This window comes from Yimella radicis (assembly GCF_054778255.1).
The window spans coordinates 1-114,194 of the sequence record NZ_BAAGZR010000001.1 but is presented as its reverse complement, the minus strand read 5'-3'; the positions used below and the strand labels follow the sequence as shown (position 1 = coordinate 114,194).

Annotated in this window: 104 protein-coding genes, 1 tRNA gene, 2 pseudogenes and 1 riboswitch (1 of these 108 running past the window's edge); of the genes and pseudogenes, 77 read left to right on the top strand and 30 right to left on the bottom strand. The window is 66.2% G+C overall.

Annotated elements, in window-relative coordinates:
- The 3 genes from rpsB to ACYU8W_RS00525 all read left to right on the top strand — a co-directional run.
- Positions 1-365: the end of a 30S ribosomal protein S2 gene (gene rpsB / locus ACYU8W_RS00535; protein WP_499465762.1), read on the top strand. 598 nt of this gene lie to the left of the window's left edge; 365 of the gene's 963 nt are visible here — the last part of the coding sequence; its start codon lies off the left edge, out of view; it ends in the stop codon at positions 363-365.
- Positions 366-409: 44 nt separating this feature from the next.
- Positions 410-1,237, top strand: coding sequence for a translation elongation factor Ts (gene tsf / locus ACYU8W_RS00530; RefSeq protein WP_499465760.1), 828 nt, complete (start codon positions 410-412; stop codon positions 1,235-1,237).
- Between the two features lie 82 nt (positions 1,238-1,319).
- Complete coding sequence (locus tag ACYU8W_RS00525; RefSeq protein ID WP_499465758.1) at positions 1,320-2,480, top strand: aminotransferase class V-fold PLP-dependent enzyme; 1,161 nt, start codon at positions 1,320-1,322, stop codon at positions 2,478-2,480.
- Between the two features lie 53 nt (positions 2,481-2,533).
- On the opposite strand, the gene ACYU8W_RS00520 is transcribed toward ACYU8W_RS00525, so the two are convergent.
- Entirely contained in the window at positions 2,534-3,562 is a 1,029-nt protein-coding gene (locus ACYU8W_RS00520; protein WP_499465756.1) for an LGFP repeat-containing protein, read from the bottom strand.
- A 257-nt stretch (positions 3,563-3,819) separates the two neighbouring features.
- On the opposite strand from ACYU8W_RS00520, the gene pyrH reads away from it, so the two are divergent.
- Genes pyrH through ACYU8W_RS00495 form a run of 5 tightly spaced genes read left to right on the top strand, consistent with a single transcriptional unit; the run spans position 3,820 to position 7,841 of the window.
- A complete protein-coding gene (gene pyrH, locus ACYU8W_RS00515) occupies positions 3,820-4,551 on the top strand; it encodes a UMP kinase (RefSeq protein ID WP_129625541.1) in 732 nt (243 codons plus the stop codon).
- 57 nt (positions 4,552-4,608) lie between these two features.
- Entirely contained in the window at positions 4,609-5,175 is a 567-nt protein-coding gene (frr, locus tag ACYU8W_RS00510; RefSeq protein ID WP_129625542.1) for a ribosome recycling factor, read from the top strand.
- A gap of 19 nt (positions 5,176-5,194) precedes the next feature.
- Positions 5,195-6,118: a phosphatidate cytidylyltransferase gene (locus tag ACYU8W_RS00505; RefSeq protein WP_499465754.1), complete on the top strand. Its 924-nt coding sequence runs from the start codon at positions 5,195-5,197 to the stop codon at positions 6,116-6,118.
- Positions 6,119-6,121: 3 nt separating this feature from the next.
- Positions 6,122-7,288 carry a dual-specificity RNA methyltransferase RlmN gene (gene rlmN, locus ACYU8W_RS00500; RefSeq protein WP_499465753.1) on the top strand — a complete coding sequence of 389 codons (1,167 nt, stop codon included), beginning with the start codon at positions 6,122-6,124 and terminating at the stop codon, positions 7,286-7,288.
- A gap of 49 nt (positions 7,289-7,337) precedes the next feature.
- Entirely contained in the window at positions 7,338-7,841 is a 504-nt protein-coding gene (locus ACYU8W_RS00495) for a mycothiol transferase (RefSeq protein WP_499465751.1), read from the top strand.
- Here the strand turns inward: ACYU8W_RS00495 and ACYU8W_RS00490 are convergent.
- The gene (locus ACYU8W_RS00490) at positions 7,817-8,935 is read right to left on the bottom strand and encodes an LOG family protein (RefSeq protein ID WP_499465915.1); all 1,119 of its coding nucleotides are present in this window, start codon (positions 8,933-8,935) and stop codon (positions 7,817-7,819) included. The genes ACYU8W_RS00495 and ACYU8W_RS00490 overlap by 25 nt on opposite strands.
- Before the next feature lie 113 nt (positions 8,936-9,048).
- Here ACYU8W_RS00490 and ACYU8W_RS00485 point away from each other — a divergent pair, with 113 nt between their 5' ends.
- Positions 9,049-10,224 carry an AAA family ATPase gene (locus ACYU8W_RS00485; protein ID WP_499465749.1) on the top strand — a complete coding sequence of 392 codons (1,176 nt, stop codon included), beginning with the start codon at positions 9,049-9,051 and terminating at the stop codon, positions 10,222-10,224.
- Here the strand turns inward: ACYU8W_RS00485 and ACYU8W_RS00480 are convergent.
- The 4 genes from ACYU8W_RS00480 to thiC all read right to left on the bottom strand — a co-directional run bounded on the left by ACYU8W_RS00480 (position 10,190) and on the right by thiC (position 14,649).
- On the bottom strand, positions 10,190-10,864 hold the full coding sequence (locus ACYU8W_RS00480; RefSeq protein ID WP_499465747.1) for a thiamine phosphate synthase: 675 nt from the start codon (positions 10,862-10,864) through the stop codon (positions 10,190-10,192). The genes ACYU8W_RS00485 and ACYU8W_RS00480 overlap by 35 nt on opposite strands.
- Complete coding sequence (thiM, locus tag ACYU8W_RS00475; RefSeq protein ID WP_499465745.1) at positions 10,849-11,607, bottom strand: hydroxyethylthiazole kinase; 759 nt, start codon at positions 11,605-11,607, stop codon at positions 10,849-10,851. Before thiM ends, ACYU8W_RS00480 begins: the two co-directional genes overlap by 16 nt.
- A 22-nt stretch (positions 11,608-11,629) precedes the next feature.
- Entirely contained in the window at positions 11,630-12,952 is a 1,323-nt protein-coding gene (locus tag ACYU8W_RS00470; RefSeq protein WP_499465743.1) for an MFS transporter, read from the bottom strand.
- Positions 12,949-14,649 (bottom strand): phosphomethylpyrimidine synthase ThiC, encoded by a 1,701-nt coding sequence (gene thiC, locus ACYU8W_RS00465; protein WP_499465741.1) that lies wholly within the window; start codon positions 14,647-14,649, stop codon positions 12,949-12,951. Before thiC ends, ACYU8W_RS00470 begins: the two co-directional genes overlap by 4 nt.
- Positions 14,647-14,756: riboswitch (TPP riboswitch) on the bottom strand. (Overlaps the previous gene by 3 nt.)
- Before the next feature lie 33 nt (positions 14,757-14,789).
- Here thiC and thiD point away from each other — a divergent pair.
- Both thiD and ACYU8W_RS00455 read left to right on the top strand, forming a co-directional pair.
- Entirely contained in the window at positions 14,790-15,593 is an 804-nt protein-coding gene (gene thiD / locus ACYU8W_RS00460; RefSeq protein ID WP_499465739.1) for a bifunctional hydroxymethylpyrimidine kinase/phosphomethylpyrimidine kinase, read from the top strand.
- Positions 15,594-15,670: 77 nt separating this feature from the next.
- Entirely contained in the window at positions 15,671-17,587 is a 1,917-nt protein-coding gene (locus ACYU8W_RS00455) for an acetate--CoA ligase (protein WP_499465737.1), read from the top strand.
- A 180-nt stretch (positions 17,588-17,767) separates the two neighbouring features.
- On the opposite strand, the gene ACYU8W_RS00450 is transcribed toward ACYU8W_RS00455, so the two are convergent.
- Both ACYU8W_RS00450 and ACYU8W_RS00445 read right to left on the bottom strand, forming a co-directional pair.
- Positions 17,768-19,177, bottom strand: a complete 1,410-nt coding sequence (locus ACYU8W_RS00450; protein ID WP_499465736.1) for a hypothetical protein — start codon at positions 19,175-19,177, stop codon at positions 17,768-17,770.
- Positions 19,174-20,418 (bottom strand): saccharopine dehydrogenase family protein, encoded by a 1,245-nt coding sequence (locus ACYU8W_RS00445; RefSeq protein WP_499465734.1) that lies wholly within the window; start codon positions 20,416-20,418, stop codon positions 19,174-19,176. The genes ACYU8W_RS00450 and ACYU8W_RS00445 overlap by 4 nt, the downstream gene beginning before the upstream one ends.
- 121 nt (positions 20,419-20,539) lie before the next feature.
- Here ACYU8W_RS00445 and ACYU8W_RS00440 point away from each other — a divergent pair, with 121 nt between their 5' ends.
- The 4 genes from ACYU8W_RS00440 to ACYU8W_RS00425 all read left to right on the top strand — a co-directional run bounded on the left by ACYU8W_RS00440 (position 20,540) and on the right by ACYU8W_RS00425 (position 23,483).
- Entirely contained in the window at positions 20,540-21,913 is a 1,374-nt protein-coding gene (locus ACYU8W_RS00440; RefSeq protein WP_499465732.1) for an L-serine ammonia-lyase, read from the top strand.
- 271 nt (positions 21,914-22,184) lie between these two features.
- A complete protein-coding gene (locus ACYU8W_RS00435) occupies positions 22,185-22,373 on the top strand; it encodes a hypothetical protein (protein WP_499465730.1) in 189 nt (62 codons plus the stop codon).
- Entirely contained in the window at positions 22,370-22,720 is a 351-nt protein-coding gene (locus ACYU8W_RS00430; protein ID WP_499465729.1) for a hypothetical protein, read from the top strand. The genes ACYU8W_RS00435 and ACYU8W_RS00430 overlap by 4 nt, the downstream gene beginning before the upstream one ends.
- 70 nt (positions 22,721-22,790) lie before the next feature.
- Positions 22,791-23,483, top strand: coding sequence for a DUF6308 family protein (locus ACYU8W_RS00425; RefSeq protein WP_499465728.1), 693 nt, complete (start codon positions 22,791-22,793; stop codon positions 23,481-23,483).
- Here the strand turns inward: ACYU8W_RS00425 and ACYU8W_RS00420 are convergent.
- The gene (locus ACYU8W_RS00420; protein ID WP_499465726.1) at positions 23,480-25,594 is read right to left on the bottom strand and encodes a GmrSD restriction endonuclease domain-containing protein; all 2,115 of its coding nucleotides are present in this window, start codon (positions 25,592-25,594) and stop codon (positions 23,480-23,482) included. The genes ACYU8W_RS00425 and ACYU8W_RS00420 overlap by 4 nt on opposite strands.
- Positions 25,595-25,750: 156 nt before the next feature.
- Here ACYU8W_RS00420 and ACYU8W_RS00415 point away from each other — a divergent pair, with 156 nt between their 5' ends.
- On the top strand, positions 25,751-26,560 hold the full coding sequence (locus ACYU8W_RS00415) for a GIY-YIG nuclease family protein (protein ID WP_499465724.1): 810 nt from the start codon (positions 25,751-25,753) through the stop codon (positions 26,558-26,560).
- A gap of 69 nt (positions 26,561-26,629) precedes the next feature.
- Here ACYU8W_RS00415 and ACYU8W_RS00410 read toward each other — a convergent pair whose 3' ends face one another.
- Positions 26,630-26,944, bottom strand: coding sequence for a hypothetical protein (locus tag ACYU8W_RS00410; RefSeq protein WP_499465723.1), 315 nt, complete (start codon positions 26,942-26,944; stop codon positions 26,630-26,632).
- A 418-nt stretch (positions 26,945-27,362) separates the two neighbouring features.
- On the opposite strand from ACYU8W_RS00410, the gene ACYU8W_RS00405 reads away from it, so the two are divergent.
- From ACYU8W_RS00405 to ACYU8W_RS00390, 4 genes are read left to right on the top strand one after another with little or no spacing between them, the layout of a single operon-like run.
- Positions 27,363-28,586: a DNA cytosine methyltransferase gene (locus tag ACYU8W_RS00405; RefSeq protein ID WP_499465721.1), complete on the top strand. Its 1,224-nt coding sequence runs from the start codon at positions 27,363-27,365 to the stop codon at positions 28,584-28,586.
- Entirely contained in the window at positions 28,579-29,202 is a 624-nt protein-coding gene (locus ACYU8W_RS00400; protein WP_499465719.1) for a hypothetical protein, read from the top strand. Before ACYU8W_RS00405 ends, ACYU8W_RS00400 begins: the two co-directional genes overlap by 8 nt.
- A complete protein-coding gene (locus tag ACYU8W_RS00395) occupies positions 29,199-30,341 on the top strand; it encodes an McrB family protein (protein ID WP_499465717.1) in 1,143 nt (380 codons plus the stop codon). Before ACYU8W_RS00400 ends, ACYU8W_RS00395 begins: the two co-directional genes overlap by 4 nt.
- A gap of 18 nt (positions 30,342-30,359) precedes the next feature.
- Positions 30,360-31,691 (top strand): McrC family protein, encoded by a 1,332-nt coding sequence (locus ACYU8W_RS00390; RefSeq protein WP_499465715.1) that lies wholly within the window; start codon positions 30,360-30,362, stop codon positions 31,689-31,691.
- Between the two features lie 448 nt (positions 31,692-32,139).
- Here the strand turns inward: ACYU8W_RS00390 and ACYU8W_RS00385 are convergent.
- Positions 32,140-32,352, bottom strand: a pseudogene (locus ACYU8W_RS00385) (IS1634 family transposase); the annotation flags it as partial.
- Positions 32,353-32,885: 533 nt separating this feature from the next.
- On the opposite strand from ACYU8W_RS00385, the pseudogene ACYU8W_RS00380 reads away from it, so the two are divergent.
- Positions 32,886-34,461: pseudogene (locus tag ACYU8W_RS00380) on the top strand (IS1634 family transposase).
- A 621-nt stretch (positions 34,462-35,082) separates the two neighbouring features.
- Here the strand turns inward: ACYU8W_RS00380 and ACYU8W_RS00375 are convergent.
- Positions 35,083-35,799 carry a TetR/AcrR family transcriptional regulator gene (locus tag ACYU8W_RS00375; protein ID WP_499465713.1) on the bottom strand — a complete coding sequence of 239 codons (717 nt, stop codon included), beginning with the start codon at positions 35,797-35,799 and terminating at the stop codon, positions 35,083-35,085.
- A 450-nt stretch (positions 35,800-36,249) separates the two neighbouring features.
- Here ACYU8W_RS00375 and ACYU8W_RS00370 point away from each other — a divergent pair, with 450 nt between their 5' ends.
- Together ACYU8W_RS00370 and ACYU8W_RS00365 are read left to right on the top strand one after the other, a co-directional pair.
- Positions 36,250-36,420 carry a hypothetical protein gene (locus ACYU8W_RS00370; protein WP_499465711.1) on the top strand — a complete coding sequence of 57 codons (171 nt, stop codon included), beginning with the start codon at positions 36,250-36,252 and terminating at the stop codon, positions 36,418-36,420.
- Positions 36,421-36,518: 98 nt separating this feature from the next.
- Positions 36,519-37,703, top strand: coding sequence for a TRAFAC clade GTPase domain-containing protein (locus tag ACYU8W_RS00365; RefSeq protein WP_499465709.1), 1,185 nt, complete (start codon positions 36,519-36,521; stop codon positions 37,701-37,703).
- A gap of 537 nt (positions 37,704-38,240) precedes the next feature.
- Here ACYU8W_RS00365 and ACYU8W_RS00360 read toward each other — a convergent pair.
- Positions 38,241-38,867 (bottom strand): 8-oxoguanine DNA glycosylase OGG fold protein, encoded by a 627-nt coding sequence (locus ACYU8W_RS00360; RefSeq protein ID WP_499465707.1) that lies wholly within the window; start codon positions 38,865-38,867, stop codon positions 38,241-38,243.
- Here ACYU8W_RS00360 and ACYU8W_RS00355 point away from each other — a divergent pair.
- The gene (locus ACYU8W_RS00355; protein ID WP_499465705.1) at positions 38,772-39,326 is read left to right on the top strand and encodes a restriction endonuclease; all 555 of its coding nucleotides are present in this window, start codon (positions 38,772-38,774) and stop codon (positions 39,324-39,326) included. The two genes, ACYU8W_RS00360 and ACYU8W_RS00355, sit on opposite strands and share 96 nt — an antisense overlap.
- Positions 39,327-39,588: 262 nt before the next feature.
- Positions 39,589-41,724, top strand: coding sequence for an AAA family ATPase (locus ACYU8W_RS00350; protein ID WP_499465704.1), 2,136 nt, complete (start codon positions 39,589-39,591; stop codon positions 41,722-41,724).
- 104 nt (positions 41,725-41,828) lie between these two features.
- On the opposite strand, the gene ACYU8W_RS00345 is transcribed toward ACYU8W_RS00350, so the two are convergent.
- Positions 41,829-43,121 carry an ISL3 family transposase gene (locus ACYU8W_RS00345; protein ID WP_499465702.1) on the bottom strand — a complete coding sequence of 431 codons (1,293 nt, stop codon included), beginning with the start codon at positions 43,119-43,121 and terminating at the stop codon, positions 41,829-41,831.
- 139 nt (positions 43,122-43,260) lie between these two features.
- Entirely contained in the window at positions 43,261-46,413 is a 3,153-nt protein-coding gene (locus tag ACYU8W_RS00340; RefSeq protein ID WP_499465700.1) for a DEAD/DEAH box helicase, read from the bottom strand.
- Between the two features lie 289 nt (positions 46,414-46,702).
- Between ACYU8W_RS00340 and ACYU8W_RS00335 the strand changes: the two genes are divergently transcribed.
- The 3 genes from ACYU8W_RS00335 (at position 46,703) to ACYU8W_RS00325 (ending at position 50,486) form a co-directional block, all read left to right on the top strand.
- Complete coding sequence (locus tag ACYU8W_RS00335; protein ID WP_499465698.1) at positions 46,703-47,185, top strand: hypothetical protein; 483 nt, start codon at positions 46,703-46,705, stop codon at positions 47,183-47,185.
- Positions 47,186-47,217: 32 nt separating this feature from the next.
- Entirely contained in the window at positions 47,218-49,236 is a 2,019-nt protein-coding gene (locus ACYU8W_RS00330) for a hypothetical protein (protein ID WP_499465697.1), read from the top strand.
- A 143-nt stretch (positions 49,237-49,379) separates the two neighbouring features.
- On the top strand, positions 49,380-50,486 hold the full coding sequence (locus ACYU8W_RS00325; protein WP_499465695.1) for an SMI1/KNR4 family protein: 1,107 nt from the start codon (positions 49,380-49,382) through the stop codon (positions 50,484-50,486).
- 687 nt (positions 50,487-51,173) lie between these two features.
- Here the strand turns inward: ACYU8W_RS00325 and ACYU8W_RS00320 are convergent.
- Both ACYU8W_RS00320 and ACYU8W_RS00315 read right to left on the bottom strand, forming a co-directional pair.
- A complete protein-coding gene (locus tag ACYU8W_RS00320) occupies positions 51,174-51,710 on the bottom strand; it encodes a nuclease-related domain-containing protein (RefSeq protein WP_499465693.1) in 537 nt (178 codons plus the stop codon).
- 175 nt (positions 51,711-51,885) lie between these two features.
- On the bottom strand, positions 51,886-52,155 hold the full coding sequence (locus ACYU8W_RS00315) for a hypothetical protein (protein ID WP_136622856.1): 270 nt from the start codon (positions 52,153-52,155) through the stop codon (positions 51,886-51,888).
- On the opposite strand from ACYU8W_RS00315, the gene ACYU8W_RS00310 reads away from it, so the two are divergent.
- Positions 52,136-52,561 (top strand): hypothetical protein, encoded by a 426-nt coding sequence (locus ACYU8W_RS00310; protein ID WP_499465691.1) that lies wholly within the window; start codon positions 52,136-52,138, stop codon positions 52,559-52,561. The two genes, ACYU8W_RS00315 and ACYU8W_RS00310, sit on opposite strands and share 20 nt — an antisense overlap.
- A 179-nt stretch (positions 52,562-52,740) precedes the next feature.
- Here the strand turns inward: ACYU8W_RS00310 and ACYU8W_RS00305 are convergent, their stop codons facing one another.
- Positions 52,741-53,328, bottom strand: a complete 588-nt coding sequence (locus tag ACYU8W_RS00305) for a TetR/AcrR family transcriptional regulator C-terminal domain-containing protein (protein ID WP_239701512.1) — start codon at positions 53,326-53,328, stop codon at positions 52,741-52,743.
- On the opposite strand from ACYU8W_RS00305, the gene ACYU8W_RS00300 reads away from it, so the two are divergent.
- From ACYU8W_RS00300 to ispG, 12 genes are all read left to right on the top strand, one after another.
- The gene (locus tag ACYU8W_RS00300; RefSeq protein WP_499465689.1) at positions 53,221-53,628 is read left to right on the top strand and encodes a DUF4386 family protein; all 408 of its coding nucleotides are present in this window, start codon (positions 53,221-53,223) and stop codon (positions 53,626-53,628) included. The genes ACYU8W_RS00305 and ACYU8W_RS00300 overlap by 108 nt on opposite strands.
- 15 nt (positions 53,629-53,643) lie before the next feature.
- Positions 53,644-54,039 carry a hypothetical protein gene (locus ACYU8W_RS00295; RefSeq protein ID WP_499465687.1) on the top strand — a complete coding sequence of 132 codons (396 nt, stop codon included), beginning with the start codon at positions 53,644-53,646 and terminating at the stop codon, positions 54,037-54,039.
- Between the two features lie 110 nt (positions 54,040-54,149).
- Positions 54,150-55,592, top strand: a complete 1,443-nt coding sequence (locus tag ACYU8W_RS00290) for a gamma-aminobutyraldehyde dehydrogenase (RefSeq protein WP_499465685.1) — start codon at positions 54,150-54,152, stop codon at positions 55,590-55,592.
- Between the two features lie 185 nt (positions 55,593-55,777).
- Positions 55,778-57,229 carry an NAD-dependent succinate-semialdehyde dehydrogenase gene (locus tag ACYU8W_RS00285; RefSeq protein WP_499465683.1) on the top strand — a complete coding sequence of 484 codons (1,452 nt, stop codon included), beginning with the start codon at positions 55,778-55,780 and terminating at the stop codon, positions 57,227-57,229.
- A 104-nt stretch (positions 57,230-57,333) separates the two neighbouring features.
- Positions 57,334-57,948, top strand: a complete 615-nt coding sequence (locus ACYU8W_RS00280) for a lysoplasmalogenase (protein WP_499465681.1) — start codon at positions 57,334-57,336, stop codon at positions 57,946-57,948.
- Positions 57,949-57,991: 43 nt separating this feature from the next.
- Positions 57,992-58,288, top strand: a complete 297-nt coding sequence (locus ACYU8W_RS00275; protein ID WP_499465679.1) for a hypothetical protein — start codon at positions 57,992-57,994, stop codon at positions 58,286-58,288.
- Positions 58,288-59,484, top strand: coding sequence for a WXG100 family type VII secretion target (locus ACYU8W_RS00270; RefSeq protein WP_499465677.1), 1,197 nt, complete (start codon positions 58,288-58,290; stop codon positions 59,482-59,484). Before ACYU8W_RS00275 ends, ACYU8W_RS00270 begins: the two co-directional genes overlap by 1 nt.
- Positions 59,481-60,194, top strand: a complete 714-nt coding sequence (locus ACYU8W_RS00265; RefSeq protein ID WP_499465675.1) for a hypothetical protein — start codon at positions 59,481-59,483, stop codon at positions 60,192-60,194. Before ACYU8W_RS00270 ends, ACYU8W_RS00265 begins: the two co-directional genes overlap by 4 nt.
- Entirely contained in the window at positions 60,191-61,381 is a 1,191-nt protein-coding gene (gene dxr / locus ACYU8W_RS00260; protein WP_499465673.1) for a 1-deoxy-D-xylulose-5-phosphate reductoisomerase, read from the top strand. The genes ACYU8W_RS00265 and dxr overlap by 4 nt, the downstream gene beginning before the upstream one ends.
- A gap of 158 nt (positions 61,382-61,539) precedes the next feature.
- The gene (locus tag ACYU8W_RS00255) at positions 61,540-62,877 is read left to right on the top strand and encodes a M50 family metallopeptidase (protein ID WP_239702849.1); all 1,338 of its coding nucleotides are present in this window, start codon (positions 61,540-61,542) and stop codon (positions 62,875-62,877) included.
- Between the two features lie 533 nt (positions 62,878-63,410).
- Complete coding sequence (locus ACYU8W_RS00250) at positions 63,411-63,743, top strand: hypothetical protein (RefSeq protein ID WP_129625583.1); 333 nt, start codon at positions 63,411-63,413, stop codon at positions 63,741-63,743.
- Positions 63,744-63,839: 96 nt separating this feature from the next.
- Complete coding sequence (gene ispG / locus ACYU8W_RS00245) at positions 63,840-64,982, top strand: flavodoxin-dependent (E)-4-hydroxy-3-methylbut-2-enyl-diphosphate synthase (RefSeq protein WP_499465913.1); 1,143 nt, start codon at positions 63,840-63,842, stop codon at positions 64,980-64,982.
- Positions 64,983-65,411: 429 nt separating this feature from the next.
- Here ispG and ACYU8W_RS00240 read toward each other — a convergent pair whose 3' ends face one another.
- Positions 65,412-65,978, bottom strand: a complete 567-nt coding sequence (locus ACYU8W_RS00240) for a DUF402 domain-containing protein (protein WP_129625586.1) — start codon at positions 65,976-65,978, stop codon at positions 65,412-65,414.
- Positions 65,979-66,051: 73 nt separating this feature from the next.
- On the opposite strand from ACYU8W_RS00240, the gene ACYU8W_RS00235 reads away from it, so the two are divergent.
- Genes ACYU8W_RS00235 through ACYU8W_RS00225 form a run of 3 tightly spaced genes read left to right on the top strand, consistent with a single transcriptional unit; the run spans position 66,052 to position 68,422 of the window.
- Positions 66,052-66,894, top strand: a complete 843-nt coding sequence (locus tag ACYU8W_RS00235) for a GNAT family N-acetyltransferase (protein ID WP_499465671.1) — start codon at positions 66,052-66,054, stop codon at positions 66,892-66,894.
- Positions 66,895-66,912: 18 nt separating this feature from the next.
- Positions 66,913-68,004, top strand: coding sequence for a winged helix DNA-binding domain-containing protein (locus ACYU8W_RS00230; RefSeq protein WP_499465669.1), 1,092 nt, complete (start codon positions 66,913-66,915; stop codon positions 68,002-68,004).
- Between the two features lie 34 nt (positions 68,005-68,038).
- Complete coding sequence (locus ACYU8W_RS00225) at positions 68,039-68,422, top strand: DoxX family protein (protein ID WP_499465667.1); 384 nt, start codon at positions 68,039-68,041, stop codon at positions 68,420-68,422.
- Here the strand turns inward: ACYU8W_RS00225 and folP are convergent.
- From folP to ACYU8W_RS00205, 4 genes are all read right to left on the bottom strand, one after another.
- Complete coding sequence (folP, locus tag ACYU8W_RS00220; protein ID WP_499465666.1) at positions 68,419-69,360, bottom strand: dihydropteroate synthase; 942 nt, start codon at positions 69,358-69,360, stop codon at positions 68,419-68,421. The genes ACYU8W_RS00225 and folP overlap by 4 nt on opposite strands.
- Before the next feature lie 70 nt (positions 69,361-69,430).
- A complete protein-coding gene (locus ACYU8W_RS00215) occupies positions 69,431-69,757 on the bottom strand; it encodes an ankyrin repeat domain-containing protein (protein ID WP_342771369.1) in 327 nt (108 codons plus the stop codon).
- 56 nt (positions 69,758-69,813) lie between these two features.
- On the bottom strand, positions 69,814-71,355 hold the full coding sequence (locus ACYU8W_RS00210) for a catalase (RefSeq protein ID WP_129625592.1): 1,542 nt from the start codon (positions 71,353-71,355) through the stop codon (positions 69,814-69,816).
- Positions 71,356-71,409: 54 nt separating this feature from the next.
- A complete protein-coding gene (locus ACYU8W_RS00205) occupies positions 71,410-71,829 on the bottom strand; it encodes a Fur family transcriptional regulator (protein WP_499465664.1) in 420 nt (139 codons plus the stop codon).
- Positions 71,830-71,915: 86 nt separating this feature from the next.
- Between ACYU8W_RS00205 and ACYU8W_RS00200 the strand changes: the two genes are divergently transcribed.
- The 4 genes from ACYU8W_RS00200 (at position 71,916) to ACYU8W_RS00185 (ending at position 76,932) form a co-directional block, all read left to right on the top strand.
- Complete coding sequence (locus ACYU8W_RS00200; protein WP_499465662.1) at positions 71,916-73,571, top strand: acyl-CoA dehydrogenase family protein; 1,656 nt, start codon at positions 71,916-71,918, stop codon at positions 73,569-73,571.
- A 111-nt stretch (positions 73,572-73,682) separates the two neighbouring features.
- Positions 73,683-75,443: a proline--tRNA ligase gene (locus ACYU8W_RS00195; RefSeq protein ID WP_499465660.1), complete on the top strand. Its 1,761-nt coding sequence runs from the start codon at positions 73,683-73,685 to the stop codon at positions 75,441-75,443.
- Positions 75,440-76,144, top strand: a complete 705-nt coding sequence (locus ACYU8W_RS00190; RefSeq protein ID WP_141928873.1) for an HAD family hydrolase — start codon at positions 75,440-75,442, stop codon at positions 76,142-76,144. The genes ACYU8W_RS00195 and ACYU8W_RS00190 overlap by 4 nt, the downstream gene beginning before the upstream one ends.
- The gene (locus tag ACYU8W_RS00185; RefSeq protein ID WP_499465658.1) at positions 76,144-76,932 is read left to right on the top strand and encodes a sulfite exporter TauE/SafE family protein; all 789 of its coding nucleotides are present in this window, start codon (positions 76,144-76,146) and stop codon (positions 76,930-76,932) included. The genes ACYU8W_RS00190 and ACYU8W_RS00185 overlap by 1 nt, the downstream gene beginning before the upstream one ends.
- On the opposite strand, the gene ACYU8W_RS00180 is transcribed toward ACYU8W_RS00185, so the two are convergent.
- The 4 genes from ACYU8W_RS00180 to ACYU8W_RS00165 all read right to left on the bottom strand — a co-directional run bounded on the left by ACYU8W_RS00180 (position 76,914) and on the right by ACYU8W_RS00165 (position 80,292).
- The gene (locus tag ACYU8W_RS00180) at positions 76,914-77,405 is read right to left on the bottom strand and encodes a vitamin K epoxide reductase family protein (protein WP_499465656.1); all 492 of its coding nucleotides are present in this window, start codon (positions 77,403-77,405) and stop codon (positions 76,914-76,916) included. The genes ACYU8W_RS00185 and ACYU8W_RS00180 overlap by 19 nt on opposite strands.
- Positions 77,402-78,277 (bottom strand): DUF929 family protein, encoded by an 876-nt coding sequence (locus ACYU8W_RS00175; RefSeq protein WP_499465654.1) that lies wholly within the window; start codon positions 78,275-78,277, stop codon positions 77,402-77,404. Before ACYU8W_RS00175 ends, ACYU8W_RS00180 begins: the two co-directional genes overlap by 4 nt.
- 117 nt (positions 78,278-78,394) lie before the next feature.
- Positions 78,395-79,282, bottom strand: a complete 888-nt coding sequence (locus ACYU8W_RS00170) for an aminoglycoside phosphotransferase family protein (protein ID WP_499465652.1) — start codon at positions 79,280-79,282, stop codon at positions 78,395-78,397.
- Positions 79,279-80,292, bottom strand: coding sequence for a hypothetical protein (locus ACYU8W_RS00165; RefSeq protein ID WP_499465650.1), 1,014 nt, complete (start codon positions 80,290-80,292; stop codon positions 79,279-79,281). Before ACYU8W_RS00165 ends, ACYU8W_RS00170 begins: the two co-directional genes overlap by 4 nt.
- A 134-nt stretch (positions 80,293-80,426) precedes the next feature.
- Here ACYU8W_RS00165 and ACYU8W_RS00160 point away from each other — a divergent pair, with 134 nt between their 5' ends.
- The 7 genes from ACYU8W_RS00160 (at position 80,427) to ACYU8W_RS00130 (ending at position 89,151) form a co-directional block, all read left to right on the top strand.
- On the top strand, positions 80,427-82,070 hold the full coding sequence (locus tag ACYU8W_RS00160) for a nitrite/sulfite reductase (RefSeq protein WP_499465648.1): 1,644 nt from the start codon (positions 80,427-80,429) through the stop codon (positions 82,068-82,070).
- Entirely contained in the window at positions 82,067-82,774 is a 708-nt protein-coding gene (locus ACYU8W_RS00155) for a phosphoadenylyl-sulfate reductase (protein WP_499465646.1), read from the top strand. The genes ACYU8W_RS00160 and ACYU8W_RS00155 overlap by 4 nt, the downstream gene beginning before the upstream one ends.
- Before the next feature lie 130 nt (positions 82,775-82,904).
- Positions 82,905-83,441 (top strand): ribosome maturation factor RimP, encoded by a 537-nt coding sequence (rimP, locus tag ACYU8W_RS00150; protein WP_499465644.1) that lies wholly within the window; start codon positions 82,905-82,907, stop codon positions 83,439-83,441.
- On the top strand, positions 83,441-84,490 hold the full coding sequence (nusA, locus tag ACYU8W_RS00145; RefSeq protein ID WP_129625604.1) for a transcription termination factor NusA: 1,050 nt from the start codon (positions 83,441-83,443) through the stop codon (positions 84,488-84,490). Before rimP ends, nusA begins: the two co-directional genes overlap by 1 nt.
- Entirely contained in the window at positions 84,487-84,870 is a 384-nt protein-coding gene (locus tag ACYU8W_RS00140; RefSeq protein WP_499465642.1) for a YlxR family protein, read from the top strand. Before nusA ends, ACYU8W_RS00140 begins: the two co-directional genes overlap by 4 nt.
- Positions 84,871-84,977: 107 nt before the next feature.
- Positions 84,978-87,950 (top strand): translation initiation factor IF-2, encoded by a 2,973-nt coding sequence (infB, locus tag ACYU8W_RS00135; protein ID WP_499465640.1) that lies wholly within the window; start codon positions 84,978-84,980, stop codon positions 87,948-87,950.
- A gap of 181 nt (positions 87,951-88,131) precedes the next feature.
- On the top strand, positions 88,132-89,151 hold the full coding sequence (locus ACYU8W_RS00130; protein WP_499465638.1) for a TRM11 family SAM-dependent methyltransferase: 1,020 nt from the start codon (positions 88,132-88,134) through the stop codon (positions 89,149-89,151).
- Positions 89,152-89,306: 155 nt separating this feature from the next.
- On the opposite strand, the gene ACYU8W_RS00125 is transcribed toward ACYU8W_RS00130, so the two are convergent.
- Positions 89,307-89,867, bottom strand: a complete 561-nt coding sequence (locus ACYU8W_RS00125; protein ID WP_499465637.1) for a hypothetical protein — start codon at positions 89,865-89,867, stop codon at positions 89,307-89,309.
- Positions 89,868-90,035: 168 nt separating this feature from the next.
- Here ACYU8W_RS00125 and rbfA point away from each other — a divergent pair, with 168 nt between their 5' ends.
- Positions 90,036-90,473 (top strand): 30S ribosome-binding factor RbfA, encoded by a 438-nt coding sequence (gene rbfA, locus ACYU8W_RS00120; protein WP_499465635.1) that lies wholly within the window; start codon positions 90,036-90,038, stop codon positions 90,471-90,473.
- A gap of 7 nt (positions 90,474-90,480) precedes the next feature.
- Complete coding sequence (gene truB / locus ACYU8W_RS00115; RefSeq protein WP_499465633.1) at positions 90,481-91,386, top strand: tRNA pseudouridine(55) synthase TruB; 906 nt, start codon at positions 90,481-90,483, stop codon at positions 91,384-91,386.
- 10 nt (positions 91,387-91,396) lie between these two features.
- Here the strand turns inward: truB and ACYU8W_RS00110 are convergent, their stop codons facing one another.
- Positions 91,397-92,428, bottom strand: coding sequence for a putative sugar O-methyltransferase (locus tag ACYU8W_RS00110; protein WP_499465631.1), 1,032 nt, complete (start codon positions 92,426-92,428; stop codon positions 91,397-91,399).
- A 100-nt stretch (positions 92,429-92,528) separates the two neighbouring features.
- Here ACYU8W_RS00110 and ACYU8W_RS00105 point away from each other — a divergent pair, with 100 nt between their 5' ends.
- The 12 genes from ACYU8W_RS00105 to ACYU8W_RS00050 all read left to right on the top strand — a co-directional run bounded on the left by ACYU8W_RS00105 (position 92,529) and on the right by ACYU8W_RS00050 (position 107,386).
- Positions 92,529-93,485, top strand: coding sequence for a bifunctional riboflavin kinase/FAD synthetase (locus ACYU8W_RS00105; RefSeq protein WP_499465629.1), 957 nt, complete (start codon positions 92,529-92,531; stop codon positions 93,483-93,485).
- A 14-nt stretch (positions 93,486-93,499) separates the two neighbouring features.
- Positions 93,500-94,654, top strand: a complete 1,155-nt coding sequence (gene rodA, locus ACYU8W_RS00100) for a rod shape-determining protein RodA (protein ID WP_499465627.1) — start codon at positions 93,500-93,502, stop codon at positions 94,652-94,654.
- Positions 94,655-94,772: 118 nt separating this feature from the next.
- The gene (locus tag ACYU8W_RS00095; RefSeq protein WP_499465625.1) at positions 94,773-96,614 is read left to right on the top strand and encodes an AMP-dependent synthetase/ligase; all 1,842 of its coding nucleotides are present in this window, start codon (positions 94,773-94,775) and stop codon (positions 96,612-96,614) included.
- A gap of 104 nt (positions 96,615-96,718) precedes the next feature.
- Positions 96,719-98,698: a TIGR03960 family B12-binding radical SAM protein gene (locus tag ACYU8W_RS00090; RefSeq protein ID WP_499465623.1), complete on the top strand. Its 1,980-nt coding sequence runs from the start codon at positions 96,719-96,721 to the stop codon at positions 98,696-98,698.
- 335 nt (positions 98,699-99,033) lie between these two features.
- Positions 99,034-99,738, top strand: coding sequence for a TIGR03936 family radical SAM-associated protein (locus ACYU8W_RS00085; protein ID WP_499465621.1), 705 nt, complete (start codon positions 99,034-99,036; stop codon positions 99,736-99,738).
- 325 nt (positions 99,739-100,063) lie between these two features.
- The gene (locus tag ACYU8W_RS00080) at positions 100,064-102,802 is read left to right on the top strand and encodes an Rne/Rng family ribonuclease (protein WP_499465619.1); all 2,739 of its coding nucleotides are present in this window, start codon (positions 100,064-100,066) and stop codon (positions 102,800-102,802) included.
- A 99-nt stretch (positions 102,803-102,901) separates the two neighbouring features.
- Complete coding sequence (gene rplU, locus ACYU8W_RS00075; protein ID WP_129625616.1) at positions 102,902-103,210, top strand: 50S ribosomal protein L21; 309 nt, start codon at positions 102,902-102,904, stop codon at positions 103,208-103,210.
- A 39-nt stretch (positions 103,211-103,249) separates the two neighbouring features.
- Positions 103,250-103,507, top strand: a complete 258-nt coding sequence (gene rpmA, locus ACYU8W_RS00070) for a 50S ribosomal protein L27 (protein ID WP_129625617.1) — start codon at positions 103,250-103,252, stop codon at positions 103,505-103,507.
- A gap of 102 nt (positions 103,508-103,609) precedes the next feature.
- Positions 103,610-105,124 (top strand): GTPase ObgE, encoded by a 1,515-nt coding sequence (gene obgE / locus ACYU8W_RS00065; protein ID WP_499465616.1) that lies wholly within the window; start codon positions 103,610-103,612, stop codon positions 105,122-105,124.
- Entirely contained in the window at positions 105,121-105,480 is a 360-nt protein-coding gene (locus tag ACYU8W_RS00060) for a DUF2568 domain-containing protein (protein ID WP_170221921.1), read from the top strand. The genes obgE and ACYU8W_RS00060 overlap by 4 nt, the downstream gene beginning before the upstream one ends.
- Positions 105,477-106,610, top strand: a complete 1,134-nt coding sequence (gene proB, locus ACYU8W_RS00055) for a glutamate 5-kinase (protein WP_499465614.1) — start codon at positions 105,477-105,479, stop codon at positions 106,608-106,610. Before ACYU8W_RS00060 ends, proB begins: the two co-directional genes overlap by 4 nt.
- Positions 106,607-107,386, top strand: coding sequence for a DedA family protein (locus tag ACYU8W_RS00050; protein ID WP_129625621.1), 780 nt, complete (start codon positions 106,607-106,609; stop codon positions 107,384-107,386). The genes proB and ACYU8W_RS00050 overlap by 4 nt, the downstream gene beginning before the upstream one ends.
- A gap of 175 nt (positions 107,387-107,561) precedes the next feature.
- Here ACYU8W_RS00050 and ACYU8W_RS00045 read toward each other — a convergent pair whose 3' ends face one another.
- The gene (locus tag ACYU8W_RS00045) at positions 107,562-109,226 is read right to left on the bottom strand and encodes an HNH endonuclease signature motif containing protein (RefSeq protein WP_499465612.1); all 1,665 of its coding nucleotides are present in this window, start codon (positions 109,224-109,226) and stop codon (positions 107,562-107,564) included.
- 93 nt (positions 109,227-109,319) lie between these two features.
- Here ACYU8W_RS00045 and ACYU8W_RS00040 point away from each other — a divergent pair, with 93 nt between their 5' ends.
- The 8 genes from ACYU8W_RS00040 to ACYU8W_RS00005 all read left to right on the top strand — a co-directional run bounded on the left by ACYU8W_RS00040 (position 109,320) and on the right by ACYU8W_RS00005 (position 114,022).
- Complete coding sequence (locus tag ACYU8W_RS00040) at positions 109,320-109,793, top strand: hypothetical protein (RefSeq protein ID WP_499465610.1); 474 nt, start codon at positions 109,320-109,322, stop codon at positions 109,791-109,793.
- Positions 109,753-111,039, top strand: a complete 1,287-nt coding sequence (locus ACYU8W_RS00035; protein WP_499465608.1) for a glutamate-5-semialdehyde dehydrogenase — start codon at positions 109,753-109,755, stop codon at positions 111,037-111,039. Before ACYU8W_RS00040 ends, ACYU8W_RS00035 begins: the two co-directional genes overlap by 41 nt.
- Positions 111,040-111,099: 60 nt before the next feature.
- On the top strand, positions 111,100-111,324 hold the full coding sequence (locus ACYU8W_RS00030) for a hypothetical protein (protein ID WP_141928851.1): 225 nt from the start codon (positions 111,100-111,102) through the stop codon (positions 111,322-111,324).
- Positions 111,325-111,341: 17 nt separating this feature from the next.
- A complete protein-coding gene (gene nadD, locus ACYU8W_RS00025; protein ID WP_499465606.1) occupies positions 111,342-111,932 on the top strand; it encodes a nicotinate-nucleotide adenylyltransferase in 591 nt (196 codons plus the stop codon).
- Positions 111,929-112,330 (top strand): ribosome silencing factor, encoded by a 402-nt coding sequence (rsfS, locus tag ACYU8W_RS00020; RefSeq protein WP_141928849.1) that lies wholly within the window; start codon positions 111,929-111,931, stop codon positions 112,328-112,330. The genes nadD and rsfS overlap by 4 nt, the downstream gene beginning before the upstream one ends.
- Positions 112,327-112,983 (top strand): histidine phosphatase family protein, encoded by a 657-nt coding sequence (locus ACYU8W_RS00015; protein WP_499465604.1) that lies wholly within the window; start codon positions 112,327-112,329, stop codon positions 112,981-112,983. Before rsfS ends, ACYU8W_RS00015 begins: the two co-directional genes overlap by 4 nt.
- Positions 112,980-113,516: a DUF4442 domain-containing protein gene (locus ACYU8W_RS00010; RefSeq protein WP_499465602.1), complete on the top strand. Its 537-nt coding sequence runs from the start codon at positions 112,980-112,982 to the stop codon at positions 113,514-113,516. The genes ACYU8W_RS00015 and ACYU8W_RS00010 overlap by 4 nt, the downstream gene beginning before the upstream one ends.
- A gap of 433 nt (positions 113,517-113,949) precedes the next feature.
- Positions 113,950-114,022: transfer RNA gene (locus tag ACYU8W_RS00005), tRNA-Ala, on the top strand.
- Positions 114,023-114,194: the final 172 nt, after the last annotated feature.

Sequence of the window (114,194 nt, the reverse complement as noted above, 5' to 3'; positions counted from 1 at the left end):
AGATCCCGGGTAACGACGACGCCATCCGCGCGGTCACCCTGCTGACCCGCGTGGTCGCCGACGCCGTCGCCGAGGGACTCATTTCACGTTCGGGCCAGAGCGGCGCGACCGAGGGTGCTGCGTCCGAGCCGATGGCCGAGTGGGAGCGCGAGCTGCTCGCCTCCGACGACGCCGCCGCGAAGACGGACGTCGAGACCGGCCCGACCTCGGTGAACGACGCTGCGGACGCTACCGCTGCCGCCGACACCACGGACAAGGACGAGGCCAAGGCGCTCGCGGAGGCCACCGAGGCAGCTGCCGCTCCGGCCGACGCTGCCGGTGCGGTCGAGGTCGAGGCACCCGCGTCCACCGACGCCCAGGCCTGACACAACCTCGTTCAACTTCAATTCGCGAAGGAGCGAACAAACACATGGCGAACTACACCGCGGCTGACATCAAGGCGCTGCGTGAGTCGACCGGCGCCGGCATGCTCGACGTCAAGAAGGCACTCGACGAGGCCGACGGCGACCAGGCCAAGGCCACCGAAATCCTTCGGGTCAAGGGCCTGAAGGGTGTCACCAAGCGTGAGGGCCGCACGACGGAGAACGGCCTCGTCGCCGCCTCCGCCGAAGGATCGGTCGGCAACCTCGTCGAGGTGCTGTGCGAGACCGACTTCGTCGCCAAGGGCGAGAAGTTCGGTGCCCTCGCCGACCGCGTGCTGAAGCAGGCTGTCGCCGTCAACGCCAAGAACGCCGAGGAGCTGCTCAGCAGCGAACTCGACGGTCAGACCGTGCAGTCGATCCTCGACGAGGCGAACGCCACCATCGGCGAGAAGATCGAGATCAAGCGCGCCGCGAGCGTGGAGGGCGACACCGTCGTCTCCTACCTGCACAAGACGAGCCCCGACCTGCCCGCGCAGATCGGTGTCGTCCTGGCGGTCAAGGGTGACGACGCACAGACCGCTCGCGACATCGCGATGCACATCGCAGCGTTCAGCCCGACCGTCCTGTCCCGTGAGGACGTCGACGCCGACACCGTCGCCAACGAGCGTCGTGTCGCCGAGGCGACCGCCCGCGAAGAGGGCAAGCCGGAAGCCGCGCTGCCGAAGATCATCGAGGGTCGCGTCAACGGCTTCTTCAAAGAGAACGTCCTGCTGGAGCAGGCGTTCGCCAAGGACGCCAAGAAGACCGTCGCAAAGGTCGCGGAGGAGGCCGGTCTGCAGATCACCGGTTTCGCTCGCTTCAAGGTCGGCGTCTGATCGCACAGCTTCACCCCGAAGGGGCCGGGCACCGCATGTGGTGTCCGGCCCCTTCGTCATGCAATGCACCAGAATGATCCGCATGCGCGATGACGTGATGGACATGTTCGACGCCGATCCGACTGTGCTGCAAATGAATTCGGGGGCGTTCGGGATGGTTCCCCGCTCGGTGCGGGAAGCGCAGCGACGATGGAGCGACCGGGTCGAGGCGAACCCGGTGCGGTTCTTCCGGCAGGAGTGCCACGACGAACTCGCGCGGGTGCGCGCAGAGGTGGAACGTTTTCTCGGTGTCGGTGACGGCTCGACCGCGCTGGTGCGCAACGTGTCCGAGGGCGTCGGGGTGATCCTCGATGCGATCGGCCTGGGGGAAGGGGACGAGGTCGTCGTCTCCGACCACGGGTACCCGACGGTGGCGACCGCTGCTGCGGTGCGCGGCGCCCACGAGCGGATCGCCGGCTTCGCCATCGATGCGACGGACGACGAGATCGTCGAGGCCTTCCGGGCTCAGGTCACCGAACGCACCAAGCTGGTGGTCATCGACCAGATCACCTCACCCACGGCCCTGATGCTCCCGGTGAAGGCCGTGGTGGACGCCGTCGCGCCCGTTCCGATGTACGTCGATGCCGCCCACGCGGCGGGCACGCTCGACGTCGACGTGGCCGGCCTGGGAGCAGCGTTCTGGGCGACGAACCTGCATAAGTGGTGCTACACGCCGCGGGGTACCGGTGCGCTGTGGGTGGCCCCCGAGTATCGCGACGCCATCCGTCCCGCGGTCACCTCATGGACCAGCGCACGCGGATTTCCCGCGTCGCACGACTTCCCGGGCACGGTCGACTTCACGCCGATGCTCGCGATCCTCGACGGGTTGGCGTTCTGGCGGGAACACGGCGGGTTCGAGATCGCCGCACGGTCCACCGATCTGCTCCGAACAGGTTCGGAGATCGTTCATCGGCAACTTGCGATGGCATTCCCGGGTGACATGCCCGCCTACGACCACGGGTGGCCGGCACGGACCGCACCCACGATGCGGCTGGTGCCGTTGCCGGACGGCTTGATCGGCGACGCCGAGGACGCCGCCGCGGTGTACCGAGCGATGAGCGATTCGGGTGTGGAGTGCCCGCCGGTGTACTTCGCCGGCCGCGGCTACATCCGCCTCGGCGGCGGGTTGCACGTGGACGAGCTCGATTACGACCGGTGCGCGGCAGCTCTGATCGCGGCGTTACGGACGGTCAGCGGCTACTGACGCCGTCCGCGGTCGGACCCGCCACCGCTGTTCGTGCGGAACCGTGGCGAAGGTCAGCGGGCGACCTTGGTGGTGACGCGGGTCGGGCTGATCTTCAGGATGGCCTTCTCGAAGGTCTGGGTGGTGCCCGTGGAGTTCGTCACTGTCGCACCGACGGGGAACCCGACGGCGGCCTCGGCCCCGTACTTCACGAACGTCGACTGCATCGCCGGCATCACGGCGTGGGACCTGGTCTTGGACGACCAGTAGATCCATCCCCGCTGGAAGCCCTGAGTCAAGCCACTGGTTCCCGTGGGGGACACCGCGGCCCGCTTCGGCAACATTGTGGGCAGGCCGTAGGTTGCCAAGCCGCCCCCGGCAGCCCAGTAGCGGTAGTTGTCACCCCAGACGGCGAACGTGCCGCGGCTGTACTTCACGGCGATCCCGTTGGAGAACGGCACGTACCGAACACCGGATGCGTAATCGGTCTCTGCGGCCAGGGGACCGCCGAGGGACCCATTGACCCCACCGAGCTTGGTCCACAACGTCAGGATGGTGCCGTACGGGCGTGCTGCCTCGTTGATGTACTTCTGCGCGGTGGCCTGCGCCTGGTCGTACCGGTAGGGATACCCGGAACGTTCGACGGCTTGCGCCAGTTGACCCGCGGTGGAGTACCGACTCTCGAGGGGGAGCGCGACATTGATGAACTTGTTCACCTGGTACGTGACGTCGCGCAGTTGCTCGTAGGTGCCCCACCCCATGCTCGGACGCATCTGGAAGATGCCGATGGAATCGCGGTCACCGCAGTTGAGGTTGTTGAGCCAGGACTCGACCCAGCCCGCCTCGAACATCGCGAGCATCACCTTCGCGGAGATCTTCCGGTTCTGCCCGATCTCGTACATCTTGCGAGTCACGTTGATGTCACGACCCGACGGGTAGGTGCTGCAGGCAGCCTTGGAGATTCCGGGGCTCCGCAGGCCGGTCGTCGGCGAGTAGGCGCCGACCTTGTCGTCCGTGGCAGCTGCGGATGCGGCGAAGGGGAGCAGGAGGGCGGCGGCCAGGAATGTTGACAAGCTGGCGCGGCGAGGGAAGAGGACAGTCATCGGCGGGGGCTCCGGTGGCTTCGGGGGACGGGATCCTGGATGTGAATCGTGCGACACGCCGTGACAGTCGTTGACCAAAGTGGCTCTTGTGACTAAGGGACGGCTGGTACAGAGTGCCAGCCGTCCGCCCGTAAGGCAACCGTGGACGGAGCAGCGCTGCGAATGTGGAAGTATTTGTCGACCGCATCGTCAGGGACGGTCGCAGGATCTCCTCCGGGGGAACTCACCGACGCCCAGTCACGAACTCGGAGGCACGCATGACCGAACCCGCCATCAGCCGGACCTACAACCGAGTGCTGTTGAAGCTCTCCGGTGAAGTATTCGGAGGCGGGAGCATCGGCCTCGACCCGGACGTCGTCAAGGGCATTGCCGCTCAGATGGCGCAGGCCAACCGCGCCGGCGTCCAGATCGCCGTCGTCATCGGAGGAGGCAACTTCTTCCGTGGCGCCGAACTGCAGCAGCGCGGCATGGACCGGGTACGTGCCGACTACATGGGCATGCTCGGCATCGTGATGAATTGCCTTGCCCTGCAGGACTTCCTGGAGAAGGAAGGCATCGAGACCCGCGTCCAGACCGCCATCACCATGGGTCAGGTCGCCGAGTCGTACATCCCGCGTCGCGCGATCCGCCACATGGAGAAGGGCCGCCTGGTCATCTTCGGCGCCGGAATGGGCATGCCGTTCTTCTCGACCGACACGGTCGCGGTCCAGCGCGCCCTGGAGAGCCGCTGCGACGCCGTCCTGATCGCCAAGAACGGGGTCGAGGGCGTCATGACCGCCGACCCGAAGAAGGACCCGAGCGCCACCCTCATCGACGAGGTCACCTACCAGGAGGCGATGGAGCGCGAGTTGCGGGTCATCGACCAGACCGCGTTCGCGCTCGGTGCCGAGAACAAGTTGCCGATGGTCGTCTTCGGGATGGAGGGCGAGGGCAACATCACCCGAGCCCTGCAAGGTGAGAGGATCGGGACGTTGGTGGTTCCGGCCTGACCGGACCACATCTGAGCATTGTCAGAACGACTTTCCGTACGAAGGAGCACGCGCGCGATGGACGGCAGTATCGAAGAGAGCCTGTTCGAGGCCGAGGAGAAGATGGACAAGGCCGTCGAGGTGGCCAAGGAGGACTTTTCCGCCATCCGCACCGGCCGGGCGAACGCCGCGATGTTCAACAAGCTCACCGTCGACTACTACGGCGCGCCGACCCCGCTGCAGCAGCTGGCGTCGTTCCAGACACCCGAGGCCCGCACCATCCTCGTCCAGCCGTTCGACAAGGGCTCGATGGCCGCGATCGAGAAGGCGCTGCGCGAGTCCGACCTTGGCGTCAACCCCAGCAATGACGGAAACGTCATCCGCATCGTCCTGCCGCAGCTGACCGAGGAACGCCGCCGCGATTACATCAAGATCGCGCGCGACAAGGCCGAGCACGCCCGCGTCTCGGTGCGCAGCGTCCGCCGCAAAGCCAAGGAAGAGATGGATCGTCTGGTCAAGGACGGCGACATCGGTGAGGACGAGGGCAGCCGCGGCGAGAAGGACCTCGAAGCACTGACCAAGAAGCACGTCGACGTCATCGACGATCTGCTGAAGCGCAAGGAAGCCGAACTGCTGGAGGTCTGATCGACCTCCGCGTCCGCTCATGAACGACACCGCACCGCAGCGTCTGCCGCAGCCCGACCAGGCTGCGGCGACGTCGGTCACCCGTCGCTCGGCGCGTGCCGGCCGGGGCGCCACGGTGGCTCACAACCCGACCCCGAAGGCCGGACGCAATCTCTACGCCGCGATCGGTGTGGGGCTCGGCCTGGCGGCGCTCGTCCTGGTGTCGTTGTTCGTTCGCAAGGAAGCCTTCGTCGTTCTGGCGACCGCCGCAGCGGTCGTCGGCACCTGGGAACTGCTGCGCGCAATGGCGCACGGCAACATCCACCCGCCGGCGGTCCCGACGCTTGCCGGCGCGGCGATCATCCCGCCGGTCGCGTACGCGTTCGGTCCGCAGGCTCTCGCAGCCGCAGTGGCGCTGACCTTCGTCGGGATTCTGGTCTGGCGCTCGATCGGGCGGGTACGTGACAGCGCCGCCGATGTCGCGGGCGGCATCTTCACCACCTTGTACGTACCGACCCTCGTCTCGTTCGCGATCCTGCTCGTCCACCCGGCCGACGGACCGCAACGCATCGTCGTGTTCATCCTGACCACCGTCTGTTCCGACATCGGTGGGTACGCGGTCGGGGTGGTGTTCGGCAAGCACCCGATGGCACCGACGGTGTCTCCCAAGAAGTCCTGGGAAGGGTTCGCAGGATCGTTCGCGTCCTGCGTCCTGGCCGGTTCGCTCGCCGTCCACTTCCTGCTCGATGGACGTTGGTGGATCGGCGCGCTGATGGGTTGTTGCCTGGTGGTCGCCGCCACCATAGGCGACCTGTGCGAGTCGATGATCAAGCGAGACCTCGGCATCAAGGACATGAGCAATCTCATCCCCGGTCACGGCGGTCTGATGGACCGTCTCGACTCCCTGGTGATCGCAGCACCCGTCACCTGGGCCATCCTCACTCCCTTCGTAGCGGTGAACTGAAATATGTCAACTGATCTGCCCACCCCCTCGACCCGCAAGCCGGTACCGGGGCAACTCACCTTCACCGCCCCCCGGCGCGGCAAGCCGCCGGTGCACCTGGCCGATCTCGACGAGGCCGGCCGCAAACAAGCGGTCGAAGCATTGGGGCACAAGGGTTTTCGTGCCAAGCAGCTGTCGACGCACTACTTCGAGCACCTGGTCACCGACTCGGAGCAGATGACCGACCTGCCCAAGGGCGGGCGCGATGAGCTCGTGTCGGCGATGCTCCCGCAGCTGCTCACGCCTGTGCGTTCGCTCGAAGCGGACAACGGCCGCACGATCAAGCAGGTCTTCCGGCTCTTCGACGGAGCACTCGTCGAGTCGGTCATCATGCGCTACCCGGGTCGCGTCACGATGTGCATCTCCAGCCAGGCCGGCTGTGGCATGAACTGCCCGTTCTGCGCCACCGGCCAGGAGGGGCTCACCCGCAACCTCACCACCGCCGAGATCGTGGAGCAGGTCGTCGCCGGTGCGCGCTACCTGCGCAGCGGACAGCTTGCCGGCGGCAACAGCGAGGACCGCGAAGCGCCGTTGCGCGTTTCCAACGTCGTCTTCATGGGTATGGGGGAGGCGCTGGCCAACTACCGGCAGGCGGTGAACGCGATCCGCCGCCTCACCGAGGCGCCGCCGTCCGGACTCGGCATGAGTGCGCGCGGCCTGACGATGTCGACGGTCGGCCTGGTGCCCGCCATCGACAAACTGGCGGCCGAAGGCATCCCGGTCACCCTGGCGCTGAGTCTGCATGCCCCGGACGACGAACTGCGCAACGAACTCGTCCCGATCAACACGCGCTGGTCGGTGGACGAGGCGCTCGACGCCGCGTACCGCTACTACCAGACCACCGGTCGGCGGGTCTCGATCGAGTACGCGCTGATCAAGGACATCAATGATCACGCCTGGCGGGCCGACCTGCTGGGAGAAAAGCTGAACGCCCGCGGCAAGGGTTGGGTGCACGTCAACCCCATCCCGCTCAACCCCACGCCCGGTTCGAAGTGGACGGCATCCCGCAAGGGGGTCGAGCAGCAGTTCGTCGAGCGACTGCGTGCGCACGGTATCCCGACCACGGTGCGCGACACCCGCGGCTCCGACATCGACGGAGCCTGCGGACAGCTGGCGGCCTCGACCGCCTGAGCCGTACGGACGGGCACGGACGGGCACGGACGCCGGTAGCGTGGGCGTCATGTTGCCCCAGGATCTGCTCATCGACGGCATCGGACGCAGCCAGGAGGTCGCACACGGTCTCGTGGACGAACTCGACGTCGCGTCGCTCAACCGTCGTCCCACGGACGAAGCGAACTCGATCACCTGGCTGATCTGGCACCTGGCCCGTCAGCAGGATGTTCAGATCGCCGACCTCGCCGGCGCCGAACAGGTCTGGACCCGCGACGGTTGGGCGCAGCGGTTCGGTCTCGATCTGCCGGACGAGTCGATGGGGTACGGGCACACTGCGGCCGACGCCGCGAAGGTGCGGGTCGACGACCCGGCACTGCTGACCGGCTACCTGGATGCGGCCGTCGAGACGACGTGCGCTTACCTGCGTGACCTGGACGGGTCGAGCTGGGACGACGTCGTCGACGAAGCCTGGGACCCGCCGGTGACCCGTGCGTCCCGCCTGGTCAGCATCGTCGACGATGCTGCTCAGCACGCGGGCCAGGCCGCCTACGTCCGGGGACTCCTGGCCTGATCCAGCAGGATCGCCTGCGCTTCGTCGATGGTGTCGACGAGGTGGAGTGAGTCGCCCAGGGGCGACTTCGCGCCCAGTGCCTGCAGGGCGGGCCAGACCGGGATGGTGCGGGTCCACTGCTCGCGGCCGACCAGGACGAGGGGCGGGCCGGGCTCGGTGCCGTAGTAGAGCCGCGTCGTCACCTGGAAGATCTCCTGAACGGTGCCCGCTGCTCCCGCGAGCACGACGATGCCGGCGTTGCAGATCGCGAGGAGGATGTCCTCGCGCAACGCGTTGCTGAAGTACTTCGCGATCGCCGAGCCGAACAGGTTCGGCGGCTCGTGCCCGTAGAACCACGTCGGGACGCCGAGCGAGCGGTGGGTGTCGGTCGGCACGTGACGCTCGCGCACCTTCCACGCTGTCGACGCCCACCCGTCGATACTTTGTGCGAAGTCCGGTTCGTCGGCGAGGTCGATCAGTGCTTGTTGCAGTTCTTTCGAATCACCAAGCAGCGCACCGAGATTCGCGGCCTCCATGGCTCCGGGTCCGCCGCCGGTCACCACCGTGACCCCGGCGTCCGCGAGTCGAGCCCCGAGTCGCGCGGCATCCTCGAACTCAGGAGTCCCACGGCGCAGCGCGTGCCCACCCATCACGCCGACCACGTGACGTCCGTGCACCCACTCCTGCAACGCGTCGGTGATGCCGTCGTCGTGCATGGCGCGTTGCAGCGTGGCGTACGCGTCGTGAGCGGAGCGGGCGTCGCGGCTCCAGTGGTAGGCGCGAGCATCCGGTGTGTTCTCGTAACCGCGGGCAAGCAGGCCCTCGTACAACTCGGTGTAGTCGTACAGCGCAGGCCGGAAGGACGAGACCGGCAGCGACGGATCGTCGTGAAAGATGACAGCGCCGTGCCTGCGCAGATGCTCTTCCAGTTTTGGACCGATCACCCCACCGAGTACGACGACGCCCTCGAAGTCGTTGCGGCGCAGCAGATCTGACTCGCGCGTGGTCAGGTCGAGACCTTGCAAGCGGGCGTGGTGGAAGTGTCCGGCAGGTTGCTCGAGCAGCCTGTCGAGCGCGGGGAGCGTTTCGACTTCGTGCGGGTTCACGTCGTCCATCCTGCGTGATCGAGCCCCGCTCGGAGGTTGTTCCACGCACGGCACGCTGGGATTCTGGGGCGGCTGCCCCAGGGCTGAGCCAGAATGTCGGTATCGGCCAATAGCCTGCCGACATGATCTCCACCGTCGCGGTCGCCGGCTATCGCTCGCTGCGTGACATCGCCCTACCGCTGTCGCGGCTGACCGTCGTCACCGGCGGTAACGGCTCCGGTAAGAGTTCGCTGTATCGCGCCCTGCGTCTGCTGGCCGACTGCGGTACGGGTGATGTGGTGGGCTCACTTGCCCGGGAAGGGGGTCTGCAGTCGGCGCTGTGGGCCGGCCCGGCCACCCTCACCGCCGCGCGCCGGGGTGCACCGGTCGAGGGTCTGATGCGCAACGGCAAGCGAGTCAGTCTGCAACTCGGTTGCGCCACAGACAATTACGGTTACCTCGTCGATCTCGGCATTCCGCAACAGTCAGGATCATTCTTCGATCGCGACCCGGAGATCAAGCGCGAGGCCGTGTTCTCCGGGCCGGTCATGCGTCCGGCGACGACGGTCGTCCGGCGCCGCTGGCACACGGTCGAGCAGCGCGACGGACGGGTGTGGGCCGAGGTCGGTGAACTGCCGACCTACCGCTCGATGCTGACCGAGTTCGCCGATCCACGTCAGCATTTCGAGCTCGCCGCGCTGCGCGCCCAACTGCGCACCTGGCGCTTCTACGACGGCTTCCGCTCGGACGCCGACGCCCCGGCCCGAGCACCGCAGGTCGGCACGCGCACCCGGGTGCTGGCGGGCGACGGCCACGACCTCGCGGCAACCGTGGCAACGACGCTCGAGGCGGGATTCGAGGACCTGCCTCGAGCCATCGCTGACGCCTTCGACGACAGCACCATCGACGTCGAGGTCAACGACGGACTCTTCCAGTTGGCGCTGCAGCAACCCGGGATGCTGCGTCCGATGCGGGCCGGCGAACTGTCCGACGGCACCGTGCGATTTCTGCTCTGGGCGGCCGCGCTCACGAGCGTCGATCGGCCTTCGCTCATGGTGCTCAACGAGCCCGAAACCTCTCTGCATCCCTCGCTGATCCCAGCCCTGGGACGGTTGATCCGAGCCACGAGCCGGCACACTCAGGTCATCGTCGTCACCCACAGCGACCTGCTCCTCAAGGAACTCGATCCGACGCCGTTCGAGCCGGACGAACCGGTCGAGGAACGCCTGCTCATCGAGCTCTACAAGGACTTCGGTGAAACGTTGGTGCGCGGGTTCGGCCTGCTCAGTACACCCGCCTGGGAGTGGGGCAGCCGCTGAGCACGTCGCGCACCACGGCAGCCGGGTCGTCCGCGTCCATGATCGAGCGCACCAGCGCCACGCCGGCAACTCCAGCGCCCATGAGGGCCGGCACATCGGCCGGTGTGATGTCGCCGATCGCAACGACCGGCAGCGAGGTCGCCGCCACGATCGGCGGATAGCCCTCGACGCCCAGCGGGTCACGACCGGAGTCCTTGGTCGGGGTCCGCCGGAAGGGTCCGGCACCGATGTAGTCGATCCACTCCTGCTGCTGTTGCGCCCACCGGGCGAGTTCGACGGTGCCGGTCGTCAGTCCGATGACGGCCTCGTTGCCGAGCATGGCCCGGGCCGCGTCGGCGGGCAGATCGTCCGTACCGAGGTGCACCCCGTGCACCGGCGCGCCGTGCAGGCGGGCGGCGTGCGCCACATCCGTGCGGTCGTCCACCAGAACCCTCGTCGCCGGCGCAACTGCGTGCACGGCGTCGGCCACCGCGATGCTGAGGTCGAGCAGTTGCCTGGTCGTGGCCTGTTTTGCCCGCACCTGCACGACGCCTACTCCTGCTGCTGCGGCGTCCGCAGCGATCTCGACCGTGCGACGCGAGGTGCCCGACGTCACCAGGTAGCACCGCAGATCCAGGGACGTGCTCAGCCGCTGCACCATCGGGTGCTCACCTCCAGATGAGCTGGTCCGATCCGGTCGAGAGCGTCCAGCAGCTCCACCTTGAAGCTGCCGGGGCCGGCGCTCTTGCGGGCGGCGTCCTCGGCGGCGGAGCTCATCAGGGCGACAGCGGTGAGGGCCGCATCGAGGGGGGTCGCCACCGTGATGAACGCCGTGACCAGCGCGCTCAGCAGGCAACCGGTTCCGGTCACCTGGGTGAGGCGTGCGTCGCCGCCGGTCGATCCGATGACCCGTTGCCCGTCGGTGATGACGTCCAACTCGCCGGACACGACCACGACACACCTTGCGTCGTGTGCCAATCGGGCCGCATCGTCGATGACGGCCCGGGAGGAGCACGTGGTGTCGGCGCCACGAGCGCCACCGTCCGCCCCGGCCAACGCACGGATTTCGGACGCGTTGCCCCGGATCGCTCCCGGATGGTGGCGAACAAGGTTGCGCGCCAGGGGAGTTCGCACCGGAGTCGGTCCGACGACCGCAGGGTCGAGTACCCATGGACGGCCGCCGTCACGGGCAGCTGCGACCGTCGGCAGGATCGCTGCCGCGGTCTCCTCGCCCAGAGCAGCGAGGTTCACCAACAGCGCGTCCGCGCCCCGGACGAGGGTGGGTGCCTCGCCGATCGTGGCGGTCATCAGTGGACGGGCACCGGCGGCGAGCAAACCATCGGCGACGAACGGCGCGGATACGGCTCCGGTGAGGCAGTGGACCAACGGGGCCTTCACTCTCATTGCGTCCAGGAGCGATGCAACATCAGGAGTGTGCATGGGCGGTCCCCTTCGCAGCAGGGTGAAGGTCGAGTTGTCGGACGTCGTCGCGCGGCCCCAGGTGCCCGCAGGAAGCCACGAGCAGACCGGCGAGCACCAGCAGAGCCACGACAGCCGTCCGATGACCGATCGCGTGCTGCAGTTGCGGCAACCAGAAGGGATGCAGCGCGGGGACGATGATCGACAGGCTGTAGGCCGTGCCGTAACCGGTCGACCTGATGGCTGCCGGAAAACCTTCGGCGAGATAGGCGCCGACGGGTCCGTAGCCGCAGACCGTGATGACCTGCAACAGACAGGCGAGGGCCATCGCGCGCCCGATCTGGGAGGTGCCGACCAGCTCGAGCCAGACCAGCGGTCCACTCACCGCCGCCAGCAGACCCCACAGGACGAAGAACCGTCTCCGGCCCACCAGGGTCGACAGGTGACCGGTGCACGCCATGACCATCGCCTGCGCGACGGCGGCCGCGCCCATTGTCCAGGCCGCGGTCGTGGTGTCCAGGCCGACGCTGCGACGCAGCTCGTCCGGCAACGCGATCACGACCAGGTTGGTCATGATCCACAGGCCGGTCATCAGCCCGAACAGTTGCCAGAACGAGCGGCGGTGCTGTCCGAGGAACAAGTCCCGCAACCCGATTCGTGAGCTAGCGGCCGCTGTTGCGCGGTCGGCGACCTGGCGTCGGTAGAAGTGCAGCAGAGTCAGCGAGGCAACGCCGCCGGCGACGAAGGGTACCCGCCAACCCCAGGTTTCGTAGGCGCCGGGATCAAGCAGCGACAGCAGCGCCCAGGTGGTGAAGGCGATCGTCGCCTGCGCCCACGGTGCCATCGACATGATCAGCCCTGAGTAGAGACCGCGCAGGCGCGGACGCGACCATTCCATCGCCAGCGGGATGGCGGCCGAGTACTCACCGGCGATGAACACGCCACCCAGGAAGCGCATCGCCAGGATCCACCAGATCGCCGCCGCGCCGATGACCTCATGGGTGGGGGTCACCGCGATACCGAGGGTGCACGTGGCGGTTCCACCGATCGCCACGGTCGCGGTTCGGGTACGTCCGAACCGGTCGCTGAGCCGGCCGAAGACGACGCCACCCACGGGTCGTCCCAGCAGCATCGCCATCACGACGATCGTCGCGCCGGCAGCGCCACCGTGCGGGCCGGTGATGGCCGGAAGGGCAGGGGCCAGCGCGACGAGGGGCAGGAAGATGTGGACCTGATCCACGAAATTGCCGGCCACTCCGCCCCGCAGGGCGGCGCGGCCCTGCGGGGAGAGGGTGTCGGTGTGTTCGCGGTCGGTGGCCGCTGCGCTCACTGGGCCGCGTCGACGTAGACGCTGGCGCCGAGCTCGATGAACTCGCGCGACTTGTCCCGCATCCCAGCCATTGCCGACTTGTGTTGATCCCGGATGTCCTGGCTGATCCGCATCGAGCAGAACTTCGGTCCGCACATCGAACAGAAGTGCGCCGTCTTGGCGCCTTCGGCCGGCAGCGTCTCGTCATGGAAGGCGATCGCTGTGTCGGGGTCGAGCGAGAGCGCGAACTGGTCGTGCCAGCGGAACTCGAAGCGTGCCTTCGACAAGGCGTCGTCGCGCACGCGCGCTCCGGGGTGTCCCTTGGCGACATCGGCCGCGTGCGCCGCGATCTTGTAGGTGATGACCCCGGTCTTCACGTCATCTCGGTTGGGCAAGCCCAGGTGCTCCTTGGGGGTGACATAGCACAGCATCGCCGTGCCGTGCTGGGCGATGACTGCGGCACCGATCGCGGAGGTGATGTGGTCGTATCCCGGCGCGATGTCGGTGACCAGCGGACCGAGCGTGTAGAACGGCGCTCCGCGGCACCAGTCCTGTTGCAGTTCGACGTTTTCCGGCACGAGGTGCAGGGGCACGTGTCCCGGGCCCTCGACCATCACCTGCACGTCGTACTCCCAGGCGCGCTCGGTGAGTTCGGCCAGGGTCCGCAGTTCGGAGAACTGGGCCTCGTCGTTCGCGTCGGCCACCGATCCAGGACGCAGTCCGTCGCCGAGGCTGAATGCGATGTCGTACTGGGCGAAGATCTCGCACAGCTCGTCGAAGTGGGTGTAGAGGAACGACTCCTCGTGGTGTGCCAGGCACCAGCCGGCCATGATCGATCCACCTCGACTCACGATGCCGGTGACGCGTTCGGCGGTGAGCGGGACGTACCGCAGGAGCACCCCGGCGTGGATCGTCATGTAGTCGACCCCCTGTTCGGCTTGCTCGATCACGGTGTCGCGGAAGATTTCCCAAGTGAGGGCGTCGGCGCGTCCGTCGACCTTCTCCAGGGCCTGGTAGATCGGCACCGTGCCGATCGGCACGGGGGAGTTGCGGACGATCCACTCGCGGGTGGTGTGGATGTCGTCGCCGGTCGACAGGTCCATGACCGTGTCGGCGCCCCAGCGCGTCGCCCAGCTGAGCTTGGAGACCTCTTCCTCGATGGAGGAGGTGACCGCGGAGTTGCCGATGTTCGCGTTCACCTTGGTGAGGAACCGGCGGCCGATGATCATCGGCTCCGACTCCGAATGATTGATGTTGGACGGGATGATCGCGCGACCCGCCGCCAACTCCTCGCGAACGACTGAGACGTCGACGTTCTCGCGCAGCGCGACGTAGCGCATCTCGGCCGTCACTTTGCCCTGACGCGCGTAGTGCATCTGGGTGACGGTGCGACCAGGCTTGGCGCGCAACGGATTTCGTCGCTCACCGCGCCATTCGTCGGAAGCTTGGCCGCGACGGACGGCGGAGCGTCCGTCGTCCTGCAGGGTGCGTTCGCGACCCTCGTAGGTCTCGACATCGTCGCGGCTTGTGATCCAGCCGGAACGAGTGGCGGGTAGGCCGACGGCAGGATCGCTGCCGGGGCCCGCGGTGCGGTAGACATACACATCGGGATTCGTTGTGCCGTCGGGGGATTCGTCGAGGCTGATCGCGGTGACGGGCACGCAGATGTCGCCGTCGACGAGGTGGTGGAGGCGGTGCTTGGGATGAATCTCGGACATCGAGATCTCCTCACTTCCTTCGCCGGAATGACCCGGGCAGGTTCGGACGGTCCGAGCGGCGTCAGCTCGATCTCAGCCCTCTGCCGAGGGCTCCCGTGTGGGTGTCGCCACCGTAACCCATGTCACTTACGGTGTCGCACATGGTCCGTCCACCAGCCGTCGTCTCGATCGCCGGCAGTGACCCGAGTGGAGGTGCGGGAATCCAGGCAGATCTGAAGACCTTCGGCGCACTCGGTGCGTACGGCATGAGCGTTCTCACAGCACTGACTGCGCAGAACACGATCGGTGTGCAGAAGGTGTTACCAATCAATTCGGAATTCGTTGCGGCACAGCTCGATTCGGTGACAAGTGACGTGCGTGTTGACGGTGTGAAGATCGGTGTTCTGGGCTCAGCGGGGGTCGCTGAGGTGATCCGCCCGACGCTCCTGCACATGCGTGATCGCGGGGTGCCGATCGTGCTCGATCCGGTGCTGGTCGCAACCTCCGGAGACCGCCTCGGCGACGCGTCGGTGACGTCTGTGCTGCGTGACCTGCTGCCCGTTGTCAGCGTTGTGACACCGAACCTGTCGGAGGCCGCCGCATTGACCGCCACCCCTGTTGCGACCGACGAGCGGGGGATGCGCGATCAAGCCATGGGCCTGCTCGACCTCGGTGTGCCCGCGGTGCTCATCACGGGTGGCCACCTCGACGGCGACGCGGTCGACCTATGGGTCGACGCACTCGGCTTCGAACGGTTCGCAGCCCCGCGCATCCCCACGACCAACACGCACGGCACGGGCTGCAGCTTGTCGTCCGCGCTGGTCGCCCTGCGTCCGCAGCGGCCCGACTGGCACACCACCGTGACCGACGCAAAGGGCTGGCTGACCGACGCGCTGCGCGCGGCCGACTCGCTCGAGATCGGCGCCGGTCACGGGCCGGTGCACCACTTCCACCGATGGTGGTGACCGCCGCTGAGCGACCGATTCGGGCCGTCCGGCGCGAGTCGCAGCGGCCAGAGTGTGGCCGATGACACACTCGCGCCATGGGTGCTTACAGCGACGAGTATCAGCGCAGCATGGCCGACCCCGAGGGCTTCTGGCTGGACGCGGCATCGGCAGTGCACTGGTTCAAGAAGCCGACCCAGGCGCTCGACGACACGAACCCTCCGTTCTACCGGTGGTACCCCGGCGCCCAGACCAACATCTGTTACAACGCGCTCGATCGCCACGTGATCGAGGGCCGGGCCGACCAGACGGCGTTGATCTACGACAGCCCGGTCACCGAGGGCCGGTGCAGCTACAGCTACGCCGAGCTGCTCGATCTGGTCGGGCGGGCGGCCGGGGTGCTGAAGGCGCTCGGTGTGGGCAAGGGCGATCGTGTCGTCGTGTACCTGCCGATGATTCCCGAAGCGGTGATCACGATGCTGGCGTGCGCCCGGATCGGTGCGGTGCACTCGGTCGTGTTCGGCGGTTTTGCGCCGGCCGAGCTCGCCGCCCGCATCGACGACGCGCGGCCCAAGGTCGTCGTCACCGCGTCGTGCGGTGTGGAGCGGACCCGCGTCATCCCGTACAAGCCGATGGTCGATGAGGCGATCGAGCGCGCCGAGCACAAGCCCGATCGCGTACTGCTGGTGCAGCGTCCGCAACTCCAGGCCGAGACGGGGGAGCGCGACATCGATTGGGCGACGGCGATGAAACCGGGCGCCGTCGAGCCGGCGGGCTGTGAGACGGTCGCGGCAACCGACCCCCTCTACGTGCTGTACACCTCCGGCACGACCGGCAAGCCGAAGGGCATCGTGCGCGATCACGGTGGATACCAGGTTGCGCTGCAGTGGTCGATGACGAACGTCTACGGCATGGAACCGGGTGACGTATGGTTCACCGCGTCCGACGTGGGGTGGGTCGTCGGCCACTCCTACATCGTCTACGGACCCCTCATCGCCGGCTGCACGACGATCGTGTTCGAGGGCAAACCCGTTGGTACACCCGACGCCTCGACCTTCTGGCGGGTCATCGCCGAATACAGCGTGAAGGCGTTGTTCACCGCGCCGACCGCCTTCCGGGCGATCAAGAAGGAAGACCCGGATGCGGCGTTGATAGCCGGCCACGACCTGTCGTCGTTCCGCACCCTCTTCATGGCCGGCGAGCGTCTCGACCCCGACACCTGGCAGTGGGCCACCGACAAGCTCAGGGTGCCTGTGGTCGACAACTGGTGGCAGACCGAGACCGGCTGGCCGATCGCGTCCAACCAGATCGGGCTCGAGCAGTTGCCGATCAAGCCGGGATCAGCGGCGGTGCCGACCCCCGGCTACGACGTGCAGATCCTCGACTCGATGGGTGAACAGGTGCCGCCGGGCACCGAGGGCGCGGTCTGCATCAAGCTGCCGCTCCCGCCCGGCACACTCCCGACACTCTGGCAGGACGACGCCCGGTACGAGTCGTCGTACCTGTCGGCCTACCCGGGCTACTACCTCACCGGCGACGGCGGCTACATCGACGACGACGGCTACCTGTTCGTGCTCGGCCGCACCGACGACGTGCTCAACGTCGCCGGGCACCGGCTCTCCACCGGCGGCATCGAAGCGGCGCTGGCCGGCCACCCTGCGGTCGCGGAGTGTGCGGTGATCGGTGTTGCCGATCCGTTGAAGGGTCAGGTGCCGCGTGCGCTGGTCGTGTTGAAGGCCGGCGACAAGTGGGCCAACCTCGACGATGCCGGGCTCACACAGTTGCGCACCGAGCTCGGACAGCGGGTGCGCGAGGAGGTCGGCGCCATCGCCACCCTGCAGCAGGTCGACGTCGTCGCCGCACTGCCCAAGACCCGGTCGGGCAAGATCCTTCGCAAGACGATGCGCCAGATGGCCGACGGCCAGGACGCGCAGGTGCCCTCGACCATCGAGGACCCTTCCGTGCTCGACGCCCTCGCGGAAACCCTCGGGCGACAAGGCACTTCGCAGGGTTAAGGCACTTCGCAGGGTTATGGTCGCGGAGCGAGCCGTACCTCGGGTGAAGACGCGGGTCACCGCCCGGACGGTCGGGTCGCAGCGATCCTCTCGTTGCCCTCGGGGTCGGCGAAGATCACCCGTGCACTGCGGGCCCGTGCATTCCGCGGTGCGGGCGCCGAACGGCAACGCAATTGTGAGTTAGCGAACCTCGCGCGGTTGCTCCATCGGGCCGAATCCGGTGTGCCACAACCGATCTGCGAGGTCGAGTGCGGCTGCGGCCCACGGTGTCATCCGCTCGCCGTGCGCGAAGTCGATGGGAGTGAACCGCACCAACGCGCCCATCGCTGCGGGTCCGAGTTCGACGGTGCCGACAGCGGTGGCGTCGTCGTCGCAGGGGCGTAGATCATCGGGGGTGCCGCACACGAACATCGCGGTCGTCGCCTGTGGCGTCACCGCGTCCGTCGCCAGATAGGCGGAGCCGGCGCGGTTCGCGTCGGCTGCGTCGAGCAGCTCGGTCTCGACGGCCTCAAGGTCAACGTCGAGGTTCGCGCCGGAGCGGACGGTCTGGTCGAGGAGGTTGAGTGGCACGTCGGCCGTGCCCTTGTTGATGGTGTTGATGCCGCCGGAGAAGCGGGGGTTGAGCTCATGCGGGCGGAAACCGTCGGCTGTGAGGATGCCGTCGATTCCGAACGCGCCGCGGTAGCGGTGTTCTCCAGCAAGCGCCTCACCGACGCGTCGTGCAGCGGTGCGCATCTCGTCGCGCTGCGTCGAGATCGGATCCCACCACGTGGAAACGCCGGCTTGCACGAATCGGTGCCCGCCCGCTGGGCGCAACATGCACAGCTCGACCGGCCGCAGCACGAGCACGCCCCGGTCGGTGACGATGCCGTGAATGCTGCACGGCTGACCCTCCAGGAAAGGCATCACCCGCGCACGCTCGCCAGCTGCGGCCACCTCGCGGAAGACGGTTGACGGGTCGGTCCCAGGACGCACCCACCACACCTTGGCGGCGCCGCCGTTCATGCCCTGCGACGCGTCCGCCGAAATCACCACGCCGGCGCCGCGGTCCAGGCGAAGAACGCTGTCGCGCAGCGATTTCGAGTCCGCGGGGACCACCTGCTCGGGAGGTGTCCGAAGACCGGCGGCCTCGAAGATCGCGCCGCACAACGTCTTGTCCTCGAGCGACTCGTCGGCCAGTGATCTGCCGCCGATGACGTCGCGTCCGAAGACCTTCGCGTCACTCGCCGTCGGAGTCGCGTTGAGCACGAGCGCGGTGCCCTCCGGGTCGAAGCTGTCGACCGCAGCGAGCACGTGAGCGGGCGGGTTGTTGAGCACGTGTCGCCACCCTGCCAACTCATCCATCACCGACTGAACAGGCGCTTCGTAGGTCGCGCGGACGACGGTGAGGTCGTCGCCGCTGGGGAGGGGGCCGGTGCCGTCACCGAAGGTGACGATCAGCTGTTCGGTCACCCCGAGGGTGCGGTAGTGCTCGACCCGCGGGGTCGCGGATGCCAGCACCGGCGCGAACACCACGAGCTTGCGTCCGCGCAGTCGCTCGGCCTCTTGCGTTCGCAGCAGGTTGACCAGTCGGGTGAGTGCCTCGTTCACACCATGGGCTCGGCCTCGATGGTGAACCCCTGCGCGCGCAGCCGCTCGATGTAGGGCATGCCCAATGCCGTTGCGGGAGTGAGCAATCCACCCTGGCGTCCATCCGGGAGTGGGAGTTCGTCGCGCTGCAGTGCCAAGGCGAGGCCGGCCTCGCCGAGCATCACGCACGTCGCCGCGTACCCGGGGTCACCCTGCGCGGCGACGATCGAGTGCCACTTCTTACCGGTGGTCGTCGTGGTGCGGATATCCATCTTGAAGAAGCCCTCGTTGCGGGCCTTCTCGCTCGGTCCGGTGCCGGGCGCCGGCACAACCTTCTTGACCACCGGCCGAAGCACGCCGACGTTCATCGCCGCGACTGCACCGCCGAGGCCGGCTGCGACGCCATACCCTGTGAGCCGTCCACCGACGCCCTTGCCGGTCTTCATGACCTCGCGGTAGCGGAATGTGCGTCCGTACGCATATCCGGACAGGGCGTTGCTGCGGCGCACGATGCGGGTGTTGTAGGTGGCCATGACGAAGGGGGCGGTCCACGCGCCGATCTCGGCGTCCTCGCGCACTGCCGCGGAGTCCTTCCACTCGCCGGACGGCTCGGCCGAGCGGTCGGGGGAGAGGCCGAACTTGTCGGTGACCACCTTGCGGCGTTCCTTGTCACCCTTGATCGCGTCGACCTGACCCATCATCGAGGCAACGGTGCCACCGCTGACGCCACCCTTCATCGACGCGTACGTGGTGGTGTCACCGAGTTCGCCGTCGCCGGCTTCACGCACGGCGTTCGCCAGTACGAATACACCGATGTCGGAGGGCACCGAGTCATATCCGCAGGAGGGGACGATGCGCGCTCCGGAGGCATTGGCGCGCTCGTCGAAGGCGTCGATCGCGTCGCGGTGGAAGAGCACCTCGCCGGTCAGGTCCACGTAGTCGGTGCCGGCATCGGCGCAGGCCTCGACCAGCGGCAGGCCGTAGGAGGCGTACGGTCCCACGGTCGTGATGACGACCTTCGTCCGCTCCACCATCGCCTTCAGCGACGCCGGGTCGGAGGAGTCGGCGGTGAGCAACGGCCACTCGCGAGCTGCTGCGGGCAGGTCGCCGCGACTGTCGGCGAGCTTGGTTTCGCTGCGGCCGGCGAGGCCGATGCGGGTGCCTTCCGGGGCGTGCTTGGCCAGGTGGGCGGCGGTGAGCTCACCGACGAAACCGGTGGCGCCGAACAGGACGATGTCAAACTCGCGGGTACGGGAATCCATGGCCCAACCGTAAGGCGTGCGCCCGGCCCGGTTGTCGAACCGGCGCCTAGGATGGCGTGACGCAGGCCTCATCAACCATCAGGTCTGCGGACAATCCCGTTACCTCGAGGAGCCGACACCCATGGCGCTCAGCGCTTTCGACCTGTATTCCATCGGCATCGGTCCGTCGTCCTCTCATACGGTCGGTCCCATGCGCGCGGCGAAGATGTTCGTCGACGCACTGGAGCAGGACGGCCGGCCGGACGATGTCGTCCGGGTGCACGCCCAGTTGTTCGGTTCGCTCGGTGCCACCGGCCACGGCCACGGTTCCGGCAAGGCCGTGCTGCTCGGTCTGGAGGGGGAGGACCCCGAGACGGTCGACGTCGACAGCGCCGATGCACGCGTCCAGAACATGAAGGTGCGCCGGCTGGTCCGCCTCGGCGGCACCCACGTGGTCGCGTTCGACGCGGACAAGGACCTCGTCCTGCACCGTCGTAAGTCGCTGCCGACGCACCCGAACGGCATGCAGTTCGACGCGTTCGACTCCGACGGTGAGGTCATCGCCAGCCGCGTCTACTACTCGGTCGGCGGCGGCTTCATCGTCGACGAACACGCCACCGGCGCCGACCGCGTCGTGCAGGACGACACCCCGCTTCCGCTGTACTTCACCACCGGCGAGCAACTGCTCGAGATTTGCGAGCGCGAGAGCCTGTCGATCAGCGAGGTGATGATGCGCAACGAGCAGGTCTGGCGCAGCGAGCAAGAGATCCGGGACGGACTGCTTCGAATCTGGGCGGTGATGCAGCAGTGCGTCATGAACGGGTACGGCCGCGAGGGCGTGCTGCCCGGAGGTCTGAAGGTGCCGCGTCGTGCACCCGGCCTGTACCGCGACCTCACCGCCGACGGTGCGCGGATGGACCCGCTGCACGTCATGGACTGGGTCAACCTCTATGCGCTGTCGGTCAACGAGGAGAACGCATCCGGCGGACGCGTCGTGACCGCCCCGACCAACGGCGCCGCCGGCATCATTCCCGCGGTGTTGCACTACTACCGCGACTTCGTCGGCGGCGCGGACGACGACGGCGTCGTGCGCTTCCTGCTGACCGCCGCGGCGATCGGCATCCTGTTCAAGGAGAACGCATCAATCTCGGGTGCGGAGGTCGGCTGCCAGGGCGAGGTGGGCTCCGCCTGTGCGATGGCGTCCGGTGCGTTGTGTGAGGTGCTGGGCGGCACGCCTGAGCAGGCCGAGAACGCCGCTGAGATCGGTATCGAACACAATCTGGGTCTGACCTGTGACCCCGTCGGCGGGCTCGTGCAGATCCCGTGCATCGAGCGCAACGCGATCGCGTCGGTCAAGGCGATCAACGCAGCTCGCTTGTCGCTCAACGGAACCGGCACCCACCACGTGAGCCTCGACAAGGCGATCAAGACCATGCGCGACACCGGGCGCGACATGTCGATCAAGTACAAGGAGACCGCCCGCGGCGGTCTTGCGGTCAACGTCATCGAGTGCTGACTTCGTCGCGAATGAGGGGCAGATCGGCCTCGTGAACCAGCTGCGCTTCGGCGTCGAATTCAACCTTCGGTGGACGGTTGCCTTCTCCACAGCGTTGGTCGCAGGCGGGTACCACCCGAGCAGCATTGCAGTATGAAGTTGCGTGCGAGTCCGTGTGACGCGGCTGTCGCCGCGCTCGACAAGTTCGCCCGTGCTGCGGGCCTCGAATCGCGCTTTGCGGCGACTCGTTGCCGGAGGCTTCCTGACCAAGGTTGTTAAGAAGGTGCCCAGAGTGGGCAAGCTCTCAACAGCCGCATCACCGGCTCTCGTCGCTGCAGCACGGCTCGCCGGCGACGCGCTCAAGGACGCGAACGAGCAGGCCCGGGCCAACCGTGACGTACTCGCTGCGACACTCACGCAGTTCAAGCTCGACTTGGAGCGTGGGGTTGAGGAGCGACTGCTGTTGAAGAGCCGGAAGTGACGGCCGTTTCTCCCGGCGCGGACGGGCTGATCTGGTTGACCAGGGGCAAGTCGTGGGGTTTCCGCTTCGTCTTGGACGGCGGCCTGCCCGACTCGTTGCCCGTATACGAGCGAGCATTCGAGCGAGTTGATCAGGACGAGTCCACCGCGTGTGATCGGGTGGCCGACGCCGTAGCCCTGTGCTTTCCGGACCCGCAAGGGAGACGGGATGCGTCCGGCCGGGTCATCCCGCACGACTTTGTCGTGCCGGACGACCTTGGGCTCGCAATCGAGTCCGTGGACGACGGGATCGATTCTGTCTGGCCGCTCGTCGCAGGGCACTACGACCGAATTTGGGACAAGGGGTAACGGTGTGCCGACTGCGCGTACGCGGTCTGCATCATGATGACGTCGAGCTGCTACCTCGGGAGGAAACACCATGAGCGACGGACAATTGAGCTACGAAGGTCTGAACCTTCCGACGTCCCTGCAGCCAGGGAACGAGACTTGGGCTGTTGGCCTCCTGAAGTTCTACTTCTTCGACGAAGTCTCGCCCGGCCGCCCGCTGTTCAGCGGTGGTCAGTGGGATGCCTGGGACCCTTCGGGTACCCGGGCAAGCTCGCAGAACACCTTCACCTCGGACGACCTGACATCGCTGTCGTTGTTGGGGGTAGACCTCCCCGGGGACGCGGCGGTGCAGATTCTCGTGAAGCAGAAGGATCGCTTCGATCAGCTTCTGTCGGCCATCGGCGACGACCTGGACCTTGTCGACGTCGACGACGTCAGCGAGTCGGGAAAGAAATACGGCCCGGTGTGGGCGCTCTGGCACGAGCTTCGAAAGCTCCACAACGTGGGCGCGACCAAGACCGCGAAGCTGATCGCCCGAAAGCGCCCACGACTTGTGCCTGTTTATGACTCGGTGCTGAGGGGGACCGTGTTTCCGTCGGGTAAGCAGTGGCAGCCGCTCCACGCGGCACTACGTCAGGAGACGCCGCACCGCCGCCTCCACGACCGGCTCGAGGACCTGCGCCAGGATGCGGGGCTCGGCAGTGAGGTCAGCCCGTTGCGTGTGTTCGACGTGCTGGCCTGGCTTGAGGGATCAGGGAAGGCGCAGGCAGTCCCACGCCCCTAAGCGGTGCCGGATTGGCTCGAAAGATTCTTTCGGAGCTCGCTCAGCCGGCGTCCATCTGGGAGCCGCCAGTACTGCCAGCCGTTCACGGCACGCCCCAGAATCGCTCGACCGGCGCCGCTGGGAGTCTCATGCTCGACCCCGTTGACCAGCAGTCTCCCCCGCTCCGTGACGGTCGCCGTCGTGCTTGGGTCGCGACCGACGAGCGCGTCGCCGGGTCCGAGGAGGCCCGCAGCGACGATCTCCCGGAACTCGATCCAAGCTGTCTCCGGTCCACCCGCGAGGGACATCGGGGTCGTATCGTGGTTCGCAGGAGTCGGCCAGGTACGGATAAGCGCCTCGATCGTCTCGTTGGTTCGCGCATCGATGTCCGTTTCGGACCACGACGGCAGGTCTCGCATCTGGCGATTCATGAGGAGCACATCGTGCTTGCGTAGTGCGGTTTGTTTGCCTTTCTCGCCTCCCCACGGGCCGTTCGAGACCGAGGAGTTCAGCGAAGCGGTGAGAAGAGTGAGGTTTCCGAACCGATGTATGTGCGCATCGCGCTCGACCTCGGCCCTTAGATTCTCGACGGGCCAGTTGGTGCGCCAGCGCTGGGGCAGGACATGCTCGATGTGCATCGTGTCCCGCGGCACCCGGCTGCCCGTGCGAGAAGTCTCGGAGGTGTATCCGCGGGCGTCGTCCTCGACCGCCTCGAGGAACATCCGCAGCCGCCCGCGCGAATGCTGGCGGTACGCCGCAGCGGATAGCAGTTCCGTGCGGAGTTCCCGATCGGACGGCCAGTAAGTGCCCGGACGGTCTTGGGCTGCGAGGAAGCCGCGTGTGTCGTCGGCGACCTTGGACTTCTCCACTCCCCGTAGTTCACGAATCAGAGTGGCGACCAGCCGACTCGCGTCAGCTGTCGGTCGGCGTAGCAAGGAGCGCCGCAGGATCCAACTCTCGACCCAGCCGAGTGCGGCATCAGCGATGTCGGATGGAATCGAAAGCTCGGAGTCGTACAACCAGATGAGGACCGGCTTCACCGCCTCCAAACCGGCCGCCTGCGTTCGGTAGGTGAACAGGCTGGGCGCATCCAGCGCTCCGTCTCGCAGCTTCGCGGCATGGATCCACCCCTCGTACTGCAGTGCCTGGCGATGGAGTGCCTTCACGATGTCGTCCATAGAGCGTGCGGCCGAGTACTCAAACCACTGGCGAAAGCGAATGAACGTTGACTGAGTGCTCACTTCTTCACCCGTCTGTGCAACGAGCCAGTGATTGAGGAACAGCGCGACCCGCGGGACGAGGTACCGGCCGACGCTTACTTCGGTCGTCCAGAACTTCTGGTCGAACATCTTCCAATGCGTGGAGTAGGCGGCAGCCGTGTCGACTCCTTCGGCCTCCAGTCGCTGGAACACGAAGTTCTTGATGAGGTCGGCCTGTGTCAATGGTGTGCCACGAGCGTTGAGCGTTTCGAAGATGGCTTGTGAGTTTTCGTCCGCCGTAAGAGAGATGACGACGAACTCGAGCCCCGTGAGCAACACGCTCGCAAGCGCGTCGGCGCGTTCGGCGACCGCGGAGGCATCGCCAGCGTCAGCCAACCACTCGGAGACCTCCGCGCTGAAGAACTGATGGGCTTGAACGATCCTGTGGTCCCGATCGAGGTCGTCGTAATCGAGAATGGGCCCCGGCAACATCACGGACGCGAAGGGGTCAGCGTCGTCGTTGCTATGTTGAATCTTGAGCTGGGCTCGACCTTCGAAGCCAAGGTCCTCGGGGTTGTGCGTCAACCGGCGGAGTCGTCGTGCAGCGAGCGTGAGGTCACGCGCATCGAAGATCCTGGCGGCACCGTCGATGAGAAGTTGGACGGTGGTGAGCCGTTGCTGTCCGTCGATGAGGGCGTATTCCTCCGCGTCCCCCATCTGTCGACCGGACAGCTGTTGCATGACCACTGCACCGAGGAAGTGGGTGGCATCGGCTGCAGCAGATTGGCGGAGCTCGGCGAGTCGCCGAACGTCGTCCCACATGGGTTGCCACTGGTGGTCCTCGCGCCAAACGTACGGCCGCTGGAACAGCGGGATCCTGAGGTATTGCGGGAGGTTGAACAGCTTCGTCGGCGTGCTGACCCGAGTGTCCATTGGCATAACATACGAGGCTCGGAGCGTGACGGAGCCGTACCGCGGCTAGTTGCTAGGAACAAGCCGAAGGTGAGCCGCTGCGGACAAAGCTGAGCGGTGGATCTCTACGTTGCTCGAGGTCATGGTCGGGGAGGGGCAGATGGGGGTGGAGTCGTAATGACGCTCACACTCGGCCCAATCCTCGCGAGCGCCGGGATCGACCCGGGTCACGCGATCGTGATCCGGCACTCGTTCGTGCTTGCCCATGCCGACGGCGAGCGCGGTCTCCACGCCGACTCGACTGACGACGAGATTCTCGCCTACACATCGCGGCAGTCCGCGGATACTCGGACCTTCCCGGCAGCCCCGCCTCGACAGTGGGTCATCTTCATGAAGGAAGGCGGAGACCGGGCTCGCCTCTGGTCGGTCGTCGACAACCATGGAGAGACCTACAACGACGGCACGCGTCGCGGGTTCGACCTCAGGGTCTCCGACGATCTGGCCGACCTCAGGAACCGGCTGGTCATCTCCTGGCCGGCGCCGCGAGCGTGGCGGGTGCACGGCACCACCGCCACGGGGTACCGCGTGGCAGAGGTCGCCGACGCGCGGCCGCTGCGCTTCCCGGGCTTTGACAGGCTCATCGTCGACCGCGTGCAACTTCAAGCGCTGACGCGAGAGCACCGATACGCGGGATGGCGCACCGCCCTCGCCTCGGTCAAAGGCATCTACCTGATCACCGACACCCGTGACGGGCGCCAATACGTCGGCAAGGCCGACGGCGCCGAGACGATTCTCCAGCGGTGGAGCGAGTACGCAACAACTGGTCACGGCGGCAACGTTGAGCTCCGCGGGCTCGATCCGGCAACCTTCCGCTACTCGATCCTGCGTGTCTTCGATCCGGCAACGCCCACGCGCGACATCGATGAGGCGGAGAGTCATTTCAAGCAAGCTCTCGACACGCGCAAGCATGGACTCAATCGGAACTGACCCACATCGCGCCTGAGACGATGACGGCTCACCGCGTCTGCGAGGCAAGGGGACTGCATGGAGCCTGGGCTATACGAGCGTCTGGTCGACGCTGGCCTCGCACGCGCTCTCGACGATCTCGACGATGACCTCGTCGCTCACCTCAAGGACGTCCACGACGCTGATCTTCGCCACGTGATCAGCCGGCACGTCGCGTCCGCCCTCGTCCGCCAGGTCACCCCAGAGTTGGCGAATCAGATCCTCGCTGGCCTTGACGACGAGGACGACGCTCAACTGCCGCCGGTCAAGACCTGGCACCTCGTCGGCGTCGAGAGCATCGGTAACGCCCGGCATCCCGCAGGCCGCATCGCCGAAGATCAACTGCGCGCACAACGCTCGATCCAAGTCATCGTTCGACGTACGCTGTTTGCACCGACCGACGGACCGCTGAACGGTTGACCGAATGGCCAACGATGTCGTGCGCGGACGAAGGTGCACTACGAGATTCAACGCGATCGGCTGCAGGCGACATACGGCTCATCAAAGCCGCAACATGGGCTAGGTTGGCTCGTCCGTCCTCTCCAGGAGCGCGCTCCTCGACGGCATTGAGTGGAACGGTCCATCTCCGAGGTGGACACACCAACGCTGTTGCGGCGGATTGAGAGACCCGCTTCGTCGCGCCGCCCATGCAGGGAAACCAGGCCCGGGACCGACCACGCTACCCGCGTGACGCTCTGCAGTGCGTTGGCGGCATGCCAAGGACCCACGCACCTGCACGATACTATCGCGCCAGGCTGTCAGTACCCCGCCGTATGTTGCTCGCATGCGCAACGCCAAAGGAGACACGATGAGAGCTCAAGCAACGATCAATAACGGCAACCGACCCGTCGCGATCGACCTGTTCTGTGGAGCCGGAGGGTTGTCATTCGGCCTCCAGGAGGCAGGCTTCAGGGTAGCCCTAGGTCTTGATTTCGACAGCCACGCCCTGCGCACGTTCGAGGCAAACCACGCCGACGCCGCGATCCTTAACAGAGATGTGCGCGAAGTCACAGGAAAGGACATACTTGCGGCTGCAGGGGTGGATCACATCGATCTGCTTGCCGGAGGGCCAAGCTGCCAAGGCTTCAGCACCCACGGCAAGCGGCTAGTCGATGATCCAAGGAACTTCCTGTACAGGGAGTTCTTGCGGCTAGTAGACGAACTCCAGCCCACAACAGTCCTGATGGAGAATGTCAAAGGTCTCATAATCTCCGGCAAGGGCGCTTTTAAGCGCCAGGTTGTCGACAGCTTCGAATCGCTAGGGTATAGCGTTGAGGGCCAGCTACTTCACGCTGCAGACTTTGGCGTTCCGCAGAGGCGTGAGCGAGTCATATTCATGGCAAGCAAGCTGGGCTCGACCATAAAATTTCCGGATCCAACCCATGGTCCGAGTGATTCGCCCGCCGTCCTCGGGGGACAGCTGGAACCCTACGTCACCGTCGATCAGGCGATAGGGGACCTCCCAGGCATCGCTGTCGATTCCCGCACCGAGCCCCTGCAGCAGCAGGAGACGGCCGTTCTTACTGACTACCAGAAGGAAATGCGCCGAGAGACCACTGACATCTGGAATCACATTTCGAGACCCGTGTCCGACCTCGCCCTAGAGATAATCTCACAAGTCAAACCAGGAAATGGGCTGAGGACAATTCCGCCAGAGCGCCTTCCTAGTCGCTTCCAGCGCATGCGTAGGATATCAACTGGCGAACTTCGACGCGATTGCACAACGCTCTATTACCGACTCTCGCCGTCTGCCCCGTCATACACAATCACATGCAACTTTAAGAATGTTTCATCTGGTGCATTCACGCATCCATCTGAGAATCGTGCAATCACGGCGCGCGAGGCGGCCAGGCTGCAATCTTTTCCAGACGCATTCCGTTTTTACGGATCGGCCATACCTCGTCAAATTGGAAATGCGGTACCGCCACTACTTGGCAAGGTAGTGGGCGAAGCGGTACTTGATCACCTTCGTACACACGACGATGGCGGAGCATGTCAAAGTGGTTAGCAAACTCGTCCAACAGGAGGACCTGGTAGGTGCGCTCGACGCGCTCAAGGCTTGGGGGACGAAGGTCTCAACCCAGCCGAGCCGTCACGTGTGGTCCGTACTTCCTCTGAAGCACGCCGGAATCAGTCCAGGCGCGTCAATCGCATACACGGAAGACCTCGATCGAAAATTTATGGATCAGTTCTTTCGGCTCAGACAAAGTGATCGCCCGTACTTCGACCCATTTTGTATGACGTGGCTTCCGGAGGGTTATTACCACAGCAATCTCGCAACGTCAAGGAAAAAGACTTTCAATAACAGTTGGCATGCTGGCGCCTTGACTGGCGACTCGCAGTCCTTTGCACTCGACTACGCCCAAATCTTCTCGGCAAAGGCGCTCACAAGATCGGGTGTTACGACCAAGCTACCCGCTCTTTCGTGCGCAATTTGGTTCTATAAGAGACCCGCTTTCGAATGGGGGCATGAACACCCTTTTGCAAACGGGCTGCCACCCCTGGGCGGCATCTTTGAACAGTTCCGATCCGACTTTCACTTTCAGGACGACGGCGAGTGGGGAGCAATTTTTGATACGGCATTGAGTCTTGAGGAAGGTCTAGCAAATAGATGGTCGCAATGAATGAGTTGGCCGAAAGTGAAGTGCGCGAAATTTGCGATCGATTCGCCGGAGAGGTTGAGGTAATTTCTGCGGGGTCGATCGAGGGTCTGCCCGAAACGATGCCTTACGAATCGGCGAACGCTCGCAATATAATTTTGTACGGCCCACCCGGAACTGGGAAGACGTACCGGACTGCGAGCCTCGCCCTCGAAATCCTGGGAACCCAGGTCGATATCAATGATCGCGAAGCCGTGCTTGAAGCGTTTCGGATGGCTACGGAGGCGGGGGCAGTCGCGTTCGTGACCTTTCACCAGTCATACAGCTACGAAGATTTTGTGGAAGGCATTCGTCCGACTCTCGACGATGGCCACGGCACCAACGACCTTTCCTATAAGATCGTGCCAGGCATCTTTAGGATGATATGTGCGCGCGCGCGGATGCATCCGGGTGATGCTTTTGTCCTCATCATTGACGAAATCAATCGAGGAAATGTATCCGGGATATTTGGCGAACTGATTTCACTGATCGAAGACGATAAAAGACTGGGTCGCCCAGAGTCGCTGACCGCAGTCCTCCCATATTCGCGCGAAGCGTTTGGGGTTCCTGACAACGTTTTTCTAGTCGGCACTATGAACACCGCAGATCGCTCCCTCACTGGTCTAGATGCCGCTCTTCGCCGCCGATTTGAGTTCCGACAGATACCACCCGCTGTCGATCTTTTTAAAGACTCCGATACGGGTTCATTTTGGGAAGTGGAGGAGATCTCGGTCCGAGATATTCTGAGCGGACTGAACGGTAGGCTTGATGCGTTGCGGGGAAGTGACTACCTCGTAGGCCATGCATTCTTCATGCCCTTGGCGCATCCGGAGTTGCGAAATATATCAACGCTGGCGGAGATATTTGGCCGGAAAGTGGTCCCTCTCCTCCGCGAATATTTCTTTGATGATCCGGAGTCGATCATGCGCGCGCTGGGTCAATTGGACACTACGAATCAACCTTGGAATCTCGTGCGACAAGCAGCTTCGCCGATTCCCGGGCTAGACAAGGTGTGGAATTTCAGTGACCAGCCGCTCACCAATGTCGACTTCTATCGCCAGGTTGCTGGCCTTCCATTGTCTGTGGACGTCCATCCGAATAACCACCCAGCACCAGGCGCTTGAGCTGGTTCGTCGGCGCGGATGAGACTTCAGATTGGCGAGACGGGTCACCTTAGCAGTCACCAGGTTCCGCCAGGTTTCCCAATTTCCAAATTTCGAGATGTGTGGGCTACGCCGCTGCTAGAGACCGGTTCTCGCAGGGTCCGGGCGTTTGCGCACGGCGACGGTTTGAATGGCGGTGGGAGAATCGGGATCGTTCAAATCGGTGGCCACTCTGTTGAGATTCTTCCGAAGACATTTGAGATCGACGGTGATCTGCCTGCGGCGCGGCGTCTAGCCAATGTTCTCATTGAAGAGTTTATCGGTTCGCCGAGTGCGCGAATAATCGGCATAGGCGACAGTGATGGTTTGCGAATGGATTTCTCTGAACGAGCTATGGAGAATTTCATGATCGAGGTTGACCTGGTAGTCGAGCAAGGTTTGAGGGCAAGGTATCGACCGTCGCAATCCATACGACCTTATGTTCGTGGGAGGATCAACTTTGCGTCCCAGGTGCGACTGCATGGCGGCCAACGACACCTGACACCCGTAAGCGAACTTCTGTTTTCGCTCGATCGCCCTGAGAACAGATTGATTAAATCGGCGCTGGGTGTGGTTGCCCGCAAATCATCGGTAGCAATTCATCGCACGCGCGCCGCCTACCTTTCGGACGCTATGAGGGAGGTACGGGAATCAGTAGACGTGGTTGGGGACTTCCGACGCTGGGATCAAACCCAACTGATGGGGCACTACCGTGCCATCGAACCGTGGTGCCGTCTCGTTCTTGTTCCAGCAACTGGCGTAACGGTGGGCTACCAGAAAAGCGAGTCGTGGCTGTGGAACACTCATATACTCTTCGAACGTATCGTCGCCAAAAAACTGGCTGAGCGGCTGGCGAAACTCCAGGGTGCGCGGGTCCTTGTCCAGCAAGGTGTTGGCGCACTGAACCCACACTTGGGAGTGCGTTCGGATGGGTCCGGTACTTTCCTGCTTAAGCCCGACCTTATGGTTCTAAATGGACAGAATGTGGCTGCAATTCTAGATACGAAATGGAAGGTCGCCTCGAACTGGACTTCCCAGGAGGCAAGTACCGAAATCGTTGCAGATCATGGGGATTGGCCAGGGGAAGTCTCGGCCCCGCTGTCGAGTGCCGATGTGTATCAAATGTACACATATGCGCGACACTTCGATTGTTTGAATAGTGCGCTGATATATCCATCGACCACAAGATTTCGCGCCCCGATGAGCTTTGTGGTTGATGGACACAGGCTATCTGCGATACCTTACGACGTGATTTCCAATAGCTTCCTTCTCGGGAATATTGATACAACAGGTGGCCTCATTGGTGACGAGCTCGTGGATATTTTAAAGTGAGACAAGATGGCCGGCGGACTCGTTGGTAATGCGGTAAAGGTTCAGCCCTCCACCTATCACGAGCACGCGGAGACGGTGGTGCGCGGCTGTGGAGGATGCAGCGGGGAGTTGTAGCGGCCGTCCACGGCTTCGGTGCTGACACACGGTGCCGAAGGCCGCCGGCGGGATGGACAGGTAGAAGGCGGTGCCGTGTAAGTCGCCCCCTTGGTATCGAAAGAACCGACGAGCTCGGTGTGCCTCTGGTGCCAGGGCGCGACGGAAGCGTTCGAGTGCGGGATCGGGCAACTGGCGAAGTTGCGCAGGACGTGTCCGGTGACCTTGCAGTCGTCGGCGCGTGTTGGCTGGCAAAAGGCGGGATCAAGTGATCTCGGTCCTGGACGCTGAACCGCTGGTTGGCCTACTGAGGTCGAACAGCTCTGTCTCGCGAACCCTCCCGAGTTGCACAGTTTTAGTGTGTGCCAAGAAGACGGAGGATCTGCTCGGCTTCGGGGGTGAGTTGTGGCTGGGCGGTGATGAGGTGTCCAGCGATGCTGACCTGCACTTCGCGTAGTGGCCTCAAGGTGGTGACGATGCGTTTGATGCTGAGCCCGGTTTCGTTCTGCAGGTAGCGGGCGACCGCGAGGGCAGCGAACACGATGGTCAGGTGGGCTTCGATCGCGTCGCTGGACGCTGAACCGCTGGTTGGCCTACTGAGGTCGAACAGCTCTGTCTCGCGAACCCTCGATGAGAACGACGGCGAATGTGACGTGTTCGACTGTGACTTCGTGATCCCCATGTGCGCAACGGTCAACGGTGCTGAACTGGTTGCGGCCCATCCGGGCGAGGTCGCTTCCGCATGCTTGCTCCCGAATCCGACGAGGTCGACAAGAGATGATCGCGTCGTTTCTGACAGCGGCCGAGATGGGTGGCGTGGTGCTTGCGGGCTGGAGGCTTGTGCGCAGCAGTTCGACACGTGCCGTCACAAGGTCGACGGTTGACAATCTCGAATGGGAGAGTGAAGTGACTCTATCTAGGTGGGCTCAGGGGCTGGCGTACGCCGACATCCGGGAGGCGCTTCGCGCGCCGGCCGAGAATCGCTGGCTGATCGACGGGCTGTATGACCTGACTCGGACCTCCGGGGTGTGATGGCGCGGGTTGGGTGAGTGTTTGTGCTGGTCAGGGTGCTGCGGCTTGTTTGGGTGACACACTAACGGCGTGGTTTTTCTGCGGAAGGTGCGGACGGCGTCGGGTGCGACAGCGGTTCAGATCGCGGTCCGGCGTGATCGCCGGGACGTGGTGGTCGAGCACTTGGGGTCGGCGCACACCGAGGCGGAACTGGCCGCGTTGATGGAGGCCGGCCGGGCCAAGATCCACGCCGGCCAAGGAGAATTGGACCTCGGCTTCGGCTCGAAACACGGCTCGGGTAGGGATCCGCGGCAGGCTGTGGTCACGGCCAAGACTTCCCGGTTGTTGCTGCAGGTGTTACGGGATGCGTAGGATGCGCTGGGATTCAACGCGATTGATGATGAGGCGTTCTTTCAATTGGTCGCTGCCCGGTTGATCGAACCGGCCTCGATGACCGACTCGCTTCGGGTCCTGGACGAAGTCGGTGTCGGGCACGCCTCGTTACGTACCATGTTCCGGACGCTGAAACGGGCTGGTGTCGGTGAATACCGCGACCAGGTCGCCGCCCGGTGTTTCGCGCATGCCGCGACTGCGGGGGATGTGACGTTGTGCCTGTACGACGTCACAACGCTCTACTTCGAGGCCGAGCACGAGGACGACCTACGCAAGGTCGGCTACTCCAAGGAACGGCGGGTCGACCCGCAAATCGTGGTCGGGTTGCTCGTCGACCGGCACGGGTTCCCGTTGGAGATCGGCTGCTTCGAAGGCAACAAGGCCGAAACGGCCACGATCGTGCCGATCGTGCGGCAGTTCGCTGACCGGCACCACCTGGCCGATATCGCGATCGTTGCCGACGCGGGCATGCTGTCCGCGACCAACCTGACCGCTTTGGACCAGGCCGGCCTGCGGTTCATCGTCGGGTCCCGCGTCACGAAGGCACCCGCGGATTTGGAGTCGCATTTGCGGTGGCACGGAATTGGCACGGTGACGCGTTCACCGACGGGCAGATCATCGACACGATCACCCCACGCACCGGCACGGCGGCGGCCCGCGCAGTCAACGATGTGAAGCTGAAGTCCGAGCCGGTGTGGAACCCAGCGGTGCACACCACAGCGTGGCGGGCGGTGTGGGCGTATTCGGCCAAACGTGCGGCCCGGGACGCCAAGACGTTGACGTTGCAGGAGAACCGGGCTGTTGCCGTCGTGGAGGGTGAGCGGGCCCCGCATAAGACTCGGTTCGTCAAGACGGACAACGGTGCCCGATCCCTCGATGAGGCGTCCCTGGCGCGGGCACGGCGGTTGGTCGGGTTGAAGGGGTACGTCACCAACATCCCCGCCGACCTGGCGACCGCGTCGGAGGTCATCGGGAACTATCACGACTTGTGGCGGGTCGAGCAGTCCTTCCGGATGTCCAAGACCGACCTACGAGCACGGCCGATGTTCCACCACACCCGGGACGCGATCGAGGCCCACCTGACGATCGTGTTCGCTGCCCTCGCGGTCGCCCGCACCTGCAGAACGAAACCGGGCTCAGCATCAAACGCATCGTCACCACCTTGAGGCCACTACGCGAAGTGCAGGTCAGCATCGCTGGACACCTCATCACCGCCCAGCCGCAACTCACCCCCGAAACCGAGCAGATCCTCCGTCTTCTTGGCCCACAATAAAACTGTGCAACTCGGGTCCCACGCTCAACGGCGAAGAAGCATGAATTGGAGGGCCAGGGAATTTGGCTCAATGAGGGCCCCCGACACGTGGTCCGGGACCCTCATTGGGTTCACAACTTCAAGGTAGGGGGCGTGCTGCCAATACACCAGCGCCATAAGCCCACATTGATTCCATTACGTACTGCCAGAACTTGCGTCCCGGCCGTTGCGGCCGCCAAGCGGTCACCTTGTTGTAGAACTTCTTCAACGTGTCTGATCTCATGATGGATCTCCTGTCTCTCTTGTCGTTGCTACATTTGTCGTCGGCCATAGGCCAGTCACTTAGTAGGCGAACGACGCCGAGAACCAACAGCACCACCACAACCTCTAGGACGCCCCATTTTCGAAATGGGTCCGCCCCCAGCTTTCAAGCTGCGAACCGCTCTATAGTACCAGCTCGTAGAGGGCTTACCTGCCGTGATGAGCCTGCGGGACTGCTGCACGGTTAGGTGACAGGTCGGGTCACGCTGCCTGAGTGGCTGGCATGGTCCTAATGGCCTCGAAATCGATGGGGGTCAATCGGCCGAGTGCCGTCCTGCCGCCGGCGGCGGTGGTAGGCGGGGAGCTTCGCGCGTACGCGCTCTAGCGCCGAGCCTGCAGCCCCAGACCCGCCAACAGCAGATCGAGCCCGGCCGCGAACTGGTCGCGATCCTCGTGCTCGGCGAACTCTTCGAGGATGTGGTGCATGAACGGGAACTCGGCCGGGTCGAGCGCCCGCCATTGAGCGACGACGTGCTCGAAGAACTCCTGCCGGCTCACCTTTCCGTCGAGCACCTCCTGCGGGGGTTGCTGCCCGATGTCGGCGGCGCTGCCGACGACGAACCCGAGCACCGCCGACACCGCGTGGAAGCTCTGCAGGGGAGTGAGCTCGAGGCGCAGCACCTGTTGGCCGAAGCGTTCGTAGAGCTGCAGGCTGTTGGGCTGGCTGATCGTGTTGCGCATGAAGTAGTCGGCCAGCCACGGGCGCGCGGAGATGGCGTCGAACGCGACCAGTGCCATCGCGCGCAGGTTGTGGATCGGGTCGGCGTCGCCGATGAACTCCTCGGTCTGCTCGAGCACGTCGCCGATGACGTAATCGCTTGCCTTGTCGCGCAATTCGTCCTTGTTCGACACATACCAGTAGATGCTCGTCGCTCCGCCACCCAGCCGTGCGCCGAGCGCCCGGAAGGTCAGCGCGCTGTCGCCACCCTCGTCCGTGAGGGCGACGGCTTCGGAGATCACCGCGTCCATCGAGTGCGAGGCGCGCGGGCGCTCGCGGTTGCGCGTGGCGCGGCTGGAGCCGGTGGTGCGAGGGGTCATGGCGCCCATTTCATCACGGCGGCTTGCGCCATCGAACACTGTTCTATTCTCGCAGCCCTTCAGAATAGAACAACGTTCGATATAAAGGAAGGGTCGCCATGACCGCCATCACTGCCGACGCGGCGACCAGCCGCACCTAGTTCGCCGTGTCGAGCGACCTTGCCTTCACCTTCGTGAACGACCCCGACGTCTGTGCCCGGCTAAGCCCCCGCGAGGTGCAGGTGCTTTAACTGCTGTCGGAGGGACACACCCGCCGTGGCGTTGCCCGATCCTTCGATCCTCCGTTATCGGAGTCGACCGTTGCGACGTACTTGGAGCGGATCTTTCTGCAGTACCGGGCTTTGGGGCGGCAGGTGCGCAGCACGGTCGACGCCGTGCGCGAGGCGACCGTGGACGGGTACTTCGGGACAACCGGGGAACTGTGACGTCGGCCCGCCCGCATAGGTGTGAGTGCGACGCGCGACGCCTGGCCGGCGTCCGCGTGGCGGAGCCCGGGTCGACTGGGGCGATGCGGGTGCCGCACGGGTCTTCATGGCAGACACCTCGATGTACGACGAGGCCGGTGCGGAGCGTTCGTTCGAGCAGTTGCGGGCGGCGTTGGAGCGTCGGCTTCCGGTGTGAGTGCTGCGCCTCTGCCCATGGGTCGGTGATCCGGTCCGATAGCGCGGGAATTCGGAGTGAGGCACATTTAGCTCGCGGAGCTTGGGTACATTCGCGCCATGGCTAAGTACCCCAGGGTTCGGGAGCAGCACGTCGCCGTCTTCGGCGAGTCGGGTTCCGGCAAGACCGTCCTCGTCTCCTCGTTCTACGGACCGACCCAGCAGGGGACCTACAAGAACGACCTGTGGGACCTCGTCGCCGACGACACGGGCCAGGGGAGCAGACTCAACCGTAATTTCGTCGGCATGCGCGATCATGCGACGGCCCCGCCGGCCACCAGGCTGGATTCGACGACCTACTACTTCTCGGTGAAGCTGAAAGGCGACACTGCGGCTGCGTCGAAGGACCGTACGTTCGACACTCTCCGTCTCGCGTGGCATGACTACCCGGGTGAGTGGTTTGAGGAGACGCCCTCCAGTGCGGCGGAGGAGGGCCGGCGGGTGGACACGTTCCGGTCGCTCATGCGCTCCGATGTAGCCATGTTCCTAGTCGATGGTCGCAAGCTTCTGGATCACCGCGGCGAAGAAGAGCGGTACCTCAGTGCCTTGTTCACTAATTTCAGGCAGGGGCTGCTTCGGATCAAGGACGATCTTCAGACCGACGACGAGCCAATCGTCGAGTTCCCGCGGATTTGGATCATCGCTCTGTCGAAGGCCGACCTGCTGCCAGACCTCGACGTCCACGCCTTCCGCGACATGATCACCTGGAAGGCACTCGGCGACGTGGAACGGCTGCGCAGCACCATCGCGGAGCTCGTAGACACGCCCGAAGCGCTGTCGGTCGGAGATGACTTCCTTCTGCTGTCGTCCGCGAAGTTCGAGCTAGCACCCGATCGCGACAATGCAGCGGAGAGCATCGACGTGACTCGGCAAATGGGCGTCGACCTCATCCTTCCCATCGCAACCGCGCTGCCGCTCGAGCGTCGTGTGCAATGGACGGATCGCATGAACATTCCTCGCAAGGTGCTCGAATCCCTTGCTGATGGCGCCGAGACAATTGCGGCGGGACTCGTTGCCGGAGGCTTCCTGACCAAGGTTGTTAAGAAGGTGCCCAGAGTGGGCAAGCTCTCAACAGCCGCATCACCGGCTCTCGTCGCTGCAGCACGGCTCGCCGGCGACGCGCTCAAGGACGCGAACGAGCAGGCCCGGGCCAACCGTGACGTACTCGCTGCGACCCTTACGCAGTTCAAGCTCGACTTGGAGCGTGGGGTTGAGGAGCGACTGCTGTTGAAGAGCCGGAAGTGACGGCCGTTTCTCCCGGCGCGGACGGGCTGATCTGGTTGACCAGGGGCAAGTCGTGGGGTTTCCGCTTCGTCTTGGACGGCGGCCTGCCCGACCCGTTGCCGGAGTACGAGCGAGCATTCGAGCGAGTTGATCAGGACGAGTCCACCGCGTGTGATCGGGTGGCCGGCGCCGTGGCTCTCCGTTTCTCGGATCCGCAAGAGCGCCGCGACGCGTCTGGACGCGTCATCCCGCACGATTTCGTGGTTCCAGACGAACTTGGACTCGCTATCGAGACAGTGGACGACGGAATCGAGATTGTCTGGCCCCTTGTCTCAGACTGGTTCGACCGAGTCTGGGACGCGGCAAAGCCGGCCGACACGTAGCCTCATCTACCGGTTCGAGGCCGGCGCGGAGCGTTCGTTCGAGCAGTTTGCGGGCGGCGTTGGGTGGCGGCTTCCGGGTGTGAATGCAGCGGCGCCGCCGGGAGGTCAGGACGGCGCGTCCTCGGGTCCGTCGGGTGGTGCGGCTGATGCGCCTGAATGCGCTTCTCGAAGAGGGCTATTCGACGACTTTGCCGGCAAACAGGGCTCGCTCGATCTCGTCGGGCGAGATCTCGATGCCGCGCTCGCTGCTCTCCTCTGCGGCCCACCGCTCGAGCAACTCGCAGTAGCTCACGTAGGTGTCCGTGTACCAGTTGTAGGAGTAGTTGTTGCCCCGGTGTGGCAACGAGCGCCAGCCGGCGTCTCGGGCCAGGTTGTGAGCGACGCGCGCATCGAGGATCAGGCAGCGCGTGCCTGGGGTTCCCTCCGATGCGAAGTAGAGGAACTTGGTAAAGAACGCTGGCCCGAGACCACGGATGGCTGTACCTCCGCGACGAACCAAGGCGCGGTAGGCCTCGGCCGGCTGACCGTCGCGTGCGCTGGCTGCAGCCGTCTGCAACAGAGCGACGTTGTGCTCCCTGCGCTCCGGGTCCAGCACCGCGTCGATGCGTCGCCGGTTGCCGCGTTGGCTCCGGCCCGTGCCCCAGGCCAGGGTGTTCCACAACAGGGCGAGCAGGGCGTCGTCGTCGGTCGGGTCGGCAGCAGCGTTGTGCCCAAGGCGAAAGAGGTCGCTGCGGGTGAGCAGTTCATCACTGAGGCGGCACGACTGATCAACGAGCAGAAGGCGACCGTCATCGTCGAGCACTTGGCCTACGACGCGCTCGCAGACAGGTTCGACTCGGCGATCTTCACTGAGAACCAGAGCGCCCAGGACTTCACGAAGGCAGGGGAGAAGCTCAAGAAGCACGTGTACGACTACGTCGTCACAGACTCGAACGTCGAGCGGGAGTTCGTGACCGAGTTGGACACGAGCACCGAAGTTGCCGTCTACGCCAAGCTCCCTCGAGGGTTCTTCATCCCGACGCCAGTCGGCGACTACAGCCCAGACTGGGCGATCGCGTTCACCGAAGGCTCCGTCAAGCACGTGTACTTCGTCGCCGAGACGAAGGGTTCGCTGTCGACGCTGCAATTGAAGGGTGTCGAGGATGCCAAGATCGAGTGCGCTCGCAAGTTCTTCGCCGAAGTAAACCAGAAGTTCGAGGGTCAGGTGAAGTACGGCGTGGCCGACAGCTACTCCAAGCTGATGGAACTAGTGGCGGGGTAGGCGAACGGTACTGTGAATCGCCCCGGAGTGTCCGGAGACTTTCTCAAACGGTCAGTGCAGCGGTTTGCTGGGCTGTCTTGCGAGCGTAGTACGCCTGCTCAAGCTCGACGGGTGGGATGTCGCCGCAGTACTCATACAGGCGCCGATGGTTGAACCAGTCGGCACTGCTGTTCTGTGGCATATTTGACGCGGAGGCACGAGTCTGAGGAGACGGGGCCCTCTGCGTGCCTACCGGCATGCCCAACTGGACGAAGGGGTCGCCGTGACCATTCCCGTACCCGACGATAAGACACCAGCTTCCGAGGATGCGCAGGACATTGCTGTTGTGATCCGTGATTGCAACAGCATCGCCGAAGCCGCGATCACATTGCGCCCCGGCGCGCTGAACATCAAATATGGGCCCAACGGCCTCGGCAAGAGCACCATTGCACGAGCACTAACGTACCAAGCTGAAAGTGCGGAGCGCCTGGCTGAGCTCACGCCGTTCAAGCACGTGGGAACCAAGTCGGCGGTCCGACCCGTAGTGGAGGGCGCAGACGAGATCAAGAATGTGCTCACATTCGATGACAAGTATGTCTCCAGCTTTGTGTTCCGCAAGGACGAGGTCGTCGAGAACAGCTTTGAGATCTTCATCAACACGGACGTGTACCGCGCCGGTCTCGCAGAGATCGACGAGATCTTCGAGTCCTTGAAGGGGACTTTACGCGATGGCGTCGAACTCAATGAAGCAATCGGTCACTTCACCGAGCTTCGGGACGCCTTCGGCGTCACCGCGGCCGGAAGGCTGTCCAAGGCCAGCCGAGGCTCGAAGGCGCTGAGCGTGGGCGGTAAGCTCGACGTGATCCCGGAAGCTCTTCAGGGGTATTCCGAGTTCATCAAGGGCGACAACCCTGCAAAGTGGATCTCGTGGCAGGCGCAAGGCAAAGAATACCTCAAACTCTCGGACAACTGTCCATTCTGTTCCACTGTGATTGTCGACAAAGCGACCGCGGAGAAGGTGTCTGCTGAGTACAACTCAGCCGCCGTGCAGAACATGAGCAGCCTGCGTGCCGTGATCGAGAAGCTCGGCGGGTACCTCAGCCAGGAGCACCGCGAGCAGTTGGACAAGCTGACGAAGTTGCTCACGGACATGACCGCCGAGCAGGAGCGGTTCCTTGTCAACCTGCACGGAGAGATCGTCACGTTCCTGAACAAGCTCACGGCCGCTCGGAACGTCTCGTTCCATTCGTTGCGTGAAGCCGGAGACGTGAAGATGTTCCTCGACGACCTGCGAATCGATCTCAGCCTGCTGCACGGGCTGAGATCTGACGCGACACAGGAGCTGGTGACCTCGATCGACGCCAATCTCGATAAAGTGGAGATCCGCGTCATCGAAATCAACCAGCGGATCTCGCGGCAGAAGCGCATGGTCGGACAGCTGATTAAGGACAACCAGCGCGCGATCAACGATTTTTTGCGCTCTGCGGGATACAAGTACTCGGTCCGCATCGAAGAGAATGACGATTCTTATCGGATGCTGCTCGAGCACCAAGACAAGGCGGGACACTTGGAGTCAGCCGGTCAGCATCTCAGCTACGGCGAGAAGAACGCGTTCGCCCTTGTGCTGTTCATGTACGACGCGATACGCCGTAACCCGGACCTCGTAGTCCTGGACGATCCGGTATCGAGCTTCGACAAAACGAAGAAGTTCGCGATCCTGCACCAGCTCTTCCACGGTCAGAACAGTTTCAAGAATGCCACCTGTCTGCTACTCACTCATGATCTAGAACCCGCGATCGACGTCGTGCGGACGTCCGCTACCCCAGTAGTCCACTTCCTCACCGGACGCAATGGCGTGATCTCGGAGCTTCCGATCGCCCCTGCGGACATCATGACCTTCTCCGAGGTTTGCGAGCAGAACATCAGTAAGGCAACTGACCCGGTGATCCAGTGCATCTATGCTCGACGGCTTTTGGAAGTGCGGGGCACGAGGAACATGGGATACGAGCTGTTGTCGAACCTATTGCACGTGCGCGACGTCCCAGTTCTGAAGCCGCACACCGATGGCGAATACCAGATGACTCAGCCTGAGATCGATGAAGGAACTGAGGAGGTGCGAGAGTGGCTTCCCGACTTCGACTATCCGACGATTCTCGCCGATCTGAAGGATCCCCAAGCAGTCAAGGCAAAATTCGACGCGACCATGGTCGGGTATGAGAAGGTTCAGCTCTTCCGTGTGTTCACGGCATTGAGCCCGACAACGTTGACAAAGGACAAGATCTTCACAAAATTCGTGAACGAGACGTACCACATCGAGAACGAGTACGTTATGCAGTTGAATCCGCAGGCTTTTGACGCCGTGCCTGAATACGTCGTCGCGGCCTGCAAGGACCTCATCGACGCGAACGTCCACGACTGAGGCGCGACGCAGCCGCCTCGAACTTGTCGCGGGAGACATCATTGTCAATCTTGCTCGGCCACCTCTTTGCTGGGTCTTCGTCTTTGAGCGGGGCGGTGCTGACTTCATGCCGCTGATCTCTGCCCTCGGGTGAGGGCGATGTGGACCATGATGCGTCGCCGGTAGTTGTCCATGTTGGTGAAGCCGCATCCGACACGCTTGGTCTGCTTGATGATCCGGTTGAAACCTTCGGTTCTGGCGTTGTGGATGTCCTCGGTGAGCGCGACGAGCACGGCGGGCGACCAGGCCTCGATCGTCTTGGCGAGGCGGGTCGTCTCGTCCATGTGGGCGCTGGCGGCGGCGTCGTAGAAGTCGAAGAGGCGCCGGCGGATCAGGTGCGGCTCGTGCTCGCCCAGCAGGAGCCGGAGGTGTTCCTTGACCGCGTGCGCGGCGCCGATCTTGTTGGTCGGATCATCGGCGGCGAGGGTCACCGTGAGTCGGGCTCGCTGCTTGGGCGACAGGTGCTCGTAGCCAGCCAGCAGCAGTTGCCGGTTGGCCCACACCTTGTCGGTGGCGACACCGCGGCGTCCGTGCAGCTGACGGGTGACGCGCTGGCGGACCTGGGTGACCACGAGGCTGGCCAGCGCGACGAGGTGCCACTTGTCGACGGCGATTCGCGCGTCGGGCAGCGCCGCCCGAATCCCAGGCGCGTACGGCGCGGAGGGGTCGATGACGACCAGCTCGATGCCGTCCCGGAAGGCGCCGGATTGCAGCTTGAGCCACTCCCGCACGCAGGACCCCGAGCGACCCGGTGCCAGGCCCAGCAGCCGGCCGGGGACCGTCGGTTGGCGTTGACGAACGAGGTCATCCACGGATCCGACCGCTTCCAACCAGCCACGTCCAGGACCCAGCGCACCGACCGGGCGCGGGTCTCGTCGATGCCCAGGACCCGGGTCGGTTCCGGGTCGGTTCCGGGTCGGTTGCGGCTCGGGTAACCACCGCGCCGCGGCCGCGACCAGCGCCCGGTGCGCCGTGGTCCAGGCGATGCCGTGCTCGGCGGCGACCTCGCTGACCGCCCGGTTGCCCGAGGCGATCGCCTCGGCCACCTTCGCTTGGAGGCGCTCGGTCAGCCTCGCCCAAGCTGGCACCGCGGCGGACTGCTGTGTGAACGACGATGTCGCGCACACCGGTTCGCGACACACCAGCCGCCGCTTGCGCCACCACAGCTCGGTCCGCTGTCCCGAGGCGGGCAGATCCTTGACGCGGACCAGCGGACGTTCTTTCACTTTCGCCGACAGGACCCCGCACCCGGGACAGGCGCCCTCCGGGTCGGCGACCTCGATGACGATCCGGACCATCTCCGGAGCAAGCCGTTCGACCTGGAGGACACGGAACTCATCCTCCAGCCCGAGCAGCACTGACGTACCCTCGTTCAGGCTCGTGGCCTCGCTGCTGCTGTGTTGTGAGAGACCAACAGCATGTCGGGGCCACGAGCCCCCTCAGCTACCGGGTGGCCCGCTCAAAGTCGAAGAGCCTCTTTGCTTACCCGCCTCTCGCTCATGCACGCCGAGGCAACTCGGCGGCAATCGTCTCGAAATTCGGCAGACCCGACCAACTGGCGTAATCGCTGATCACGAACAGTCGTCGTTTCGCTCGGCTCACCGCAACGTTCACGAGGTTTGGTGGCGACGCCGCCCACCGAAGCGCGCCGATCCTCTTCTGGTCGCCGCCAAGCACGAGCAACACGACGTCGGCTTCGCGCCCTTGCGCCCGATGGATCGTGCCGGCCCGGATGCCCGGGTACGCCTTCTCGAGCGGCTCGAGGGCTTCCGCGACCGCGCGGAATGGCGAGATGGCCATGATTTCGCTGTACGGGACACCCTTCTTGTGCAGGTAGTCGATGGCCTTCTTCGCTCGCTCGACTTGGTTGCGCTGCAAATGGCCATCTGAGGTCGCGGGCTCATCGGCCCAGTAGGAGGGGGCGACGGGCTCGTGCTTGTCGTCGGTGGTGTTCTTGGAACAGGGCACAAAAAGGTCGTGCTGGTTACGGCAAGCGTCGTCCTTGCTGGCCTTTGCGTGGATCATGATGCCGTCGTACGAGATTTCGTTGGAGATGCCGAACATCGGTTCATCGCAGCGGCGATGCACGCGCAGTGGTGCGCTCACCCACTGGGGACCCGTGTCGCTCGGCAGGTAGGTGCCGAACACAGCGACTCGATCGGCAAGTGTCTGCACCGAAGCCATGGGTGGGATCCACGTCTCCGAGATCCCGTAGGTCAATGCGATGTTCCGAAGCACCTTCGGCGGCGTCGGCACAACAGGTTGAAGCTGCATCGGGTCACCGACCGCAACCACTCGCCGCGACCGCCAGATGGCGCCGACGGCTTGCTGAGGTGGACACTGCCCCGCTTCATCGATGAGCAGCCAGCCCAAGCTGTCCGGCCCGAGGGTGCCGAACATCCGAGCAAACGAGGCGAACGTGGTCGACACAACGGGCACGACCAAGAAGAAGAGCTGCCAAGCGGCAAGTGTCTCCGTAGCCCCGAGTTTTGAGGGCGCCCTGCCTTGGACGACATCGACCGCTGCGTGGAGGTACTCCGTGAGCCGATTTGCCGAGTGCTCAATGAAGTCTTTGTGCAGTCGCAAGGCCGCCATCATCAACTCCGATCGCGCTTGGTTGAGTTCGGGGTCTTGCCACGCGGCGTGGGTCTGCTGTCGGTCGCCGATCCAGTCGTCGTCGGGGTAGACCGCTCCGTACTTGTCTTTGTCTGCGGCGCACCCTGCGCTCACTGCGTCCAACTCGATTGACGTTGAATGCTCCAAGCTCGCGTCGGCGGAGTCCTGTGCGTCGAGGCGCTGGCGCGCCTGACGTAGATCGGCGACGGTGTCATCGCAGCGACGCAGCTGTGCTGCCGCATCATCGACGGCAGCCTGCAACACGGTGTGAGCAGCGCGCCACGGTTTCATCGCCCGTCCAAATGAGAACAGCGTCTCGAGTGTGCCCGGGCAAGAGAGCAGGTGAGTTCGGAGGTGGTGCTCGCAGTGTGCTGCTTCTTGCTGGGCACGGCTGAGAACGCGCTCCGCTCCTGCTAGCTCGCGACTCGCTTCGCTTGATCGGTTACGCGTACGGGCACGGCGACGACGGATCTCATCAAGTGCGGCGCTGAGTTCGGAGACGGTGGTCATGCGTTCTGCGGCTGCGCGCCGCTCGCTGACGCATTCCTGCACTCGCTGAGCTGACGCCCAATACTCGCGGCGCGCTTCGGCCCAAGTGACGCGAAGCCGTTCCTGGGTCATGTTCTTCAAGTAGGTGTCCATCGACTTGGCGGGCCCGTTGTCCTTCCACCAGAACGGTTGAGCAAAGTCGCCGCGGTTCTTCTTGCTGCCGAGGCGCGCCGCGAGTAACGCCCACGCCTGTGTTGGCGGGTCTTGCCCGGGCATTTCGTCGTCATCGTTGGACGAATCACGGGTCGAGGCGCGCAGGACAGCTGTGGCGAGATCGGCGAAGTAGTCGATCTCGGGCGACTCGCCGAGTCGGTAGGCAGACGCTGCAGGGATCTCATTCGTGATGTTTTCGACGGCCGCATTGTTTGCGGAGGAGACCACCATCTCGAAGCCGGTGAGCGCAGGGTGCAACGGGGCGATCGTCCGCTCTTTGCCGTCCGACCTCCACGTCAGCGCCTCAGCGCTGAACGCATCGGATACCCGGGCCAGGCTCGCGAGCGCGTTTGCTCGGTCGACGATGTTTGATGCAATGAGATCGCGCAACAACGTCGTCTTGCCGGTGCCCGGCGGCCCATTCACGCCCATCAGGCCCGAGCTCGGTCCGAGGTCATGCACCGCCCTGTTCACCGCAAACTGCTGCGCCAGGGCTAGCGGCTCGTCGGGCTTGCTCGGCCACCGACCCGCGGGTAAGGAATTGACGGCCGTCTGCTGAACAAGCACCTCGACCCCATGCACGACGTCAACGCGACGGCTCACGTCAAGCTGGCCGTCCTGGCGGAGGAAATTCTTGAGCGCGTCGCCAATGTCGTTGCGTCCCACCGCGCCGGCGACGCGTTGCAAGTCGTCGAGGAAGAAGCTGTTGAGGAAGTCGATGTCGCCCAGTTCCGCGGCAGTTTCGGGCTTCATCTGGCGGCTCGCGATGCGGATCTGCGCATGAGGCAGCGACTGCACCTTGCTCAGTTCGCAACTCCGTTCAGCCAACGCAAGGAGCTCCTGTAGTGCTGCAGCGTCAACGGGCATGGGGTCGGGTGCGTTCGCGGACCGCTGGCGTAGCTCGTCGTATTCGCATGCATCGTTGAGGAACTTCTCGCCTGCTTCCGCGAAGCCTTCGGCCCACGCCTGTGACTTGTCGTTGAGGGCGGTGCTCGCACGTCCGAGCGCCCAAGCGCATGAGGAGAGGGCCGAGCCGTCGACCATCAGACGGCCGTCGTTGTCGAGCACGATGAGAGCGCACGCGCTCATGCCGTTAGGGCGCGGGTCGTATGCGTCAGGGTCGTCGGCGAAGACCCGAAGGAGCGTTTCGTAGACGTCACTCAACGCGTAGACGCCAAGGTAGACGCGATGCTGCCACACCAGGTGCGGCTTGTCGGGCGGCGGCAAGGTGTGCCACGGCAGATCTGAGCCCGGTGTCCAGGTGACGACTGGGTTCGTGCGTGACCGCCCGTTCTTCTTGGGCACACTTTGCGGGCTGAACAGCTCGACCATGCGCCAGTAGCGAAGAATCGCTTGCTCCGGGCCCCCATCCCTCATGAGCGGCAGCGTAGGCACATTCGACGGCGAGGAGGTTGGCGCGGCCGTCGTTCCTAGGTAAAGAACGGGCAAAGTCGGTGGGTTGTGACCATTCTGTCCGCAAGCACTGAGGGCAAAGCTGGTGAGAAGCCTCCACAGCCCGACCGGTGCGTGTCATCCGTGTCTCACGAGCGGGCATGAGCCAATACCGCGAAGACAACGCGACGCGACACGTCGACTAGCACGGATGGCGGAGGATCAACGCATGAGCAACCGCTGGAACATGGACTACAGCTGGCAGTACGGCCACAACCCCCACCAGTTCTCCTACGACCTTCAAGCGGACTTCGTGCCGACTGTGGCCGACTCGGTGTTCCGAAAACTCCGTGAGCTGCAGTCGGATCCGGCGGTCGATGATGGCCTGGTCGGGTTTGGTGGCGCGGTTGCCGAGCTGAATGCACCGGGTCGGATCACGGCGACGTCGCACGGTGAAGACGCCTGCGACTCCCTGTCCTACCTGGCCGACCTCATCGCCGACCAGGCCGAGCAGGTCGACCCATGCGTCCGCATCACCTGGACGCAGCTGCCGCCCATCGGCGCCGACGGTGCCGCGGCGGTCCGGCGCGACGGCTATTGGATTCCCTCAGACGAGCACGCCGGCTTCCTCCTTGGTCGGTGGAACGTCAAACAGACTGCTGCCGTGGCCAATTGGAATCCGCTTCGGAAGCTCCTGACGGACGTCCCGTAGCACTCCAAGGCGAATGGTCGGCTCATGCCGCCGTGGGGGAGCGATCGTCGCGGCTTTCACACCGGCTCGACGACTTCGTCGCGACTGGCTACTCTGCCAAAACCTGGGGACGAGCTGAGCGGATCCCGATAAGTCCGAGGCTGGAATGTGCCGCCGGGAGCCAGCTTGGGGAGGAAGTTTTGGGCAACTGGGTGTGGTGGATCGTCGCAGTCGGTCTTGTCGTCGCGGTCGGCGCCCTCGTGCGCTCGATGTGGGTGGCCTCGACTCGGGCCGTAGTGCTGCAACCCGAGGTGGGAGACTTCCGCCGCGCCATCGGCGGGCTGGCGGACCCTGCAGGGAAACCGGATGGTGGCGAGGTGGAGGGGCGGCCCGTATTGCGCCCGGCCTCAGTAGTCGGGTCCGCGCGGATCCCGGAGTTGTCGGACCTACCCGGAACACCGAAGGACCAGCTGCCCGCCGCGGATCTTGCAATGCCCGCCCTCGGTACCGCTGTTGTCGGGTTGGCCGAGTGGTTCAACCCAGATCAGCAGGTGTTGGAAGCTATCGGCCGGTACAAGAACGTCGAGATCGAGAACGGGTCGGATCTGTGGCGCGTGATCGGCGGCCATGACGGGGGCAATCCACTCGACCTGACAAACGAATCAGTGCAAAACGCCGTCCGTGGGCACCTCGGTGAGCAGGTGGCAGCTGAGCACCTTCAGACGTCCGGTCATTCCGTCGAGATGCCGGAAGGTGGTAGCAACCCGGGCTGGGATCTCGACGTGGATGGTCGACAGGTGAACATCAAGGTCACCGGCGATGGATCCGCCACCGTCTCGGAGCACTTCGGCCGGTATCCAGAGACGCCAGTCGTACTCAATGCGGATGCTGCCAATATCCCGGGAGGAGCGTCGTTCTGGAACCCGAGCGAGCCGCTCCCGCGAGCTGATCTGCTCGGCCCAGACGCAACTGTGGTGGACGAGGCCCTAACGGCAAGCGGCCTCATGGACCAACTGGCTGATGCGGTGCCGGGCATCGATCCGCTCGGCGACCTGACAGACCTCCACGACCCAGTTTCGGGAACCGGAGCCGTCATCGCCATCGTGCAGTCGGCTTGGCGCGAGGGAAAACTCCTCCGCGATGGCAACACTGATCCCACCCGAGCGGTGAAGAACGTCGCAGTTGACACCCTGGGCCGGGCGGGTGGGTTCAAGGCAGGTGCTCAGGCAGGGGCGACGGCCGGTGCAATCCTCGATGCAAGCACCCTCGTTGCAACGTTTGGCCTTGGGACCGTGTTCGGTGGCGTTGTTGGCGGCGTCGCCGGGGCATGGGGAGGCCGTCGTGCTGCAAAGCACGTCAAGACCGCACCTTTGCGCCGTACTGAAGGACACCTGCGGCAGGCTCTCACTGAATACGCCGAACGTGCGGAGAGCGAGCATTCACAGGCGAACGAAGATCTCCTGATTGAGGCGCGCCGCGCTGAGATTCTCATGTTGGCGAGGGGGCTCCTGGCGCGCAGGCGCGTCGAGGAGGAAGTGGCTCGTGCGACGCGCGTCGTCGAAGACGCGCTGACGATGCCAGATCTCGAGGTCGTTGAAGGCGCTGCTGCCGATCTTCAGACTCGTGTCGATTCGTTGGATCGTGGGCTCATGCGACCGACTCGAGCTCCGAGGTTCATCCGTGTGCGCGCGGCGCGAGTGGTCGTGCAGGCTTGGAATGAGAGGGCGCGTGAACTCGCGGCTCGGCGGGGTAACGAGCCAACTGCGGAGAACATCGAGGCATTCTGGGATCACGTCGCAGCCTCGCCTGTAGGACGAGCGGCAATGTATCAATATGTTGAACGAGTCGACGCAGCACGCAAACGTGGCGCCGAAGCGGTCGTCACGCGCGCCGACTCGGAAACCACGGCCGTGCTGAGCTGTCGCGCAAGCGTCAATCGGCGGTTGGCTGCGTCCCGCAGCCAGGCAATTGATGATGCGCGCCGACGGCTTGCGGGACCTGCAAGTGCTATGAAGCGTTGCCTATCGGAGCACAACGCGGAACTTCGCCGTGCGGGTCACACTGTCACTTAGGTCGTCGTACCAAGGCGAAGTTGCCGAACGGATCGTAGAAGTCGATCGCGGGTGGCGCTCGCTCATCGGAGTTGCAGTGCTGCCCATGCCAGAACGTTAGGCGGAGTCGCCCGTGCATCGGACGTGGGTGCTTTCATGACTTCGTGCCCTTCGACCTCGCCGAACTCCGCGCGATCGTGCCCCAGGTGTGGGCGCTGAGCGACCCTGCGCACTCGGAGGTGAGGGTGTCGCTCGGTCGAAACCCGCAGCGGTGGTGGCGGCGCCGGATCCGGGTGGACGGTGTCGCGATGCGGCGGCATCCTGCGGTGTGGCCGCTGTTCGAAGGGAAAGAGGGGTTTGAGCTAACCATCCGTGCGGAAGGGTCGGTGCGGTTCGTGCCCGAGTACCCCTCGCCGCACGTGTTCGGATACCTGGGCTCGGGACCACTGGAGATCGTCCGTGACCCGGACGCTCGTCCCCCCGGGCGGGTTGCGTCCGCAGCCGCACAGAACGTCGGGCCGGAAGATCGCGACACCGGTTACCTGCGGAAGTTGTTCCGTCCGGGTGACGCGGAGGAGGTCGGACGGAGGCGTGCGTCGATCGAGGAACAGGAGCGCCGGTCGGGTCCGCTGCCCGCTCAGGCGCGGGCCTTTGTGGAGGTGTCGGCGGGACACTCGAGCATCGATCCGGCGGTGCCGCACACTCCGCTCGCGCAGGAGTTCGTGGGGGCGGGGATGTGGGGGCCACTCAGCGTCAAGACCTGCGATCCGCAACGCTGGGCCGGGTGGTGGCGCACCAGAGTCGACCTCGAAACGCGTCGTTTCCCGGTCGGTGTGCAGCCGGCGGTTGTGTCCGAGCACTGGCTTCCGGTCGGCGATCCCGACGAGCGCGGCATGTACTGCGTCGACATGGTGCCCGGCGACGGCGGCACGGTCGGCCAGTTGATCTTCCTGCCCGGCGACCAGTGTGTGGGTGCGCAACTGGTTGCCGACTCACTCGCGGCAGCCTTCCGCGGCGACCGGCCTACGCCGCAAGGCTTCCTTCCACCGATGACGATTCCCGACCACATCGTCACCTGCATGACGGCGGCGGAGCTCGAAAAGCGCCTTGCCGCAGGCGAACTGCCCCCGACACTGCAGGCCGTTGCGCTCGAGGACGGTCGGGCGCGGCTCGACGTGGTGAACGCGCTGCTTCGGTATTGGGGACTGCCGCAGGTGGATACGTTCGAGTGGGCGTGGCGGCAGGGGCTGACGTCACGCCCCGGTGCCTGACGCTGAGGGGGTGCGAGCCGCTGCTGAGCCCGTCATAGCGCCAGTCGCCGCGCAATCCTCCATGGGAGGCAAAGCGGCACAGACCATGGCGGTGGGTGCGACAATCACCGCATGCACGAGTACTCGGGGTCCACTGCCACGGGCATCAGCCAAGAGCTCGCGACGCTCATCGCGCAGGCGGAGCGGGGTGAGCCGTGCCCTCGCGTCACGCTGCTCACAGCGGCCGGTCTCGTCCAAGGGATTCCCGCTTCCCGCAGCAGGGCCCTTGAGGCCCGACGCGCCGCTGTACGCGAGGCTCTCAGGACATCTGGGGTGAAGTCTCTGCTCAATCGAAGAGGGCCGGCACCCGAAGAGCTCGCACGGCCGATGCTCCAGTACATCGACAACTGCCCCCCGACGCCGGGGCACATGCACCTGGTACCGGCCGCTGTGATGCCGCTGCAAGGTGCGGCATTGAACATGCCGACGATGACCGTAAATCTGAGCCACGTCGTCTCATGGTGGCTTGGACTGGCGGATGTCAGCCCTCAGAGGTCGCCGGGGTCTGCGGTCGGATTCGTTGTCGACTTCTGACCCGCGTTGACCACTTGGGTTCACGATCACCTGCGAGTCGTCACAGTGCCGGTCGATGACGCGGACACACTGGGTGGGTTGGAGTCGGCGGCACTTGCGTTGATGGACCCCCGCTTAATCTCGATAAGGGTCAACGGAATTCGCTGTGTTCTCGACTGTCCGAGCTCGGGAAGAAGTACAACCGGCGCCGACGGTAGATAGTTCCGAATCTTCCTCACGCCGGCGGAAGAGCTGCGGCGAGCACTCCTCGCATCCGGGCGACGTCCGTCGTTGTGAGTGGTGCTTCGCCGAGAAGGTCATCGCGAAGAAGTTTGACCAGTCGCTTCGGCCACAGCACTGAACCCCTCGCGTGGAGAAAGCCCCGCCGACAAGCGGCCAATCGGCGTCGACGAAGCAGAGCGCACAGACCACGCGCAGGTCACCGACAAGATCTCTCACTATCGCGGCCTGATCGAGTGCGCCGTCCACCAGTGCGGTGCAGTCACGCCGTCCCACGATGAGCCTCTCCACGCGACGCAGAATGCCGCCTTCGACCCTCACCTCGAGGCGCCCCTTGTACCGCTTGGCATCGATGACCCACACCCCAGCAGTCGTCACGACAAGGTGGTCGATGTTGGTGCGTGTGCAGGGAATGCGGCGGTCGTGCAGCACCGCTACGGACGCGCCGGATAGGCGCGGCTGCCCAGTCGGCGAACTTAAGTCCCAGGCAGCCCGCTCGTCGCAAAGCCTGCCTCCCCGCAACCCGTATTTGCGCAGTCCTGGCGTCTCTTTGAAATGGAAAGCCCGGGCTCCACGATCGTGGAGCCCGGGCTGGATATGTCTGGTGTCAGAGCTTCCCGCTGTAGATGCCGTCTGCGCGGTCGAAGCGGTCCATCGAGTTGACGGTCAGGGTGAAGTCCTGGCCAGGCGTGTAGCCATAGGCGACGTTGTACGTGAGCGACTTGCCGGGCAGGATCTTCGCCGTCGGCAGTTCGATGCCCTTGGCGGAGTCGAAGACCTTGTCGGTCTGCTGATCACCGGAGGTCGCACTCTCGTTCAAGTTGAACGACTCGTACACCTTGTCAGTACCGTTCTTGATGACCACAGTCAGCTTCACGAACTTCTTGAACTTGCTGTCCGTAACCGCGTATTCCGACGGGGTGAACGGCACGGGCTTCGACACCGTCACCGCGAGCTTGTCGTCCCAGGTGAACGTCGAGCCGAACGGCTTCGTAAGTGACGATCCGTCCGACGCAGCCGAGGTCTCACTGGACTCGGACGCGGCCGGTGACTCCGAACTTGACGCCGACCCGTCGGTGCTCGACGACTCGGCCGACGAGGAATTGGATGTCTGGGTCTCAGCAGAACTGCTTGTCGACGAGGACGACGACACGTTGGTCGTCGAGTTGCACCCCGCGAGAAGGGGCACCGCAATAAGAGCAGCAACGATGCTGAGGCGCTTCATGTTTTTCTCCCTTGATGAGGCCCATCCCTTGTGCCCCCAGCGGAGACTAGCTCCTTGATCGCTCAACGAGTGATGTCGTGACGGACTTGTGATCTTGGTCGGCCGCGAGCCAGGTTTCGCGGCCGGCGCCGTCAGCGCTTGGCCGTGTAGACGGCGTCCGGGCGGTCCTTGCCCAGGAATTCAACTGACAGTATGTGGCTGGGCCTCCGAAGGGCTCGCTGGCGTCACAGATCTCGGCTACCTCGTTGCCTGTAAGCGTAATCCGGCCAACAGTAGATCGAGCCCGGCCGCGAACTGGTCGCGATCCTCGTGCTCCGCGAACTCCTCGAGGATGTGGTGCATGAACGGGAACTCGGCCGGGTCGAGCGCCCGCCACGGAGCGACGGCGTGCTCGAAGTACTCCTCCCGGCTCATCGTGCCGTCGAGCACCTCCTGCGGGGGTTGCTGCCCGATGTCGGCGGCGCTGCCGACAACGAACCCGAGCACCGCCGACACCGCGTGGAAGCTCTGCAGGGGAGTGAGCTCGAGCCGCAGCACCTGTTCGCCGAAACGTTCGTAGGGCTGCAGGCTGTTGGGCTGGCTGATCGTGTTGCGCATGAAGTAGTCGGGCAGCCACGGACGCGCGGCGATCGCGTCGAACGCGACCAGTGCCATCGCGCGCAGGTTGTCGATCGGGTCCGCGTTGCCGATGAACTCCTCGGTCTGCTCGAGGCCGCGGTGATCCTCAGCGGCGTCGTCGCGATCCTGCCCGCCGTCGCCCGCCCCGCCACCGATGCAGCGCCGGGCCTCGACGCGCACCTCGTGCAGGCACTGCACCTTATGCACGACTGGACCTTCCTGGTCGGCCCCGGTCTGCTGAATCCGATCAGCGCCGCGCTGCTCGCCACACTGCTGCTGCGCCGTCGGTTGGTGCCACGCATCGTGCCGTGGCTCGGCCTCGGCGGCGCGGTGGTGGTCGCGTCGATGAACCTCGCCGTCATGTTCGGGCTCTCCAAGCCTGTGCCCGTGCTCGCGGTGCCGCTGTTTGCCTGGGAAATCGGTTTGGGCGCAACGCTTTTCGTTCGCGGTCTCAAGCCACCGGAGCAAGCGCGCGCCGCCGACCATACGGTTCCGGTGGCGGCATGAACGTCCTCGGTCGTCGTGGCGAGCATTCTCGTGCCGCGCCTGCGGGCCCGGGGTGCGGCCTCGCGGATGCGGCGGATCGGACGGGCGACCGCGAGTGGGGCGGCCGCGTGCGTCACTCTCATCGGGGTTGTCATCGTGATCGCCAACGTCCAGGGCGCCTTCGCCCCGCTGTCGTCGGTCTCGTCGTTCCTGCCGCAGGTGTCGGGCACCGAGGTGGCGGTCGCGGCGTGCGCCGTGCGGCTCGATGTCGCGGCAGCGAGTCTCGCCTCCTCGGCCAGTGCCTTGGTGCACGACTTCGCGGTCTACCACGCCGTGCTCGCCGTCGCTGCCACCCGCCTCGTGGTCGCCGCCCTGATGATGGCAGCGCAGCTCTGGGCGATCTCGGCACCGATGGGACTCCGACAGTCGTGACCGACGAGCCGGCGGGCGGATTCGGGCGCACTGTGCGACCTGGGTCACACCAGGAGCGCGCGGGACATAGGCTCGGAGATGTTCGAATCCGAAGAACAGGGAGGGCCCTCGTGGTCAGGCAACTGAAGAACTTCATCGACGGAAGGTTCGTCGAGGCGCAGACCGACCAGACGCAGGACATCGTCAACCCTGTCGACGCCCAGCTGGTCGCCAAGGCGCCGATCTCGGGCGAAGCCGACGTCGACGCCGCGTACGAGTCGGCGAGCAAGGCGTTCGCGGGGGAGTGGGGCGAGACGACTCCGAGCGAACGGCAGCAGGCATTGCTCAAGTTCGCCGACGCCATCGAGAAGCGTGCGGACGAGTTCGTGAAGCTCGAAGCCGAGAACACCGGCAAGCCCTACGCGCTGACGACCTCCGAAGAGATCCCGCCGATGGTCGACCAGCTGCGCTTCTTCGCCGGCGCTGCACGGGTGCTCGAAGGTCGCGCGTCGGCTGAGTACATGAAGGGTCACACCAGCTGGATCCGCCGGGAACCGATCGGTGTCGTCGGCCAGGTGACGCCCTGGAACTACCCGATGATGATGGCGATGTGGAAGATCGCCCCGGCGCTCGCCGCAGGCAACACCGTCGTCCTCAAACCGAGTGACACCACACCCGAGACCACCCTCTTGCTGGCCGAGGTCGCGTCCGAGTTCCTGCCCGCCGGCACCTTCAACGTGGTCACCGGTGACCGGAACACCGGACGCCTGATCGTCGAACACGAGATCCCGCAGTTGGTCGCGATCACCGGATCGGTGCGTGCCGGTATGCAGGTCGCCGAGTCGGCGTCCAAGGACCTCAAGCGCGTTCACCTCGAACTCGGTGGAAAGGCGCCGGTCATCGTGTTCGACGACGCCGACATCGAGGCGGCGGTCGAAGGCATCGCGACCGCCGGCTACTTCAACGCCGGACAGGACTGCACCGCGGCAACCCGTGTGCTCGCGTCCCCGAAGATCCACAACGACTTCGTCGCGGCGCTCGCCGACTACGCCCGGAGCAACGCCAAGGTCGGTCTGCCCGACGACGAGGACGCTTTGTTCGGCCCGGTCAACAGTGCCGGCCACCTGGAGAAGATCACCGGCATGTTGTCCCGGCTGCCGGGCCACGCGAGCGTCGCCACCGGTGGTAACCGCGTCTCTTCGCTCGGTGAGGGCTTCTTCCTCGAGCCGACGGTCGTATCCGGTCTGAGGCAGGACGACGAGGTCGTGCAGGACGAGATCTTCGGCCCGGTCATCACCGTCCAGCAGTTCGACGACGAGGCCGAGGCCATCGCCTGGGCGAACGGCGTGAAGTACGGGCTGGCGTCGTCGGTCTGGACAAAGGACTTCGGACGCGCGATGCGGGTCAGCAAGGCGCTCGACTTCGGCTGCGTGTGGATCAACACTCACATCCCGTTGGTCGCCGAGATGCCGCACGGTGGTTTCAAGCACTCCGGTTACGGCAAGGACCTGTCGATGTACGGGTTCGAGGACTACACCCGCGTCAAGCACGTGATGGCCAACCTCGATTCCTAGGCCAACCGAGCCCCATTACTTGCCACCGAACCCATTGCGCATGCGTAGTGGGTTCGGTGCATTTCAGTAGGTGCGGTGGATGTCGCGCGATGGCGATGCCGGACTGCGCTCGACAGCCCTCATCCGTCCGGTCACGACAACACCCTGGATGTAAGCCGGCTCACTTCGGCGCAATACTGGATCCCATGAGTGAATCGGCAGTTTCCCAGGTCAGGAACCAACTCTTCATCGGTGGCGAGTGGCGCGACGCCGAAGGTGGACGAACGCTCGACGTGCACAACCCCGCCACCGAAGAAGTGCTTGCGAAGGTGGCGGACGCGTCCGTCGCCGATGGTGAGGCAGCGCTTGCGGCCGCCGCTGCGGCACAGTCCGATTGGGCCAAGACCGCGCCGCGTGATCGTAGTGAGATGCTGCGCAAGGCGTACGACCTGTTGGTCGAGCGCACCGACTACTTCGCCGAGCTGATGACGCTCGAAATGGGAAAGCCGCTCGCCGAGGCGAAGGGCGAGGTCGCGTACGGCTCGGAGTTCTTCCGCTGGTTCGCTGAAGAGGCCGTGCGGATCTCCGGGCGTTGGTCGACCGCGCCCAACGGCGCGACCCGCCTGGTGACGATGAAGCAGCCGGTCGGACCCTCGCTGATGATCACGCCGTGGAACTTCCCGCTCGCGATGGGCACTCGCAAGATCGGTCCGGCACTCGCGGCGGGCTGCACGATGGTGATCAAACCCGCGTCCGAGACACCGCTGACGATGCTCGCGCTCGCGCAATTGATGCAGGAGGTCGGTGTGCCCGCCGGCGTCATCAATGTCATCACCACGTCCGACTCCAGCGGTGTGATGGAACCCCTGATCCGCGATTCGCGCGCCCGCAAGCTCACCTTTACCGGTTCCACGAACGTGGGCCGCAAGCTGGTCGAACAGTCCGCCGAGCAGCTGCTGCGCGTCTCGATGGAGCTCGGCGGCAACGCCCCGTTCATCGTGTTCGAGGACGCCGACATCGACAAGGCCGTCGAGGGCGCGATGCTGGCCAAGATGCGCAACATCGGTGAGGCCTGCACCGCGGCCAACCGGTTCTTCGTGCACGAGTCGGTGGCGACGGAGTTCAGTGAGAAGTTCGCGGCCAAGATGGACGCGATGACCGTCGGCAACGGCATGGACGACGGCGTCACCGTGGGTCCGCTCATCACCGCGAAAGCCGTTGCGGGAGTTCAGGAACTGCTCGATGACGCCACGTCGCGCGGCGCCAAGGTGGTCACCGGTGGTAAGCCCGCCGAGGGCAAGGGCCACTTCTTCACGCCGACCGTGCTGACCGACGTGCCGGGCGACGCCCGGATGGCGGCCGAGGAGATCTTCGGTCCGGTCGCCGGTATCCAGACCTTCACCGATGAAGACGACGTCGTCCGCCGCGCCAACGAGACAGAGTTCGGACTCGTCGCCTACTTCTTCACCCAGGACTTCTCCCGAGCGATCCGCATGAGTGAGGCGCTCGAATACGGGATGGTCGGGGTCAACCAGGGCATCGTGTCCAACCCAGCCGCGCCCTTCGGCGGCGTCAAGGCGTCCGGTTTCGGTCGTGAGGGCGGCTTCGAAGGCATCGAGGAGTACCTGGAGACCAAGTACGTCGGCCTGGCTCTGTGAGCCTGCGCTCGATCGTACGTGGGATCGGGCGAGATTCTCGCTCGCGGGTCGCCGCCGCGGCTGCCGGCTTGGTGGCGGGCCTGCATTTGGTCTCGCAACTGGTCGTGCCCGACAGCTTGGTCAGCGACATCACGCAGGTGCTGCTGATGCCTGCGCTGGCCGCAGTGCTGCTCACCAGCACGACCGACCGGGGACCGTTGGTTCGTGGTGCGAGCGTCGCGCTCTTCTTCTCCTGGCTCGGTGACACGCTGCCGCGGTTCGTGGACGGTGACCCTGCCTTCCTCTGCCTCGTCGCAGCCTTTCTGGTGGCCCAGGGCGCCTACATCCGCGCGTTCTGGCCGCATCGGGATAACGCGCCGCCGTGGCGGCGGTGCTGGCCGCGTCTGCCTTACCTGGCTGCGTTCGCCGTGCTCGTCGTGTGGTGCGCCCCCGGCGCCGGCGTGATGCTTGCTCCGGTGATCGTCTACGGGCTGGCGCTCGCGGTGATGGCGATGCTCTCGACCGGACTCGGCGCTCACGCGGGCGTCGGTGGTGCGATCTTCATGCTGTCCGATTCGCTCATCGCGCTGGACGCGTTCGCTGACGTCGACCTGCTCCACCGCAGCTTCTGGGTGATGCTCACCTACATCGCTGCGCAGGCGCTGATCGTCGCCGCCGTGATCGATCGTTCCGACCGTCCGAGTGCGCCCCTGGGGATAACCGAAACGCGTCAGGCGTAATCGTCCTAGCCTCCCTCTCGTCGACGGGACGAAAGGGATGTTCATGAAGTACTCGGTCGATCCGCTTGACCTGCAAGCGAGTTCACGTCAGTTGCGACAGGCCACCAACCAGGTGCTGCAGGTGCCCGGCGGTGTGCGCAACGCGTTGATCGCGGTCGACGGTGCCTGTGGGGACGAGGGATGCTCCAGCCTCTCGTTCAACCTCGCCACGAAATGGGAACTGGCACTGAGGATGCTCGTCGACGGTGGCGGCTGCCTCGCTGACAGCCTCGCGACGGCGGGTGGTGCGTACAGCCGGAACGAAGCACTCGTCCTCGCCGCGATGCGATCGGTGCAGTGATGCGGCGTCCGATCGAGGGTGATCCCGGCGTTCTGCGCAAGGCGGCAACCGCATTGACCGGGCGGGCGGACGAACTGAGCGTGCAACGAGGCAGTCAGCGCAACGCGGTGCACGCCGGGCTGGCGAACTGGGACGGGAGTGGGTCCATGTCGTTCGCGGGTACGTTCGTGACCTACGGCAAGGACGTCGATCGAGCGGTTGCTGCGCTGCGTGTCGTCGCGGGTGTGGTGCGTACGTATGCCGACACCCTCGACCGCCATCAGGCCGAGGACAGGGAACTGCGTCGGAAGATCGTCGCCGCCGAGTTCGACGTGCGGGTGTTGCGGTCCGAGCTCCGGGTTGCCACGGATCCGTTGAGCACGGCCCAAGCACAGAAGGAACTGACGAAGGCGCAGGGCGCCGTCGGTGATCTCACGCGACGGCACGACGATCTGTGGCTGAGGCATCGCCGTGCTGTGTCGACCTTCCGTACCGGGCTCGATCGCGCTGACCCGCCGGAAGCGTTGTGGCACTTGGGTGCTCGCCGCGTCGGTCTGGCGAAGGCATCCATCGCGGCACTCACAAAAGGCCGTGCCGCCGTCACCGTCATCCACCTCGAACGCAAGCCGACCCTCACGCCGAACCAGACCGCCGCGCACACGCAAGCCACCCAGAAACTGCAAAAGGGTTTCATCACCGGCAACCTCGACCGGGTGCCGGGTGGTGGACGAGTGGTACGACTGCTCGGGCCGCTGACTCCGGTCGTCGGGATCCTCGACGCAGCGCGACCGGGCATCAAGGACGTGAAGACCGGTGGTGGCTACACCGGGTGGCGCGACGCCGGTACCCGCCTGGCGGGATTGGCACAGATCGGCGGCGTCATCGCGATGCGTACCTCTGCTCGGCTGCCCGGTGCCATCGCGATCGGGACGTGGGTGGTGTGGAAGGGCGCGAATGCCAGTTACGACAACGAGGATTGGCTCACCGAGGAGCTTCCACCCATTCTGCTCGAGCACGTCGAGCAGGACGTTCCTGCCGCCATGCTGATCAAATACCTGGCGACCAGGCCACCGCACCGAGATGCGGCAAGGCGTCGCCCACCCGCACCGTTGCGTCCTGCGCCGCCGCCCATGGGTCCGCCCGCTCCGCCACCTGCCGGGTTCCGCGGTCTGAAGTGGTATCCGCCGCCCCCAGCCGAGGTAGGCGTGCCGCGATGACCGAGTCACCCCCGCTGCGGTTGACCGACGAGGAGCTCGTGCTGCTCGGCGGCGACCATCACGTCGTCGCACTTCCGTTCCTCGACGTACTGGAGACCGACGCCCGGTCGGTCGCAATGACCGTCGCTCAGCGTGCCCTCTTCGCTCACGGGGCGATGGCCGAGGACGGGTCCATCGGCGTCCCGGAGCAGATCCTCGACCTGCTGCGCTGCAGACGAGAGGCGGACGCGTCGCTCGTCCTGATCGCATCCGACCTACGTCGTGACCTGTGGGCTGCTCGCTACCTGCATTGCTGCGACGGCTTCTTCGTGGTCGAGGATGTCAGCGCGGACGGTGTGCATGAGTTCGGGCTCGCCGCTCCCGCCGCGGTGGACGACGTTGTGCGGGACTGGATCATCCCGCTCGAACCGCTTGCCGCACAGGGCAATCCGATGCGCGTGGTCGACGCGGCCGAACCGTGGGGTGACTGTCAGTTCCGTCTCGACGCAACCCTGCACCTGCGGGGTGGGCCCCGCGGACGTCTCATCGGTGTGCTCGGCGGCACCCGTGGCAGTTGGCTCACCGATGTGGCACCGCAGCAGCCGGGGGAGGTGGAACTCGAACCCGTCGACCTCGACCGCATCGTGCACCGCATCGTGACGCTTCTGCCGACCGTCGGCGACGATGCTTCTGCGGGGCCGGCAGGTCCAGGCGGCACAATGACCGCGTGACTTCTCCTCGCACCGTGGCCTTGCTCGGTTCCACCGGTTCGATCGGCACCCAGGCGTGCCGGATCGTCCGCGACAACCCCGACCGGTTCCGCATCGTCGCGCTCAGTGCCGGCGGATCGGATCTCGACCTCATCGCGAAGCAGGCGGCGGAGTTCGAGGTGCCGCTGGTGGGTGTGGCTCGCCAGGGAACCGACCTGGACGAGCGCATCATCGCGGCCTGTCGGGCGATGGGTAAGCAGCCCGGCGCGACGCAGGTGCTGCAGGGCGACCAGGCGGCGTCCATCGTTGCCGGTTGCGGCGCCGACGTGGTCGTCAACGGCATCACCGGCTCGATCGGTCTCGTCCCGACCATCGCTGCGCTGCAAGCGAATTCGACCCTGGCGCTCGCCAACAAGGAATCGCTCATCGTCGGTGGGCCGATCGTCAAGGCGCTCGCGCGGCCCGATCAGATCGTCCCCGTCGACAGCGAACACTCGGCCATCGCGCAATCGCTGCTGGCCGGACGGCGCGACGAGGTGCGCAAGCTCGTCGTCACCGCCAGTGGCGGGCCGTTCCGTGGCATGAGCCGCGAGCAACTGCAGGACGTCACGCCGGAGCAAGCCCTCAAGCACCCGAACTTCGCGATGGGCAAGGTCATCACCACCAACTCGGCGACGCTGGTCAACAAGGGGCTGGAGGTCATCGAGGCGCACCTGCTGTTTGACGTGCCGATCGACGACATCGACGTCGTGGTGCACCCGCAGCAGTACATCCACTCGATGGTGGAGTTCGTCGACGGTGCGGTCGTCGCGCAGATCGGACTGCCGACCATGATGGTGCCCATCGCGCTCGGCATGGGATGGCCCGACCGTGTGGCCGACGTCGAGACCGCGATCGACTGGACGAAGGCCAGCACCTGGGAGTTCGCCCCGCTCGATGACGAGGCGTTCCCCGCGGTGCAACTGGCCCGCCAGGTCGGACGCGCGGGCTCGACCTACCCGGCCGTCTACAACGCAGCCAACGAGGAATGCGTCGAGGCCTTCCACGACCGCCGGATCAGCTTCACCGACATCGTCGACACTGTCGCCCGCGTCGTCGGGGAGCACGACGCACAGACCGAGCGCGAACTCAGCGTCGAGCAGGTGTTGGACGCCGAGACCTGGGCCCGCGCCCGTGCGAACGAACTTCTCGACCGACGACCGGCTTGAACTGTGCAAACCGCGGTTCGGCGTAACCCAGCTGTGCAAACCGCGGCAGTGGCGCCGCGGTTTGCACAGGCAGGGACTCACAACCCGCGGTTTGCGCAGTCGAGGCTCCACGTTCGCGACGGCGGTGCACATGAACGCGTGAGAGACTTCCGCGCGTGATGTTCCTGCTCGGCGTTCTGTTCATGATCCTCGGTGTCGGGGCGTCGATCGCCTTGCACGAGATCGGCCACCTCACCCCGGCCAAGAAATTCGGGGTGAAGGTCACCCAGTACATGGTCGGCTTCGGTCCGACCATCTGGTCCAAGCGCAAGGGTGAGACCGAGTACGGCGTCAAGGCCATCCCGCTCGGCGGTTACATCCGGATGATCGGCATGTTCCCGCCGCGGCCCGAGGACGAAGTGCTCCCTGACGGCACCATCCGCGTCCGTGCATCGTCCACCGGACGCTTCAGCCAGTTGGTCGACGAGGCGCGCAACGCCGCGCACGAGGAAGTCTCGCCCGCCGACCAGCACCGCGTCTTCTACGACCTGCCGACGCACAAGAAGCTGATCATCATGTTCGGCGGACCGTTCATGAACCTGGTCATCGCCGGCGTACTGCTCACGATCGTCGCGTGCGGCATCGGCCTGCCGACGGAGAAGGCCGCCAAGATCTACACCGTTCAGCAGTGCCAGGACGCCGCGGTGAAAACCTGCGCGCCGGCCGAGCGAGCACCCGCGTCCGTCGCGGGACTCAAGGATGATGACGAACTGGTCTCCATCGGCGGACGCCGGATCACCGGTGGCACCGAGGCCATCAACACCATCCGCGCGCACGCCGGGAAGCCGGTCGAGATCGTGGTGCTGCGCGACGGCCGGCAACAGGCGATCACCGTCACTCCCGTCGCCCGGACGATGGACAAGATCGACGCCGACGGCGCTCCCGTCCTGGATTGGAAGGGTCAGCGCGAGCGGGCCGAGGTCGGCGTGATCGGCGCCTCCATCGGCGCGGCGAAGATCGTCGACGAACGACGTCCGCTGACCGCCGCTCCCGGCATCGTGTGGGACACCCTGGCCAAGACCGCGTCCATCTTCGTCAAGATCCCGCAGAAGATGGTCGGTGTGTTCTACGCCGCGTTCGGCAGCGGTGAACGCGACGTCAACGGACCGGTGTCCGTCGTGGGCGTCGGCCGCATCGCCGGCGAGGTGGCCGACATCCAGCAGATCACGCTGATGGACAAGTTCGCGATGCTGCTGATGATGCTCGCCGCGCTGAACATGGCGCTGTTCGTGTTCAACCTGGTGCCGCTCCTGCCGCTGGACGGCGGCCACATCGCCACCGCGATCTGGGAGGCGATCAAGCGCCCGGTCCTGCGCGCCCGCGGAGTGAAGGGACGCATCTACGCCGACGCGGCCAAGGGCATGCCGATCGCGTACGGCGTCTCGCTGGTGCTGATCGTGATGTTCGTGCTGCTCGCGTACGCCGACATCGTCAACCCGGTGAAACTCGGCAACTGAGGTTTTCGGTAACTACCGGCGCCTGGCGCGACCGAGGTTTCGGTTGATGGCGGAAGGAGACGCCGCTGTTGACAGTGACCTCGCCTCCGCTCATTATCAGTACACAATTTTTGACAACGGGTCGGGGAGTGAGCGATGCGGGGAAGGTTGGGTACGAGTCTAGTTGCGGTGGTGGTTGCAGTCTTGGGTCTGCTGGTTGGCGGGCCCTCGGCGTCCTACGCCTCCGGACCCTCGGTTCACGCGATCCAGTTGGTGGAGCAGGGACCTCAACCTCAGTGGTATCCGTGGGGCTACTACGCGTCGCAATCGTCGTGTCTGAGCGCTGGAGCGGCCTACCAGGCGGACCCGAACATCATCTCGTACAAGTGTCTCAAGCTTACGAGCGGTGCGAACGCAGGAAAGTGGCAGCTGTGGTTGCAGGAGAAGGGGTAATCGTTACGGGGTGGCTTCTAGGGCCCCGCATCATCTCCTCGTCGCCTGCGGAAACGCGAGGTGAATCGTCAACCGTAATGATTCGCGACTCCCTTGTGGACTTGGCCGATGTCGGCAACGGTGCGGTGCGGCTCACCGGACACCTGGACGAGCAGGGGCTCTTTGTCGAGAGGGTTGACCACCCGGAGACGTCGGCATGGGACGCTCAACCGGGAAAAGGCACCGACTTAGATGTCGCTAGTGCGAGTGCGATGCAGGTGCCCACGGAAGCCGCGGAAGAGATAGAGAGCGTCGGAGTTTCGCCTGCCGAGGATGGATTTGTCGCCGTCGTCCAGTTGCGGCGTCCGGTGCCGGCCGTCGAGCGATGGGCGGCAGACCAGGGACCGACGAAGGTGCGGCTCTACGTGTTCATCCGCGAGTCGGCGGACGCCTGATACACGGATCGCCGGGCCGCGCGGCGCGCGGATTCGGTTCGTGACCAGCGCGGGTTGATAATGGGCGTCATGACCTCTATCCCGATCTCGCTCGGCATGCCTTCCGCCCCGGCCCCGGTGCTCGCACCGCGGCGCAAGACCCGGCAGATCAAGGTCGGGTCGGTCGGGGTGGGTTCCGATTCGCCGATCTCGGTGCAGTCGATGACCACGACGCCCACCACCGACATCAACGCGACCCTGCAGCAGATCGCCGAACTCACGGCCACCGGATGCGACATCGTCCGTGTTGCCTGCCCGAGCCAGGACGACGCCGACGCGCTGCCGGCGATCGCGAAGAAGTCGCAGATCCCGGTGATCGCCGACATCCACTTCCAGCCGAAGTACGTCTTCGCCGCGATCGACGCCGGCTGCGCGGCGGTGCGCGTCAACCCGGGCAACATCCGGCAGTTCGACGATCAGGTGAAGCAGATCGCCGACGCCGCGAAGGCAGCCGGTGTCTCGATCCGCATCGGCGTCAACGCCGGATCGCTCGACAAGCGGCTGCTGGAGAAATATGGCAAGCCCACCCCGGAGGCGCTCGTCGAGTCGGCCGTCTGGGAGGCGTCGCTGTTCGAGGAGCACGACTTCCATGACTTCAAGATCTCGGTGAAGCACAACGACCCGGTCGTGATGGTGAAGGCCTACGAGTTGCTCGCCGAGCGCGGCGACTGGCCGCTGCACCTCGGTGTGACCGAGGCCGGCCCGGCGTTCCAGGGCACCATCAAGAGCTCGGTCGCGTTCGGCTCGCTGCTGTCCAAGGGCATCGGCGACACCATTCGCGTCTCGCTGTCCGCGCCCCCGGTCGAGGAGGTCAAGGTCGGCAACCAGATCCTGCAGAGCCTGAACCTCAAGCCGCGCAAGCTCGAGATCGTCTCCTGCCCGTCGTGTGGGCGTGCGCAGGTCGACGTCTACACGCTGGCGGACGAGGTCACCGCCGGCCTGGAGGGCCTGACCGTCCCGTTGCGCGTCGCCGTGATGGGTTGCGTCGTCAACGGTCCGGGTGAGGCTCGCGAGGCCGACCTCGGTGTCGCCTCCGGCAACGGCAAGGGTCAGATTTTCGTCAAGGGCGAGGTCATCAAGACCGTTCCGGAGAGCCAGATCGTGGAGACCCTCATCGAAGAAGCGATGCGGATCGCCGAGGAGATGGGCGAACCGATCGACGAGGACGGCGCAGGTGCGCCCACCGTCACGGTGGGCTGACGTACGCCCGACATCGAGAAGGCCGGTCGCCAGGTCGTTCGGCACGATGGTGACCACTGCCTGGAACAGGCCCCAGGCGAACAAGGCGCCGGTGCCGGTGAAGGCGGCGAGCACCGGCACCCAGGCCTTGACCTGGGCACGGCCGGTCGCCAGCACGAACAGGCCCGCGGCAGCAACGAACGAGAGCACGCCTTCGATGCCGAACATTCGCGCCGCATCCGGGCCCACAGGTACCACCGCAGCCAGGCTCACAGCACCCATGGTCGCCGTCAGCGTGGCGACCCACGCGGTCGGACGATCGACGATCCGCGCCGCCGGAACTGTTCCTCGGCCTGGAAACAGTCAAGACCTATGTGGCGTCCGTGCTGGCCGAACTCGGTGTGCGCGACCGGACGCAGGCGGTGGTGTTCGCCTACGAATCAGGGTTCGTCAGCCCGGGAGATCGTTGATCCGCTCCAGCCACGCTTCACCGGTGCCGTCGAAGGGCGGCCGGTGATCGCGGACCGCGCCGAAGACCTCGTCCGCCGTACGTCTGGTCGCGTCGACGAGCTCCGGTGGGTAGCTCAATGCGACTGTGTGCGCTTCGAATTCGTCCTCGTCGTCGATGAACACCTCACCGGTGAAACGCTCGATCACGTCCAGGTCGATGTCGGCGAGAGTCGCCCGGAAGCCTTCGTCGGTGCGCGTCCAACTGACCGGCGTGGTGATATCGACGTAGGTGCGGGACCGCAGTTGTCCGGTCGGGTCGGGTGCGTTGTAGCAGGCGGCCCAGAGCGCCTGGTGGGGCAGGAGTCGCACCGTGTCGGTGCGTGCCGTGACGTCCACGCCGGGCCGTGCGAAGGGCGTGCCTGCGCGCATGCCCAACCAGGTCCCGATCTCGTCCACGCCGAGCAGAAAGTAGTGCTCCTGCCAGTGCTCACGACCGTCGTACTTACGGAAGTCGACGTGGACCGGCGTACCGACCGGCGTGTTGGCATCTGGCTGATCGGTCGTCATGCGCGCCACGGTATCGGCAAGGCAACATCGGCGTTCGCGCCCGTCGGCGGCGCCGGGCTGGCAGGCTGAGGGGGTGCTTCGTACGTTCCGGCCACCGGCCACGCTTCGGTCCGAGGACTTGGACGCCGCGCTGCGCCTGGCCGCGACCGATCCGGTGGCCAACGTGTTCGTCGCCGCGCGCCTGGCCTCGGGTGGGGAGTACGCGGCCCAGAACGTGATCGCCATGGGCGGCGGTGACGACCTGAGGTCGATGTGCTGGACGTCGGCCAACGTGGTGCCGATCAATCTCGACGAGGGCGAGCTGGACGCCTACGCCGGCAAACTGCGCCGCTACCGGCGACGCAGCAGTTCGGTCTTCGGGCTCGCGTCGCAGGTGCTGCCACTCTGGGACCGGCTCGAGAAACACTGGGGCACACCGCGTTCCGTGCGTGAGCAGCAGCCGCTGATGGCGCTGACCGCGGATGATCTCAACGTTGAGGTGGCCGCCGACCAGCGTGTCCGCCCGGCGACCATGAGCGAACTCGACCTGGTCGTTCCGGCTGCGGCGCACATGTTCACCAGCGAGATCGGTTACCCGCCGTTCTACGGCTCCGATCGCGAGTACCGACGGATGGTCGCCTCGCTGATCCGGCAAGGCCACACCTACGTGATCGTCGAGGGCAAACGCGTCGTCTTCAAGGCGGACGTCGGGTCGCTCGCGCTCGGCGTTGCGCAGATACAGGGTGTGTGGGTCACGCCCGAACTGCGCGGGCACGGCCTGGCCGCACCGGCAATGAAAGCCGTGGTGGAACAGGTACTCGGCGAGCACGCGCCGACGGCCTCGCTCTACGTGAACGACTTCAACACCTCAGCTGTCCGCACCTACGAACGCGTCGGCTTCCAGCATCGCGACACGTTCGCGACCGTCATCCTCTGACATGACTCGGACGCTCGGATGCCCCGGCGAGTGACGCGTGACTGGGTGCTCCGGCGTCGGCTGGCCACCCAACGGCTGTCCGGCTCAGAGCTTCGAACCGGTTCGGACGCAGTGCGCCTGCTGGTCTGCGTGCAGGCCCAGGACGCTCCACTGACAGCGCACTCACTGGCGATGCGGACGCGTTCGTCCACCTACGACGCCGTGCTGGACGAACAGCGCGCCGGAGGTTGGGTGCGTACGCACATCCTGCGACCGACCTGGCATTTCGTCGCACCCGAGGACCTGCGATGGATCCAGGCCCTGACCGGGCCGAAGGTCGAGTCGAGTCTCGCCGCTCGCCACCGTGGACTCGGCCTGGACGCACGGCGCCTGAGCCGAGCTTCGGAAGCACTCAGCAACCTGCTGGTTGGAGGGAATACGCTGACCCGCAAGGAGATTCAGCGACACTTCGCACGGAATGGTTTACCGGCGTCCGGCGAACAGATCGGGCACCAGCTGCTCATCGCCGAGGTGCGTTCCGTCATCTGTTCGGGTCCGCCGCGTGGCACCGAACACACGTATCAACTGGTCGAGGACGTCGTCGCGCACGACAAGGAGCTCGATCCGGACGAAGCGGTCCGGCGCCTCGCACAACGGTTTTATGCCGGACACGGGCCCGCGTCCGAACGGGACCTGCAGCGTTGGAGCGGTCTGACCCTCACGCAGATCCGGGCGGCCATCGTCGACCTCGGTGAGCGGTTGGGTGCGGTCGAATGCGAGGGGGAGACGCTCCACTTCGACCCGTCGGTCAGCGCTCGCACCACGCGAGCTCAGGACGCCTACCTGTTGTCCACCTTCGACGAGGCCCAACTGACCTACCCCACAACGGGTTTCGTTCGGCGAGGTCCCGACGCGGACCGGCCCAGGCAGGTGTCAGAAGCCGGCGGCGGGGTGGTGATCGCCGGACTCGACGATGTCGGCACCTTCAAGCGGAAGGTCGCGCCGAAACACGTGATCGTGTCGGTGACAGCCGATGTTCGGCTCTCATCGCAGGAGCGCACCGCCGTGCACGACGCAGCCGAGCGACTGGCAGCCTTCCACCAGCGCGAACTCGAACTGCATTGGTCCTGAAATTGTGGGGGACGCCGGGCGGTACTGTCGGCGAATGAGCGAACTGTCCCGTGGAGCCCGCAGTATCGCGATCGCCTTCACCGCCTCGGGTGTGACCCATCTGGTGCGACCGCAGGTCTTCGAGCCGATCGTGCCGCGCTTCTTGGGCAACCCGAGGACGCTCGTGCATCTGTCCGGTGTCGCCGAACTCGCGTGTGCCGCAGCACTTGTCGTGCCTCGCACCCGGGGAGTCGGAGCTGTCGCGTCTGCGGCGTTGCTGGCGGCGGTCTTTCCCGCCAACGTGAAGATGGCAGCCGATGCTGCATCTGCGGCTCGTCGTCGTCCGAGTCCTACCCGTAACGCGCTGGCTGCCGCGACGATCGCGCGCCTGCCGCTGCAGTGGCCGATGATCCGCTGGGTGTGGTCGGAGCGGCACTAGCGAAGCCGAACCCCTGGGCCACCGGGTGGTTCGCCGCGCCGGGCAACGGAAGGCGGGCGATCACCGCGGATCGAAGCCACCATGTCGACCACGCGTCGGGTGGCTCGGACGTCGTGGGCGCGGAACACGGTCGCGCCGAGCCAGGTGGCGACTGCAGTCGCCGCGAGAGTTCCCTCCAAGCGGTCATCAGCGGGAAGATCGAGCGTCTCGCCCACGAAGTCCTTGCGCGAAAGCGCCTGCAGCACAGGAAAACCAAGGGCGACAATCTCAGCAGTGGCACGCAGCACGGCCAACGAATGGTGGGTGGTCTTGCCGAAATCGAGCGTCGGATCGATCAGCACCCGTTCAGGCGCGACGCCTTGGGCGACCGCGCGTTCGGCGCCTTCACGCAAGGTGCGGACGACCGAGGTGACCACAGCAGCGTCCTCCTGCTCCCGTGAGACACCTTCGTCGGCGTACCGGATCGCGACGGGATCGGTGCGCGGCGGGAGACCACCGGTGTGCGAGACCACGTAGCCGGCACCGAGTTCGGCTGCGACGCAAACGAGTTCGGGATCGTGTCCGGCCCACGTATCGTTGATCAGATCGACGTTCCCCGCGGCGGCGCGTGCGACGGACGATCGCCAGGTATCGAGCGAGAGGACGAGATCGGGGTGTCGTTCGCGGGCAGCGCGCAGGAACGGTACGACGCGCTCGATCTCCTCGGCGTCATCCACCCAATCGCCCTCCTGGCCGGCACGCACCCCGCCCACATCCACGATGTCTGCGCCGGCAGCGACGGCGGCGTCCAGGGCGTGCAGGGCTGACTCGAGGCAGGAGTGCCGGTTGCCCGACCAGAACGAGTCCGACGTGCGGTTGACGATCGCCATCACCGCCGGGCGGGACGCGTCGAAGGTGTGGCCGCGCAGGCGCAAGGGGGCGGGGGAGTGGGAAGTCATCGCCGGATCAACCTACCCGGACACAGCGAACGCCCACCCGAAGACCGAGTGGGCGTTCGCTGGCACCGCTTCAGCCGTCCAGCAAGGCCTGTTGACCGAACATCTCGGCCGCCTGGCGGGCGGTCGGGGTGCCGGCGTCGAGGTCGCTGCCGGCCTCGACGAGCAGACGCACGATCTCGCGCTCGCCCTTGAACAACGCGCCGGCCACGACCGACTGGTCACGTCCGTTGCGCAGGTTCGGGTCGGCGCCCGCCGTCAACAACCGGCGGACGGTGTCGGAGTGACCGTGGTACGCCGCGAGCATCAGCAGGGTGTTGCCGTCGCCGTCGACGACGTCGATCGGCAGGCCGTGGTCGACGAACTCCAGGAGTTCGTCACCGCGTCCGGCACGCGCCAGGTCGAGCGCGAGCGCAACGACGCGCTCGCGCTCTTCCGGCGTGAGTTCCCGCTGGCTCAGAGCAGGTCTCCGTCGAACTCCGGGCCGTACTCGAGGTCTTCGGTGCCGGCCTTCGGGGCCTCACCGGCGTTGAGCGCGTCGATCGCCGCACGCACGCCCGCGCCGTAGGCCTGGTCGGCCTTGGTGCAGTTGCCGATGTGGCGCTCGATGGTCTCGGCCGAGGCACCGCTGATCGCCCGGGCGGTGTTCTCGAACAGGCGCTGCTTCTGCGCGTCGGTGAAGCTGCGGAACAGCTGGCCCGGCTGGCTGAAGTAGTCGGCGTCGTCCTGGCGGAAGTCGAACCGGTCGGCGAGCGGGTCGATCTTCAGAGCCGGCTCGCGGAACTGCGGCTGCTCCTCCCACCGGCCGTAGCTGTTCGGGTTGATGCCCGGGGTCGGCTCGGCCGACAGGCGCATCGCACCGTCACGGTGGTAGGAGTTGACCTGCGGCGCACCCTTGGGGGAGTTGACCGGGATCTGGTGGTGGTTGACGCCGAGGCGGTAGCGCTGGGCGTCACCGTAGGAGAACAGACGTCCCTGCAGCATGCGGTCGGGCGAGAAGCCGATGCCGGGCACGACGTTGGCCGGGCTGAACGCGGCCTGCTCGACGTCGGTGTGGTAGTTCTCCGCGTTGCGGTTGAGCTCCCACTCGCCGACCTCGATCAGCGGGTAGTCGGCCTTCGGCCACACCTTGGTGAGGTCGAACGGGTGGTAGGGCACCTTCTCCGCGTCGGCCTCCGGCATGATCTGCACGAACAGCTTCCACTTGGGGAAGTCGCCCTGCTCGATCGCCTCGAACAGGTCGCGCTGGCTCGATTCGCGGTCGGCCGCGACGATCTCACCGGCGGCGGCGTCGGTGAGGTTCTTCAGGCCCTGCTGGCTGCGGTGGTGGAACTTCACCCAGAAGCGCTCACCCTCCTTGTTGTAGAAGGAGTAGGTGTGGCTGCCGAAGCCGTTCATGTGGCGGTAGCCGTCCGGGATGCCGCGGTCGGACATCACGATCGTCACCTGGTGCAGCGCCTCGGGCAGGTTGGTCCAGAAGTCCCAGTTGTTCTCGGCGTTGCGCATGTTGGTCTTCGGGTCGCGCTTGACCGCGTGGTTGAGGTCGGGGAACTTCAGCGCGTCGCGGAAGAAGAACACCGGGGTGTTGTTGCCGACGAGGTCCCAGTTGCCCTGGTCGGTGTAGAACTTCAGCGCGAAGCCGCGGATGTCGCGCTCGGCGTCGGCCGCGCCGCGCTCGCCGGCGACGGTCGAGAAACGGGCGAACATCTCGGTCTTCTTGCCGACCTCGGCGAAGATGCTCGCGCCGGTGTACTTGGTGATGTCGTTGGTCACGGTGAAGGTGCCGTAGGCGCCCGAACCCTTGGCGTGCATACGACGCTCCGGGATGACCTCACGGTCGAAGTGGGCGAGCTTCTCCAGGAACCACACGTCCTGCAGCAGCATCGGGCCGCGGGCGCCCGCGGTGAGGCTGTTCTGGTTCTCCCACACCGGTGCACCGGCGACGGTGGTCAACGGCTTGGTGTTACCGGCGTCCTGCCGGGGTCCTTCGACGGTCATTCCATCTCTCCTTCGTTGCGCAATCTTGTTGCGTCGGTGGATAGCTCGAACGGATCAGGGGTCAAGCGACTTGCACTCGGGGCACAGGCCCCAATAGGTCACCTCGGTCTCGTCGATGGCGAAACCGTGGTCGTCAGGGGCGTCCATGCACGGGCGGATGCCGGTGCCGCACTCGACGTCGGTGATCGTGCTGCAGCGGCGGCAGACCAGGTGGTGGTGGTTGTCGTGTGCCTGCAACTCGTAACGCGCACTCGATCCGGCCGGCTCGAACCGGCGGATAAGTGACGCGCTCTCCAGCGCGTGCAGGACGTCGTAGACGGCCTGTGTCGAGACCGTCCCGATCGCCGCGCGCACCTGTTGTGCGACGGCGTCCGCGCTGGCGTGCGGATGGTCGCGCAGCACCTCGAGCACGGTCACCCGCGGACGGGTGACGCGCAACTGCGCATCACGCAGCAGCTCGGTCGGGGTGGTCACGACTCGAACCTCTCAAGTTTTCTGGAATGAGTCAAGAATAAGTCCCGAGGCGTGGACGGCGCGGCGGGCAAATTACCCTTCGACGGGTGAGCACCGATGTCTTCCAGCGCAACCCGATCAACCAGCCGCGGCCGCTCGTCGGGCACAACGCCGTCCGAGGCGATGCCGGTCTCGTCGCCGCGGTGCGCGCCCAGGCGGGCGATCACGCCGACGCGCTACTCGATTCGCTCGACGAACTCGGCCTCGAGGCGGGGTCGGCCGAAACCCGCGAGCACGGGATGCTCGCCAACGAGCACCCGCCCGCGTTGCGCCCGGTCGACCGGTTCGGCACCCGCATCGACGAGGTGGAGTTCCACCCCAGCTGGCACCACATGATGAGTCGCGGCATCGCCCACGGTCTCGGCGCGACGCCGTGGGTGAGCGACGAGCCGCTGCCGCACCTGCGCCGCGCGGCCGGCTACATCGCCTGGACCCCGCTCGAGCCGGGCCACGGGTGCCCGATCACGATGACGTACGCCTCGGTGCCGGCGCTGCGCTCCGACGACGCGCTGGCCAAGGAATGGACCGACCTCCTGGCGTCGACCAGCTACGACTTCGGGCTGCGCGAACCGCACACCAAGCGCGGCCTGCTCGCCGGCATGGGCATGACCGAGAAGCAGGGCGGGTCCGACGTGCGCACCAACGTGACACGCGCCGACCGCCAGGACGACGGGTCGTACCGGCTCACCGGGCACAAGTGGTTCACCTCGGCGCCGATGAACGATCTCTTCCTCGTGCTCGCACAGGCGCCCGACGGACTCAGCTGCTTCGTGTTGCCGCGGGTGTGCCCGGACGGTTCGCTCAACGACGTGCGCATCGTGCGGCTCAAGGACAAGCTCGGCAACCGGTCGAACGCGTCCAGCGAGTTGGAGTTCCACGGCGCGTACGCCCAGCGCCTGGGGGACGAAGGCAAGGGCGTCCGGACGATCCTCGAGATGGTCGCGGCGACACGGCTCGACTGCGTGCTCGGTTCCGCGGCGTTGATGCGACGGGCGGTCGCGGAGGCGAGTTGGCACGTCTCCCAGCGGGCTGCCTTCGGAGCCACCCTCATCGACCAGCCGGCGATGACCAACGTGATCGCCGATCTCGCGCTGGAGTCGGGGGCCGCGACGCACCTGGCCTTGCGTCTGGCGCGCGCCGTCGAGCAGCCGCACGACGAGCACGAGATCGCGCTACGTCGCATGGCGCTACCGCTGGCGAAGTTCTGGGTCTGCAAGCGCACGCCGACCGTCACCGTCGAGGCGATGGAGTGCCTGGGCGGCAACGGCTACGCCGAAGAGTCGGGCATGCCGCTGCTGGTGCGGGAGTCGCCGCTGAACTCCATCTGGGAAGGCAGCGGCAACGTCAACGCACTGGATCTGCTGCGTGTGCTCGCGAAATCGCCGGAAGCGGTCGAGGCATGGCGTCGTGAAATGGCTTGTGCGGCAGGGGAGTACGAGGTGCTCGATCGCGCCGTCGACAGCGCGCTTTCTGATCTGCAGGTTGCGTCGTCCGATCTGGTCACCGCTCAGGGCCGTGCCCGTTCGCTCACCGCCCGGCTCGCCGTGCTCCTGCAGGCATCCCTCCTGGTGCAGCACTCCACCGGCGAGGTGGCCGACGCCTTCGTCGCCAGCCGCGTCGCGGGGGAGTGGGGCGGCGTGTACGGCACCCTGCCGGCGTCCGCCGACGTCCGTTCGATCGCGCGACGAGCCCTTCCCGCCTGACCGATACTACGGATTCGGCAGGGGCGGGGGGACGGATAGGCTGGTGGACGGCCCGAGAGCCACCACGAACAACACCCACGAACATCTGGAGATCCGCCCGTGGCACTGCGCATGTCGACCTTGTTCCTGCGAACCCTGCGCGAGGACCCGGCCGACGCCGAACTGCCGGGCCACAAGCTGCTGGTGCGCGCCGGCTACATCCGCCGCGCGGCCCCCGGCATCTACACCTGGCTGCCGCTGGGTCTGAAGGTGCGCGCCAAGGTCGAGGCGATCATCCGCGAGGAGATGGACGCGATCGGTGCCCAGGAGGTGCAGTTCCCCGCGCTCCTGCCGCGCGAGCCTTACGAGGCGTCGAACCGCTGGACCGAGTACGGCCCCAACCTGTTCCGCCTGAAGGACCGGCGCGACAACGACATGCTGCTGGGGCCGACGCACGAGGAGATGTTCTGCCTCACGGTCAAGGACATGTACTCCTCGTACAAGGACCTGCCGCTGTCGCTCTACCAGATCCAGAACAAGTACCGCGACGAAGCGCGTCCGCGGGCGGGCATCCTGCGGGGTCGTGAATTCATCATGAAGGACTCCTACTCCTTCGACATCAACGAAGCGGGCCTGCAGAAGTCCTACGACGCGCACCGCGACGCGTACACCAAGATTTTCAACCGGCTCGGCTTCGAGTACGTCATCGTGCAGGCCGACGCCGGCGCGATGGGTGGCTCGGCGTCCGAGGAGTTCCTTGCGGTCAGCGACCTGGGTGAGGACACCTTCGTCCGGGACGACGCCGGCTACGCCGCGAACGTCGAGGCGGTCGAGGTGCCGCAGGCCCCGGCCGTCGAGATCACCGCCGGTCCGGCCCACGTCGAGAACACCCCCGACACCCCGACCATCGAGACGCTCGTCGCCGCGCTCAACGCGAACCACCCCCGCGAGGACGGCCGGTCCTGGACCGCCGCCGACACCCTCAAGAACGTGCTGGTCATGCTCGCCCACCCGGACGGCACCCGCGAGCCGTTGGCTGTCGGGTTGCCCGGTGACCGTGAGGTCGACCCGAAGCGGCTGGAGACCAAGGTCGCCCCGGCCGAGATCGAGCCCTTCGAGGAGAGCGACTTCAAGCGCTACCCGATGCTGGCGAAGGGCTACATCGGTCCCGGCGTGCTCGGTGAGGAGAAGGCGAGCGGGATCCGTTACCTGCTCGACCCGAGCGTCGCCGAGGGTTCGGCGTGGGTGACCGGCGCCGACGAGCACGGCAAGCACGTGCTCGACCTGGTGTACGGCCGCGACTTCACCGCCGACGGCACTGTGCAAGCGGCTCAGCTGCGAGAAGGTGACCTCGGCCCGAACGGGCGTTCCCTCACCCTCGCCCGCGGCGTCGAGATGGGTCACATCTTCCAGTTGGGCACCAAGTACGCCGAGGCCCTCGGGCTGAAGGTGCTGGACGAGAACGGCAAGTTGGTCACCGTGACGATGGGGTCGTACGGGGTGGGTGTCACTCGCGCGGTCGGAATGATCGCCGAGGACAACTTGGACGACATCGGTCTGGTCTGGCCCCGCGAGGTCGCGCCGGCCGACGTCCATGTCGTTGCCACGGGCAAGGACGATGCCGTCTTCCTCAAGGCCGCCGAGATCGTGAACGAACTCGAAGCCCAGGGTCTGGACGTGCTGTACGACGATCGCCTCAAGGTGTCGCCCGGTGTGAAGTTCAAGGACGCCGAACTCATCGGTGTGCCGACGATCCTGGTCTTGGGCAAGGGCTTGGCCGACGGAACGGTCGAACTCAAGGACCGTCGCAGTGGCGACCGACGTGACGTGCCGGTCGAGGGCTCGGTCACCGAGGTGCTGCGCGAGGTCAAGGGCGAGGTCGCGGGCGCGTGATCCGCGCCGTCATCTTCGACTGGGGCGGCACGCTCACCCCGTGGCATGGCGACATCGACTACGAACGTGAGTGGCTCGGCTACGCGCAGGCGTGGGGTGTGCCCGACCCGCAGGAGATGGTCGGACGCATCGTCACCGCCGGACAGGCAGCGTGGGCGCGTGCCCGTGAGCAACATACGAGCGCGAGCGTCGAGAGCATCCTGCGGGACGCCGGCGTCGACCCCACCGACGCTCGGCACGAGGCCGGACTCGCCGCGCACCTGGCATTCTGGGACGAGCACACCTACACCGACCCGTTGGTGCGTCCGATGTGGGAACGTCTGCGCGACATGGACATTCGCATCGGCGTGCTGTCGAACACCATCTGGTCGCGAGAGCACCACCGCGGCATCTTCGAACGCGACGGCGTGCTCGACCTGATCGACGGTGACGTCTACTCGTCCGAGATCCCGTGGGCCAAACCGCATCCGGACGCCTTCCGGGCAGCTGCGGACGCCGTAGGTGTCGCTCCCGAACACTGCGCGTACGTCGGTGACCGACCCTTCGAGGACGTGCACGGCAGCAAGCAGGTCGGGATGAAGGCGATCCTGGTGCCGCACAGCGATATCCCGAGGGAGCAGCAGGTGCCGGTCGAGGTCGAGCCGGACGCCGTCGTCCAGACCATCGACGAGGTCGCCGACCACGTCGAGCGGTGGCGTTGATGGACGACATCTCCACCACTGTCTTCATCCTGCTGGTCGTTGCAGCCCTCGCGGCCGGGTGGATCGACTCGGTCGTCGGCGGGGGAGGGCTCGTGCAACTGCCCGCGCTGCTGATCGCCTTCCCGCACGCTGCGCCGGTGCACCTGCTCGCCACCAACAAGATGGCCTCCATCGCCGGCACGACCGTCAGCAGTGTCACCTACTGGCGACGGGTCAGACCCGATCCGAGAACGGCTCTGGCACTGGCGATTCCTGCGTTCGCCGGATCGTTGATCGGTGCGCTCATCGCCTCGCACCTGCCGCGCAGTTCGTTCAACCCGATCATCCTGATCGCGCTCGTCGCAGTGATGATCTACACCGTGGCCAAGCCGGCGTTGGGTCAGACGACGATGCTTCGGCACACCGGCCGCAAGCACACCGTGCTCGCTGCCGGTGCCGGGTTCACGATCGGCATGTACGACGGCGCGCTCGGGCCGGGCACCGGCTCGTTCCTGGTGTTCGCGTTGGTCGGTCTGCTGGGATACGCCTTCCTGGAGGCGTCGGCGAAGGCGAAGATCGCCAACTTCGCCACGAACCTCGCCTCTCTGGTGATCTTCATCCCGCAGGGCGCCGGGTTCTGGAAGCTGGGCCTGGCGATGGCCGCCGCCAACATGACCGGTGGCTACCTCGGTGCGCGGACGGCAGTCGCGAAGGGCGCGAGGTTCGTCCGGTTGGTGTTCGTCGTCGTCGTGAGCGCGTTCATCCTCCGGATCGGCTACGACGTGCTGAGTCAGTTCGATCTGGTCTGAGCGGGCTCAGGAGCCGGTTCGCGCAGGATCTCGCCGAGTACCACGACGATCGCGAGCACGAACGTGATCACGTGAACAGCGGTGCACCACAGGCAGATCGCACCGATCCACATGAACTCGGCCCAGATGAGATAACCCACCATCAGCACGCCGACGGCCAGCGCGGCCAGCCGCGTCAGGTCGGCGGCACGCGGAGCACGACGCCAGACCTGCGGTAGGCACAGCACGAGCATCGCGACGAAGAAAAGCAGTCCCAGCAGTGACACGGGCAGGCCGAACAGCGACGACCACTTGCTCGTAGTGACCGTCTGGCAGTTGACCGTCGAGGATTCGGCGCAGAACAACGAATCAGAGCCGGTGTAGTGCTCGTAGGTCAGGTACGCCGAAATCAGCAACCCGAGCACGCTGAGTGCGAACGAGGTGGTCGGTACCCAACCGGGCACCGACCACCGCGCCGCGCGGACCTGCGTCACTTCACCTCGAGCTTCGCTGCGGCCGCCTTCACTCCCGCGGAGTTGCAGACGTTCGCCGGCTGCCGCCCGGTGAGCGTGCAGATCTGCGCCGAGTAGACATTGGCCGCGCCGACAGCTCCCTTGGAGATCGCGCTGTTCGGGTCGGCCATCTGCTCGGCGATCTCTGTGTTGGTCATGCCCGGCAGGCTGCGTCCGTCCCAGGTCGCGGCCTGCGTGGTCGACTTGCCGCCGATCAGAACGAACGGGATGGATCCGCGGTCGTTGTACTTGCTCACCAGGGTCGAGTCGGCGTCCGACATCGTCTGCAGCGGTTCGCCCATCCGGTCCTTGGTTTCCCACCCCTTGAACGCGATGTACTTGCTGGTGTAGGTCGCGTCCTTGAAGGTGACGGTCTGGATGTTCGACATCGCACCCTCGTTCGGGCTGGACACAGCGCCGGCCAGACCGTCCCAGGTGCCGAAGCGCGACAGGGCCGACACCAGCGACCACCGCTCGACCGCACAGAACGGGCAGAACTCGGCGCCGACGTACAGGACGCGTGGCTTGTCCCCGACCTTGTCCTGCGGACCGTCGGTCGCACTCGGGACGCCGGTCGCCGCGCCGAACCCGACCTTGTCGTAGGTGGCAGCCGGAATGGTGGTGAGCGTCTTGATGAACTGGGAGTTGCGGGCCTGCTGCTCGGCGGACTCGCTCTCCTTCTTCTTGTTGCCCTGCGACACGAACCACAAGATCGCCACGCCCAGCACCGCAATGGTCACGACACCGGCCACCAGGGCGAGCATCCTGCGTTGCTTGGCCTGCCTGGCTTCAAGTTCCTTGACCTCAGCGAGCCGCTCACGGCCGGTCTTGCCGGGGGTCGAGGGAATGCTCACGGTGTTCCTTCCGACGTGCGTTCGCTCGGGCGGACGTACGTCCCCCTCGAGCCTCGTGGTCCGAGCCTAATCCGCCGTTCGTCGAACAGAAGAGCGGGACCTACGCAGCGTAGTAGGTCAGTCGGTCATCGCCTTGGCGATCGTGATCATCCGGGTCACCCACTCCTTGGAGTCCGACCCCCACAGGGCGTTCACGATCACCCGGACGAAGGTCCATGCGGCGGCGCGGTCCTCGTCCAGGCCGGCCGCCTCGCAGACGACTCCCAGGCGCAGCCGAAGGTGCGACCGGACGTGGTGCGCGGCTGCCGTGACGTCGTCGCGGTTCCAGAGCACCGGCGCCACGGCGAATTCCCATTCGCCGGCAAGCGCCTTCGGGTCGATGGCCAGCCAAGAGGTCCGCCCCGCAGCAAGGACATTCATGAAGTGCAGGTCCTGGTGGATCAGCGAGGCGTCGACATCGTCGTGCTGCAGATCGCGCACCATGGATGCGGCCTGCTCGGTGAAGCGTCGTGGAACTGCTGCGGACCCGTTGCTGCACAACGTGATCCATTGACTGCTCAGGTCGCTGAGTGTGGTGAGCTGTGGGAGAGCGGGCCGGTCCAGTCGACGCATCAGGTCGCCGATGACCTCGCATCCCTCGAGCACCGGGACGCTGGTGAGGTCGGTGGGGTCGAGGCGTTCCAACTGCATGGCCCATCGCCGCGGATCGGCGCGCAGCAGCCGCACCGCACCGTCGCCGTCCCAGGCCCGCAGCGCCAGATGTTCGGTAGACGCTTCGAGGTGGGGCCAAGTCACTTTGAGTACGGACTGTTCGCCGGCGCCCGCGACGGGAAGAACGAGTGCGCACTCACCGAACATCGGTTCGCCGTCCACCGTCAGCTGCCAGTCGTCGAGCAGGCTGTCGAGCGTCGCGGGTAGGGTGCGCAACCAGGCATCGCCGCCGACGTACGGCTCCGGTTCACGTCCGGCGATCGAAGAAGCGAAGGTTTCCGGGATCAGACTCATTTCAGCCCGAGGAAGGTGGTCGGCGCCGTGCCCCAGGTCCAGGCTGCGGCCGCCAGGTCGCCCCACAGCTCCAGTGTGCGCCGTGCCCCGCCAGGGTCGCGCTCCTCACCGCTGACGCTCGCCGCCGCGACGACGCACGATCCCAGCAGGTGGGCCATCGTCGTCCGGGCGCGGGTCGGGTCGTCCGAGCCCGCGGGCAGCGCGTAGCTCAGCTGCTCGGCGGGTGCTCGTGACCCTGCCTCGGAGCCCAGCCGCATCCGCTCGGCGTACAGGAAGGAAAGGAGACCGGCCAGATCGCCGCGCTGCTTCACCTGGGTCTTGGCGATGAGCACCTCGGCGGCGTAGGTGGCTGTGCGCACCGGTCCGAGCACCGTGACGGCGGACGTGGCGGACAAGCCGGTGATCGCGGGCGAGTCGACCGCTCCGAGCAGACGCGCCCCCGTGCGGTGCCCGGCGAGCACCGCCAGGAGTACCGGCCGGTGCTGCGCGCTCGCACGGATCACCGCGCCGAAGCGTCCGGGCTTGATCTCGTCTGCCTCCAGCACTCCGGCGGGGTGGACGGTGATCGTCGAACTGCTCGTGGTCGCCGAACCGGGGGAGGATGTGGGCGCGGGGCGGGTGGTCACCGGCGTGCTCGTCGAACTGTTCGTGGTGGTGACACCGGTCGAGGAAGCGACGGGTGATGGTTCGACGGTGATCCCGGCAGACGCCGCGATGCGGGTGAGCTCGTCGGCCTGCTTGCTGTGCAGCGCAGCCAGACGACCGGTCCACGGGGCAGGTTCCTGACCGGACAGCGCGCGGCTGAGCGCGCGCAGACGGGCGATGGTCTCCTGCATGACCGCGGTGTCGGCGGGTGGGGTCGCCGTCGGTACTCCGGGGATCTGCGGGGCGTCCCGCTCGAGACGAACGCCGCACGCCGCCAAGGGAAGGGCAGTGGTCGCGAGGAGTACGGAGCGCCGCGTGGCAAAGACGGTCCGCGAGTCCTCACCTGAGGCTGCGGCACCGGACACGCGCGCCAGTGTCGCACGGCTCGGCTGTGCGCAGTCGAATGCTCGCAGCCGGCGGCGTCTCGACGTCCGAGATCCCGGCATGCATCATTTGAAGTTTGGGGTCACCAAATGGGAAGTTATGGAACGTGACAGCCGTGACGACGAAGAACGAGGGGCAGTGGGCGCTCGACCAGCGCGAGCCGCTGAACCACAACGAGCAGTTCAAGGCGCAGGACGACGGCCTGAACGTGCGTCGCCGGATTGAGGAGGTCTACTCCAAGCAGGGGTTCGCCTCGATCCATCCCGACGATCTGCGTGGCCGGATGCGTTGGTGGGGGCTGTACACCCAGCGCCGCCAGGGGATCTCCGGCGGCCGGACGGCGTCGATGGAGCCGGAGGAACTCGACGACGAGTTCTTCATGCTTCGGATCCGCTGCGACGGCGGAGCGCTCAGCACCGAGCAGTTGCGGGTGATCGCGCAGATCTCGACTGAGTTCGGCCGGGACACGGCCGATATCACCGATCGACAGAACATCCAGTTGCACTGGGTGCGGGTCGAGGACGTCCCGGAGATCTGGCGGCGCCTCGAAGCCGTCGGGCTCTCGACCACCGAGGCGTGCGGCGACTGCCCCCGTGTGGTGCTCGGTTCGCCCGTGGCCGGTGTCAGCTCGGCAGAGGTGCTGGATGCAACGCCCGCGATCGACGAGATCAGCCGCCGGTACATCGGTGACCCGACCGTCAGCAACCTGCCGCGCAAGTTCAAGACCGCCATCTCGTGGCTGCCCGACACCGCGCCGGAGATCAACGATGTCTCGTTCGTCGGCGTCGTCCACCCCGAACTCGGTCCTGGCTTCGACCTCCTCGTCGGTGGCGGCCTGTCGACCAACCCCAAGTTGGCGGTCCGCCTCGGCGCCTTCGTCACCCTCGAACAGGTGCCGGACGTCTGGTACGGCGTCGTGCAGTTGTTCCGCGATTACGGCTACCGGCGTCTGCGTCACCGTGCTCGCATCAAGTTCCTGGTCTCCGACTGGGGACCGGAGAAGTTCCGTGACGTGCTGCAGCGGGAGTTCCTCGGATTCGACCTACCGGACGGTCCGCCGGCGCCGGTCGACGAGACCCCGCTGGATCACATCGGCATCCACAAGCAGGTCGACGGCAACGCCTACATCGGCTTCGCGCCGGTCGTCGGACGCGTGTCCGGCACGATCCTGTCGCAGGTCGCCGACGCCGCCGAGCGGGCCGGCAGTGGACGCGTCCGGCTCACTCCGCACCAGAAACTCCTGGTGCTCGACGTGCCGCCTGAGCAGATCCAGCCGCTCGTGGCGCAGATGAAGACCGTCGGCCTGGAGGCGAATCCGTCGCGCTGGCGTCGTTCGACGATGGCGTGCACCGGTCTGGAGTTCTGCAAGCTGGCGATCGTCGACACCAAGCAGCGCGCGATCGACCTCGTTGCGGAACTGGATGCGCGCCTGGAGCACCTCGACCTCGACGTGCCGATCGCGATCCACCTCAACGGCTGCCCGAACTCGTGCGCCCGCATCCAGACCGCCGACATCGGTCTGAAGGGGCAGATCGTCACCACCGCCGACGGAGAACAGGTCGAGGGATTCCAGGTGCACCTCGGTGGAGGGCTCGGCCTCGACGCCGGCTTCGGCCGCAAGCTGCGCGCCCACAAGGTGACTTCCGCCGAACTCGGCGACTACGTCGAGCGCCTTGCCACCAACTTCGCGCAGCAGCGCACCGACGGCGAGCGGTTCGCGGAATGGGTCGGCCGGGCCGACGAGGAGCACCTGCGATGAGTGACCTCTCGGCGCTCGCAGAAACCGCGTCCCGCGAGCTTGCCGACGCCCCGGCGCAGGAGATCCTGCGCTGGGCGGGTGAGCGGTTCGGGGACGATCTGGTGGTCGCCGCTTCGATGCAGGACACCGTGCTGGTGCACCTCGCCTCGAAGGCCGTCCCCGGCATCCAGGTCGTCTTCCTTGACACCGGCTATCACTTCGCCGAGACGATCGAGACCCGCGACCGCGTCGCCCGCGAGTACGACGTCCGGCTGATCGATGCCAAGCCGCGCCAGACCGTCGCCGAGCAGGACGCCGAGTACGGCCCGCGGTTGCACGACAGTGACCCCGACCTGTGCTGCGCGTTACGAAAGACACATCCGCTCGACGAGGCGCTCGACGGGAAGGCCGCCTGGGCGACAGGTCTGCGCCGCGCGGAGTCGCCGTCGCGGGCCGGGACGCCGGTCGTCTCCTACGACGATCGCCGTGAGCTGCTCAAGCTCGCGCCGCTCGCTGCGTGGACCGACGCGGACGTGGAGCGGTACGTCGCCGAGCACGACGTGATCATGAATCCGCTTCTGTCCCAGGGATTTCCGTCGATCGGCTGCGCGCCGTGCACGCGCAAGGTGCTTGCCGGCGAGGACGCCCGCGCCGGACGCTGGTCCGGCACCGGGAAGACCGAGTGCGGGATCCACACGTCGCAGGAGACGCTCCGGGCACGCTGACCGTGTGCCCGGGCGAGTCGGGATCGAAGACGACCGGCTCGCCGGTCGGACGACCCCGCTTTCGATTGGTGCAGCGGCAGCCGTCCTGATTAGAGTGGTTGATCCCACTCGAGAACACAGGAGTCAGGCGATGAGCACCAGCCCGACGGATCGGCACCAGCAGATCCTTGCCGACCTGACCTCCGCTTTGGCCCCCCTGGGCGCACGCGTCGAGGACCTCACCGTCACCCCCGCCGGCAAGCGCCGCGTCGTCCGCGTGCTCGTCGACCGCGACCTGTCCGATCTCGACCCCGCCGACGACACCTCAGCCATCGAGCCGCTCGATCTCGACACCGTCGGTGAACTCACCCGCGTCATCAGCGACCGTCTCGACGAGACCGACGCGATGGGCGAACAGCCCTACGTACTCGAGGTCTCCTCGCCCGGAATCGACCGCCCGCTCACCGAGCCGCGGCACTACCGGCGCAACGTCGGCCGGCTGATCACGGTCGCCCGCACCGAGGGTGGCGAACTCACCGGACGCGTGATGCGCGCCGGTGCCGACGATTTCGACCTGTTTGTCCAACCCGCCAAGGGCGAACCTGCGCTGACGACGCTGGCCTACGCCGACACGACGAAGAGCAAGGTGAACGTGGAGTTCAACCGGGCCGAGGAAGGAGAGCTCTGATGGACATCGACATGGCTGCACTGCGCGCGCTCGAACGGGAGCGCGAGATCCCGATGGATGTCATCGTGCCTGCGATCGAGCAGGCGCTGCTCACCGCCTACCACCGCGTGGAGGGATCCCTGCGGCACGCCCGCGTCGAACTCGACCGCAAGAGCGGCCATGTCGTCGTGTGGGCCCGTGAGGACGGCGAGATCGACGACGAAGGCGTCCGCAGCGACCCCGGCCCGGAGTTCGACGACACCCCCGACAACTTCGGACGCGTCGCCGCGGCGACCGCCCGACAGGTCATCGTCCAGCGCATGCGTGACGTCGAGGACGAGGCGATCCTCGGCGACTTCAAGGGCCGCGAGGGCGACATCGTCGCCGGCATCATCCAACAGTCCAGTGACCCGCGCACCGTCCGTGTCGACTTCGGCACGGTCGAGGGATTCCTGCCGTCCGCCGAGCAGGTGCCGGGCGAGACCTACAAGCACGGTGAGCGGCTGCGCTGCTATGTCGTGAGCGTCAAGCGCGGACCGAAGGGCCCGCAGATCGGTCTGTCGCGCACCCACCCCAACCTGGTGCGCAAGCTGTTCGCGCTCGAGGTGCCCGAGATCGCCGACGGCACCGTGCAGATCGCGGCTCTTGCCCGCGAGGCCGGCCACCGCACCAAACTCGCGGTGCACTCCAAGACGCCCGGCGTGAACGCGAAGGGTGCCTGCATCGGCCCGATGGGCTCGCGCGTGCGGGCCGTCATGACCGAACTGCACGGCGAGAAGATCGACATCGTCGACTACTCCGAGGACCCGGCCGAGTTCGTTGCCGCTGCGCTGTCGCCCTCGCGGGTCTCCGCGGTGGAGATCACCGACCGGGCCGGCAAGGCTGCGCGCGTCATCGTGCCCGACTACCAGCTTTCGCTGGCGATCGGCAAGGAGGGTCAGAACGCCCGACTCGCGGCCAAGCTGACCGGCTGGCGCATCGACATCCGTCCCGACACCGCGCCCGGTGGACCGGCTGTTGCGTCCGGCTCGCCGACCGCCGCGGGACCCGCCGGAAACGGCGGGGAGTGAACGCTGCGCTAGACTTGCTCGCGGACAGTTCGCCAGAACGTGGCCACAAACCTGCACACACCGGTCTCCGGACGTGTGTCGGTTGCCGGCAGCGGGATGAACGGTCCGAGTTGGTACACCTCGTCGCTATCGCCGATCGTGACCCGCCGTCTCGGTGGCAGGTCATCGTTGACGAGCGAGGCCGGTTGCCCGGCAGGGGAGCCTGGTTGCATCCGCGAGTCGCATGTGTCGAACGGGCTTTGGCCCGTCAGGCACTCGGACGCGCGTTGCGAGTACCGGCGCAGGTGGACACCACACCCGTCCAGGAGTGGTGGGCCATGCACGACGCCGCTGCATCGACCGATGCCGCGGACAAGGAAGAGAACCGAAAGCGGGTTTGACGCTGATGAGCACCCGATGAGTACTCAGCGATGAGCAACACCCTCTGATTGACGGTTCGCTCGCGATTCTTTCGCGCTCGGACCGTCGCAATCCATAAAGGAGAAGCGTGGCAAAGGTCCGAGTTCACGAGCTCGCAAAAGAGCTCGGGATCGAGAGCAAAGAACTTCTTGCGTACCTGAAGGAGCAGGGAGAGTTCGTCAAGACGGCGAGCTCCACCATCGAGGCTCCGGTCGTCCGCAAGATCAAGGAGAACCCGCCGCCCTCGGCGGGCAAGGCCGAGGAGAAGGCCGACAAGCCGGCCGGGAAGTCGGCTGCGCCGAAGCCCGGCGCAAAGAAGGCTGCACCGTCCCCGTCCAGCACACCGAGCACCCCGTCGAGCACCTCCGCTCGTCCGGGTCCGGCACCGGCCAAGCCCGCTGCAGAGCCGAAGGCTCCGCCGGCTCCGGCCGCGGCTGCCAAGCCCACAGTCGAGCCCGCAGCCGCGCCCGAGGTGAAGTCCGCCCCGAAGCCGGCGACCGAATCGGCACCCGCTGCCGAGTCCGCGCCGGCCACGCAGCCCGCCGCCCCGGCGGCTCGCGAGACGTCGAACCGTCCGGGTCCGGCAGCACCGAAGCCCGGTGCTCGTCCGGCACCGGCCGCTCCGGCCGCTCGTGAAGAGCGTCCGGCGCGTGACCAGGGTCGAGATCAGGGTCGTGGTGACTCGCGCTCGGGTCGTCCCGGTGGAGCCGGCGCGTCCGGTGGTGGCCGCCCCGGCGCGCCGCGTCCGGGCAACAACCCGTTCAGTTCCAGCCAGGGCATGCGCTCGGGTCAGCCGGCGCGTCCGGGCAACAACCCGTTCGCTCCCAGCCAGGGCATGCCCCGTCCGGCCTCGGCTCGCGGCGCCGGTGGCGCAGCGGGTCCGCGTCCGGCAGGTCCGCGTCCCGGTGGCGCTCCCGCCGGTGGCGCCCCGCGCCCGGGTGGATCCCGTCCCAGCCCCGGCATGATGCCGGAGCGCTCCTCCATCGGTCGTCCCGGTGACCGTCCCGCCCGTGGTGGGGGCCCCGGTCGTCCCGGTGGCGGCCCCGGCGGTGCGCCCGGTCGTCCGGGCGGCGGCGGTTTCGCCGGTCGTCCCGGTGGCGGCGGCAACCGTCCCGGTGGTCGTGGTGGCACGCAGGGCGCGTTCGGACGAGGCGGCGGAAAGGTCCGCGGTCGCAAGTCCAAGCGCGCGAAGCGTCAGGAATTCGAGCAGATGCAGGCTCCGTCGATCGGTGGCGTCAGCGTTCCCCGTGGCGACGGCAAGACCGTCGTGCGGGTGCGTCGCGGTTCGTCGCTGACCGACTTCGCCGACCGCATCGACGCGAACCCCGCGTCGCTGGTAACCGTGCTGATCCACCTCGGTGAGATGGCCACGGCGACCCAGTCGCTCGACGAGGACACCTTCAAGCTGCTCGGTGCCGAGCTGGGCTACGACGTCCAGGTCGTCTCGCCGGAGGACGAGGAGAAGGAGCTGTTCGGCGCCTTCAACATCGACCTCGAGGCAGAGGCTGATGCCGAGTCCGACGAGGACCTGCAGGCCCGTCCTCCGGTCGTGACCGTCATGGGTCACGTCGACCACGGTAAGACGCGCCTGCTGGACGCCATCCGTGACGCCGACGTCCAGGCGTCGGAGGCCGGTGGCATCACCCAGCACATCGGTGCCTACCAGGTGCACAAGGAGCACGAGGGCAACGACCGTCCGATCACCTTCATCGACACCCCGGGTCACGAGGCGTTCACCGCCATGCGTGCACGTGGTGCGAAGGTCACCGACGTCGCGATCCTCGTGGTCGCGGCCGACGACGGTGTCATGCCGCAGACGATCGAGGCCTTGAACCACGCGCAGGCGGCCGATGTGCCGATCGTCGTCGCGGTCAACAAGATTGACGTCGACGGTGCGAACCCGGCCAAGGTGCGTCAGCAGCTGACCGAGTACAACCTGATCGCGGAGGAGTACGGCGGCGACACCATGTTCGTCGACGTGTCGGCTCGCCAGGGTCAGAACATCGACGAGCTGCTCGAGGCCGTCCTGCTCACTGCAGACGCCGCCCTCGACCTGCGCGCCAACCCGGACAAGGACGCTCGCGGCGTCGCGATCGAGGCCAACCTCGACCGTGGACGCGGTGCGATCGCCACCGTCCTGGTGCAGTCGGGCACGCTGCGTGTCGGTGACGCGATCGTCGCCGGAACGGCCCACGGCCGCGTCCGCGCGATGCTCGACGAGCACGGCAACAACGTGTACGAGGCGACCCCGTCCCGTCCGGTCCAGGTGACCGGTCTGGCCTCGGTGCCGCGTGCAGGTGACACGTTCATCGTGGCTCCGGACGACCGCACGGCTCGCCAGATCGCCGAGAAGCGTGAAGCTGCCGACCGTCAGGCCAGCCTGGCCAAGGCGCGCAAGCGGATCAGCCTGGAGGACCTCAACGAGCACCTCGCCGCCGGCAAGGTCGAGACCCTCAACCTCATCCTCAAGGGTGACGTGTCGGGTTCGGTCGAAGCGCTCGAGGACGCCCTCATGCAGATCGATGTGGGCGAAGAGGTCGACCTGCGCATCATCGACCGCGGCGTCGGCTCGATCACGATGAACAACATCAACCTCGCGGTGGCCTCCAACGCGGTGATCATCGGCTTCAACGTGCGAGCCGAGGGTCAGAACGCGGAGTACGCCGACAAGGAAGGTGTGGAGATCCGGTACTACTCGGTGATCTACAGCGCCATCGAGGAGATCGAGGCGGCCCTGAAGGGCATGCTCAAGCCGGAGTACGAAGAGGTCGAGCTCGGTACCGCGGAGATCCGCGAGATCTTCCGCTCGTCCAAGTTCGGCAACATCGCCGGTTCGATCGTCCGCTCGGGTGAGATCAAGCGCGGCACCAAGGCGCGCATCACCCGCGACGGCGTCGTCGTGGCCGAGAACGTCGAGATCGCCGGTCTGCGCCGGTTCAAGGACGACGTCACCGAGGTCCGTGAGGGCTTCGAGTGCGGTATCAACCTCGGGTCGTACAACGACCTGCAGTTGGGCGACCTCATCGCGACGTACGAGATGCAGGAGAAGCCGCGGGCCTGATCCCGCTGCTCTTCATGGAGCCCCCGGTGCGAGTTCGCTCGCACCGGGGCTTCCTGCGTCCCTGATCGCGTCCTGGCAGGAACAGGGAGGGACTTCCCCCGCGAGAAGGGAAAGTTCGCTGCCGGTGGGACAAACGCCTCCCCGAAGTGCCGGCGCCGTCCGCCCGGTAGCGTGACCGGTCGTGAGTGAGTACCTGGTGCTGGTCGCACCGTCGAGCAATCGTGTCTATGCGGACGCTGCCCCGCGCCTGGCCGCGGCCGAGATCGAGACCGTGCTGGCGGCCTTCGGATCGACGCCCGACGTCGCGCCGATCGAATTGGCGGGGGTCGATTACCTGACCATTTCCGCCTCCGGTGACGAGGTCGTGCCGGCTCTGTCGAACCTCTCGGCGACGTTCGCGCTGTTCGAGCGTGAGGGTGAGTTGCTGCGGCCGATTCCGTTGCAGCGCAGGCAGTTCTACCCCAGCGATCTGGTGACGATTCAGAAGTACCAGGGGAAGACCAACGAACAGTGGACGCGGTTGCTGCTCAACGTCACTGCGGCTGCGACCAAGCGCCCGAGCAAGTGGCTGGACGGCGGCCTGGACGTCATGGACCCGATGTGCGGACGCGGGACGACCCTCAACATCGCTCTGCTGGCGGGGTACAGCGTCACCGGCGTCGACGTCGACCGCAAGGACTACGACACCTACGCCGCGTTCCTGAAGACGTGGGTGCAGGCGCACCGGCTCAAACACACGATGGACCGGGGCGCGAGCACGACCGGCGGACGGACACGCGGTCGCGAGTTCACTCTCGAGGTGGCGCCGACCAAGGACGCGTTCAAAGCCGGAGACACGCAGACGGTGCGCTATCTGTCGACCGACACCACCGACCTCGGTGGCCTCGTCCGTGCGGCGAGCATCGACGTCATCGTCACCGACACCCCGTACGGCGTGCAGCACGGATCACACGGAGACCGTCTCTCGCGCCGTCCGCTCGAACTGCTCGACCGTGCGATGCCCGCATGGATCCGGACGCTGCGCACCGGAGGAGCGGTCGGTCTGTCCTACAACCGACACGTGGCTCCCGCCGAGGACCTGGCGCTGATGTTGGAACAACATGGTCTCATCGTGGTCACCGACTGGCGGGACAGCTCTTTCCGCCACCGGGTCGACGCCTCCATCGACCGCGACCTCATCGTCGCTCGCAAGGAGTCCTGACAACACGGGCCACGCCCTCACGCCGGTCGAGTAGTGAGGCAGGGTTACCGACCGAGCGCGATCGAGACCACGTGAGTCCCCGAAAGCGCAGCCAACTGGCTTGCCGTTCAGCGATGTTCACGCGGTCCCGATCGCGGAGATGCTCAGCGACCGATTCAGACGGTCGGCGTCCAGCTGGACTGCGCCGTCCCCGAGGGCGACGTTGTGGACGAGCCTGCCGAGGGGTCGCCCGCCTGACCCTGCCCGGTCGGGGGAGCCGGACGCTCACCACGCGGGCCGCCCTTACCGGGGCCGCCGGTGCGTTCGGTGATCGTCTTGAGGTCCTTGCTCACCTCGTACATGACCCTGTCGCCGGACTTGGTGGCCAGCACGTCGTACGAGCCGTCCTCGTCCTGCAACACCTTCTCGATCGTCGCGCCTGGGTACTTCGCGGTCACCGCGTTCTTCACGCTGGTCGCGGCCGTGCCGGTCACCTCCGTGTGCTTGTGCATCCCGCGAGCGTCCTTGCCCGCACGCGGACCGCAATCCTTGGTCGCATCCTTCGTCGCGTCGGCACCGGAGCTCTTGTTCGAGTCAGCGGACGAGGAGCTCGACGAGCTCGGTGAACTGGTCGCGCTCGGCGAGGTGGTGTCGGCGAGCGAGGTCGCGGCCGCGCCCACGCCGAGACCTGCTGCCGCCGCGAGTCCGGCAGTCGCGAGGATCTTCATGGTTGCCATGTCATGCCTTCCTGAGTCGGGACCGACACCGTCCGGTGTCGTCCTGAAGCAGATTCGGGCCGGTCGCTGTCCGGAGGCTGTCGGGATGCCTTCGCAATGCTGGGACTTCGTCGCAGCACGCAACCGCCGACGACGATGATCGACGTCGTTGGCGGTAGGTTTGCACGCATGGCTGACCCCGCACGCGCACGAAAGATCGCCGAACGCATCAAGTCCTTGGTGGCCGAGTACCTCGAGTTCCGGCTGAAGGACGAGCGCCTCGGATTCATCACCGTCACCGACGTCCGGGTCACCGGCGACCTGCAGCACGCGTCGGTGTTCTACACGATCTTCGGGGACGAGAAGGCGCGCGCCGACACCGAGGCGGCGCTCGCCGACAACCGCGGCCGGATCCGCTCGCACGTCGGCAAGGGCCTCGGCATCCGGCTCACCCCGTCGCTGGAGTTCATTCCCGACGCGATTCCCGAAGGTGCAGCGAACATCGAGGCAGCTCTCGTTGCCGCGCGGGAACGCGACGCCGAACTGCAGCGCAATGCCGGTGCCCAGTACGCCGGCGACGCCGACCCGTACCGCAAGCCTGCGGCGGACGACGCCGGTGGCGAGTGACCGACGAGTGACCGACGACGGACTCCTGCTGGTCGACAAGCCGGCCGGCTGGACCAGTCACGACGTCGTGGCCCGCACCCGTCGCCTCGCCGGCACCCGCCGGGTCGGGCATGCAGGCACGCTCGACCCGATGGCCACCGGACTGCTGGTGCTCGGTATCAATCGGGCGACCAAGTTGCTGACCTTCCTTGTCGGGTGCGACAAGACGTACACCGCGACGATCAGACTGGGTCAGTCGACGGTCACCGATGACGCCGAGGGCGACATCACCGCCACAGTTGCGACGGCGCAACTCGACGCCGGTGCCGTCTCGGACGCGGTCGCACGGCTGACCGGGTCGATACAGCAGGTACCCAGTTCGGTGAGCGCGATCAAGGTCGACGGGAAGCGGGCGTATGCGAAGGTGCGCGGAGGCGACGAGGTGAAGCTCGCGGCTCGGCCGGTGACGGTGAGCACCTTCGAGATCAGGTCGAGCACCCCACGTCCGGAGATCGGGGACGGAGCCCTTGACCTTGAAGTGGAGGTCGAGGTCTCGTCGGGCACCTACGTCCGTGCGCTGGCCCGGGATCTGGGCGATCTGCTCGGAGTCGGTGGGCACCTCACCGCGCTGCGCCGCACACGCGTCGGGCGGTACACGGTCGACGGCGTACCGACGATGGACGAGCTCAACGAGGCCCATCACGCCGATGAACCGCTGAGTATCCTGCCCATGGCGCAGGCGGCGCGCGAGCAGTTCCCGGTGCGCGAACTCGACGAGGCGCAGGCACGCGCGTTGCGATACGGACAGAAGCTCGCTTCGTCGGGACCGCGGATCGACGTGGTGGCAGCCATCGGCCCGGTCGAGGATCTCGTGGCGATGCTCGACCAGACCGGGGAGCGTGCTGTGTCGAAGGTGGTCTTCCCGGCCGGCTGAGGTCGGTCAGTCAGCGACGACGGAAGACGTTGACCTGTCCGGCGCTGCGGACCAGCGGGGTGTCGTACCGACCGACCAGTTCGAGCCCACGGCGGTCGAACATGTCGATGATGTCGGCGGACTTGACCGGGTCCAGGGCCCCCCAGTCGCCGGCCTGTGCTGCCTTCGGCTTGCCCTCTCGCGAGTTGAGCGACACGGCGTACGTGATGCCCTTGTCGCAGACCTGCCCGATGTAGTGGTCGACGACGGGCGGCTCCATCTCCTGGAAGGAGAAGGAATTGACGAACACCTCGAACTCTGCGTCGAGGTCCGCGATGCGGAAGTTGGGCAACACACCACATTCGGGCACGGAAATCGGACCGCGTGCGGCTGTCTGCGGGTCGTAGACGGTGACCGAATCGGAGCCGAAGAGTTCGGTCAGGTAGTAGGAGGCCACGGTCAGCAGCGGCGGGATATCGAGGTCGACGTACCGTGCTTGCGGATCGCGCGTGCGCACGATCTCGCCGAGAACGCCGAAACCGCCGCCGATCTCCAGGAAGCTGGTCGGTGGACGCTCGACGTGCCGCGAAAGCGCCGCCAGCAGCAGCAGGTAGTTGGCGTACGCCCTGCCGAACTGGGCACTTCCTCCGGGGACACCCCCGAATGCCTGCCAAGGGGATCCGACCTTGCTCTCGCCGTGCCCGCCGATGTCGAATGGCCACCGGTGCTGGTCCCAGGCCATCATGGCCACGTCGAAGTCGCGCCGTGCCTCGAACCATCCGTTCAGTGAGTTGTAGAAGTATCCCTGGTTGGCGCGCGGGTTGACCTGCTTCGCGCTCTGCAGCGCTTTGGCCAACGTCGCCTCGGTCCAGCCGTTGCCGTACATCGGGTAGAACCAGATCGGGGCACTCGGCCACGATTTGAACTTCTCCAGACCGATCGTCTCCATCTCGGACAGCAGGCGATCCACGCCGGGTCCCCAGAAGTTCGTCGGACGATACGTCTCGTCCGTCGTGCGGAGTTCGTCGAGCGATCGGCGCGTCAGCTCGGCCCAGCCAGTCATCCCTACCTCCATCACCTACGTCCACCGGTGTTCCGGGTCGTCCGAATAGTGGCACGAGGCGGACCGCCGTCGGATGAGCACGCGCACTACAGTTGCCGCCGTGCTTGTGATCACCCGCGTCGAGGACGTGCCGGCCGACCTCGGACCCACCGTCCTGACGATGGGCAACTTCGACGGCGTGCACCGCGGGCACCAAGCACTGCTGGAAAGAGTCTGTGGCCTCGCCGGTGAACGAGACGCGACCCCGGTCGCAGTGACCTTCGATCCGCATCCGATCGCCGTCCTGCGTCCGGACGAGGCTCCCGAGGCATTGGCCGGGCTCGAGGCGCGGATGAGCCGCCTGGCCGACGCCGGTGTGGCCGCGACCTTGGTCCTGGAGTTCACCACCGAACTGGCTGCGATGACTCCCGAGGACTTCGTCCGTGCCGTCTTCGTCGAAGCACTGAATGTCCGGGTCGTGGTGTGCGGCAAGGACACTCGCTTCGGTGTGCGCAACTCCGGTGATGTCTCGACGCTGCGCGATCTGGGCGACGAGCACGGCTTCGAGGTCGTCGTGCTGGACGACGTGGGCACCGGGCGGCGCTACTCCTCGACGTGCGTCCGCGAAGCGCTGCGGGAGGGTGATGTCACCGCCGCCGCCGACATCCTCGGTCGCCCGCACACGGTGACCGGCATGGTCGTGCACGGTTTCGAACGTGGCCGTGAACTCGGCTTTCCCACGGCGAACCTCGCCCAGAACAGCACCGGCATGGTGCCCGCCGACGGCGTCTATGCCGGTTATCTGGTGCGTCCGTCGCTGGCGCCGATCCACCCCGATCACCGCCTCCCCGCGGCGATCTCGGTCGGCACCAACCCGACCTTCGAGGGCACTCAGCGCACCGTGGAGGCATACGTGCTCGACCGCACCGACCTCGACCTTTACGACGAGGTCGTCACGGTGGAGTTCGTGCAGCGGTTGCGTGGCAACGTGAAATTCGAGGGCATCGAACCACTCATCGAGCAGATGACCCGCGACGTCGACGAGGCCCGCAGGCTCTGCCCGGCCCTGAGCGACTGACGACTGACCTTCCGATGACGACGCAGGGCGGTCTCGGCGCCGTCTGGCCGCAGACCGCCGACACGCGTCAGTTGTCCTGGACACGCAGCGACTGGGGTCTGCTGCTGTCCGCGGCAGCTCTCTGCGCGATCGGCGCGCTCCTGGTGTACTCCGCCACGCGGAACGTGGAAGGCGCCGGATCTCTGGTGCGGCATCTGTTCAACACCGTCGTCGGTGTCACCCTGGCGGTGGTGGTGATGCGAACCGACTTCCGGGCGATCCGCGCATTGGCGCCGTGGGTCTACCTGGGCGCGATCGTGGGTCTGGTGCTCGTACTGAGTCCGTTGGGTTCGACCGTCAACGGGTCCCGGTCCTGGATTCAGGTGCCCGGCTTCTCGATCCAGCCCGCCGAACTGGCGAAGGTCGCCCTATGTGTGGGTCTGGCGATGATCCTGGCCGAGCGGGGAGAACGTGGCGCGCCGCCTCCGCGGCGCGATGTTTGGCTCGCCGGGGGAGTGGCCGCCCTGCCGATCCTGCTCGTGCTCGCCCAACCCGACCTCGGCTCGGCCCTCGTCCTGGTGATGCTCAGCGTCTGCGTACTCGCGGTGTCGGGGGCCTCGCGGTGGTGGCTGGCCACGATCTTCACCGCAATGGCGTGCGCGGCGGTGATCGCCGTGACCACGAACGTGCTCGATCCGTACCAACGAGCCCGCCTGACCGCGTTCGCGGATCCCGACGGCGACCCGACCGGCATCGGCTACCAGGTGCAGCAGGTGAAGATCGCGATCGGATCGGGCGGCTGGACCGGCGAAGGACTCTTCCAGGGACGCCAGACGCAGGGCGGTTTCATTCCCTTCCAGCAGACCGACTTCGTCTTCTCCGTGGCAGGCGAGGAATTCGGCTTCGTCGGCGCAGCGATCGTGATCGCGTTGCTGGGAACGATCCTGGTGCGCGCGGTCCTGATCGCCCGCCGCGCGCAGGACTCCTTCGGACGCCTGGTCGCGGTCGGTGTCGTCGGTTGGTTCCTGTTCCAGGTGCTGGAGAACATCGGGATGAACCTCGGGCTCATGCCCGTCACCGGACTTCCGCTGCCGTTCGTCTCCTACGGCGGGTCGAGCATGTTCGCCTGCTGGGTGGCGATCGGGCTGCTGGAGAACGTCCATCTGGTGAGCCTGCGGCGTCTGTACTGAGCAAGAGAAACCGGTTTGTTGCCGGGAACGCCTGACGTTCTTGTGACCCGCAAGTAACCTAGGTCACAAACCGGCGAGCCCCGCCCCCGACGCAGGAGAGAAAAACACCATGGCAATGATGAGCAACCAGGAAGAGAAGCCCGACTACGCGGTGATCAACAACGCCGCCCGTTCGGTCGGTGCGCTCTTCCTCGATCGCGTCTCGAAGACCCCGGATCGGGTCGCGTTCGAGTTCCCGGACGCCGACGAGAACTGGCACTCCCTGACCTGGGCGGAGGTCGCCGTCCGCTCACGCAACATCGCCGCCGGTCTGATCAGCCTCGGCGTCGAGATGGAGGACCGCGTCGCGATCGCCAGTGCGACCCGCGTGGAGTGGGCGATCACCGACCTCGGCGTGATGCTCGCCGGTGCGGCCACCACCACGATCTACCCGACCTCCACCGTCGACGACACACTGTTCATCATCGCCGACTCGGGCAGCAAAGTCGTCTTCACCGAGGACGAGGCGCACAACACGATGTTGCGTGAGGGACGTGACGCGATCGCTTCCGTCGTCAAGGTCGTCACCTTCGACGGTGAATCGGACGGCGACTGGATCATCTCGTTGGCCGACCTGGAGAAGCTCGGCGCCGAGTACCTTGCCTCGCACGAGGGTGCGGTCGAGGAGCGGGTCGACAAGATCGAACCGGAGCACCTGTCCACCCTCATCTACACCTCCGGCACCACCGGTCGCCCGAAGGGTGTGCGGCTGCCGCACCGCGCGTGGACCTACGAAGCTGCGGCCGTCGATTCGTCCAATCTTTTGGGGCCGGACGACAAGGCCTTCCTGTGGCTGCCGCTGGCCCACGTCTTCGGCAAGGTGCTGCTGACCCTTCCGCTGCAGATCGGATTCACCACCGCCATCGACGGCCGGGTCGACAAGATCGTCGAGAACCTCCCGGTGGTGAAGCCGGTGTGGATGGGCGCTGCACCGCGCATCTTCGAGAAGGTCTACGGCCGTATCTCGATCATGATGCGCGACGAGGGCGGCGCGAAGGCGAAGTTGTTCGACTGGCACTCGGCCAACGCGCTCAAGGTGTCCGATGCCAACGCCAAGGGCGAAAAGCTCGGAGCTGCCACGGCCGCCATGCACAAGATCGGTGACGCAATCATCGCCAAGAAGATCCGTCAGCGGTTCGGTGGCAACATCCGCTTCTTCATCTCCGGTTCGGCCGCACTCAACCAGGACGTGGCCAAGTGGTTCGACGGGATGGGCATCCCGATCCTGGAGGGTTACGGACTCACCGAGACCAGTGCCGCTACGTTCGTCAACCGTCCCTACGCCAACATCCCGGGCACCGTCGGCTGGCCGCTGCCCGGCACCGAGGTGAAGATCGCCGAGGACGGCGAGATCCTGGTGAAGGGACCCGGCGTGATGCAGGGTTACCGCGGCATGGACGACGTCACCAAGGAAGTGCTCACTGACGACGGGTGGTTCCACACCGGCGACATCGGCGAGCTCAACCCGACCGGTCACCTGCGGGTCACCGACCGCAAGAAGGACCTCTTCAAGACCTCCAACGGCAAGTACGTCGCACCCAGCCAGATCGAGGCGATCTTCAAGGGCATCTGCCCCTTCGCCTCGCAACTGGTCGTGGAGGGCGACGGTCGCAAGTTCGTGTCGGCGCTCATCACGCTCGACGAGGACGCCATCAAGGAATGGGCGGACGCGCACGGTGGCGACTTGAAGGGCGCCGACTACCAGACCATCGTCACCTCCGACCAGGTGCGCGAGATGGTGCAGGGATATGTTGACGAGCTCAACAGCAAGCTCGCCCGCTGGGAGCAGATCAAGCGGTTCATCATCCTGCCGCGCGACCTGTCGATCGAGGAGGGCGAGATCACGCCGAGCCTCAAGCTCAAGCGGAAGGTCGTCGTCCAGAAGTACAAGGACGACCTGGACACGCTCTACCAGGACTGATCCGAGCAGACAGCCGTTCACGAAGGCCCGCGCCTGCCGCGCGGGCCTTCGTGCATCACTGCGTGTGTTCGACCAATGCCCGCCGCTCACCTACCCTGGAGTTCATGTCTGTGACCCCGCGTACCTCCGCTCCGGGTGAGTCCCTCTTCCACGATCTCGAGCCGCTGCTCGAGCGCGTCAGCAAACCGATCCAGTACGTCGGCGGTGAGCTGAACAGCCAGACCAAGGACTGGAACTGCGGCGGCACCGGCCCGGACGGCCAGGAACTCACAGTTCGCTGGGCCCTGATGTACCCCGACGCGTACGAGGTCGGGCTGCCCAACCAGGGCGTGATGATCCTGTACGAAGTGCTCAACGAGCAGCCGAACGCTCTCGCCGAGCGCACGTACGCGATGTGGCCCGACATGGAAGCGCAGATGCGGGAGCACGGCCTGCCGCAGTTCACTGTCGACGGGCACCGCGCGGTGCGCGACTTCGACGTTTTCGGCCTGTCGTTCTCGACCGAGCTCGGTTACACCAACATGCTCACCGCGCTCGACCTGGCCGGTATCCCGCTGCACGCGGCCGACCGCGGCGACGACGACCCGATCGTGTTGGCCGGTGGTCACGCCGCGTTCAACCCTGAACCGATCTCCGACTTCATCGACTGTGCGGTCGTCGGCGACGGCGAGGAAGCCGTCCTGGCGATCACCACCCACATCGCTGCGTGGAAGGCCGAGGGACGTCCGGGCGGACGCCGCGAACTGCTGCTGCGCCTGGCGCGCACCGGGGGCGTCTACGTGCCGGCGTTCTACGACGTCGACTACCTCCCGGACGGCCGGATCAAGCGCGTCGCGCCCTCACCGCAGGCGCCCGGCGTCCCGTGGCGCGTGTCGAAGCACACCGTCATGGAACTCGACGAGTGGCCGTATCCGAAGCAGCCGCTGGTGCCGCTGGCCGAGACGGTGCACGAACGCATGTCGGTGGAGATCTTCCGCGGCTGCACCCGCGGCTGCCGGTTCTGTCAGGCGGGGATGATCACCCGTCCGGTGCGCGAACGCTCGATCACCGGTATCGGCGACATGGTCCAGAAGGGCCTGGCCGCTACGGGATTCGAGGAAGTCGGACTGCTCTCACTCAGCTCCGCCGACCACACCGAGATCGCCGACCTGACCAAGGGCCTGGCCGACCGGTACGAGGGCACCCAGACCGGACTGTCACTCCCGTCCACCCGGGTGGACGCCTTCAACATCGACCTGGCGAACGAACTGACCCGCAACGGTCGTCGCTCCGGTCTGACCTTCGCCCCGGAGGGCGGCTCGGAACGCATCCGCAAGGTGATCAACAAGATGGTCACCGAGGACGACCTCATCAACACCGTCGCCGCCGCCTACGGTGCCGGCTGGCGCCAGGTGAAGCTGTACTTCATGTGCGGTCTGCCGACCGAGACCGACGAGGACGTGCTGCAGATCGCCGAGCTCGCCAAGCGGGTCATCGAGACCGGCCGACAGGTGAGTGGCCGCAAGGACATCCGCTGCACCGTCTCCATCGGCGGGTTCGTGCCCAAGCCGCACACGCCGTTCCAGTGGTGCGCGCAACTGAGCGCCGAGGAGACCGACGCCCGTCTGCAGAAACTGCGTGACGCGATCCGCTCCGACAAGCGGTACGGCAGCTCGATCGGCATGCGCTACCACGACGGTCAGCCGGGCATCGTCGAAGGACTGCTCTCGCGCGGTGATCGTCGCATCGGACGCGTCATCGAGGCCGTCTGGCGCGACGGCGGACGCTTCGACGGGTGGAGCGAGCACTTCTCCTACGAACGTTGGATGCGTTGTGCCGAGGAGGCTCTGGAGCCGTACGGCGTGGACGTCGCCTGGTACACCACGCGTGAACGCGGCGAGACCGAGGTGCTCGCGTGGGATCACCTGGATTCCGGCCTGGACAAGGAATGGCTCTGGGACGACTGGCAGGACGCCCTCGACGAGACCGAGGTCGACGACTGCCGCTGGACCCCGTGCTTCGACTGCGGTGTCTGCCCTCAGATGGGCACCGAGATCCAGATCGGTCCGACCGGCAAGAAGCTGCTGCCGCTGAGTGTCGTCTGATCGCCTGCAACGCAAGCGATTTCGGGTGACCCGTGGTTGTATCGGGCACGTGAGTTCCGGTGACCGGTGAAACTGTGCGCGACGTCCGGACCTGGCACCGCGGCCCGCTTGAGGGTCCGGTCGATCTCGTTGTCGGTCGGGCCGGTTGCGTATGAACAGGACGACGAGAGGCACCGCGCACAGCGCAGCCACGCCGATCGTGGTGGATGCAGCGCGCCGGCCCTGGGTGGTCAGCAGCCATGCCATCACCGGCAGGAACGCCAGCTGGCCGGTGGCGAGAGTGTTCCGCCATCCGTTCGGACGTCTGTGGGCCGGGCGGCGTACGCTGTTCCGCCATGGCCAAACGAGTACCCGAAGGTCCGCCTCCCGCACCGGTCGTGCAGAAGCTGCGGGTGCAGTACGCCAAGCGTGGACGGCTGCGGTTCACCTCGACCCGCGACTTCCAGCGGGCGCTCGAACGCGCAGTGCGCCGCGCCGAAATCCCGATCGCCTTCTCTGCCGGTTTCCACCCCCACCCGCGCATCAGTTACGCGAACGCGGCCGCGACGGGCACCGCGAGCGAGGCCGAGTACTTCGAACTCGCGTTGCAGCGCGAATGCGATCCCGAGCAGGTGCGGATCGCGCTCGACGAAGCCCTCCCGGAGGGTCTCGACGTCATCAAGGTCGCTCCGGCGCAGGGCGGTTCGCTGGCCGACGGTCTGCAGGCCAGTGACTGGCGGTTGCAGTTCGAAGGCACGGACGAGGCAGCGCTCGCCGCGGCGCTGGACGTGTTGCTCGCGCAGGAGCGCGTCGAGGTCACCCGGATGATGAAGTCCGGTCCGCGCACCTTCGACGTGCGCTCGGCGATCAGGAAGGCAACGGCGCAGGGGAGCGTGCTGGAGATCTCGTTGGAGCACACGACGCCGAGTGTGCGGCCGGACGACGTCCTGTCTGCCCTGAAGCAGGTCTCCGGCATCGAGTTCGCGCGCTCGCCGCTGACCACCCGGTTGCGGCAGGGCATACCGCACGACGACGGTCTCATTGCCGACCCGCTCGCCTGAACGACCCGCCGCGTCCGCCCGCAACCCTTCCGGGTGAGCGGTGTGCGATACTCGGTAACGGTCACGCTGCCCACCACGCCGGCGTCGTGCCCCGCCGAGGTTCAGGCCGAACGGTGCGCCCCATCAGCGAGAGCGCGCCGGCCAGAGCACCCGACGGCATCGTCGCAGTGCCGCGCAACGCGCGAGCTGCCCCGATGTAACAGACGACTTCTCGTCGCCGCCCGGACTTCGGGACGGCGGCGGCAGACACCGCGACATGCGGAGTGTGCGGGATGCGAATCTCAGGGCGTGGGCGGCTCCGCGTGCTGATCCACAAAGGAGGGCCATGGGCCCCCAGCAGAACGAACCCGGCAGTCTTTTCTCGGCGCAGTCGGATGGCGATTCCACTGCCAAGTCCACCGACCAGGAGCGTCCGTCCGTACCGGCGGCACCGCCCAGCTTCGGGCTGATCTTCCAGACGCCAGACCTCGAGCTTCGGGTGCCGCGTCGCCGTGCCCAGGACGACGCCGATGACAACGAGGACGCGGGCGGTAACGACGCGCCGGTCGGCCGTTCGAACTCCGATTCGGACGAAACAGACGATTCGATCGACGGCGGCGGACGTGGCCGTCGTCGCGGCGGACGCGGTCGGCGCACGCGCGGCCAGAACGACGACAACCACGCCGACGGCCAGAACGAGAGCCGCGAGCAGGGTCGTGACCGGAGTCAGGACGACCAGGAGTCCGACGCCGACTCCGAGCAGAAGTCCGAGGACAAGCCGAACCAGCGCTCGGGCCGCGGGCGGAACAACCGCAACAAGCGATCCGATCGCGGTGGCGATGGCGGTCAGGGCCCCGACGACAACAACGACGACTCCGACGACACGGATAACTCGGGTGACGGTGCGGACGACACGTCCGACGACGGCGGCCAGGACAACTCCGACGACAACTCCGACGATGCGAACAGCCGTCGGCGCACCCGTCGCCGTCGCCGCAGTGGGACCTCCGCCGACGGGGACGACCCGCCCGGCACGGTGACCAAGGTGCGCGAGCCGCGCAAGGAGCGCGACGAGGTCACCGCGATCAAGGGTTCGACCCGCCTGGAGGCCAAGAAGCAGCGCCGCCGGGAGGGCCGCGAGGCAGGTCGTCGGCGTACCTCGATCACCGAGGCCGAGTTCCTCGCCCGCCGCGAGAGCGTCGAGCGCGTCATGGTCGTGCGTGAGCGTGACGGTCGCACCCAGATCGGCGTCCTGGAGGACGGTGTCCTGGTCGAGCACTACGTCTCGCGTGAGACCCAGCAGTCCTCGATGGCCGGCAACGTCTACCTCGGCCGCGTCCAGAACGTGCTGCCGAGCATGGAAGCCGCGTTCGTCGACATCGGTCGCGGACGCAACGCGGTCCTGTACGCCGGCGAGGTCAACTGGGACGCCGCCGGCCTCGACAACCAGCCCAAGCGGATCGAGCATGCGCTCTCCTCGGGCGAGTCGGTGCTGGTGCAGGTGACCAAGGACCCGATCGGTCACAAGGGCGCCCGTCTGACCTCGCAGGTCTCGCTGCCGGGTCGGTTCCTGGTGTACGTGCCGGGCAACTCGATGACCGGTATCTCCCGCAAGCTGCCCGACAATGAGCGCGCCCGCCTGAAGAAGATCCTCAAGGAGGTCGTCCCGGCCGACGCGGGCGTCATCGTCCGCACCGCCGCGGAGGGCGCCAGCGAGGAGGACCTGCGCGCCGACGTCGAGCGTCTGCAGGCCACCTGGGAGCAGATCCAGAAGGCCAGCAAGAGCCAGAACGCACCGTCGCTGCTGCACGGTGAGCCCGACCTGACGCTGCGTGTGATCCGCGACGTCTTCAATGAGGACTTCAGCAAGTTGATCGTCGCCGGCGACACGTCCTGGGACGAGGTGTCGGACTACATCGGCACCGTCGCTCCCGACCTGGCCGAGCGCCTGGAGAAGTGGACCGGCGAGACCGATCTGTTCACCGTGCACCGCGTGGACGAGCAGCTGACCAAGGCGCTCGACCGCAAGGTCTGGCTCCCCTCGGGTGGCTCGCTGGTGATCGACCGCACCGAGGCGATGACGGTCGTCGACGTCAACACCGGCAAGTTCGTCGGCTCCGGCGGCAACCTGGAGGAGACGGTCACCCGCAACAACCTCGAGGCCGCCGAGGAGATCGTTCGACAGCTGCGCCTGCGCGACATCGGCGGAATCATCGTCGTCGACTTCATCGACATGGTGCTGGAGTCCAACCGCGACCTGGTCGTGCGCCGCCTCCTGGAATGCCTCGGACGTGACCGCACCAAGCACCAGGTCGCCGAGGTGACCTCGCTGGGTCTGGTCCAGATGACCCGCAAGCGCGTAGGCAGCGGACTGCTGGAGATCTTCTCCGAGAACTGTGTGCATTGCGACGGACGCGGTGTGATCGTGCACGACGCGCCCGTCGAGAAGTCCGGCGGCAACAACGCCGGCAACGGCAACTCCGGCAGTGGCAACAACTCCGGCGGCAACAACGGCAACGGTGGCGGCGGCAACAGCCGGCGCAGCAAGCGCGGACGCAAGGAGGACGAGCCCGAGCAGCAGCCGAAGTCCTCCGGTCCGACGGCGGCCCAGATCGCCGCAGCGGCGCACGCCGCTGCAGCGAAGAAGGCCGAGGCCGCACAGGCCGCCGGTGACGACGCCGACGTCGAGCTCGACCTCGACGTGGACGCGCCGACCTCGCAGGTCGAGATGAGTGAGCGCGGCGTCGACGAGCGCCCGGTCGCCGACGTGACCGCGTCCGTAGTGGACACACCCGCGGCCCCGGTCGTCCAGGCGCCCGCAACGACCGAGCCGCCGGCGCGCAAGCGTCGCGGGTCCCGTCGCGCGGGTTCGCCCTCGGTTGCTCCGGCGAGTGCGCCGGAGCCGCAGGGGGTGCCGCAGACCGTGGTGGCCGCCGAGGCCACCGATGCCGGTTCGCGCGAGATCGTCGCGGACGAGCCGGAGCAGGCTCCCGCGGCGCCGGTGAAGCGGCGTCCGCGTCGTGCCCGGGTCGTTGCTCCGGCAGGACCGCCCGCGAATTTGGAGCAGGACCCGACCGACCGGTAAAGTTGTTCCTCGGTGTGCCCACCGAGCCGACGTCCCTCACGGGGTAGCTGTTGGCCGGTCATACAGAGCGAGTACGCCAAGACGAAAGTGAGTTACGACGTGTACGCGATTGTTCGCGCGGGCGGACGCCAGGAGAAGGTCTCCGTGGGCGACGTCCTGATCATTGACAAGGTGGCCGTCAAGGCCGGCGAGTCCATCGACCTGGCCCCGCTGCTGCTGGTCGACGGCGACAAGGTGACCTCCGACGCCGCCAAGCTGGCGAAGGTCTCGGTCAAGGCCGAGGTCGTCGAGTCCGCCAAGGGCCCGAAGATCACCATCATGAAGTACAAGAACAAGACCGGTTACCGCAAGCGTCAGGGCCACCGTCAGCCGCTGACCCGAGTCAAGGTCACCGCGATCGAGGCCTGAGCCTCGACTGCGACGAACAACGGATAGGTAGGCACAGACATGGCACACAAGAAGGGTGCGTCTTCGACCCGTAACGGTCGCGACTCCAACGCGCAGCGTCTTGGCGTGAAGCGCTTCGGCGGTCAGGTCGTCGGCGCCGGCGAGATCATCGTCCGCCAGCGCGGTACCCACTTCCACCCCGGTGAGGGCGTCGGACGTGGCAAGGACGACACGCTGTTCGCGCTCGTCCCGGGCTCGGTCGAGTTCGGCAGCAAGCGTGGCCGCAAGACGGTCAACATCGTCCAGGTCGAGGCCTGATCAGGCTTCGTCTCCAAGACATTCGACAGGGTGGGTCCGAGATGATCGGACCCACCCTGTCGGTTTCATCCACAGGTTTTTTCTTGAACGGAAGGTTCAGCGATGGCGACCAACTTCGTCGACCGGGTGCTGCTGCACGTCAGCGCCGGTAAGGGCGGCCACGGCGTCGCATCGGTGAAACGCGAGAAGTTCAAGCCGCTCGGTGGCCCCGACGGCGGCAACGGCGGACGCGGCGGCGATGTCGTGCTCGAGGTCGACACCCAGGTGACGACGCTGCTGGAGTACCACCACACTCCCAACCGCAAGGCCACCAACGGCAAGCCCGGCGCCGGTGACGAGCGCAACGGTGCCGACGGCGAAGACCTCGTCCTGCGGGTGCCGGAGGGCACGGTCGTCAAGGACACCCGGGGCGAGATCCTCGCCGACCTCGTCGGTGACGGCGTCCGATTCATCGTGGCCCGCGGCGGACGCGGTGGGTTGGGCAACAAGGCGCTCTCCTCGCCGCGGCGCAAGGCCCCTGGTTTCGCGCTGCTGGGTGAGCCCGGTGACGAGTTGGACGTCGTGCTGGAGCTGAAAACGCTCGCCGACGTCGCGCTCATCGGTTTTCCCTCCGCGGGCAAGTCCTCACTGGTCTCGGTGATGTCGGCCGCGAAGCCGAAGATCGCCGACTACCCGTTCACCACGCTCGTCCCGAACCTCGGTGTGGTCACGGCAGGCTCCGAGCGCTACACGATCGCCGACGTCCCCGGACTTATCCCCGGCGCGAGCCAGGGCAAGGGCCTCGGTCTGGAGTTCCTGCGTCACGTGGAGCGCTGCTCGGTGCTGGTGCACGTGGTCGACTGCGCGACCCTCGAACCCGGCCGCGACCCGATGACCGACCTCGACGTCATCGAGCACGAGCTCTCGGAGTACGTGCCCGACGCGACCCTCGGCGGCAAGCCGTTGGCCGAGCGCACCCGCATCGTCGTGCTGAACAAGGCCGACGTGCCGGACGCACTCGAACTCGCCGAGTTCGTCAAGCCCGATCTCGAGGCCCGCGGCCTGGAGGTGCACATCGTCTCCGCCGTCGCGCACCGTGGGCTCAAGGAACTGTCGTTCTCACTCGCCAAGCACGTCGCACAGGCCCGCGCCGAGATCGAACGCGACACCGAACCGACTCGAACCGTGCTGCGCCCCAAGGCAGTCGACGACTCCGGCTTCACGATCAAGAAGGAAGGCCCGGCCGACGACCCGGTCTTCCGCGTCGTCGGCGAGCGCCCCACCCGCTGGGTGCGCCAGACCGACTTCGCCAACGACGAGGCCGTCGGCTACCTGGCCGACCGACTGGCCCGCCTCGGCGTCGAGGAAGAACTGTTCAAGGCCGGCGCCGTGCCCGGTTCGACCGTCGTGATCGGCCCGGCCGACAACGCGGTCGTCTTCGACTGGGAGCCCACGCTGCAGGCCGGAGCCGAGTTGCTCGGTGCCCGTGGCACCGACCTGCGCCTGGACGAGGGCCCGGCGCGTCCCACCCGGTCGGAGAAGCGGGAGGACTTCCACGCGCGCAAGGACGCCCAGCGCGAAGCGCGGGAGGAGCTGTGGACCGAGCGTGACGCCGGCGTCTGGACCGACGACGAGTGAACCGAAACGCAGTGTGGGTCGCCGCCGTCGCAGCGTTCCTCAGTGAGATCGCGCTGTTCGTCGGTGCCGGATATGCCGCCGCCAGGATCGCGCCGGGTGCATGGGCCATTCCTGCCGTCATCCTCGTGGTCGTGCTCCTCGGCCTGACCTGGAATCGCTGGATGTCACCGAACGCGGACCACCGGCTGCGTCCGGGCCATCGGATGCTGTTGGGCTGCGCACTCTTTCTCGGTGTCGCTGCCGTGCTCTCGGCGGCCGGGGTGTGGTGGGGACCGGTGCTCGGCCTCGCCGGATGCGCCGCGACCGTGGTCGCCCAACCCGTGACCGAACAACTGCACGTATCCTCGCGGTCGTGACCTCCGACCTGCGCGCCGCCGTCCGGACGGCGAACCGACTGGTCGTCAAGATCGGCTCGAGTTCGCTGACCCGCCCCGGGGGAGGCCTGGATCCGGACGCCGTCACCGCGCTGTCCGATGTCCTTGCCGCACGCCGGCTCGAGGGCAGCGACGTCGTCCTGGTGTCCTCCGGCGCGATCGCGGCCGGTCTCGCGCCATTGCAATTGGCCCGTCGTCCGCGTGACCTGGCCACCCAGCAGGCTGCTGCCAGTGTCGGTCAGGGTGCACTGATGGCCGCCTACACCGCGGCCTTCGCCCGCCACGACCTCGTGGTCGGCCAGGTGCTGCTGACCAGTGACGACGTGACCCGCCGGGGTCACTACACGAACGCCAAACGCACCCTCGATCGTTTGTTCGCGATGGGCGCGGTACCGGTTGTCAACGAGAACGACACGATCGCCACCCACGAGATCCGGTTCGGTGACAACGACCGGCTCGCGGCATTGGTCGCGCACTTGATCAGCGCGGACGCGCTCGTGCTGCTGTCCGACGTCGACGCGCTGTACGACGGACCTCCCTCGCGCCCCGGCACCTCGCGTATCGAGACGGTGCTGGACGAGTCCGAACTCGACGGCATCGACGTCGGGGGCTCCGGTTCGTCGGTCGGCACCGGTGGGATGGTGACGAAGGTCGAGGCAGCGCGGATCGCCACCGGCGCCGGGGTGACCACCGTCCTGACGAGTGCCTCCCAGGCCGCGGCAGCGATCGCGGGGCAGGACGTCGGCACCGTGTTCGCACCGCAGCCGCGCGTCCGCCGGGCTCGGCATCTCTGGCTGGCCCACGCCACCACCTCCCGCGGGCGCCTGATGCTCGACGACGGCGCCGTCGCTGCTGTTGTGCAGCGCGGAAAGTCGTTGCTACCTGCGGGGATTCGCTCGGTGAGCGGCAAGTTCTCCGCCGGCGACCCGGTCGATCTGTGCGCCCTCGACGGCACCGTCGTCGCCCGCGGCCTGGTCAACTACGACGCCCACGAACTGCCGGAGTTGCTCGGCCGCGGCACCAAGGAACTGGCTGCCGCGTTGGGGCCGGAGTACGAACGAGAAGTGATCCACCGCGACGACCTGGTCGTGCTGCGAAAGGTAACCCGATGAGCCAGCCGTCCGAACCCGGATCGGGCTCGCACGAAGAACCCACCGCGGCCGAGCAGGCAGCGGCGGACGCGGAGAAGAATCCGCCCACCAAGGAGTGGTGGGACGACCCCAACCTGCCCTGGCAGGGCAAGCCGAGCAAGCAGGACAAACAGTGCTGGGCCGCGATCGCGCTGCTCGGCCTCTACGGCATCATCCTGCTGCCGCTGCGTCCGATCCTGCTCGGACTCGACTCCTACGTGCTCGCTTTCGTCACCGGATCGAACATCGCCATGGCCGACATCGGCGCCAAGCTCGCGACTGGCGACGAGCCCTGGTGGTGGGTGGCGCTGCTCGCAGCAGCCCTGACCTCGGTGAAGTTCGACTGGATTTTTTGGTGGGCCGGCAAACTCTGGGGTCACGACATCATCCGGGTCATGTCCGGACGCTCGAAGTGGGCAGCTCGTACCGGTGCCGCCGCCGAGCGGCTGGCACGCAAGTACGGCGCACCCGCGATCTTCCTGTCCTGGTTCATCCCGTTCCTGCCCGGCGCGATCGTCGCGGCGTTCGTCGGTGACGTCGGGATGAAGCTGCGTAAGTACATGCTGATCGACTTCATCGGCGCGCTCTGTTACCGCGCTGTGTGGATGTATCTCGGGTTCAACATCGGTGAACCCGCGAAGGACCTGGTGAAGGTGATCGCGAAGTACGCCAACTGGTTCGCTGTCGCGATGCTGATCTTCATCTTCGTCAGCACCTTCCTGCGCACCCGTCGCCAGCAGCGCGAGGCTGCGTCCTGACCGTGCGCGTCCTGGTCACCGGTGCGTCCGGCGCGCTCGGCAGGCAGGTCGTCCGCGCTCGCCGTGCGTGGTGACCGTTGCTTCACCGCTGGTTGAGCCATGCGCCCGACGAAGGAGGGCGCATGCGCCGAAACCCGGTGACCGTGAACGGCTACCCGACCATACGGGGCTGAGTTCAGGAAGCGTCGTGCACGGAGTCGGGGTAGGTGATGTAGGTACGGCCGATGCGTGAGGTCCAGGTGCAGACTCCGTCGTCGCTCATCTCGTAGTCCCAGTGCTTCTTCGTTTTTGCGTCGTGATGGTGGCGACAGAGTGCGGCGAGGTTGTGACCGACAGTCGGCCCTTGGGGCCATTCGATGACGTGGTCGATGTCGCACCTGATGGCGGCCCTGGTGCACATGGGGAACCGGCAGGTCTGGTCGCGTTGCTGGACGAACTCCCTGATCCGCGGCGTAGGTTCATAGGCGGTTGTCGAGGTCTCGCAGGTGACTCCGGTGTCGGCGTCGACCAGGGCTCGGGTGAGGCGGCAACCGAACTGGTCGATCAACGCGTCGAGGACTTCGGGCCGGATGAACCCGATCCCGGCGATGCGTGCCCACCCCGTGGTGTAGCAGTGGTCCGATTTCCTTGCTGTTGAGCCGGATTCGGGACCGGAAGCACCGGAAGCACTGGGGGTACTGGGGGTGTTGGTGGGCTGGTCGGTGGTGTTCGGGCCGCGTGGGGACGTGGCGGACTGTCCGGGTGGTGGTGATCCGTCGTCCGGGGACGCCTCGGGCTCGTGTTCCGCGTCGTCGGTGGCACGTTGGGTGGCCGTCGCAGCCTGTTCCTCGCGTTCCTCGCGCACGACAGGGACCTGGATGACGACCTGGTAGCTGACGTCAGCACCTTGTGTGACGAGGTCGTGCAACGCGCCCAGGCGCAGTTGCGCGAGCGTCGGCTTCGATTCACCGGTCTCGGTGCCCTCGCTTGCGGTCGGGTTCTTCGACCGCTGGTCGGCCAACTGGTCCACGGCTCCGTAGATGCGGGCGATCTGGTCGGCCGGCCCGACGGCACACAACTCGGCCATGCCCGGGATGTCGCAGGGGCGAACCCAGACACCAGTGGCTTCTTTGGCTTCCTTCTGGCGGGTCTTCTTAGCGGCTTCCTCTTCCCACTGGGTCACCAGTGCCCGTGCCGCGGACTTCACCTTCAGGTAACCCCAGCTGTCGAAGCCTTTGGTGTCGAGCAGGTGCTGCTCGACCCGGCGGGACGTCTCGGGTGAAGCGCTCACCAACTCCGACGCAACGAGGCTGACTTTCCAGTACGGGATCGAACCCTCGACCGCGGCCGCCAGCAGCCCTGGCGTTTTGGTGCACGCATCGATGGAGTTGCTCAGCTTGCTCGACGCAGTGCGGGGTGCCATCTGACACGCAGCCGCCAGGTCCGTGTTGGCGAACGACGCCTGATGACCCAGCGCGTGCTCGACCTTCGCCGTGACCCCGGTGTCGGAATCGACCAGCTCTTCGTCGATCGCGGCGTACCGCGCCAGGGCCATGGCTTGGACGGCTTGGGAGATCGATGCCAACTGCGTGGAACCGGTCACTGCTTTCTCGAGCATGCGATGGTCATCGACGTCGACGGGTCGGGCGGTGGCGATGGATCCGGCGTTGTGGACGGCGTCTGCGTGCAGTCCGTGGAACGCGACCTGCGACATCTGAACCGCGAACTCCAGGACCTCCGACGGCGACCCCAATGCATCGACCAGTTGCTTAAGCAAGCGTTGCTTGCGTGCCGAGATCGATTCCAGCAGAACGAATTCCACCGGAGACTCCGGTTCGTAGAACTCGTAGCTGATGGCCATGAAGAAACTCTAGGCGGGACCACTGACAGCCACTCGGGTACGAGCTGGACGCTGACCCGAGCCAAGCGACTGCTGCCGATCGACCAGCGGGGCATGCCGAACGAGCAGATCCTTGTGCACCTGGGAAGGTTTCTGTCCGAGGACGCGGACTACGACTGGCAGATCCACCTGGCTGCGAGCCCGCCGCCGCGTCCCATCGTCAATCACGTTCTGCCGCAACCGAAGTACTCCGGAATTACCAGGCTTGAGGACGACGAGCTACTGGCTGTGGCCATGGCGTTCGCGGCGACTCCTGCACGTCCCGCATCCAGGGCTGTCGCCGACAAGGTCGCCCGTGAAGTGCGAAATCGACACCATAGGGACAGTTACGACTTCCGCGAGGGGGCCGCGCGTGCGGTGCTCAACCACCTTGCTGGTGGTGACGACGAAGAGATTCCGTACTGGGCCTACGACCACACGGGTCGGTACTCGGCCCGCATCTGGACAACGCCGACGGTCGTGGCAGCCTCGGATCTACGCTTGATCCATGAGCGCCGCCGTGTCCCAAACCGCCGTCAGCTCCATTGAGCGCGTCCAGGCTGCCGCCCTGCGTGCACGAGCGGCAAGCAAGCGGCTGGCCCTGCTCAGCCGCGCCGAGAAGGACACAGCTCTGGTCGCACTGGCCGACGCGCTGCGGGCGGCGGCCGACCGGATCGTCAACGCCAATGCAGAGGACATCGAACGCGGCCGCATCGGCGGAATGACCGAGAGCCTTCAGGACCGTCTCCGGCTCACTCCCGAACGGGTCGCATCCATCGCTCAGGCACTCCAGGACGTTGCCTCGTTGCCCGACCCGATCGGTGAGGTCGTGCGCGGCTCCACCTTGGCGAATGGCTTGCAGATCAAGCAGATTCGCGTGCCGATGGGTGTCGTCGGAATGGTCTACGAGGCCCGTCCGAATGTCACCGTCGACGCTTCCGGACTCGGGCTGAAGAGCGGCAACGCGATGATCCTGCGCGGTGGGTCGGCCGCTGCGTCCAGCAACGCGGTCATTGTCGAGGTGCTCCGCGAGGCTCTCGAAGCGCACGGGCTGCCTGCCGACTCGGTGCAACTGCTCGACGGTGGCCACGAGGACGTCGACGCACTCATCACCGCCCGCGGTCTGGTCGATCTGGTGATCCCGCGCGGGGGAGCGGCCCTGATCCAGCGCGTCGTGCTCGGCGCGACCGTGCCCGTGATCGAGACCGGCATCGGCAACGTCCACGTCTACATCGACTCCGCCGCCGACCTCGAGACGGCGCGGGCGATCACGTTCAACGCCAAGACCCATCGTCCGAGCGTCTGCAATGCGGCCGAAACGCTGCTGGTGCACCGCGACATCGCGGCGGCCTTCCTGCCGGACGCCCTGAAGCAACTAGCGGACGCTGGCGTCAAGCTCTACCTCGACGACGATTCGCGCGCCATTGCAGGCGATGTGCCGAACGAACCGGTCACCGATGAGCTGTTCGGCACCGAGTTCCACGGCCTGGAGATGAGCGTCGGTGTCGTCGACTCACTCGAGGCCGCGATCGATCACATCGACCGATTCGGCACCCAACACACCGAGGTGATCGTCACCGAGAACCGCGCGGCCTCACGCGAGTTCGTCGCCCGCGTCGATGCGGCTGTCGTGATTGTGAACGCGTCCTCGAGGTTCACCGACGGGGGAGAGTTCGGGTTCGGCGCCGAGATCGGGATCTCCACCCAGAAGCTGCACGCACGTGGCCCGATGGCGCTGCCGGAACTCACCAGCACCAAGTGGGTTGTCGAGGGCGACGGACAGATCCGGGTCTGAGCCGCAGCCTCCGGAGAGGCACGCCTGCCGCCCTCGACACCAGACGGTAAGGTGGCCGTCATGACGTCGCGTGTCCTGACCATCGTCGCCGAAGGCGATGTGCCCCCGCTGCACCACAACGAACTGCCGATGCCGCACCTGATGTACGGCCTGATCGCGCTGGCGGTGTTCGCGCTGATGTTCGGCATCCTGTGGTCGTTCCGCAACACCTCTCCCAAGCTCGGCGAGCAGGTGCCGCACGACAACCCGAAGGTCACCAACCGCGACGAACGGTCGGATCACTGACCATCCGCCTGGGGGTCATGGGCGGCACCTTCGACCCCATCCACCACGGCCACCTGGTCGCGGCCAGCGAGGTGCAGGCGACGCTCGATCTCGACGAGGTCGTGTTCGTCCCCACCGGGCAGCCGTGGCAGAAGGAAGGCCGCGACGTCGCTCCGGCCGAGCACCGTTACTTGATGACGGTCATCGCCACGGCGTCGAACCCGCGCTTCACGGTGAGCCGCGTCGACATCGATCGGCCCGGACCGACCTACACCCTCGACACCCTGCGCGATCTGAAGACCCAGCGTCCGGACGCCGAACTCTTCTTCATCACCGGTGCCGACGCCCTGTCGCAGATCCTTTCCTGGAAGGGCGTCCAGGAACTCTGGGACCTCGCGCACTTCATCGGAGTCACCCGGCCCGGACACGAACTGTCCGACAAGGGGCTGCCCAAGGACAAGGTGACGCTCAAGGAGATCCCGGCGATGGCCATCAGCTCCACGGACTGCCGCGACCGGGTCCGCGACGACAAACCGGTCTGGTACCTCGTCCCTGACGGAGTCGTCCAGTACATCAACAAATATCAGCTCTACCTGCCCGGCGGCGGAGAGCTGCAGGAGGAACAGTGACCGCCACCCCCGAGGCGATCGATCTCGCCAAGGCTGCAGCAGCCGCTGCCGACGAACTCAAGGCGACCACGATCGTCGCGCTCGATGTCAGCGAGCATCTCGCACTGACCGACGTCTTCCTCATCGCCTCCGCCGACAACGAACGACAGGTAGACGCCATCGTCGGCGCAATCGAGGACGCCCTGCTCGAGCGAAAGGTGAAGCCGGTGCGCCGCGAAGGCCGCGGCGGCGGACGCTGGGTGCTGATCGACTTCGGCGACATCGTCGTCCACGTGCAGCACGACGACGAGCGTGAGTTCTACCAACTCGAGCGACTGTGGCGTGACTGCCCCACGATCGACCTCGAACTACCGAGCGGCGCCGACGAAACGGACGCGGCCACGACCGACGCCGAATGATCGCCACGATCCCGGGCCCGTCCGAGCGGCTGATGCTCGGCAAGGACCCGAAGCGTTTGATCGTGCTGCGTCACGGCCAGACCACCCACAACGCAGGCGGCAGCTGGCAGGGCCAGCTCGACACCGAACTCTCCGAGGTCGGCGTTCAGCAGGCCGCGGCGGCAGCGACGGTGCTCGCCGAACGCACACCGGATGTCGTTCGCTCCAGTGACCTGCGCCGCGCGTACGCCACCGCGCAGGCGGTGGTCGGGCTGACCGGCCAGGACATCGAATCCGATCCGCGGTTGCGCGAGATCAATGTCGGTGAGTGGCAAGGAAAGTCGGGCGAGGAAGTCCGCGAACGCCACGGTGTCGAGCTGGACGCGATCGCCCGCGGCGAGGACGTCCGGCGCGGTGAGACCGGTGAGACCGTCGCCGAGGTCGCCGCTCGCGCGCTCGCCGCGACGAAGGACCTCATCGACGAACTCCCGGCGGGCGGCCTCGGGCTGATCGTCACCCACGGTGTCGCCGGTCGCGCGCTCGCTGCGTCCCTGGTCGGTATCGACCTGCACGCCGCCTGGCTCGGGCTCGCCGGGCTGCACAACTGCCACTGGGTGGAGCTGTCCGAAGGCGCCCACGGCTGGCGCATCGAGAAGTGGAACGCACACGCATGAGCAAGACCTCCCGCCACGGCGAACGCCGCCGCTTCAGCCCGAACATGCTGCGTCGCGGCATGAACCTCTACCCGCCGTTTCTCGGAATGGGGTTACGGGTCAAGGAGTTCAGCGACGACTGGACCGTCTGCCGGGTGGAGCTCAAGCTCACCCGCTTCAACCGCAACCAGCAAGGCACCGCCTACGGTGGCTCCATCGGCGCGATGACCGACGCCTTCCACGCCCTGCTGCTCATGCACCAGCTCGGCACCGACTACTACGTGTGGGACAAGGCCGCCGAGATCGAGTACGTCAGCCCCGGTGTCGGCACCGTCTACGGACGCTTCGAGGTCTCGCCCGAGATGGCCGAGGCGATCCGCGCGGAGGCGGCGTCGGGGCAGAAGGTGCTGCCGTGGTTCGAGACCGAGCTCACCCTGCGCGACGGCACCGTCGTGGCACGCGTCCGGCGCCAGCTCTACGTGCGCAAGAAGCGTGCGACGCGCGAGGTCACGCCTGATCGTCCCCGGCGCCGCGATCTTCGATCGGGTCTTTGATCGGGTGCGGACGGCTCATCCGCGGGATGACCAGCGGGGTGTGCGATGCGGGGTCCTCGATTACCCGGCACGCGAGCCCGAAAACCGTGCTTCACGGGGTCGGCGGTCAGCACCTGTGACGGCGCTCCCTGGCCGACGATGACACCGCCGCGCATCGCCACAGCGAGTCAACGACGACGTGTGGTTCCTCGGGCTCGGCCCCACCGGCGCCGGCCTGATGCTTCAGGACTTGCAGAAGTTCTTCGCTAGCAACTGACCATCGCGCGGCTGCGCCCGGCATCCAACGCGTCCGTGGGTCGGGCACCGTCGCGCGCAACCAGGTCGTTGCGCGGCGCGTACGGGTCAAGACCGTACGGCCCCACCCGATTTGGTGTCGTGGGGGAGGGTCAGTAAGCTAGTCCAGTCGCCCGAACGAGGGTGACAACCCACACTTGGGGCATTGGCGCAGTTGGTAGCGCGCTTCCATGGCATGGAAGAGGTCAGGGGTTCGAATCCCCTATGCTCCACTTTTTCTTCTGGCGGCTCCTTCGGCGTTCATCGGCCGGCTCCTACGTCGCCTGGCCGATGAGCCGTCCCGCCGCCGTGAGCCTTTTGCTCTGGTTACTTGGGTGCCACCACTGACACATGTCGTTGGGTGGCTCCTTCGGCGTTCATCGGCCGGCTCCTTCGTCGCCTGGC

What these genes read in the sequence shown, in the direction of transcription:
- ACYU8W_RS00505 (WP_499465754.1), top strand. Translation starts at nt 5,195, where the DNA reads ATGAACGACACCGCACCGCAGCGTCTGCCGCAGCCCGACCAGGCTGCG.
- pyrH (WP_129625541.1), top strand. Translation starts at nt 3,820, where the DNA reads ATGACCGAACCCGCCATCAGCCGGACCTACAACCGAGTGCTGTTGAAG.
- ACYU8W_RS00310 (WP_499465691.1), top strand. Translation starts at nt 52,136, where the DNA reads ATGACCACAGTCAGCTTCACGAACTTCTTGAACTTGCTGTCCGTAACC.
- ACYU8W_RS00225 (WP_499465667.1), top strand. Translation starts at nt 68,039, where the DNA reads ATGAGCGAACTGTCCCGTGGAGCCCGCAGTATCGCGATCGCCTTCACC.
- ACYU8W_RS00170 (WP_499465652.1), bottom strand. Translation starts at nt 79,282, where the DNA reads ATGAGTCTGATCCCGGAAACCTTCGCTTCTTCGATCGCCGGACGTGAA.
- obgE (WP_499465616.1), top strand. Translation starts at nt 103,610, where the DNA reads ATGGCGACCAACTTCGTCGACCGGGTGCTGCTGCACGTCAGCGCCGGT.
- ACYU8W_RS00085 (WP_499465621.1), top strand. Translation starts at nt 99,034, where the DNA reads ATGGCCAAACGAGTACCCGAAGGTCCGCCTCCCGCACCGGTCGTGCAG.
- ACYU8W_RS00185 (WP_499465658.1), top strand. Translation starts at nt 76,144, where the DNA reads ATGGACGACATCTCCACCACTGTCTTCATCCTGCTGGTCGTTGCAGCC.
- ACYU8W_RS00255 (WP_239702849.1), top strand. Translation starts at nt 61,540, where the DNA reads ATGTTCCTGCTCGGCGTTCTGTTCATGATCCTCGGTGTCGGGGCGTCG.
- ACYU8W_RS00425 (WP_499465728.1), top strand. Translation starts at nt 22,791, where the DNA reads ATGAGCGACGGACAATTGAGCTACGAAGGTCTGAACCTTCCGACGTCC.
- ACYU8W_RS00415 (WP_499465724.1), top strand. Translation starts at nt 25,751, where the DNA reads ATGACGCTCACACTCGGCCCAATCCTCGCGAGCGCCGGGATCGACCCG.
- nusA (WP_129625604.1), top strand. Translation starts at nt 83,441, where the DNA reads ATGGACATCGACATGGCTGCACTGCGCGCGCTCGAACGGGAGCGCGAG.
- ACYU8W_RS00110 (WP_499465631.1), bottom strand. Translation starts at nt 92,428, where the DNA reads ATGACTGGCTGGGCCGAGCTGACGCGCCGATCGCTCGACGAACTCCGC.
- ACYU8W_RS00035 (WP_499465608.1), top strand. Translation starts at nt 109,753, where the DNA reads ATGAGCGCCGCCGTGTCCCAAACCGCCGTCAGCTCCATTGAGCGCGTC.
- ACYU8W_RS00195 (WP_499465660.1), top strand. Translation starts at nt 73,683, where the DNA reads ATGTCGACCTTGTTCCTGCGAACCCTGCGCGAGGACCCGGCCGACGCC.
- ACYU8W_RS00240 (WP_129625586.1), bottom strand. Translation starts at nt 65,978, where the DNA reads ATGACGACCGATCAGCCAGATGCCAACACGCCGGTCGGTACGCCGGTC.
- ACYU8W_RS00440 (WP_499465732.1), top strand. Translation starts at nt 20,540, where the DNA reads ATGGCGCTCAGCGCTTTCGACCTGTATTCCATCGGCATCGGTCCGTCG.
- ACYU8W_RS00030 (WP_141928851.1), top strand. Translation starts at nt 111,100, where the DNA reads ATGACGTCGCGTGTCCTGACCATCGTCGCCGAAGGCGATGTGCCCCCG.
- ACYU8W_RS00520 (WP_499465756.1), bottom strand. Translation starts at nt 3,562, where the DNA reads ATGACTGTCCTCTTCCCTCGCCGCGCCAGCTTGTCAACATTCCTGGCC.
- thiC (WP_499465741.1), bottom strand. Translation starts at nt 14,649, where the DNA reads ATGTCCGAGATTCATCCCAAGCACCGCCTCCACCACCTCGTCGACGGC.
- ACYU8W_RS00375 (WP_499465713.1), bottom strand. Translation starts at nt 35,799, where the DNA reads ATGACCCCTCGCACCACCGGCTCCAGCCGCGCCACGCGCAACCGCGAG.
- ACYU8W_RS00525 (WP_499465758.1), top strand. Translation starts at nt 1,320, where the DNA reads ATGCGCGATGACGTGATGGACATGTTCGACGCCGATCCGACTGTGCTG.
- rodA (WP_499465627.1), top strand. Translation starts at nt 93,500, where the DNA reads ATGACGACGCAGGGCGGTCTCGGCGCCGTCTGGCCGCAGACCGCCGAC.
- rpmA (WP_129625617.1), top strand. Translation starts at nt 103,250, where the DNA reads ATGGCACACAAGAAGGGTGCGTCTTCGACCCGTAACGGTCGCGACTCC.
- ACYU8W_RS00125 (WP_499465637.1), bottom strand. Translation starts at nt 89,867, where the DNA reads ATGGCAACCATGAAGATCCTCGCGACTGCCGGACTCGCGGCGGCAGCA.
- ACYU8W_RS00445 (WP_499465734.1), bottom strand. Translation starts at nt 20,418, where the DNA reads ATGGATTCCCGTACCCGCGAGTTTGACATCGTCCTGTTCGGCGCCACC.
- ispG (WP_499465913.1), top strand. Translation starts at nt 63,840, where the DNA reads ATGCCTTCCGCCCCGGCCCCGGTGCTCGCACCGCGGCGCAAGACCCGG.
- ACYU8W_RS00080 (WP_499465619.1), top strand. Translation starts at nt 100,064, where the DNA reads ATGGGCCCCCAGCAGAACGAACCCGGCAGTCTTTTCTCGGCGCAGTCG.
- ACYU8W_RS00285 (WP_499465683.1), top strand. Translation starts at nt 55,778, where the DNA reads ATGAGTGAATCGGCAGTTTCCCAGGTCAGGAACCAACTCTTCATCGGT.
- ACYU8W_RS00495 (WP_499465751.1), top strand. Translation starts at nt 7,338, where the DNA reads ATGTTGCCCCAGGATCTGCTCATCGACGGCATCGGACGCAGCCAGGAG.
- ACYU8W_RS00480 (WP_499465747.1), bottom strand. Translation starts at nt 10,864, where the DNA reads ATGGTGCAGCGGCTGAGCACGTCCCTGGATCTGCGGTGCTACCTGGTG.
- ACYU8W_RS00485 (WP_499465749.1), top strand. Translation starts at nt 9,049, where the DNA reads ATGATCTCCACCGTCGCGGTCGCCGGCTATCGCTCGCTGCGTGACATC.
- ACYU8W_RS00040 (WP_499465610.1), top strand. Translation starts at nt 109,320, where the DNA reads ATGCCGAACGAGCAGATCCTTGTGCACCTGGGAAGGTTTCTGTCCGAG.
- ACYU8W_RS00270 (WP_499465677.1), top strand. Translation starts at nt 58,288, where the DNA reads ATGCGGCGTCCGATCGAGGGTGATCCCGGCGTTCTGCGCAAGGCGGCA.
- ACYU8W_RS00405 (WP_499465721.1), top strand. Translation starts at nt 27,363, where the DNA reads ATGCGCAACGCCAAAGGAGACACGATGAGAGCTCAAGCAACGATCAAT.
- frr (WP_129625542.1), top strand. Translation starts at nt 4,609, where the DNA reads ATGGACGGCAGTATCGAAGAGAGCCTGTTCGAGGCCGAGGAGAAGATG.
- ACYU8W_RS00395 (WP_499465717.1), top strand. Translation starts at nt 29,199, where the DNA reads ATGAATGAGTTGGCCGAAAGTGAAGTGCGCGAAATTTGCGATCGATTC.
- ACYU8W_RS00050 (WP_129625621.1), top strand. Translation starts at nt 106,607, where the DNA reads ATGAGCCAGCCGTCCGAACCCGGATCGGGCTCGCACGAAGAACCCACC.
- thiM (WP_499465745.1), bottom strand. Translation starts at nt 11,607, where the DNA reads ATGAGAGTGAAGGCCCCGTTGGTCCACTGCCTCACCGGAGCCGTATCC.
- ACYU8W_RS00365 (WP_499465709.1), top strand. Translation starts at nt 36,519, where the DNA reads ATGGCTAAGTACCCCAGGGTTCGGGAGCAGCACGTCGCCGTCTTCGGC.
- rbfA (WP_499465635.1), top strand. Translation starts at nt 90,036, where the DNA reads ATGGCTGACCCCGCACGCGCACGAAAGATCGCCGAACGCATCAAGTCC.
- ACYU8W_RS00390 (WP_499465715.1), top strand. Translation starts at nt 30,360, where the DNA reads ATGAGACTTCAGATTGGCGAGACGGGTCACCTTAGCAGTCACCAGGTT.
- ACYU8W_RS00210 (WP_129625592.1), bottom strand. Translation starts at nt 71,355, where the DNA reads ATGACCGTCGAAGGACCCCGGCAGGACGCCGGTAACACCAAGCCGTTG.
- tsf (WP_499465760.1), top strand. Translation starts at nt 410, where the DNA reads ATGGCGAACTACACCGCGGCTGACATCAAGGCGCTGCGTGAGTCGACC.
- ACYU8W_RS00045 (WP_499465612.1), bottom strand. Translation starts at nt 109,226, where the DNA reads ATGGCCATCAGCTACGAGTTCTACGAACCGGAGTCTCCGGTGGAATTC.
- thiD (WP_499465739.1), top strand. Translation starts at nt 14,790, where the DNA reads ATGGTCCGTCCACCAGCCGTCGTCTCGATCGCCGGCAGTGACCCGAGT.
- ACYU8W_RS00275 (WP_499465679.1), top strand. Translation starts at nt 57,992, where the DNA reads ATGAAGTACTCGGTCGATCCGCTTGACCTGCAAGCGAGTTCACGTCAG.
- ACYU8W_RS00455 (WP_499465737.1), top strand. Translation starts at nt 15,671, where the DNA reads ATGGGTGCTTACAGCGACGAGTATCAGCGCAGCATGGCCGACCCCGAG.
- rimP (WP_499465644.1), top strand. Translation starts at nt 82,905, where the DNA reads ATGAGCACCAGCCCGACGGATCGGCACCAGCAGATCCTTGCCGACCTG.
- ACYU8W_RS00335 (WP_499465698.1), top strand. Translation starts at nt 46,703, where the DNA reads ATGAGCAACCGCTGGAACATGGACTACAGCTGGCAGTACGGCCACAAC.
- ACYU8W_RS00010 (WP_499465602.1), top strand. Translation starts at nt 112,980, where the DNA reads ATGAGCAAGACCTCCCGCCACGGCGAACGCCGCCGCTTCAGCCCGAAC.
- nadD (WP_499465606.1), top strand. Translation starts at nt 111,342, where the DNA reads ATGGGCGGCACCTTCGACCCCATCCACCACGGCCACCTGGTCGCGGCC.
- ACYU8W_RS00090 (WP_499465623.1), top strand. Translation starts at nt 96,719, where the DNA reads ATGTCTGTGACCCCGCGTACCTCCGCTCCGGGTGAGTCCCTCTTCCAC.
- ACYU8W_RS00155 (WP_499465646.1), top strand. Translation starts at nt 82,067, where the DNA reads ATGAGTGACCTCTCGGCGCTCGCAGAAACCGCGTCCCGCGAGCTTGCC.
- rlmN (WP_499465753.1), top strand. Translation starts at nt 6,122, where the DNA reads ATGTCAACTGATCTGCCCACCCCCTCGACCCGCAAGCCGGTACCGGGG.
- ACYU8W_RS00230 (WP_499465669.1), top strand. Translation starts at nt 66,913, where the DNA reads ATGCCCCGGCGAGTGACGCGTGACTGGGTGCTCCGGCGTCGGCTGGCC.
- ACYU8W_RS00015 (WP_499465604.1), top strand. Translation starts at nt 112,327, where the DNA reads ATGATCGCCACGATCCCGGGCCCGTCCGAGCGGCTGATGCTCGGCAAG.
- ACYU8W_RS00490 (WP_499465915.1), bottom strand. Translation starts at nt 8,935, where the DNA reads ATGGACGACGTGAACCCGCACGAAGTCGAAACGCTCCCCGCGCTCGAC.
- ACYU8W_RS00340 (WP_499465700.1), bottom strand. Translation starts at nt 46,413, where the DNA reads ATGGTCGAGCTGTTCAGCCCGCAAAGTGTGCCCAAGAAGAACGGGCGG.
- ACYU8W_RS00095 (WP_499465625.1), top strand. Translation starts at nt 94,773, where the DNA reads ATGAGCAACCAGGAAGAGAAGCCCGACTACGCGGTGATCAACAACGCC.
- folP (WP_499465666.1), bottom strand. Translation starts at nt 69,360, where the DNA reads ATGACTTCCCACTCCCCCGCCCCCTTGCGCCTGCGCGGCCACACCTTC.
- ACYU8W_RS00265 (WP_499465675.1), top strand. Translation starts at nt 59,481, where the DNA reads ATGACCGAGTCACCCCCGCTGCGGTTGACCGACGAGGAGCTCGTGCTG.
- ACYU8W_RS00420 (WP_499465726.1), bottom strand. Translation starts at nt 25,594, where the DNA reads ATGGACACTCGGGTCAGCACGCCGACGAAGCTGTTCAACCTCCCGCAA.